Raw genomic sequence first — 115,343 nt, 5'->3', positions numbered from 1 at the left:
TCATTCTCAAAATACCTCCTTTCCTATTTTTAAATCCAGTGAATGTGGATTGTTTACAAATCCAAACATGATTACTTTCTATGTATTAAAGATTTTTAATGTTATTAATAATAGTAATCATTACTGTTATTAATATATTATTTTATATGTGAAATGTCAATAGTAATTTAAAAAAAAAAATTAGTAAAAAATTTAGAAGGTAAAAAATAATAAAAAAACTAATCTTTCAAGGAAAATAGGAGAACAAGGAAAGAATTCTACAGGAATGGGGATTTACCAAGTAAAACAAGTAGCGGATACTCTCAAAGATTTATGTTTCAAAGGAGTATATCGAGAGTTATGAAATATGTTTTGTGTTTCCAAGGATGGGTAAATAATAATAATACTCTCTAGAGCGATAGGAGAAAGAAAATAGAAGCTGCTATTTGCAGACAGCTTCTATTTTTTACTAGTGTATAATATGTAATTAAAACTCTTTTAAAAAAATAATTTATTATATTTCACTTGTAAGAGTTGCCTGAATCAAACCGTTATTGTCAAGTTTGGAAAGCTCCTTAACTTTATCAAGGGACAATCCAACAGCTTTTGTAAAGCGTTCTCCGTATTCTGGATCAGCAAGATAACAATGAACAGCATGACGATACTTGATATTCTCAGTAACAGGAGCGATGTCTTCGGCAGTATTTTCGATAAGGAGTTGTTTCTTATCTTCTGTTAGTACACGCCATAAATCACCGCCGGCACGGAAGCAGTCATCCGTTGGATCATCTTTCGGGTCATAGCGGTACATAGCACCTTCTAATTCAAGAGGTGGCTCCATAACATCAGGCTGAGCAGTCCATGCGCCGTAGCTGTTAGGAGTATATGCTGGAGCGCCGCCATAGTTACCATCTACACGCATTGCACCATCACGGTGATACTCATTTACTTCTACCTTGGCACGGTTAACAGGGATAAGGTTGTGATTTACACCTAAGCGGTAACGTTGCGCATCGCCGTATGCAAATAATCTACCCTGTAAGAAACGGTCAGGACTAAAGCCGATACCAGGAACAACATGAGCAGGAGTAAATGCAGCCTGTTCTACTTCAGCAAAATAGTTTTCAGGATTACGATTTAATTCTAGCTCACCAACTTCAATAAGAGGATATTCGGCGTGACGCCAGATTTTGGTAATGTCAAAAGGATTCTCGTAGTGGTTTTTTGCCTGCTCTTCAGTCATAATTTGCACATACATTGTCCATTTTGGAAAATCACCACGTTCGATGGCATCGAATAAATCTTTACCATGGAACTCACGGTCCATACCATTAATCTTTCTAGCTTCCTCATTACTTAAGTTTTTAATACCTTGCTGTGTTTTGAAATGGAACTTGCACCATACGCGTTCATTCTTTTCATTATAAAAGGAGAAGGTGTGCTCGCCAAAGAAGTGCATGTTTCGGAAGGAGGCAGGGATACCTCGATCACTCATAACTACAGTAATTTGATGAAAGCATTCTGGAAGTAAGGTCCAGAAATCCCAGTTGTTCTGGGCAGAACGTCGACCAGTGCGTGGATCACGCTTAACGGCACGGTTTAAGTCTGAGAAATTATGTACATCGCGTATGAAGAAGGTAGGAGTATTATTACCAACTAAGTCCCAGTTTCCTTCCTCAGTATAGAATTTGACAGCTACACCGCGAATATCACGCTCACAGTCAGCTGCACCACGTTCACCTGCAACAGTGGAGAAGCGAATAAATAATTCAGTTTCTGCACCAGGTTGTAGAACCTTTGCCTTGGTGTACTTAGAGATGTCATGGGTTACGGTAAGTTTACCGTAAGCACCCCAGCCCTTAGCGTGCATACGGCGCTCAGGGATAACCTCACGGTTGAAATGGGCCATTTTTTCCATCATCCATACATCTTGCATTACGACAGGTCCGCGTGGACCAGCAGTGATGGCATTCTCATTATCGGCGACTGGAGCGCCAACTTCATTTGTTAAATTTTTATACTCTTTCATGTAAAGCTCCTTTCATCTTTTGATTTTTATGTAGATATCTTAGAGATATTTACAGCAAAGTTATTTTTTAGAACGTTTCGGGTTTTCTGGAAACCATCCTTTTTTGACTCTTTGAGTCTGTTCTTTAAGTTCTCCAATACTCCAAAGCATGGTGAAACCTATCACAGCAAATGCAGCTGATAAGACTATGTGATTCATAAAAAGCGACAAAGCGCAAAAAATTAGACCTCCAATTAAAAAAACAGGCCATATCTTGTCTGAAAAATAGTATTCGCATTTGATAACAATTGGATGAAATAAACCAATAATAAGAAATGAAATGGCACCAATTATCAATCCAGACCAAATCATGAAGTTACCAATCCTTTCACAGTATAATCGACGATATAGTGTCACTTATAGAGACAAGCACATGGCCAGCATCCATAAGTAGGCGCAGGTTTTTGGTAGCATTAGCATACCAATCTTAGGGTTTTTGTTTGACCAAAGCACCACAGGAAGATAGAATGCAAAGCTAAGGACAATGGCAAGCCACATAAAACCAAGACCCTGCGCGTGATTTCTATTTAAAAAGTACAGCAAAGCGACGACAGCACCCATAAGAAAAAAGGGTATGTTGCGCCAAATTCCCCATTTAATCGGAGGATATCGATCTAGCCATTTATTTTGTGGTAGCAGGCAGAGTAAAATCCGAATAGCAGCTAAAAAATAGATCAAGTAAGTAAAGAAATTACTGAGCTGCGGGGAGAAAATCATTCGTCCAATTTGCCATAAAAATAGGTAAAACACGGTCATTGTAATTGATGTAATTTGTTTTCCGATACCAAGAGCTTTACGTAGCTTTTGCTCTTGATGGGTAATGATTACCATTATACGTGGTACAAGGTGAAATGCGTCGCCACAGGCCAAAACTATTGCCATGAGACCTGCTAGCAAACGGATGTGATTGTTGGATTCCGTCAAAATAAGAATGGAACCAAGGATTAATGCAGTAATAAGATAGAGTGCATCGAAAACGGCTTCAAACATTCCGAATACTCGTTTCATTATCTAAATATCTCCTTCCTCTTTTATCTTTTGTTATTCTGAGGATATGGATTGTCATAGTAATAAAAATATGAAAAGTAAAATGACATCCAGAAGCTATAAATCCATATGCTACAAAATATCCTCATAAGATTTAATTATGTTGTTAATTGTTACTAATCTAATACTAATAATATACAATTTTGGAAATAAAATGTCAATTATATTTTATCGGTAGTGTTGTCTATTAATAAGCTATTCGATCAGATTATCTCTGCCTTTTTTTCTATACTGCAACGCAGTCATTCCATACATTTTTTTAAACATCTTTGTAAAATTCGTAGAATATTGATATCCGATTTTTAATCCGATTTCCTCCACTGATAAATCCGTGGTAAGCAATAAATTCGCCGCAGTAGCCATCCGAAGTGAATTCGTATATTCGCCAATGGACATATGATAATAAAGTCGAAATCCAGCCTTTAACTTCTGCTGATTTAACAAAACCTGTTTACTCAAACTTTCAATTGTTGGTGGATAAAAAGGATTCTCAGTTAGGATCTCATGAGCCTTTTGTATCCCTTGAATATCGGAAGAAGTTAGATTAAGTGTTCTATTCTTACCAATTGTAATCGAACCATAATGAAGTTGCTTCGTAAATGCATTATCCAAAGAATGATTTAATTCATTTGATAAAATAGCTACACACTCAAGGATCTTACTTTCTAAATAAAGTGGTGTTAATGAGTTATTAAATGCAAGATTTTGAAGTTTTTGAATCAATGTTACTATTTCAATGGGTAAAGAACGATACGTGTAATTTAACTTAAATTTATTAAAATCTAAACTATTAGGAAAGGAAGGAAACACAATATCGTCAAAATATTCGCGATGTATGGTTATTTCTGCACCATGAAAGTGTTGACCTTTTTTCCATACTTGCTTCCCACAGATATCTTTTTCTAATACAAAGAAAGAAGATGGTGTAAAAGAAGATATCGGTTGATGAACTAAACGAAATTTCGTGCTGCCTTCATATACCGTACCAAAGCGCAATAGTAAAGAAGGGTTGTGAAAGCTTATGTCAAAATCATTTGGAATTGTATAATCTGCAATTCCAAATTGATAATAACCTGGTCGATGAAATTGAATACAATATCCGTTTTCGGGGGATTCTTTACTTTGATAGAGTGTATAATTGTCCATTTTATATGGGGTAAAAGAGAGTTGGCGAAATATTTCATTTTGAAATTCTTCAATGGTTGTTACAAGCATAAGTCACCTCCATATTGTTTAATGTAATTATATAATAGATTTTGTAGAATAAACAAGAAATAATTTAAAAAGATGATAAAATGATTAAATTGGGTGCGTTTCTTGTAATGAAAATGAATCTCATGTACAATACAGTCGATTGGTTAGCATGAGCTAACACAAAAGGGAAAAATATATGCAAAAGTAAGCATTTCAAATGGCAAAAAAGTAGAGAGGATGCTTTTTGCTCCTACTTGGAGCTGCCGAAAGGAAAGATGGAGGTTAGAATGAAAAATAAGTTATTCGTTACAATGCTTGTACTTACTTGTATCTTAGCAACGGTGTTAACAGGTTGTAAAAGTAAGGACAACAATAATGCAGAAAATGGTTCTATAAATAATGAAACCGTTGATAATGCAAATCAAAGTGGAACAAATGATGATTCAAAAGATACATCACAAAACAATGATGAAACTGTAATTGTAAATGATGTAAGAGGTGAAGTTGAAATACCAGCAAATCCTCAAAGAATTGTTGATTTAAGCGGTAATAGTGATATTTTATCCATCCTTGGATATAAAGTAGTTGGTACTGCAAACAGCGATGCCTATGATTATACAAAGTTCCCTTCTTATTTAGAAGATGTGTTAGAAGGCGCAACAATTCTAGGATATAGCATGCAGGATACCATGGATATCGAAGCAGTAATGAACGTTGAACCAGATTTAATTATCATTTCTACAGTTCAGGAAAAAATGTATGACCAATTAAAAGAGATTGCTCCAACAGTTATGATCGAATTAGAAGCGCTTAACTGGAAAGATGATATTATGACAATCGCTAAAGTTTTTAATAAAGAAGATGTTGCAACTGCATGGATTAAAGAGTATGAAGAAAAAGCAAAAGCTGCAGGAGATGCAATTAAGAGCATGAACGGTGAAGATAAGAGCTATTTATCCTTCTTAGCAAGTAACGGTCAATTCTTTGTGTTTGGTGGTGCAGGATTTGGTAGTGTTTTATATGAAGATATGGGATTAAATATTCCAGCTGGTATGCCAGAGCAAAGTAATATTAGTCTTCCAGTTGTTACCTATGAAGGTTTAGCTGCAATTGATGCAGATTACATCTTCTTAATTGCAACAAAAGAAGATTTAGCTGAACTTGAAAGCAATGCGATTTGGAACAATCTTAATGCAGTAAAAGAAGGAAATGTAGTCGTGTTAGATTCCTCTCCTTACTTTAATCAAGGTTATAGCCCAATCGGAAGAGAATTATTATTAGATGAAATTGTGGGGATGCTTGATGAAATCAAAAAATAAACATATAACTTTTATAATAGGAAGTTTATGTTTACTACTTGTAGGTTTATTTCTAGCCATTACCCTTGGAGCATCTAAAATAAAACTGGTTGACATTTATAACAGTATCTTTCATTATTCACAAACCACTGAAATGATGTTAATCAGAGATGTAAGAATTCCAAGAGCCCTCTGTGTGTTAATCACAGGGGGTATTCTTGGAGTTATAGGGGCAATGATACAAGGAGTAACAAGAAATCCGATTGCAGAACCTTCGCTACTTGGAGTAAGCCAAGGAGCGATTTTAGTAATCGCAATTCTATATGCTATAGAACTTCCAATTACTCAAGTAAATGTAATGATTGCTGCATTTATTGGAGCTTTTTTAAGTGGATTATTAGTCATAGGATTTACATTAAAGAAGGCTAGTAATATGGCTATTTCAAAGCTTCTACTAGCAGGTACATCCATGAGTACATTTTTTATATCATTAACTACAATTATAGGATTATTAACAAACCGCTCACAACTCATAGCATTTTGGGTTTCGGGCGGATTTCGTACTGCGTCCTGGAATGACTTAAAATTACTTTTAATTGTTGGAATCCCAGGTTTATTTATAACGTTTTTATTAACATCTAAAATTAACTTATTAAGCTTAGGTGATGATGTTGCAATTGGACTTGGTGTAAATCCTTACCAGATTCGATTTTTTACTTTAGTCGTAATGATACCATTATGTGCGGTTTCCGTGGCAGTAGGTAAAAATATTGCCTTTGTCGGATTATTCGTACCTCAAATTGTTCGAATGCTTTTAGGCGAGGATTATCGTAAACTTATACCATGTTCATTTTTACTAGGGGCAGTTATTTTAACATATGCAGATGTTGCTGCTAGACTCGTGTATGCACCATATGAAATGCCAATTGGTATCTTTACTGCTTTAATTGGTATCCCATTTTTTATTAAAATGGCCAGAAAGGAGAGAGGATAAATGAGAAAGAAAAGATTTATTATCTCCTTAAGCATTCTAAGCATATTGTTAATTTGCATTGCATCCCTATGTTTAAGCATTGGTACCTACTCCATATCGATTCCAGATATTTTAAAAACACTTGGCGGTAATGGTAGTAAAATGCAAAACACAGCAATTTTTAGTATCCGTATGCCTAGAATTTTAGTTGGTATGTTTGTTGGTATTGCATTATCAACGGCGGGATGTATTTTACAAACGGTAACAAAGAATGATTTGGCAGATTCGGGCATCATTGGAATTAATGCAGGTGCCGCAGTTGCTGCTATTTTATTTATTTCATATCAAACAAAGAGTTATTATAGTGAATTAGGTGAATTTTCAATTTATGTATTGCCTATTTTAGCTATTATTGGGGCATTTGTGGCCGCATTCTTTATTTATATCTTGTCTAGTAAGAATGGAATAAAACCAAAAAGACTCCTTCTAATTGGTATTGGTGTAAATACTGGTTTAAATGCATTTATCACTTTTTTTACTTTTCGTGGTGGTGTCGGTGATTATAACAGAGTTCTCATTTGGACATCTGGTAGTTTATGGGGTTCAGGATGGAGCTATGCAAAAGTTATAATCCCAATTGTTACTATCGTATTCTTGTTAGTTTTATATCATCATAAAACATTAGATGTATTACATTTAACGGATGAAACAGCAACGGGAATCGGAGTGTATGTAGAAGGACAAAGACGTAAACTATTGCTATTTGCTGTTATCCTTGCAGGTACTGCAACAGCATTTGCTGGAAATATAGGTTTTATTGGTTTAATAGCACCACATATTGCTAGAAAGCTAGTGGGACCATTTCATAGATATTTTATTATAATATCTGCGTTTATCAGTGTTAATATTATCTTAATTGCAGACTTAGTCGCTAAAAATTTATTTTCTCCAATTGAAATTCCAGTTGGAATCGTTGTATCCATATTTGGAGTACCATATTTTATTTATTTGATGTTAAAGGAGAACTAATGGAAGCAATACAAGTAAAAGACCTGTCAGTGGCCTATGAAGAAAATTTGATAATAGAGAATATGAATTTGTCGATCCCTAAAGGTGAAATTTCAATTATAATTGGAGCAAATGGCTGTGGAAAATCAACCTTGCTTAAAACAATTGCTCGTATTCTAAAACCGAAAAAGGGAAACATATACATCAATGGAAAAGATGTAAAAACGAGTAAGGCAAAAGCTTTAGCCAAAGAAGTAGCAGTATTGCCACAAAGTCCTGTATGTCCAGGTGGGCTCACAGTAAAAGAGCTCATTGCTTATGGACGCTTTCCACATCAAAAAGCCATCGCAGGATTATCAGATCGTGACAATGAAATAATTAATTGGGCAATCAAAGAAACTGGACTTTCAGAGTTTGCCAATCGCCCAGTGGATAGTTTGTCTGGTGGACAAAGACAAAGGGCTTGGATTGCAATGACTTTAGCTCAAGAAACGGATATCATTTTACTAGATGAACCGACTACGTATTTGGATATGTCATATCAATTAGAAGTCTTACAATTACTTAAAAAATTAAACGAAGAGAAGAAGATTACAATTGTTATTGTTTTACATGAATTAAACAATGCCTGTCGTTTTGCAGATAATATCATTGGACTTAAGAAAGGAAAAATTATCTGTGAAGGAAAGCCAAGTGAAGTAATTACAAATGAATCTTTACAAAAAATCTATGGAATCGATGCTGTTTTACAAATGAGTGAAAGAGGAGATTATCCGATCTGTATGGAATTTGAATTGGCAAGATAGATTATAGACAAAGATTGAATTGAGAATCAAGGAATTCGACGTTACTTAGTTTGATATAGATTAATTCGAAAGCATTAGATTTATTCAATAGAATTAATACAGTATAGAATATACTTTTTCGACATTAGTTTTGAAAAGATATACTGTACTATTTACTGGTATTATTTTGTTGCGCATTGCAGGGCTTTCCTATTATATATGTAGACCTTTTTTAAAAAAATAATTTTATTTTCAATAAAAAAAGACACTCCATTGATATTCTCATATTTTTTATGATATGCTCCTACTTGATAGAATAGGCTAATGTTTAGCTGTTAATAACAAGAGAAGCATATCAATTATGAAGTGTCTTTTTATATCTGTATTATAATATTATATCTGTATTATAATATTATATCTGTATTATAATTATCTGTATTATATTTATTATATCTCTATTAAGTCTCTATTATATCTCTAGCTCTATATATCAATCTGTACCCCATATCAAGGACACTTAAAAGTAGAGTTCCTACTTCTCGCAACTTCCTTGCATGTAATTGTAGGAATCAATGTAATCATCTATTGCTTCTTTGATTTTTAGAAACTCTGTTGCATCTACAATTCTTTGCATCACATCATCTTTCATTTGACCAAAGAAGCTTTCCTGTGGCACATTATCCCAACAATCACCTCGTCTTGACATCGAACTGCTAAGATTACTACCCACAACGATCTTTATTTTACTTTCTTAAACGCTTTATTTTTTTCTCTTATATATAATAGGGTCATCGTATCCAAATGTTCGTTTTCCATTGATCTCCATAACTTCAGATACTTCTAGCTTTTCTTCTGAAAAACGTTCAAATAATGTAAATTTAAGAACTGGAGAAAACATACTAATACTTCCCCCCTCCCATACATTATCTTTTAAAGTATAAATCGCTGGTGTGAATTTTTCAGACACTTTTAAATCCGTGTAATTAACGGTTTTTAACTCTTTATATGTGAAATTTGATTTATCATAACCATCTGGAATTTCATAAGAAGTTAGTTTTATCCCATCATTTTCATCCGTAAATAGAAATAGATGCGATGATGCATGGGTTTTTCCATCTGTGTTATAGTAACTTTCCTCAACAATAAATATGCCTTTAAAATCCGCTGGCAAACCATTGATTTTATCATTAGAAACAGTGTTCACATGTTCAGCAAAAGGATAGTTTGTAATACCCTTCGCCTGTAAATCTTTCACTTGCTCACTGTTATCAAAATTTCCAGTTAAAATAGCTATAAATTCATTTAATCTGCTCATATATAATTCCTCCTTAGTGCATTTTAAATTATATGCTAATAACATAGTTTTTTGTAATGTATAATATACTACTTCATTTAAAATATGTCACCTATTTTGTCTGATTTCACATATATTTCACAAAATGAAATAGACAAGTTATTTAATTAGAATTATTTACTAATTCAATAGTTAAGTTGTTTAATGAGAATTATTTGCCAATACAATAGTTGCTAATTCGCAAGTTTTATAGTATATTAGTATATGTATAAGTTAGCTAAAGCTAACCAACCAAATAAATAAAAAAAGTGAAGGTGATTGTATGAGCGTTGTAATCGTTGGTGGTCATGAGAGGATGGAAGTACAATATAAAGATATATGTAAAAAGTACAAATGCAAGGTAAAAGTATTTACTAAAATGGCAGGCAATTTAAAAAATCAGATTGGGAATCCAGATTTGCTTATTTTGTTTACGTCAACTGCATCTCATAAAATGGTATATTGTGCAGTAGCCGAATCAGAACGCAAGAATATTACGGTTGAACGTTCTCATAGTAGCAGTTCCAATGCGTTAATTAATATTTTAGAACGTTACGCATAGGTTTCTATTTTTTTGTTTACGAGTTAGCCAAAACTAACTAATTTTAAGGAGGATTTTAATATGGACAAAATATATGTAGTTTACTGGAGTGCTAGTGGAAATACACAAGAGATGGCAGAGAGCATTGCAAAAGGAATTAATGAAGGAGGTAAAAGCGGAGAGGCAGTGGAAGTATCTGCAATTACACCAGATGTGTTAGATGATGCTAATGTATTTGCACTTGGCTGTCCAGCAATGGGAGATGAAGAGTTAGACTCTGATATGGACAATTTTGTTTCAAAACTTGAGGGTAAAGTATCCGGTAAGCATATTCTTTTATTTGGTTCCTATGATTGGGGCGATGGTGAATGGATGCGTAATTGGGTTAGCAGAATGCAAGACGCAGGAGCAGTAATTGTAGGTGATGAAGGCCTTATTATCAATAATTCACCAGATCAAGAGGGAATTAAAAATTGTATTGAGGCAGGTAAAACGCTTGCTAGTTTATAATTTTATAAAATAAATTTCTATATTTGATTGCTTTCAATTCGATACATAGCATTGATATGGGACTGCTAAAAAACGATTACGTTTTATAGCAGTCCCATTTTTGTAAAATAGAAGTTATCTTGATGTGTACTCTTATTCTTTGCATAGCGTTTAAATCATCGTAGTCTAGTAGCTTAGCAAAATATTTCTAAAATTATTCCTCTATTTATTATCAAAAGGCTAAATGGATTGACACCGTTATTAAAAAGCTTTATTATTATTTATAATAACTATATAAAAAGTTTATTTAAAAAGATAAGCTTAACTTAAAATATAGTTATTAATTCATAAAAAATGAATGAAAAAAGTGTATAAGAGAAGGGAAGTTTTATGAATTTAGAAGCTTTGAAAGGAATATTGATTCCATTTTTAGGTACATCACTAGGTGCAGCCTGCGTATTTTTTATGAAAAAATCATTGAATCCAATGTTACAAAGGGCATTGACAGGATTTGCTGCAGGGGTAATGGTAGCAGCATCTATTTGGAGCCTTTTAATTCCTGCGATTGAACAATCAGAATCATTAGGTAAATGGTCATTTGTACCTGCGGTGGTTGGATTTTGGGTAGGAGTATTGTTCTTATTATTATTAGATCATATCATACCGCATTTACATATGGCTAGTGATACGACAGAGGGACCAAAGAGTCATCTAACGAAAACAACCATGCTAGTACTTGCAGTAGTATTGCATAATATACCAGAAGGTATGGCAGTTGGTGCAGTTTATGCTGGTGTAGTTACAGGAAACAGTCAGATTACCGCAATGGGAGCTATGACATTAGCAATTGGTATTGCAATTCAAAACTTTCCAGAAGGTGCTATTATATCCATGCCATTGCGTGCAGCAGGTGTTAAAAAGGGTAAAGCATTTTTATATGGTATTTTATCAGGTGTTGTTGAACCAATAGGAGCCTTGCTTACTATTTTAGCAGCAGGATTAATCGTTCCTGTATTGCCATATTTATTGAGCTTTGCAGCTGGTGCCATGATGTATGTAGTAGTTGAAGAGTTGATACCAGAGATGTCAGAAGGCGAACATTCTAATATAGGTACTATTGTCTTTGCATTAGGATTTACAGTTATGATGATGTTAGATGTTGCATTAGGTTAATTAAAATTGAATAACTAGAAGATACCTAAAAAGTAGGAAATAGAATAAGTTAAAATGACACAGATTGGATTAGCTAGTCCAATCTGTGTTTTTTCTTGTATCGGAATTAAAATAAACCGTCGGCTAAGCCAGTGGCCCTGATTTTCATCTAAGATATAGATAAGGAGTAAAAAATATAGAAAAATATATTTTATGACAAGTTATAACATTGAAAATCTAGGAAAGGTGATTTATAATTACAAGTCAAAAAGAATAATCAAATTAAAATGAATAGAACATTATTAGAAGGTAATAACCAATGCTAAAAGTTTTTGTTAAAAGTATTCGTTAAAAACATCTGCTGTAAATATATTGTATAAACAAAAGGAGGTAGGTATATTACATGTCATTTGCTGTTATTTCAGATATCCATATCGATCGTAATAAAAATTACGATGTAATCAATCAAATAGTAGAAAGTGTTGCTAAGTCAAACGCATCTGCGCTTTTACTTGCAGGAGACATTAGTAATGAATATAAAAAGACAATTGATACAATTGAATATTTAAAACAACAATTAAAGATACCAGTTTATTATGTTCCTGGAAATCACGACATGTGGAGTGAGGATTTAGAACATACTTCAACACAGAGTATTTATGAGGCTTATGAACAAGATAGCAATTGTTTATTGCATGGATTTGTTCAGTTAGACGAGGACACCACTTTAATAGGGGATATCGGTTGGTATGATTATTCTTTTGGTTCTTCAAAATTTTCAAAAGAGGATTTTGAACGCATGAATTATTTAGATAGAACCTGGCAAGACAAATTAAAAAATCAGTGGACAGATAATAATGAGGTAGCGAATCAACGGGCTCTTGAAAGATTAGAGGAACAATTAAAACAAGTCAAAACAAAGCGCATTATTGTTATGACTCATATGGTACCAATAGAAGAATTTACTGTTACAAATCCAAACGAAATGTGGCTATATTTTAATGCATTTATTGGTAGTAAAAAACTTCATGAATTATATCAAAAATACAATGTGACATATGGGATATGTGGCCACATTCATTACCGTAAAAGAATTATTAAAGATGGAATTACTTATATATGCCCATGCTTAAATTATGAATCTGAGTGGGTAGAAAAAGACTGTAAGATAGAAATTCTAAATGCAATGCAGTTTATAGAATAATTTTATATGCTTTAAAACGATTAATAGAGTAGTTACAAAAGATGATCCAATAAAATCATAGAACTCCCATAGCTCGGTTAATTGCTATGGGAGTTTATTTTATCGCGATAAACGTAAACCCGCTAAGCTAGCGGTTACGAGCAATCGCTGATTGAATAGTAATTTTTAATTTTATCTTATGTTAAAATCGCCGCCCCATGCTCACAACGATTCCCCCAAGCATCAATTAATTTTTTATCTTTATAAAAGCAAATAATTTCACATTCATTTGCACACTTATTGCATTCTTTACCGATCGTTTCAAAACTTAAATCGGCAATATCAAAATCAAATGCTTCACTTGTCTGTGCATTTTTTGAAAGAATCGCAACACCAATGGCACCCATAAGATGAGCGTTAGGATCAACATGTATTTTTTCTCCTGTAGCATCTTCAAATGCCTTGATTACCCCTACATTTTTACTAACTCCGCCTTGAAATACAATCGGAGCTTTGATATTCTTCCCTTTACCAACATTGTTTAAGTAGTTTGTAACAACAGCCATACATAGGCCAGCAATAATATCTTCTTTTTTATGTCCAATTTGAGCTTTATGAACTAAATCGGATTCGGCAAACACAGTGCATCTTGCAGCTATTTTCGTAGGATTTTGAGATTTTAGTGCCATGTCGCCAAGGTCTTTGATATCAATACCTAAACGTTTGGTTTGTGAAGATAAAAAAGAGCCAGTGCCTGCAGCACATAAGGTATTCATCGCATAATCCACAACAATGCCATCTTCTAATAAAATAATTTTAGAGTCTTGTCCACCAATTTCAAAAATCGTGCGAACGTCAGGAAACACGGATAGTGTACCTATTGCATGGGCAGTAATCTCATTTTTCACTATATTTGCATTTAGCATACTACCGATTAATTTACGAGCAGAGCCTGTAGTTCCAACAGATTTTATTACAATGTCTTGATTTTTTGTTTGCTCCTTTAAGTCTTTTATGAGATTTTTTACAGCATTGATTGGATCACATTCGGTCCAAATATAATTTTGGGCAACTAGATTATTATTTTCATCAATAATAACACCTTTTGTAGAAATAGAACCAATATCAACGCCTAAATAACCAACTTTCATATTTATACCCATTGTATATCGTAAGAATACGATATTGCCACAAAATAAGTTGAAAGAATTATAAGCTTACATTTCAAACTGTTGGTGTGGCAGACCTTTCTATACTCATATTTTCTTTTAATCTAATTTTTTATTTTATATTGTTTCAGTGCCTTATCTAAATAAATTGATAAACAGATATTAATAAAGAAATTACCAAAGTATTATAAAGTTAGTAACCCTTAAATTACCAAAGTTTATAAATATAGAAACCCTTTAATTAACTAAGACTTATATATAGTAATCCCTAAATTACCTAAGACTTAGCAATCCGTAGAATACCTAAGAATTATATGGCAGTAACTTTAAATACTAAGCTCTATTTAACGTCATTTCTAGGAACATTGAAAATTTATAACTCAATCATTATTAAGTGTAGGAGGATTCATCTTTTTCAAAGATTTCCTTTGTCTTTCTCATTAAAATCATATCATAAAATGCTTCCAACCTCGTTTTAACACCTGTTTCAGATGTCTGAGAATCGAAACTAAAATAAAGAATAGGTATCTTATAATCTTTATTGATATTTTGTAACATTGGCATCGAATTCACTTCTGGTGTACAACCAAAGGGTTTTAAGTGAATAATGCCATCATAATGTTTCTTTGCAAGCATGATACCTTTTGCCACACTATCTGTACCATCAGCTCCAATTGCATACTTTAAGTACCCGTTAGCATCTCTTATTGTTTTCTTCCTTTGTCTTGTTTTTTGGAAAAGCAAATACGTTACGTTAATATATCTGCTAACTACAATGTTTTTCTCGGCAAGCTCTTTTTCTATAAAATAATTACTAAAAGGTTCCATTAAAGAATACAACTCACCAATAATGCCAACCTTTAAAGGATGATTTGGCTTATTAATTTTAAGGTTATGAAATCTTTCATTATATTCTTTGTAGGTTCGATGTAATGATTTAAAATTAGTTGTTAGTTTCAACTTATTAAAAAATTCAGCTTGAAGTTTATGAAAACTATTGGCTTGTACCTCAAATCCAATATTTTCACGAATATAAAAATCTATTTTATCCATAATGTTTATCATTCTAATCGTTAGTAAGATGTAATAAGAAAATATGGGAAAGGATAATTTAGAGCCCATTTCCTTACACTTTTTATACATCTCTAATATATTAACTTTAGCGTTATTAACCAAATAGATGAATTCAAAATCATATCCTAAATCCTTTAAAATCTGTTCTTGTGCCTCGCCATAATATCCAAATCTGCAGCCGCCACCTGCTTGAATTAAAACATTAGCTCCGTTTTCTAAGGCTTCAATATAATTTCCTAAATTATATTTAAAAGGTACACATACAAAATCAGGACTGTATTTGCTTCCTAATTCCAAAGTTTTTTTGGTAGTTGGAGGGGGAACTAATATTTTAGAGTCTTTAAAAATCAATTTAAGTAAAAACTCAATGGGAATATGATAATTCGCCATATGGGGAAAGCTAAATATTTTTTCTGTATTTTTATCCATTGCACAGTATATTGCCAGAAACAAAAGGGCTCTAATAATTTGTGGCAATCCTTTCTATAAATTTATTTGTACGAAAATCAAAGATCAATTTTAAATGATTGATGACTCAAGCTTGCCTTGATGTAAATCTTTACTATCCTCATGTGTTGCCTCATTCATTGTGTGTTTCGCTCGAATAATATCAATAAAACTCTCAATTCTTGTCTGTAATCCTGCCTCTCCTTGTAATTCATCTAAAATAATATTAGCCATCGGTAATTCTTTGAATTTTCTAAGTACAAGTTCATTTACCAAAGAATCTGGTCCACATGGAAATGCAGTGATAAAAATAATCCCATCAACATTATCTTTATAAATTTCAATCGCTCCAATTAGTTCCTTATTAAAGGTCCAATATAAGCATTTTGAAAGTTCTTTTGAATGTTTTATACTTTCTTTTGAGTTACATAAATCAGCATAAATAGGGATAACGTCTAATTCTTTTAAGTACTTGATAATTGGATAGCCGATGAGCTTGTCGTAGGTATTGTAGGGGTGTGAAACAATAAGAATTTTCATTTGCTTACTACTTTCTAATACCTTACTTTGTAGACTTATTTTACTTTTATGATAAATTCTATTCTGTTTTTTTGCATTGATATAAGCCTTTAATGTTTCTATATTACCTTTGCCAATCACTTTTCCCATATGAAGAAAACCTTGTAATTCATGGTTTCCATTATTAACATCAATATTGTAATCAATTAGGTGAATCCCTTGAAGCGTATTTTTAACAATGTCATACATTGCATTAAACTTCGTACAGGCCATTTCACCCTTACCAAAACTGGCGATACGAGGAACTAAAATATAATCGCATTTACCAATAAGTGATTGAACATGTCCCATGTATATCTTTGACGGTAAACAGCTTTCGTCGATTGAAAGGTTAATTCCATCGCTTAATATTTTTTTATTGCTTTCCTCGCTTACTACGATTTGACAACCTAGTTCTTCAAAAAATACTTCCCACAATTTTTTATATTTATAATAAAGAAAAGCCCTGGGCAGTCCGATTTTCAAAATTAGTCACTCCTTTTTTATGGTATCATATAGACGGATTATTCCATTTATTCTCCAACTTTATTCCAATTTTGTAAGAAAGATGGAATTATCATAAAACAATTCTGTGATATAGGATTAAAAATGGATAATCGTATCCCTATAACCTATTTAGGTAAACAATTTAATATCAATCATGTAATTCATGAAAAAGGCGTATCTAAACTTTTGTGCAACATCGTTAACTAAATAAAAATAAAATGCACAATAAATGTAAAATGAATGATAGCTCACATTGACATTAATTGTGCATATTTGGTATAATTATGAAAAAAAGTACTTGCTCAGTGATTCTCAAATAATGTAAAGGGTAAAAATAAAAAATGTATGGGAAGGCTGGTTTAATTATGGGGATACAATATTTTGAAGAAGAAAGAATATTTCGATTATGTACAAAGAATACGATGTATTTAATTGGAATTGTTGACGAGGAAGGCTTTATTGCACACATTTACTATGGGAAGAACTTTAGTGATTATCATTTATCACACCTAACTAGAATTGAGGAAGCACCATTTGTTCCATCAAAAAACAATAGGGACCGCTTATCGTTTCTTGACACATTTCCTATGGAGTATTCCACACAAGGGATTGGAGATTTTAGAGAGAGTAGTTTGATGGTGCGCACGGAAAATGGACATCGAGCTTGTACCTTATCCTATCGATCCCATCAGATTTTAAAGGGAAAACCGCATTTAAACGGGCTCCCTGCTACGTTTGGGAATGAGGATACATGCGAAACATTAGAGATTACTTGCTATGACTGCATTTTAAACTTAGAAGTTGTATTAAGTTATTCGGTATTTCATGATGTAGACGCAATTACAAGAAGTGTTCGTTTAAAAAATGTAGGGGAGGATTCTCTTTATATCGAGAAAGTGTACTCTGTATGTATGGATATGGACAATGATGAATTTGACATGTTAACGCTTCATGGTTCATGGGCAAGAGAAAGACATATACAGCGAAGAGCAATTAGACTAGGAAAACAAAGTGTTGGTTCGATTCGAGGGGAATCCAGCCATCAAGAGCATCCTTTTATGGCGATACTATCTAAAAATGCAACACAGGATATTGGGGAAGTATATGGCTTCCATTTCGTTTATTCGGGGAATTTTTTAGCACAAGTGGAATTAAACCAATTTGATAGCATTCGTGCAACCCTTGGCATTCATCCAGAGGGATTTACGTGGAAGCTAAACAGTGGTGATGAATTTGTGGCACCAGAAGTAGCTATGGTATATTCAGAACATGGACTTGGTGGAATGACTAGAAATTACCATGATTTATATCGAAAACATTTAATTAGAAGTACATATAAAAATAAAAAACGTCCAATTCTTATTAATAATTGGGAAGCAACTTATTTTGATTTTAATACAGAGAAATTAGTTGCTATTGCAGAAGAAGCAGTAAATTTAGGAATAGAAATGTTAGTTATGGACGATGGTTGGTTTGGAAAAAGAAATAGCGATAATTGCTCTTTAGGGGACTGGGTAGTCAATGAAGAAAAAATTAAAGGTGGACTAAATCAGCTAGTGAAACAAGTGAATAAAAAAGGTCTTGAGTTTGGAATTTGGTTTGAGCCAGAAATGGTATCTCCTGATTCTGATCTTTATCGTGCACATCCAGATTGGGCAATCCAGATTCCAAATCGAGTGGCAGGGCTTTGCAGAAATCAGTATGTGCTTGATGTTTCAAGAAAAGAAGTTAGGGACTATGTATTTGAGTCAGTAGCAAACATTTTAAGAAGTGCAAACATCCGTTATGTAAAATGGGATATGAACCGACAACTTAGCGATTTAGGAAGCTTTGCTCTTGGAAAAGATGAGCAAGGAGAGTTATATCATCGTTATGTGCTTGGAGTTTACGAATTACAAGAACGTTTATTAAAGGAATTTCCATATTTATTGCTTGAAAATTGCTCTGGAGGTGGTGCTAGGTTCGATCCTGGTATGCTATATTACAGTCCACAGATTTGGTGTTCCGATGATACCGATGCGATTGAACGTTTAGCGATTCAAGAGGGCACTGCATTACTGTATCCTTTATCAACCATAGGGGCTCATGTAAGTGATTGTCCAAACCATACGGTAGGTAGAGTGACACCATTTGAGACAAGAGGATATGTTGCCCTTGCTGGAACCTTTGGTTATGAACTTGATGTATTAAAGATTCCAAAGGAAGACAAGGAAATGATCCCATCACAAGTAGCTATGTATCATAAATACAATGACTTAGTGAGAGAAGGGGATTACTATCGCATCGCTTCTTATCAAGAGAATCACGAATTTGATTGTTGGCAAGTGGTTTCAAAAAATAAAAAAGAAACTTTGGTTACATATATACAAGTACTTCGTAAGCCAAATTACCATAGTCGTAAAATTAAATTAAAAGGGCTTAATGAAACAAAATGGTATTACTTAGAAGAAACAAATGAGAGGTATTACGGCTCCACCCTAATGCATGCTGGAATACTAGTTCAGAATATGTGGGGGGATTTTAAAGGAAAGCTATTGCATTTTATCGAAGAAACATAAAAATCAGCAGTAAAACTATTCGTATTCATGGAGGACTATTTTATGAATTTAGTTAGCCAGTTTATTGGGAATGAGGAAAGATTTATATCTCCTGATCATAATTCTTTACAGTATACCGGTAGAATTGATTTTGATAACAAGTTAGCACCTATCTTAGTCTATCCTTGCAGTAGCATTGGTCTCAAATTTAAAGGGACTACTTTAAAGCTTATTGTTCAAAATCATCATAGCTGTTGGGATAATTACCTTGGATTTATCTTGGATGGTAAACAAGAAAAAATTTTATTAAAAAATGACGGAATTGAATGTCTAACATTAGCAAAAGGCTTACAAGATAAGGAACATAACTTATTGTTATTTAAAAGAATGGATTCTTGTCATATGATAACATTTCATGGCTTTATTTTAAATGATGATGCCAGAGTACTAAAATTACCAAAATTGCCAGAAAGAAAAATTGAAGTATATGGGGACTCTGTTTCTGCGGGTGAGGTTTCTGAGGCTGTTTCATATACTGGATGCGTGGATCCAGTGCATAATGGTGAATACTCAAATAGCTGGTATTCCTATGCCTGGATGGCTGCAAGAAAGTTAAATGCTAGAATACATAATATAGCCCAAGGAGGCATTGCACTTCGGGAGAAAACGGGTTGGTTTGGAGCACCGAATTATATTGGCATGGAGCAAACCTTTGATAAAATTGAATACCATCCGGATTTAGGTAAGATAAAGAAATGCGATTTTTCAAATTATAGGCCTCATGTAGTAATCATTGCAATCGGTCAAAATGACAGTCATCCAATGGATTACATGAAAGAAGATTATGATTCGACGTTATCAAAAGAGTGGAGAGAACATTATAAACAATTTGTACTTGAAATCAGAAAGCAGTATGAGCAGGCACTTATTATATTAGCAACGACGATTTTATACCACGATTCCGATTGGGATAAATCAATTGCTAGTGTTTGCAAAGATATCAATGATGAAAAAATTGTACATTTTATGTATACGAGAAATGGTAGTGGAACCCCAGGTCATATCCGCATTTCAGAAGCGGATGAGATGTCGGATGAATTAGTTAGGTATATTAATACCTTTGGAGAAGAAATTTGGGAAGATTATTAAAATATTTTAAAGCTTATTTTTTGTTAAAAATGCTGTAAAATAACTCAAATTTTCTAACACCCTCATATGTGTTGGTTTTAATGATTTGTAATAAAAATTTGATTTAAACCAGCGTATATGGGGGTTTTTTAGGTGAATATATAAATTTGCTTTTCTTAATATTTATTCTTTCAATTTTTTTCTTTTAACATCAATAACTTCGTTCTGATAAATTCAACAATAATATCCAATAATATGATGTAGTTTACACAATTGACAATAAAAACCAAAAATGATAATATGTGAATATATTGAAAATACAAGATTAAACCTTAAGAATTTAGTCAATATGAATAAAAATAGATGAAATTTTAACAATAGATGCTATTCGGCAAGTTATACAAGCAATAACAGCAAGCACAAGCAATGTGGATAAAGAGCAAGTACAAGAAATAAAGAAAAATAGACCGAAGGAAATAAGTATAATGAAAAATTAAAGGAATAAAGGGTATAAGGATTAAAGATAAAAAGAATTCAAGCAATAAAGAATGAAAGGAATTATGAATATTGAATATAAATATCTGGTATAAAAATACAACTAAAAATAAATAAATATAAAGGAATTTAAACTAAGGAAATATAAAAGAACAACGCGAAGAAGTGTTATCAAATATATAACCTATACCTTCAATTAAATTTATATATATCAGATTTAGCAATACATGCATAGGTAGGGAGGAATCTGCATTGGGAATATGCGGGCTATCTGAACGTGTGTAAATATTGAGGGGAGATGTGTGGATAATAGTATCTCACATAACATTTAAGGAGGTTAGCATATGCGAAAACACATTCGTAAGAAAGTTACTGCAGCGGTAGCAGTAGTTGCTATTTTATTTAGTTTACTACCTAAAACTCCGCAGTTAGCGGTTTTAGCTGCATCTGAAGATGCTTATCAGCAAAGGTTTCTAGATTTGTGGGGAGATTTACATGATCCTAATAACGGATATTTTAGCGATCAAGGAATCCCTTATCATTCCATTGAAACTTTGATTGTAGAGGCACCAGATTATGGACATGTTACAACGAGTGAAGCCCTAAGTTATTATATGTGGCTTGAAGCTATGTATGGTAAGTTTACAGGTGACTTCTCCGGATTTGAAAAAGCATGGGATGTTACGGAAACATATATGATACCAACGGAAGAGGATCAGCCAAATACAAGTATGAGTAAGTATACTGCCAGTAAGCCAGCTACCTATGCTCCTGAGTGGCAAGATCCAAGTCAATATCCAGCAGTACTTGATTTTACTGCAGCAGTAGGGGTTGATCCAATTAGTAATGATTTAGTCTCTACGTATGGAACAAGTACAATTTATGGAATGCATTGGCTTTTAGATGTAGACAATTGGTATGGTTTTGGTTCTAGGGGAGACGGAACTTCTAAGCCATCTTATATCAATACGTTCCAACGTGGGGAACAAGAGTCTACCTGGGAAACAATACCACAACCTAGCTGGGATGCAATGAATTTTGGTGGTGTAAACGGATTCCTTGATATTTTTACAGGGGATAAAACATATGCGCAACAATTTAAGTATACAAATGCGCCAGATGCAGATGCTAGAGCAGTTCAAGCTACTTATTGGGCCAATCTATGGGCAGCTGAATATGGAGTGAACATTGATACATATGTTGATAAGGCAACTAAAATGGGTGACTATCTAAGATATTCTATGTTTGATAAATATTTTAGGAAAATAGGAAATTCCACAGCTGCTGGCACTGGTTATGATTCAGCTCACTACTTATTGTCTTGGTATTATGCTTGGGGTGGCGGAATTGAATCTGCTTGGGCATGGAAAATCGGAAGTAGTCATAATCACTTTGGTTACCAAAATCCTATGGCAGCTTGGATTTTAGCAAAAGAGGAAGAATTTAAACCGGCATCTCAAAATGGACAAGCCGATTGGGCGAAGAGTCTAGATAGACAGTTAGAATTTTATCAATGGCTTCAATCCTCAGAAGGTGCGATTGCCGGTGGAGCAAGTAACTCTAACAACGGCCGTTATGAGGCTTGGCCAGCAGGTACGTCAACATTTTATGGAATGGGTTATGTAGAAAATCCTGTTTATGCAGATCCAGGAAGTAATACATGGTTTGGTTTCCAAGCATGGTCGATGCAACGTGTTGCGGAACTTTATTATCAAACAGGTGATGTAAGAGCAAAGAATATAATGGATAAATGGGTTGGATGGATTAAAACAGTTGTAGACCTTAATGCAGATGGTACTTTTGCGATACCTAGCAATATCGATTGGAGTGGTCAACCAGATACTTGGACAGGCACTTACACAGGTAATCCAAATTTACATGTAACCGTAACAAGTAAAGGTACCGATCTTGGTATTACAGCTTCTCTAGCTAATACATTATTATATTATAGTAAGGCATCTGGTGATGATTCTGCTAGAGTTCTTGCAAAAGAATTACTTGATCGTATGTGGAATCTTTATAGAGATGATAAAGGCTTATCTGCTCCTGAAGCAAGAGCTGACTATAAGAGATTTTTTGAACAAGAAGTTTATGTACCAAGTACATTTAATGGTACGATGCCAAACGGTGATGCTTTAGTAGCTGGCGTTAACTTCTTAGATATTCGTTCAAAATATCTTGATGATCCAGATTATCAAAAAGTACTTGACGCATACAATGCTGGTACTGCTCCTGAATTTAATTATCATAGATTCTGGGCTCAATGTGATATCGCTATCGCAAACGGACTTTATTCAATTTTGTTTGAAGAACCTTCACAACCAGTAGAAAACGCAGCAATAAATCCTTCAAAAGCTGATTTTGATAAAGCAACGGACAAGCAAGAAGATATTTCTGTAGAGATGACTTTGAATGGATATTCATTAAATGGAATTCTAAATGGAAATACTGCTCTTGTAGATGGAGCGGATTATACAGTAACTGGAAGTACCGTTGTCATATCCAAAGACTATTTTGCATTACAACCAATAGGTAAGGTGCAACTTACTTTTGATTTTAGTGGTGGAATAGACAAAGTACTTACCGTTACTGTAGTGGATACTTCTGTAGTTGAATTAGGTGATATTAAAGTGCAAATGTTTAATGGAAACACCGCTTCTTCTACAAATGGCATAGCACCACGAATCAAATTATACAATAATGGTGATACCATTGTAAAGCTTTCAGATGTTAAATTAAGGTATTATTATACAATAGATGGAGAAATAGAACAAAATTTCTGGTGTGATTGGTCGACAATTGGAAGTAGCAACGTTACTGGGAAATTCGTGAAGATGGATAACGCTAAAACGGGTGCGGATTATTATCTGGAAGTTGGATTTGCCAATGGTGCAGGAAATCTAGAAGTAGGACAATCCATAGAAGTTCAAGTACGTTTCTCAAAGAGCAACTGGACAAATTACACACAAACAGGAGATTATTCGTTTAACTCAACGAATAACAACTATGTCGATTGGGCGAAAATCACAGGATATTTAGGTGATAAACTTGAATGGGGTATGGAACCTCAATAAATTATTAAAGTAAACAGTCACTGAAAAGAAGTGATAGTTACTATGGGGTTATTTGCTTAATATCGTATGGTCTGTCTCAAAGTAGCTTTTAATAATTTCCTGCTATTTCGTTGGATAATGAGCTTTTGAGTAACATTTTAGTTACAACAAAATAGATGTAAAAAATTAAGTGGAACTAATTTGAGACAGCCATATAAAAAGATAATTGAGTCTTGTGTTTTATATTGGCATTATTGGATGCCAGAAAGGAAAATTTATGAAAAAGATTTTAAGTTTATTGTTAGTACTTAGCGTTATAGTTTCATTATTTCCTGGAAAGATAGCAAAGGCTGAGACAAATTATAATTATGGAGAAGCTTTACAAAAAGCAATTATGTTTTATGAATTTCAACGTTCTGGAGTATTACCAGAGGATCAAAGAGACAATTGGCGAGGTGATTCAGGAATAACAGATGGGTCTGATGTTGGTCTTGATTTAACGGGTGGTTGGTATGATGCGGGAGATCATGTAAAATTTAATCTTCCTATGGCTTATTCATCCGCAATGCTTGCTTGGGCAGTCTATGAAGAAGAGGCTGTTTTTGAAGAGAGTGATCAGATTGATTATATTTTAGATGCTATCAAATGGGTAAGTGATTATCTGATTAAATGCCATCCAGAACCAAATGTATTCTATTACCAAGTTGGTGATGGAAACTTAGATCATTCTTGGTGGGGACCAGCAGAAGTTATGCAAATGAAGAGACCTTCTTATAAAGTAGACTTAGCAAATCCAGGCTCTTCTGTTGTTGGCGAGGCAGCAGCAGCGCTTGCAGTTACTGGTTTGATATTTAAAGATAGGGACCCTGCGTATGCAGCAACTTGCATAAAGCATGCAAAAGAATTATATGCATTTGCAGAAACAACTAAGAGTGACAAAGGATATACAGCTGCAAATGGTTTTTATACTTCATATAGCGGATTTTATGATGAACTATCTTGGGCAGGTGCTTGGTTATATCTTGCAACTGAGGATAATACATTTTTAACAAAAGCAGAAACTTACGTGTCAAATTGGGGAACAGAACCACAATCTTCAACCCTTGCTTATAAATGGGGGCACAGTTGGGATGATGTTCATTATGGTGCAGCAGTACTTCTTGCAAGAATAACCAATAAAGAAATATATAAAACTAATGTTGAAATGCATCTGGATTATTGGACGACTGGTTACAATGGAAATCGTATTTCTTACACACCAAAGGGACTTGCTTGGTTAGATTCTTGGGGCGCACTACGTTATGCCACAACAACAGCATTTTTAGCAGGAGTCTATGCTGATTGGTCAGGCTGTAGTGCAGCTAAGGCAGATACGTATCGTACGTTTGCAAAACAACAAGTAGATTATGCACTTGGAAGTACAGGTAGAAGTTATGTTGTAGGTTACGGTACCAATTCACCAGAACATCCTCATCATAGAACAGCACATAGTTCTTGGACGGATAGTCAGTCTCAACCGGCAAATCATAGACATACAATTTATGGTGCTTTGGTAGGTGGACCTGGCAAAGATGATAGTTATACCGATGATATTGGCAATTATGTAAACAATGAAATCGCTTGTGATTACAACGCTGGATTCATTGGTGCATTAGCTAAACAATATAAAACATATGGTGGAACACCAATTGCTAATTTTACTGCAATGGAAGAAGTAACAAACGATGAATTTTTCGTAGAAGCAGGAATTAATGCATCTGGTCCTAACTTTGTTGAAATTAAAGCATATCTTAACAATCGTTCTGGTTGGCCAGCAAAAGTAGGAGATAAGTTATCCTTTAATTATTTTATCGATATAACAGAAGCCATTAAGTTAGGTTATACAAAGGATAATTTTACTGTTACAACAAATTATAATGCGGGAGCAGTAGTTTCAAAATTATTACCATGGGATGAAGCAAATAACATATATTATGTAAATGTTGATTTTACTGGAACAAAAATTTATCCAGGTGGTCAATCAGCATATCGTAAAGAAATTCAATTTCGAATTGCGGGACCACAAAATACAACGTTTTGGGATAGTTCCAATGATTATTCCTATGCTGATTTAAAAGGTGTTACATCAGGTGCAACAGTTAAGACAAGTTACATCCCTGTTTATGATGCTGGTGCTTTAGTATATGGTTTTGAACCTGGTAATGTAGCTACGAATTCTAAAATTACACCTACTACAGCAAGCTTTGATAAATATACAAGCAATCAGGCAGATATTCCAGTTACAGTTACTTTAAATGGTAACGTGTTTAATGGTATTAAGAATGGAACAACTACTTTGGTAGCTGGTACAGATTATATCATTTCAGGAAATACAGTTACAATTTCAAAGAGTTACTTAGCAAAACAAAGTACTGGTACTACAAAACTAACATTTGATTTTAGTGCTGGAGCTGATCCAGTATTAACAATTACAATAACAGATTCAACACCAAGTGCATCTATTTCTTTAACTGCTGCCGAGTTTGATAAAGGGGCTACGAATCCAGAAGATATAGTTGTAATACTCACTTTAAATGATCACTCATTCGTTGCAATTAAAAATGGTTCTAATACATTAACTCAAGGAGTTGATTATACTGTTTCAGGTAATACGGTTACGATATTAAATTCTTACTTAGCAAATCAAGCGATTGGTAAGGTTAACTTAATCTTTCAATTTAGTGCTGGTAATGATGCTACACTTACAGTTACAGTGAAAGATTCATCAATTGTTGTTTCAGGAGATATAAAGATACAAATGTTTAATGGTAACACGAGTGCAACTACAAATGGAATTGCACCTAGAATTAAACTTTCTAATACTGGTACTTCTGCAATTGCATTATCGGATGTTGTGCTTAGATATTATTACACGATTGATGGTGAGAAAGTACAGAATTTCTGGTGTGATTGGTCTAGCGCAGGGAGTTCTAATGTAACTGGTAAATTTGTGAAATTAGATCTTGCAAAAACAGATGCAGACTATTATTTAGAAATAGGATTTACCTCTGGTGCTGGTACATTAGCAGCAGGTGGAAGTATTGAGGTTCAAGTTAGATTTTCCAAAGCAGATTGGACTAATTATACGCAAACGGAAGATTATTCATTTAGTTCCACAAATTCTTCATACGTAGATTGGGAAAAGATGACTGGATATGTAGGTGGGAATTTAGCATGGGGAGTTGAACCTTAGTTATGAAATGAAATGTTTTGAGGGGGTATTATTAATAGTAGTAATTAAAAAATTCTAGCTAAGTAAAAGGGACTGTTATAAATATTGCCGTATATGTTTTTGTAAATGGAGCATATGCATAATATTTAGTATTACAGTCCCTTTTTACGTAAAAATCAAAGGTAAATTGCATTTTGTGACAAGTAATTTATGTAAGTGCTTTCACAATGAAACAATAAGTAATAAAAAAATTTAAAATCTCTTGTAATTTGTAAAACAAAATATTTGTACAAAAGCACCAAAATAAAATAATTAATAGGTATAATATAGGCATAATATCCCATGGAATGATTTGTAATATGAGAGTATATTAAAAAATGCATAATTAAGTATTAAAATGTAAGCGCTTATATGACATTCCACATAAAAATAATTACTTAATTATGAAAAAATAATTTATAAGGAGATTTTTTTATGAGGGCTACAAAAGAAGGGTTAAAAAAAGTTGTTGCTTTATTATTGGCAACCTCAACGGTATTTTATTCGCAAGTGAATGTAAATGCAGCAAGTAACGTAACAACGAGAAGTACAAATGAGATCATATTAAATGAATCGGGGGGATGGCTTGAATCAGCATATGTGGAATGGACACCAATATCTACGGCTAGTGGGTATAACGTATATTATAAAGCAGCAGATGCTTCAAACGCTGAATTTAAGCAACTTGATAATGATCTAATAAGACAATATTCAACCTATTGTAGAGCAGATGTTTTAGGGTTGGAAAAAGGAAATTACATAATTAAAGTAGTTCCGATTATCAATAACAGCGAAGCTACGTCATTTGCTATTTCGGAAACGATTTCAGTAGCTGAACAGGTACGTGAAGGTTTTGCATTTGCAAAGCAATCTCCAATGGGAACAGGTTCTGGTGGATATAATGATGATGGAACAGTTCCAAGCAATGCACAAATTATTTATGTAACTGCAGATACTGTAAATACAGTACAATTAGATGTTATTACAAATTCTAAGGGTAGCACAACAACTGCTACTGGCCTTGCAAACATTTTAACATTGAGACAAAAAGGATATGATAAGACACCACTTATTATCCGAATCATTGGTAAAATTGATGGAAGCGATATTACTGGACTTAATAGTAACGGATATCTTCAGGTAAAAGGTTGCTATAATGTAACGATTGAAGGTGTTGGTGAAGATGCAACTGCATATGGTTGGGGAATGTTATTAAGAGATGCTCATAATGTTGAGGTGAGAAATCTTGGTTTTATGCTTTTCCCAGATGACGGAATTTCTTTGGATACGAACAATGAAAATATATGGGTACATAATAATGATATTTTATACGGAGCTGCTGGTAGTGATGCTGACCAAGTAAAAGGAGATGGCTCTTGTGATGTAAAGGGATTTTCTAATTATGTTACAGTTTCCTATAACCACTTCTTTGATTCTGGAAAATCATCCTTATGTGGTATGAGTGACAGTAAAGAGTTTTTTGTAACGTATCATCACAATTGGTTTGATCATTCCGATTCACGCCATCCACGTATTCGTGTAGGTACCATCCACATTTATAATAATTATTTTGATGGTAATTCGAAATACGGTGTTGGTGTGACGAAAGGTTCTTCTGCATTTGTAGAAGCAAACTATTTTAGAAATTGTAAATATCCAATGCTTAGCTCACTTCAAGGTACTGATATTTATGGTGGAAGTACTGGTACTTTCTCTGGTGAAGCTGGCGGAATGATCAAAGCTTACAATAATAAGATTGAAGGTGCAACAAGACTTGTCTATGCGCAGGAAGATGCAACTCAATTTGATGCATATCTTGCTACCTCAAGAAATGAAAAAGTAACAGATACTTATAAAACTGTTAGTGGTGGAACTACATACAATAATTTTGATACAAATGCTTCTGTGATCTATGACTATACTCCAGATGCTCCAGAAAATGTAGAAGCAGAAGTAACAGCTTACGCTGGAAGAATGAATGGTGGAGATTTTAGTTGGACCTTTAATAATGCAGTGGATGATACATCTTCTGCTGTTAATGCAGAACTTATGAGTGCAATTAAAAGTTACACCTCTGATTTAAAATCCGTAGGTGGAAATTCAATCGTTGTTAGTCCAGAGGTAACTCCAACGGTAGCACCAACAGTAGCACCTACCGTAACAGTAGCACCTACTGCAACTCCAGAACCAACGACTGCGCCAACAGTAACCGTAGCTCCAACGGTCGCGCCTACCGTAACAGTAGCACCAACGAAGGCACCTGAAGTTACTGAAACTCCAGTAGTTTCCCAATCTGCAGGAGCAAAAACGAATCTATATGATATTGCGGATTCTGAATTTACGAATGTGCTATATGTTTCTCCATCCGGAACTTCTACAGCAACCGGTACTTATGATAGTCCATTGGATTTAGAAACAGCAATTGCAAATGCTTCTACCCTTGATGGTGTAGCTATTATCTTAAAAGAAGGTACTTATGTATTTGATCATCAGATTACAATAAGTGCAGATAATTCAGGTACAGCAAGTGCCTATAAAGTTTTAAAGGCAAGCAAAGGTGCAAAAGTAACGTTAGATTTTTCATCCCAAGCATATTCAAATGATACTTCACTTAATGCAAGAGGTATACAATTAAATGCGAACTATTGGTATGTTGGCGGAATTACAATTTATGGCGCTGCAGATAATGGTATGATGTTATCTGGAAGTCATAATATTATAGAAAATTGTGTATTTGATTCCAATAGAGATACAGGATTACAAATTAGTAGATCAAGTTCTTCTGTAACAGATTTTAATGATTGGCCAAGTTATAATACAATTTTAAACTGTACTTCTAAAAATAATTGCGATCCTGCTACTTATGAAAATGCAGATGGATTTGCTGCAAAATTAACTTGTGGTGAAGGCAATGTTTTTGATGGATGTTTATCTTACAACAACAGTGATGATGGTTGGGATTTATTCGCAAAAACAGAAACAGGACCAATTGGTGTTGTTACAATAAAGAATAGTATTGCTATGAGAAATGGTGTTACTGAAAATGGAACTACAAACGCAAATTGTGATGGAAACGGATTTAAACTTGGTGGTTCTGGTGTTGGAACTCCACATATAGTTATTAATTGTATTGCTATTGAAAACTTACACCATGGTTTTACAGATAATAATAATCCAAGTGCGATTAAGGTTATCAATGCTACTGCTTTTAATAATAATTTAGGCGGTTCTAAAAATAATTTCAGCTTATATCGTTGTAGCAATGCATATGTAGCAAATGCAATTTCTTACACAACAAATAATACGTCAGATAAATATGTTAATTTAAGTGGAGAGTATCTTGTTTTATACAATAGTAGTAAATGGTATCAGGTTACTTCCTTACAGGTTATGAATACCGGTTCTTCTTCCTCAAGAGGCGAAGTAATATCTACTGGTACTACAGCAGGTGATTTTATCGATGTTACGATTCCTACAGTAGGAACAGATTTCCATAAACTATGGAGAAATGCAGATGGAACTATTAATACTAATGGTGTAGCAATTGTTTCTTCTTCCAGTCAATTTGGAACATTTTCAACAGACGGTGGAGTAATCGGAGCAAGATTTTCCTCTGATAATAAAACTGAAAATATTGTTGTAAGTGTGTTATCTGGTGGAAATAGTGATAACAACGGTGGAGAAACCGGTGGTGGAGAAACTGGCGGTGGAGAGACCGGTGGTGGAGAAACCGGTGGCGGAGAAATCGGCGGTGGAGAAACTGGTGGTACTGAAACTTTCGTTTATGAACACAACTTTACTACAGATGCACTTGTTAGCGATTTCTATACATTGAAAGGTAGTTTATCAACATCAAAAGGAACTGTTACTTATAAGGATTTAACATTAACTACTTGTTTGAAAATGGAATCTGCAACAAATATTTCATTTACAACAACTTCCGATGCTACTTTAAAGCTAGTATTTAATACTGGATGTAATCTTAAAATAGCGATTGATGGAACAGATTATGCAATTAGTAATGGTATCTTAGAAGTTGATTTATCAGCAGGTACACATTCGATTACAAAGAAAGATACAAATGTGAATCTATATTATATTTCTTTAAATAATAAATAATAATCGGATTATAAATTTGTCTAGATCTTCGTAAATATAGTAAATAATGGGTCAGGTTGTTTTAGACAATCTGGCTCATTTGTATTTATGGAACTAGATAATGGATGTTCTTTACTATAAGTTTCACCTTTTATAAAGATTTTCATAAGATATTGTATGAATTTGAATATGAAAGGAATCATGACCTTGTATAAAGATGAAATTTATGAAAAATATAATCAAACGAATGACTTGATACTTCAGCAGTTATTCCCACCACCTCCAGGTCAAAGACCAGGCCCTCCAGGCCCGCCACCACCACCTCCAGGTCAAAGACCAGGCCCTCCAGGTCCACCGCCTCCAGGTGCAATGCAGCCATTGACGGCGCCACCAAATTTTACTCCTGAAATGCCATCTCAATTTGGCGGACCACAAGAAAGAGGACAGTTTATTGGTGGTGAACCTACCTTATTTCATCAAGGTGGAATAAGAAGATGTCTTCATCGCTTTGCATATATGTGGCTAATTGGCGGTGATAATTTCTGGTTTTACCCTACTTTCGTAGGTAGAAATCATGTAGAAGGATTCCGCTGGAGAAGAAATCGTTGGGTATTTGAACGAATTAATATAAGAAGAATCCTATTCTTCCGTTGCTTTTAAATAGAGTTAATAAGGGACTTTCTAGAATAATTTTTCTTTGTATGTATTTTATTACTATCATACAAGTAAAATATTCTGTAAAAGTCCCTAATTATTTAATAAATATAATATGGCAGGATTTAAGCCAGTTGTTAACCTTATCTAGCCATGGCAGAATATACTATGACTTCCATTCACCTGCTTTTATCGATTGGAACATAATTAAAAAAGCAACGTACAAAATGCAGATTACAATGCAAGTAAGTAAGATAAGAATCAAGTTGCTTATCTGAGTTTTTTCAAGTAAAAAGCAATAGAGTTGATAGAAAAAAGAAGAGGTGCATCCAATAACAACTGCTGGTTTTAGTAAGGAATTCATAGCATCAAATGGGAAGTAAACGGTTTTGTAAATAAATACTGTGTCAAGTGCTGCTGATAAAAGTTGACTTATTAAAAGGCTAATCAAATAGCCTGTAATACCTTGCTTTGGAATAAGAATTACCATCAGTAAAATTCGAATGGATAACGCTAAAATTGAATTAATAAAGTTTAAATGGGTTTTACCTAGTCCATTTAAGATACTTCCCATAGTAGTACCTACATATAGGAATGGACATAGCCAAGATAAAATTACTAAATAAGTTCCAGCAGCAGGTTGATTAAATACGGCGATACCAAGAGGATTTCCAAAGAATATGAAAATCCCTGTACTAAAAATTCCAAGCATTAAACTGTACTTTATTGAAACACTGATTGTATGTGCAATCATTTTATTATTATTTTTTGCATTTGCCTCAGAAATAGTTGGCAATAATAAAACAGATAGTGAATTTGTTATTGTAGAAGGAAATAGTAAAAAAGGTATTGTCATACCAGTTAAAATACCATATAAACTCAAAGCTTCCACATTGGATAGCCCGTGCTTTTTTAATAAACTAGGTATTAGGATAGATTCAAAGCTATGTAAAAGGCTAATTAGTAAACGATTTATCGTTAAAGGAAAGCTAATTCCTGAGAGTTCTTTTAGATGTTTTTTAGTGTTCTTGTCTGTTAAAGTACTCTTAGAATTCATTAAAAAATCTTTTTTGTTTGGTTTTACGACAATTAGTGATATAATATTATATATATTAGAAGCTATTTCTCCAATGACAAGACCAAAAACAGCTAGCTCACAGGTCGCTTTAATACTACCATTACCCAGTTTGTATGCGAGATAATATACTACACCTACACGTATGATTTGTTCTAACAATTGAGTGGTAGCAGGGATACCAGCTCGCTTTAATCCGTAATAGTAGCCATTAATACAAGCAGTTATACCGCAAAAGGGGAAAACAATAGCAAGAATTCGTAAGGAAGAGGCGCTTTTTGCTTCAAGGAGTATTCTAGTAGCTATAAAATCACTGTTTTTAAATACTAGAATACCAAGTATAGTAGCAATACTAAAAGATAATAAAATACCGACCTTTAGTATTTTTTTCGCTCCTTTTAAATTACAATGACCAACTTCTTCAGCTACTAATTTTGAGATACCTGTTTGTATTCCTGAAGCATAAATGGTAAAACAAATACCGTAGATTGGAAATACAAGTTGATATACCCCTAAGAGCTCTGCACCTAGTGCATTTGAAAGGAAGATTTTATAAAAGAAGCCAATAATACGGGTGATTAGGCCTGCAATGGTCAAAATGATTGTACCCTTAATAATCGTATTTTTGCTCATACGTGGACTCCTTATTGAATTGAATATTATTAATATATATTCCATTGATAATCCATACATGATTACTGATTTTCTGAATGCTTGGACATAAAAGAATTTTATTGCTCAAGGGATTGACAAATAAAATCAATAGGATTACAATGCTTATATCCTAGTAATCCACTAGGAAATGATTTTTTGTAGCATAATTAGTTTTATTACGTAATATATGTAAATAATAAAATATGGATAATTATTGGATTAACTATGTTTCGTAGCATTTAAAAGTAAGAAAAATGATATGAAATACAAAGATTACGTTTGGTTTGATTGACAAATCAATAAAAAAGCCATAATATGTTTCGAGAGCCTTTTGGTCTTGGAACCAGAATATTACAATACAATAAACTTGCATAAAATCATAAAACAATTTATGATAAAAGAATACTCTATTTTTAAAATACAGGAATTAACACTATTTTCTGTATTTTAAAAAATGCTCTGCTAAGGGTGCGCACTCGTGCAAAATAAATGTGACTAAAGCGACTGCGCTCTTTAGTCGTAATTAATGACGGGTATGTGGGTACATATCCTTCGTTTTAGAGAACTTAAAATATATGAAAGGCATAGGTGCTTCAATGAATAAAACAATTTATTTGGATAATGCAGCGACTACTCAAACAAAAGTAGAAGTAGTGGAAGCAATGCTTCCATATTTTAATGAAAAATTTGGAAATCCATCAAGCATATATGATTTTGCAGCTCAAAATAAAACAGCTGTTACAGACGCAAGAGATACAATAGCAAAAGCGATTGGATGCAACACGAATGAAATCTTTTTCACTGCTGGTGGTACAGAAGCAGATAACTGGGCAATCAAGGGTGTAGCTGAAAGCTATAAAAATAAGGGCAATCATATTATTACATCTAAAATAGAACATCATGCAGTTTTGCATACTTGTGAATACTTAGAGAAGAATGGATATGAGGTGACATACCTTAATGTTGATGAGAATGGCCTTGTAAAACTAGATGAATTAAAGGCAGCGATTCGTCCAACTACGATTTTGATTTCTATTATGTTTGCAAATAATGAGATTGGTACGATTCAACCAATCAAAGAAATTGGTCAAATTGCAAAAGAAAATGGTATCTTATTCCACACAGATGCTGTTCAAGCGTTTGGACAACTTCCAATTGATGTGCAAGAATTAAATATTGATATGTTAAGTGCAAGTGGTCACAAAATTAATGGACCAAAGGGCATTGGATTCCTTTATATTAAAAATGGAACTAAGATTCGTTCTTTCATCCATGGTGGAGCACAGGAAAGAAAACGTAGAGCTGGAACAGAAAACGTACCAGGTATTGTAGGCCTTGGTAAAGCAACTGAAATTGCCTGTCGTGATATGGAAGAAAAGACAAGAAAAGAAATTGAATTAAGAGATTACTTAATTGATCGAACATTAAAAGAAATTCCATATACTAGATTAAACGGTCATAGAAGAAACCGTCTACCAAACAATGCAAACTTTAGTTTTCAATTTATTGAAGGTGAATCATTACTAATCATGCTTGATATGAAAGGTATTTGTGGTTCTAGTGGTTCTGCTTGTACATCAGGCTCCCTTGACCCATCTCATGTATTATTAGCAATTGGCTTACCACACGAGATTGCACATGGTTCATTAAGATTAACACTTAGTGAGAATACAACAAAAGAAGAAATCGATTATACCATTGATTGTATGAAGGAAATCGTTGCAAAATTAAGAGATATGTCTCCATTATACGAAGATTTTATGAAGAAAAATAAAAAATAGATTTATTTTATTGAAGCGACTGGAGGAATAAATATGTACAGTGAAAAGGTTATGGATCACTTTCAAAACCCAAGAAACATGGGAGAAATAGAAAATGCAAGTGGTGTAGGTACAGTAGGTAATGCTAAATGTGGAGACATTATGAGAATGTACCTTGATATTGATGATAATGGAATCATTAATGAAGTAAAGTTTAAGACATTCGGATGTGGCGCTGCAGTTGCAACAAGCAGTATGGCAACTGAGTTAGTAAAGGGTCTTACAATTGAAGAAGCTCTTAAGGTTACTAACAAAGCAGTTATGGAGGCACTTGATGGATTGCCAGCAGCTAAGGTACACTGTTCTTTATTAGCTGAAGAAGCAATTCACGCAGCTCTTTGGGATTATGCTGAAAAGAAAGGTATCAAAATTGAAGGCCTTCAAAAACCTAAGAACGATATTCATGAAGATGATCCAGAGGAAGAAGAAGAATTTTAGTTTTGCTCATTTCTTGGAAAGGAAAATTTGAATGAAAAAAGTTGTAGTAGGCATGTCTGGTGGAGTAGATTCCTCAGTTGCTGCTTATCTTTTAAAAAAAGCAGGATATGATGTCATAGGTGTTACTATGCAGATCTGGCAGGATCAAGAAGAGGTAGTACTTGAAGAAAGCGGCGGTTGCTGTGGACTTAGTGCAGTAGACGATGCAAGACGTGTTGCCAATGCATTAGATATTCCTTATTATGTTATGAATTTCAAGCAAGAATTTCAAACGAATGTAATAGATTATTTCGTAGAAGAGTATCTTCAAGGAAAAACTCCAAATCCTTGTATAGCCTGCAATAGATATGTAAAATGGGAATCTCTTTTAACTAGATCTTTAAGTATCGGAGCGGATTATATTGCAACTGGTCATTACGCAAGAGTGGTAAAGCTTGATAATGGTAGATATGCTCTTAAAAAATCAGCAACTGCAGCAAAGGACCAGACTTATGCATTATATAACTTAACACAAGAGCAATTGTCAAAGACCTTAATGCCTGTTGGTGAATATACAAAAGACCAAATACGAGCAATCGCAGAGGAAATTGGTTTAATGGTTGCTAACAAGCCAGATAGTCAAGAAATCTGTTTTATTCCAGATCATGACTATGCTAGCTTTATTAGTGAGCAAACAAATAAACCAATTAAAGAAGGTAATTTTGTTGATACTTCTGGTAAGATTTTAGGAAAACATAAGGGTATTATTCATTATACCGTTGGTCAGAGAAAAGGACTTGGTATCGCTCTTGGAAAACCAGCATTCGTTGTTGAAATACGTCCAGAAACCAATGAAGTTGTTATTGGAACCAATGATGAAGTGTTTACAAATACTTTGTATGCTAATAACTTAAATCATATGGCAGTGGAAACATTTGAAGATGGTTTAGAGGTTATAGCTAAGATTCGCTATAATCATGAAGGAGCAAAATGCCGCCTTACAATGGTTGGAGATGACATTGTAAGATGTGATTTTATAGAGCCACAACGTGCGGTAACACCAGGACAAGCAGTAGTTTTTTATGATGGTGATATTGTAGTTGGTGGTGGAACTATCATTCGCGAAAGCGAAGTGCAATCCTAAGATTTTAGGTGCCTCAGTTTATAATTATACGCATTAAATTTTCAAACTTATGTAGACATTAGATTACATAAGAGAAAATTTAATGCTTTTTTTATTTATAGAATATAAAAGAATATATGTTTTGTATAAAAAAACGCTTAGCTAAGGATGCACATGAAGTGCTAAGGTAATTAGTTAATTTCATGATGGCGTGTCAACAGGGAAATGTAGTACGCACATTCTTTCTCTTTGGAATGAATTATTAAGAATAATGGAATATTTCGACTTATCACTAGACAATACTTCAATCACTAGGTATAATATGAAAGAATAACGTTAATCGGATAAATAAGGAGTATATAAATGCAAGATATTATTATTGAGATAATGAATCAGTTTGGCTACTTTGGAATTTTATTTTTAATTGCAGTTGAGAATGTATTTCCACCGATTCCTTCAGAAGTTATATTAACCTTTGGTGGATTTATGACAACCTATTCTACGATGCAACCAGTTATCGTTGTAATAGTTTCAACGATTGGTTCATTGCTTGGTGCTATTATTTTATACGGTGTTGGTCGTATTTTATCTCCAGAAAGAATGAAAAAAATCTTAGATGGTAAAATTGGACAAGTTCTTCATTTTAAAAGTGAAGATGTTGAGAAATCAGTGAATTGGTTTCAGAAAAAAGGAAAGATAACAGTATTATTTTGTAGATGTATTCCTATTGTTCGTAGTTTGATTTCCATTCCAGCTGGTATGGCTAAGATGAATTTAGGATTATTTTTCTTATTTACAACTATCGGTAGTCTTGTATGGAATACTATATTAGTGTATCTTGGTGTTGTTGCGGGTGCTTCTTGGGAGAGAATTGCTGGCTATGTTGATACATATGCAAGCGTTACTCTAGTTGTTCTTGTAGTTGTATTCCTTATTGCAGCTGCAATATTTTATAAAACTAGATTTAAAAAAAATAAAGATAAATAATTTTTAGGGACTGTCATTTGACAGTTCCTTTTTTTAAGTGCAAGACTAATAATGTCAATATACCCTTGCAAACACGAATTCACCTTTTCATTTTACGAAAACGTTAAACTATGTGCTTGGCTTGAATACAGGTGTTGTGGATGATCTTAGCTTACTGATTGCGCCCGTTGCTGAAGGTGAAAACAACACAGTAACTCTATTTGAAAAATCAAGCAATTTATCAAAAAATATTCCCGTAGAGTTTAAACTTAAAGATATCAGAAAAACAAATGGCGATGGAGTTTGGTTACGATATTTGGTAAAAAAATAAATCTAGAATAAGAAAACACCCTATTAATCAATGATAAATAGGGTGTTTGACTTTTAATATCAATTTTAATACTAAGATAACTTGATAAACGCAGGCTTTTGATCCTTAAATACCGTATAATAGCGGTATCCAATGGACTCTAGTAAGTCTTTTACGACAGGGAAATCGTACGCAATATGCTCAGGCTTATGAGCATCGGAACCAATGGTTAAAATCTCTCCACCAAGTTCTTTATATCGTTTTAGAATTTCCACTTTTGGATGAGGAAATCCTAATTGATATTTAAGTCCAGCAGAATTGCATTCAATTCCTTTACCATGTTCTAATAAAGATTTTAAAGCCATATCAATCAAATCAGAGTATTCATTGTATTGATAGTCTTTATGTTCTACTGGAAGATAGCGAATAATATAATCAAGGTGTCCATATACCTGAAATGTATCGTAAAAAGAGCTATTGTGAATAATGGACGAAAAGTAATCAGTAATCCCTTCTTTTATGGTTTTTCCTTCCCAATATTCCTTATAGTAGGGATCTTTTTTTTCTAAAACATGAGTTGAACCAATAAGAAAGTCATAGGAGATTTCCTGTGTTATATTCTCATAGTAAGTTTTTACTGCTGATTTAATATCGGGTTCATTCCTTAGTCCAAGTTCAGCACCTATTAATATCTCAATATCATCTCGATACAATTCTTTTAATTGTAATAATTCTAATTGTCGCTCTTTTGGGTTAAATATAAAGTCATTCTCGATTTCAGAAGGATATAAATAATCCAGGTGATCTGTAAAACAAAGTGTTTTTAGTCCGCGAGAAATCGCCATTTTAACCATGTCCTCTGGTTTGCTTTTGGAATCAGAAGAGAAGTAACAGTGACAATGATAGTCAGCTAAAATCATAAGTTAGATTCCTTTCTTTTGCATTGAAAATTGAATCGAGTATCAAAATGATATAAACATCAAAACGATGTACGTATTCTGACACTCGAATCAAAAATAATTATATTATCTATTCACTTATTAATGTTAAAGAACTTATATCAGGGCTAGCAATTAGAGAATAGTTGGTATAATAAACAACAAACCCTGGTTTTGCACCACTTGGTTTCTTGATATGTTTACGTTCCACATAATCAATCTCAACTTTTTCCCCATCTCTACCTTTGGAATAATAAGCTGCTAAACTTCCAGCTTCTTCAAAAACGCGATCTGGTAATTCATCTCCACCTGATTTTACAATAACATGAGAGCCAGGAATTCCTTTTGCGTGGAACCACCAATCTCCGCCATTTGCAAAATTAAAGGTAAGTTCATCATTTTGAAAATTATTTTTTCCAACATAGATGTGATAACCATCGGAGGAAAGATAATGGAATGGTTTGCTAGTTATTTTAGGTTTCTTATTTTGTTTCTTATTTCCTGGACCTTTGCCTGCAGTAAAATGGCGTTTTACATAACCAAATTGTATTAATTCTTCTTTTAATTCAACTAGATCTTCTTCTTGCAGCGCAATATCAAAGGAAGTTTTGATAGATTCTAAGTGTTCTAATTCTTCCTTCGTCTCTACGATAAATTTTGTGATAGCTTCATAAGTACGCTTTAATTTATTATATTTTTCAAAATATTGTTTTGCATTTTCAAGGGCTGTAAGTTCTGGGTCAAGAGGAATATCAATTTCTTCATTAGTGTAATAATTTAAAACTCGAATTGATTTCGCACCAGGTTCAGCGGAATAACCATAAGTTGTAAGAAGTTCACCGTACACCTTATACTTGTCCCTTTTTTCAGTATCTTTTAATTGTTTTTGTTGTAAATCATATTTCTTACTACTACGTTCAATAGCATTTGTTACAATTTTACGAAGATCAGCAGATTTTTGGCGAATCCTTGTAATGGTATTTTTCTTAGAAAAATAATGTTCTAGTAATGTTGAAATAGAATCGTAAGCCTCTGCTGATATACCTTCTACACCTTCATAACAAGTAAGTGTAAGGCTTGAAAATTCAATTGGTTCACCATTTTTATACACAATATTAGGTGCATAATCGTGCGAGCTAACTAACTCCATAACTCGTAAAAAATTATTATACAAATGAAGTTTAATATCTTCTGTCAATATTGCAGTTGGCTGCTCCCCGTCAATAGAAGCACGATGACATATTTCGTTCGCGAGAAGAGGACTAATCCCTGTTAAACTTTGATATAGTGCCTTTGTAATACTAATTGGTTTTGATAGTACCGATTCCATAAATTCTTCTTTAGTAATTGTCATTGGATTAAATTTTTCCATGGTTTTTGGAATGAAATATTCTCTACCAGGAAGTACTTCACGTACAGAGCTAACAAAACCAGAAATATGCTTAATGCTATCTACAATTTTAAATTCTTGATCGCAAAAAATAATATTACTATGCTTACCCATGATTTCAACAATTAAATATTTTTTGCACAGATCACCCATCTCATCAAGATGTTCAATTTCAATTTGTACGATTCTCTCAAACTCTGGCTGAGTAATTGAAATAATCCTTGCACTGTTTAAATGCTTACGAAGCAACATACAAAAATTAGGTGCATTCATAGGATTAGGCTTGCTATTTTCTGTTAAATAAATAAGAGGCAAACCAGCAGAGGCTGAAATAAACAGCTTAAATTGGTCGTAATTTTTTATTGTTAAAATTAATTCATCCTTTTCAGGTTGACTAATTTTAACGATTCTTCCACCTACTAATTTCTCGGTTAATTCATGTATCATATTTGAAATGACAAATCCATCAAGTGCCATATATTTTCCTAACCTTTCTATCTTTCTAGCTAATAATTCAGATTATTATAACATAAAACAAAATCAATGAAAAGGTTTCGATTATCACCAAAGAGTGTCGAATGAAATAATTTTCGTTTGATTTTTGCAAATTTCCAGTGAAATTATAGAATATTTATAATCATTTGTTTGACAATATCCTTAAGAATACATATAATTAATGTCAGGATTAAAGGCAGTACCGCGCAAGAAAGTGGAGGGTGATTATGAAATTTTTGGATAAAATGGAGCGGAAGTTTGGTAGATATGCCATATCAAATTTAATGCAGTATATCATAGCTGTGTATATATTGGGTGCAGTAATTTATCTAATAAATCCGTATTTTTATTTGACGTACCTCTCACTTGATATTTCTAAGGTGCTAGAAGGACAGATTTGGAGACTTGTAACGTTCCTTATCGCGCCACAGAGAATTGATATCTTTCTATTGATTAGCTTATATCTATATTATATGATTGGTACTTCATTAGAAAGAGCGTGGGGAGCGTTTCGATTTAATTTGTATTTTTTAAGTGGTATTTTGTTACAAATTGTTGCAGCGATAATTATTTATTTTGGAACAGGCAGAGTTTTGGGGAATTCACTAGACTTAATTAACCAAACATTGTTCTTTGCATTTGCAACAGTTTATCCAAATATGCAAATGCTGCTATTCTTTATTGTTCCAATAAAGATAAAGTATCTTGCTTGGATATATGCGGCTTTATTTGCATATGACGTGATTAGTATGATAATTGCAGGAAATTGGCTTTATGCATTAGCAGTTGTTGTAGCAGTAGCAAACTTTTTAATTTTCTACTTTGCAACAAGAAATTATCGTAAAATATCTCCAAAAGAATTCAAAAGAAAAGCGAATTATAAACGTCAGGTACGCAATGCTTACAATCCGGATAATGTAGTCCAATTTCGTGGCAAAACCACAATAACGAGACATAAATGCTCGGTTTGTGGTAGAACAGAACTTGATGATGAAAATCTAGAATTTAGATTCTGTTCGAAATGCGATGGTAACTATGAGTACTGTATGGATCATTTATACACCCATGAACATGTGCATCATAACCATCAAGAAAAGGAAAGTTAAAGAGAGGATTTTTTAAGATGCAGAAAAAAACGAAAATTGTTTGTACCTTGGGACCATCAACGTCTTCTGAAGAAATGATTAAAGAATTGATGTTAAATGGAATGGATGTTGCTAGACTTAATTTTTCACATGGAACACATGAGGCTCATGGTGAAATGATTCGTAAGATCAAAAAGGTTAGAGAAGAAGTAGGACTTCCTATTGCTATTCTTTTAGATACAAAGGGACCGGAGATAAGAACTGGCTTAGCTGAGAATAACGAAGAATATAGCCTTGAAAAGGGACAAGATGTTATAGTTACAACAAAAGATGTAGAATGTAATAGCAAAGTAATTAGTGTTACTTATAAGGACCTACCAAACGATGTAAGTGTAGGTGGAACAATACTTATTGCAGATGGTCTAATTGAATTAAAAATCAAAGAAGTTGGTGAAACAGACGTTGTCTGTGAAGTTGTAAACGGTGGAGAATTAAGCAGCCGTAAAGGAGTTAATATACCAAACACTAAGTTAAATCTTCCAGCAATTACTGAGCAAGATAGAGCAGATATTATTTTTGGTATTAATCAAGGTGTTGATTTTATTGCGGCTTCCTTTGTGCGTAACGCAGCTGCAATTCGTGAAATAAGAGACATCATTAAAGATTGTAATTCTGATATAGCAATCATCGCAAAAATTGAAAATATGGAAGGTATTGAAAACCTTGATGAAATTATAGAAGAAGCAGACGGTATCATGGTTGCTCGTGGTGATTTAGGTGTAGAGGTAGATGCAGAAACATTACCATACATCCAAAAGACTATGATTCAAAAATGTAATGCAGCATTTAAACCAGTTATTACTGCAACTCAGATGTTGGATTCTATGATTCGTAACCCAAGACCAACACGTGCAGAAGTAACAGACGTAGCAAATGCTATCTATGATGGAACAGATGCAATTATGTTATCCGGTGAAACAGCAGCTGGTAAATACCCAATCGAAGCAGTTCGCTTAATGTCTAAGATTGCGGTAGAAACAGAAGGACATTACGTACAGTTTAGAAAATATGATGAAGCAAGTTTAAGCAGCAAGAGTGATAACTTATCATCCGCAATTAGCTATTCTGCAGTAGCAACTGCAGAGAGACTTGATGCAAAATTAATCATTGCTTCTAGCTTTTCTGGATACACAGCACGTTTGGTTTCTAAATATAAACCAAGCGCTAACATAGTAGGCTTATCTCCACTTGATCGTACATTACGTAAAATGCAGTTATATCGTGGAGTTCAACCATTAAAAACAAAAGAAGTAAATTCAACAGATCATTTACTTTCAGATGCAATCTCAACTGTTACAGAAGCTGGCTTAGTAAACTCAGGAGATGTTGTTATTTTAACAGCTGGCGTGCCTGCAGGAATGTCTAGTGTAACAAATATGATTAAAGCTGTAGAAATCGATTAATCATATGAAATAAAGGAGACAGGCATGTTTTATATCATGAAGAAGGATCTCAAAGAGTTAGGTTCCTATAAAAAAATATGGCTTGTCTTAATTGTAGTGCTTATTATTGGATTAATAAGCACTACTTTTGTTGAAAAGAAACAAAATACGAAAGGAGAGGTTTCGAGTAGTATTACAATTGGAATCCTTGATTTAGATAATTCAAAGTATTCGAAGCTTCTCCTTAATTATTTTGTTGAAAATGAGATGTATGCCTCTTACATACAAATTGTTACTGGTACCAAGGAAGAATTGGAAGAAAAAATTAAAAATAATGGGATTGATATGTGCATTGTTGTGCCAAAAGATTTTGTCCAAAATATTGTACAAATTATTCATGAACCAATTATAGTAAGGTTAAATGCAAATGATGTGACAAAAGCGGTCTTAATGAAAAATGTGTTGGAGGGATACGAAAAGTTTGTAGCAGCAGTAGAGATTAATTGCGTTACCCTGTACGAAGTAATGGAATTAAGTAAAATGCCACAAGAATTGATTGACCAAAAGAATGCCCAAATCTCCTATGACCTTATTTATACAGCCCTGAATAAAGATGTTATTTTTAATGATATCTTAGTTACTGATATTAAAACTCTGCCCTTAATGAAATATTTTCAATATGAGCTGCTGTATTTGGTTATTAATTATATACCAATAGCCCTTGGACTTTCTTTGATCAAAGAAAGACAATTAGGTATACATAGAAGACTTTTAACAACAGGTTCTAATATGACATGGATGTTAGTAGGTAAAACTCTCGTTTATACAGGCATTTTTGAACTGTTCTTTTTAATATTTGCATTTTTATGTAATTACATAAACAAAGGTGTTCTTACCTTACAGATGATTTGCTTTATCAGTTTGTTCTTGTTTTGCATAAGTACTTTTCACGTATTAATGAGCGCGATTATAAAAAACACCTCAACTTATTTATTGGCTACGAATCTATTGGTTATATTTGGAGCAATTATAGGTGGAGGGGTTATTCCACTTGCATATCTACCGGAAAGTTTTGATAAAATAACGAAATTAAGTCCTAACGCATGGTTCTTAAAAACCATGATACGATTAAATTCTAAGGATTCATCACTAAAGGTTATGGAAGTCTTTTGTTTTGTAATTATTTTTAGTGGAATGTTGCTGATTTCAGGACTACTGTATCGCAAAAGGGAGGTAGAAAATTATGAAAACCTCTAAATCCAAGTTTTTTTTACTAGACATTAGAAATCGAAGTATTTTGTCTTTAAAATTAATACTTAAAAATAAAATAACGATATTTATTTTAGCTATATCTATTATTAGTACTTTTTTTATATTGCAGCAATTAAATGAGGGAGTACAATTAAAAAGTAACATACCAATTGGAATAATTAATTTAGATATTCTTAATAAGGACGGACAAGAAAGTGAATTGTCTAAGGAAGTTGTTGAGGGATTATCTAATATAGAAACCATATCAGTGCAAAAAAATACCTTTGAGTCGTTATACGAACAACTAATAGAAGGTGAAATTTATAGTATTTTTGTTATTAATGAAGGATTTGAACAGCGTTTAAAAGAGGGAGAATTCAGCGGGCTTATCACTGTCTATCAAGGAAGTGAGAGTAAAACGGCTCGATTAATAAAGGATATTGTTGCGGGAGAGTTGATGTATCGCATCTGCTTAACCAAGGGAAATAAGCTGTATCAGAGTTTAGAGTTTAGGGATAAAGAAAAGTTAAGTGTAGAGGAATATAACTCCTATGCAGATTCAATAAGAAATTCCAATCAGTTTGATTTTCAATTTGATATGCAATTTGTTAATACAAAAGATGCAAATCATATGGCTTTAGGATTAGATAATCAGTTATTGTATCGACAGCTCATTGGAGCGATATTTGCTATGTTGCTCTCTTTTATTATTCTGTATGCAACTAGTTATCTTACTTTAGAAAATAGTCGAGGATTAAGTAAGCGAGTAAGGTTATCAGATATGAATAAAATTGCTGGTTTTATTGGAAATTTATGTTCTATCTGCCTGCTGGTATTCGTGCCTTGTGTAGTATTTAGTGGAATTTTATGTTATTATATCGGAACACTTGATATGTTTGCGTCGATTGTGAAAGTTTCCTATTGCTATACCGTTATTCTTGGTATATTGTTTATACTATTAGGTGCAGTTTTAAAAAATATAATATCATTTCAATTATTTGGTGCATTTATTATTTTACTTTTTGGATTGGCTGGGTTTTACTCAATGATTGGAGGAGGATGGCAAAATTTTATAAGCCTGACTCATTTATCACCAAATAGTTGGTTTATTAAGAAAATAGCTGATATTATTTTATATCACTAAAATAGAAAGGCAAAGGGTGTTTGATTTACATGAAACATAATAAGAAAATGGAAAATGAAATTAAAAATAGCGAAAATTTAGAAGTTAATTTACCACAATATATGAATGAAATGTCATCTGCTTATTTTGCTTATGCAGGAAGTAATTTTGTAATGCATTATTATGATTTTTATGAAGGAATGGTAGATGATTATATTTCCTTAGATGAAAAGGCACATTTACTACTTGATGGAATGAATGAAGTAGTAAAACAGAGTTTATTACAAGAGTTTGATGGAAAGGTTCGTGAGGAGTCCATAAAAAAACTTCATGCTATACGTAATGAAATAACGAATTACATGAAGGTGTTAACTGCATATACCGATATTTTTACTCTTTACGAATATGTAATGAATCGTATGGAACTTCGATTTGCGGATATGATTGAAGAAGTTGATAATGATTTAGCAGCAAATGAGATTTCAAACTTTATTTTTTCGGAACGTGAGAATGTTACGATTAATGAACGTATTAAACTAATGATTTCTCAATTACCTGTACGTATGACAAAGACTAAATTCTTTGACTTACTTAATAATGCACTATCTATTTATGAAGGTGGAGATAAGAGTAGTTTAGAAAACTTTGTATATATGATTCGTTCCGCGGCTGGCATTGATAAACCAGAGGGAATGGATACTTACTTTACGGTTTTAAAAGAGTGTCGTGATGCATTTGAGTCCGTTGATTTTAGCTCTATGGATGAAAAGATGTATCAGCAATTAAATGAAAAGTTAAAAGCTGCAATAGAATATTTAGTGGGTGCTACAGAAGGCTATTATGCTATGCAACAAGTGTTAAATCATTTATATACGGTTGTGCTAAATCAACCTTATACTAAGGAAGAGAATCTTTTAGGCTTAACACAGTTAATTGAAATCGTAAAGGCAGTAAATCTTGGATTTATGGAGGGTAAAAAGGAGTCTATTCCAGAAGATTTAATTTCACTATTTGCTCATACAGAAGGAAAGCTTGAAAAAGATATGATGAATGTTCAAACCTTGGAAGGAACATTAGATATTATTGCAAATCAGCACACTTCCATAGTATCAGCATTAATGCTAGATAAACTTTATGAATGCTTAATGTTTTCATCTAAATTAATATCAAATAGTGTTTTTGTCGAACTTGATACAGAAAAGGAAACAAAGACGGAGGATGAAACAGCAAGTAAGGAAGACATAAAAAATGCATTTGAGGCGCTTTATAAAGAGTTAAGTGAGACTCTTGAAAAGCAACCAAAACTTCTAAACCGTGCAATGATTGCTTCTGTCTTAAAAGAACTTCCAGTCTTTTTTGCAGATCAAAAAGAAGTAAAGGATTATATTAAAAATTCATTGGTAAGCTGCCGTGATATGGCAGAAAAGCTTGTAAGTGTTCGTTTAATGCGTGAACTGATTGCTGATTCAAGAGCTTAATAAAGTAACTGATATATTTAGAAATTGATTTTTGACAATTTAAAAAGTACTGTATTTTTGAATATATAATGTGCTATAATTAGATATGTATTGTATCTTGACTCAAAAGTTTTATATTAGGGGATGTGCGATGGTTACATGGAGTGATAATTTATATTTTGGGGAAGGTATAAAGAAAAAACATCGGCAAGCGATTTTTGCGATTAAACATGGAAGGATGGCAAAGGATGTTTTTGTGATTGCCTTTGCTTCAAATCCGAATAATTTATTTGATATAATTGCAGCAGATGAGTTGCTCTTTCCACATTATAAAAATAGCAAGGTACATATTCTTGGACTTGCGAAAGGAAGAGAAGAAGCTAAAATTATTGTAAAAAACATGATTGTTGAGGTTTATAAAGAAACTGGTGATTTTAAGGTACGAGATTATTTTGCATAATCTTGTATTAAAGTAAGATAAGGGAATGGTAAAAGAACTAACCCCCTTTATAAGTATGTGCGTATGTGCGCAGATGGGAGCTGAATATGCTTCATATTATTTTTCTTATTTTGAAGATATTAGGAATAGTTCTAGCTGTATTAGTAGGTATTATCCTTTTCATTCTTATAGTTACTTTGTTTGTACCAATTCGTTATCAATTGCTAGGTAAAAAAGAGGATGAAGTATTATTTTTAGATACGAAAGCAACATGGTTGCTGCACCTAGTAATGGTAAGCTTAAGTTATATTGATGAAAAATTATGGATTCGGTTACGAATTGCAGGGATTGTTTTCTATGATAATCGAAAGATGAAAAAAGATAACAATAAAGAAAGTGATTTTAAAGAAGATGAAGTCACAGAAGAAAAGCATAAAGAACACGCATATGATGCAAAAGAGAGTCAAAAAGTTACAATAAAAGATGCAATTGATACAGAGAAAGATTTTAAAATATCCGAGCAAAAAATAACTTCAATCAAAGAAGATATTAAGAAAAATAACACAGATTCGGATGTTACAATAGAATTAGACGATCGAGAAGAAGTGAACCCGGTTAAAAAGTTAGGTACATCACTAGATTCTGAATCTGAAAAACTTACGGATTATAAGAAGCAAGAAATTGATATACTAAAAGAGAATAAGAATAAAAGTGATAAAGCGAGCAAATATGCAGATATTACAGATGAAAAGAAGAAAAGAAAGATTAAGTTTAACATAAAGGAAATCTTTCGTAAAATGAAACAGGTTTACTACCGAGTTCTTTCTTTCTTTAAAAGTTTAAAGGCTAAAATAAAAAAGATAAAGGAACTAATCATTGATTTACTCCATAAAAAAAATCTAATTCTAGATTTTTTAAAGGACGAACAAAACAAATTAGGGCTTAAAAAAGTATGGATTAGTATTCGAGGTGTGCTAAAACATATAGCACCGAAGAAAATTCAGGGAACTGTGCACTTTGGTACAGGTGATCCATGTACTACAGGACAAGCATTGGGAGCTATTGCTGTGTTTTATGGAATATATGGAGATAAAATTAGCATTAGACCAGATTTTGAAGAAGAGGTTTTAAATGGTGAATTATTTCTAAAAGGAAGAATAAGATTAATTAATTTATTAATAATAGCTATTAAACTGATTCGAGATAAATATTTTAGTCAATTGATAAAGAACGCGAAACAATTAAAGGAGGAGTTGTAATGGCAGAGCATAGTTTTAATCAAACTGTTGAGAGTTTATTTAAGGGAATGGATAGCTTTTTAACAACGAAAACCGTAGTTGGAGATGCAGTAAAGTTTGAAGATGGCACTATTATTTTACCATTGGTTGATGTTAGCTTTGGTGTAGGTGCAGGTGCTTTTTCCAATGGAACTAGTGGAAAGAACAATGCAGGCGGTGGTATTGGTGGTAAGATAACACCAAGCTCTGTATTGGTAATAAAAGATGGTCATATACGCTTAGTGAATGTGAAAAATCAAGATATGGTTACTAAGATTATTGATATGGTGCCAGATGTAATTGATCGCTTTACTAAGGATTCAAAAACGAAAAAAGCTGATAAAGAAGTAGATCAAAAAGCATATGATATACTAAATGGCGTAGAGGATAATGAGTAAACATTATGCCCAATATGCAGAGTAAAATGTACTTGAATGAAAAAATACGAAAGTAATATAAATTACTCTTGCAATCTTTTTAGAATTCTGATAGAATAGTTTTGTTTGCAGGTCACAGTGTAAATAAAGATAGGAACTGGTTATGCTGGTCTATTTATGTGCACGAGCTGATGGCTTGTCCTAAGATAAGCCACAAGGCCTAATTTAATTAAGGAGGTGCTTTTTAGTGGCGAAATGTGCAGTTTGTGATAAAGGAGCTCATTTTGGAATGTCTGTAAGCCATTCTAGAAGTCAAGTTTCCGGAAGATCCAAAAAGATGTGGAAGTCTAATGTTAAATCCGTAAGAATTAAGGTTAACGGTGGAACACAAAAAATGTATGTTTGTACTTCTTGCTTAAGATCTGGTAAAGTTGAACGTGCTTAATTAAAGATGGAAAAGCGGGTGTCAAGTTTTTGACACCCTTTTCTTTTGTCAATTTAAAAAGTTAATATTGCTTCGCTAATTGCATCTATTTTTGAGATGTACATATAATATAATGTTAGCATTTACAAAATAAATTATATCCAAGTATAAGTAGAAGGATTATAATACATATGGCTAAAAAGCCATTTGTAATAAAAAGCATTATAGTCATTCCTATAGCTATCCAAAATAATATAAAGCCGATCATTCTTCGCATATTTTACTCCAATATGAATGCTTTTTTTATAATATATGCGGGCTTTGCCCATTAATGTTAGAAGTTTTTATACCTAGAAGGGTAATTTCTTAAAATTATGTTTCTTTTTTTAGGAAAAGAGGTTATAATATAATATATTTCATTTAGATTGGAGGGTTATGTATGAATGGGACGATGCTTACCTCGTTGGGTGAAATCGCGATTGATACTGATGTAATTGCCAAATATGCGGGATCTTCTGCAGTTGAGTGCTTTGGAGTAGTAGGTATGGCATCAATCAGCATGAAAGATGGCTTAGCAAAACTTTTAAGACGCGAAAGTTTGAATCATGGCGTAAACGTAATCATAGAAAATAATCAGATAACAATTGATCTTCATATTATAGTTTCTTATGGAGTTAGTATATCTGCTGTGTCAGAAAATTTAATTAGTAATGTAAAATATAAGGTCGAAGAATTTGCGGGTATTGAAGTCGCAAAAATAAATATTTTTGTTGAGGGCGTTAGAGTCATCGACTAGAATCAAGGAGGAACTGACCAGTGACTTTAAATACAATAGATGCGTTGCTTTTGCAAAAGATGTTTATGGCAGGAGCGCAGAGCATCGAAGCGAAAAAAGAATACATCAACGAATTGAACGTATTTCCAGTGCCGGATGGTGATACTGGTACGAATATGACGTTAACTATAATGTCTGCAGCAAAAGAAGTTAGTAGTATTACCGAGCCTACCATTGAAAATTTATCAAAAGCAATTTCAAGTGGTTCTTTAAGAGGAGCTAGAGGTAACTCAGGTGTTATCTTATCTCAATTATTCCGTGGCTTTACAAAAGAAGTAAAGGATTATGATAAGATAGATGTTACCATTATGGCGAATGCTTTTTGTAAGGCTGTAGAAACAGCTTATAAAGCAGTAATGAAACCAAAGGAAGGAACTATCTTAACTGTTGCTAAAGGTGGAGCAGAACGTGCTGTTGAATTAGTTTCAGAAACTGATGATTTAGTGTATTTTGGCGCTGAAGTGATTAAACGTATGGAAGAAGTTCTTGCATACACACCTGAATTACTACCTGTGCTTAAGGAAGCCGGGGTTGTGGACTCAGGTGGACAGGGCTTAGTGGAAATTTTAAAAGGTGCTTATGATGCAATGCTTGGTAAGGAAGTATCCTTTGAGATTACCCCAGCAAAGAATGAAGGAAATCAAAAGATTAGCAAAGAAAATATTACTACAGCTGATATTAAATTCGGCTATTGTACTGAATTTATTATAAATATTGAAAAAGAATATGATTTAGATACAGAGCATTCTTTTAAAGCTTATTTAGAATCCATCGGAGATTCAATAGTAGTTGTATCGGATGATGACATTGTCAAGGTTCATGTACATACCAATGATCCTGGACTCGCAATTCAAAAAGCTTTAACTTATGGTTCTTTATCAAGAATGAAAATTGATAATATGAGAGAAGAACATAATGAGCGTCTCATTATGGAAGCAGAAAAGGCTGAAAAGTCTGTTACTGCAACTTCTGAACCTAAGAAACAAGAACCAAGAAAAGCGGTTGGATTTGTTGCTGTTTCCATCGGTGAAGGTATTAATGAAATCTTTACAGGTCTTGGTGTTGACTACTTAATCGAAGGTGGTCAGACAATGAACCCAAGTACGGAAGATATGTTAAATGCAATTGAACATGTGAATGCAGATACAATATTTATATTACCTAATAATAGTAATATCATATTAGCTGCACAGCAGGCAAAGGCTTTAACTGAAGACAAGGAAATCGTTGTTATTCCATCCAAAACGGTTCCTCAAGGAATTACTGCAATCATTAATTATGTATTTGATAAGAGCGCAAGCGAAAATGAACAACATATGATTGAAGAGATGAATCGTGTTAAGACTGGTCAGGTGACATATGCAGTACGTGATACAAGTCTTGATGGAAAAGAAATTAAACAAGGAAATATTATGGGAATTGGCGATAAGACAATTCTTTCCGTTGGTGAAGATATTTCCGAGACGACACTTGATTTAATCGACCAACTCGTAGATGATGACTCAGAGTTAATTAGTTTATACTACGGCGAGGATACGACAGAACAAGATGCCAATGAAATAGCGGAAAAAGTTATGGAGAAGTATCCAATGGTAGATGTGGAAGTTCACATGGGTGGTCAACCAATTTACTACTATGTACTTTCTGTAGAATAGAGAATTTTGAAGAAGCGGTTTTGATTTTCGGATCAAAACCGCTTTTTCTTTCGAAATTATAAAAGTTTTAAAGGAAAAGTAATTTTTCTTACGTTCAAAACCACATTAAAATATGGTACAATGTCTAAAAGTAACAAGAAATTAGTAAGAAGATAAATGAAAGAGGTACAAAGCATGAAATGGACGGATCATATCAGTACGATAAAGGGAATTGGTGAGAAGACAGCACAAAATTTTGCCAAGCTTGGTATTTATTCTGTATGTGATTTAATAGAACATTATCCTAGGGGCTATGATGTTTATGAGCAACCTGTACCGATTGCAAGTATTAGTGAGGGCTCAATTGTTGCCATTGAAGCAAGTGTTGCAACAATTGTTGAGATAAAAAAGATTAAGAATTTACAAATCATTAGTTGCAGAGTCAAAGATCCATCCGGTATGTTATCTTTGACCTGGTTTAATCAAGCTTTTTTAAAAAATACATTACGCCTCGGAAATCGATTTATTTTTCGAGGAAAGGTTGTTAGGAAGAATGGCGCATTAATCATCCAACAACCCAAGATATATAAACAAGAGGAGTACCGAAAATTATTAAATGTAATGCAACCAATTTATTCGTTAACGGATGGGCTAAGCAATCATGCGATATCAAAGGCTGTAGACTTTGCATTGACACATACACTAGAGGATGAGGAATACATACCAAAGAGAGTTAGGAAAGAATATGATTTGATTCAGAGAAAGCTTGCAATTAGGGAAATACATTTTCCTAAGAGCAAAGAAACAATGATGGAAGCCAGAAAACGACTTGTCTTTGAAGAGTTCTTTAATTTTACCTTAATATTAAGACATTTAAAAGAAAATAAAGTTCAAACATTAAATTCGTTTGTAATTGAAAATTCTTCACAGTGTAGGGGAATAATAGAGAAGTTACCATATGAGTTGACTGGTGCACAAAAGAATGTTTTAAATGAGATTTTTAAAGATTTATCGGGAAAATATACAATGAATCGTTTGGTACAAGGAGATGTTGGTTCTGGTAAAACAATATTGGCTGTTTTAGCGCTTTATTTAGTTGCGATTAATGGTTATCAAGGTTGCTTGATGGTTCCGACAGAAGTTTTAGCAAAACAGCATTATGAATCTTTAGTAGAAAACTTGTCTGAACATGGAATTCGGATAAAACTTTTGGTAGGTTCTATGACGGCGGCTGAAAAAAGAAGAGCATACGAAGAAATAAACAATCATGAAACGGATGTCATTGTTGGGACGCATGCGTTAATACAAGAAAAAGTAAATTATGATAAATTAGCCCTTGTAATTACAGATGAACAACATCGTTTTGGTGTAAAACAGAGGGAAAACTTATCCATGAAAGGGTATTCACCCCATGTGTTAGTTATGAGTGCAACGCCAATCCCAAGAACTTTAGCAATGATTCTTTATGGGGACCTTGATATTTCGGTATTAAATGAAATGCCAGCAAACAGGCTTCCAATTAAAAACTGTGTTGTGGATACCGGTTACCGTCCAACAGCTTACCGATTTATTGATAAGCAAGTTGCAGAGGGAAGACAGGCATACGTTATCTGCCCAATGGTGGAAGAGAGTGAAACTATGGAAGCAGAAAATGTTTTGGAATATACTGAAAAATTAAAAGAAGCCTTACGCTTTGGAACAAACGTAGCCTATTTGCATGGTAAAATGAAGCCAAAAGAAAAAGATGCAATTATGGAAGAGTTTGCAGCTGGAAATATACAAGTATTAGTTTCAACTACGGTTGTTGAAGTTGGTGTCAATGTACCAAATGCCACGGTTATGATGATAGAGAATGCAGAACGTTTTGGTCTTGCTCAGTTACACCAGCTACGAGGAAGAGTAGGGCGTGGTGCTCATCAGTCCTATTGTATTTTGGTTAGTGGGTCTAGCAAACAAGAAACTAGAGAAAGATTAGAGATACTAAATAAATCAAACGATGGATTTTTTATTGCTTCAGAAGACTTAAAGCTAAGAGGTCCTGGGGATATGTTTGGAATTCGACAAAGTGGTGATTTGGAATTTAAATTAGGGGATATTTATACAGATGCTAATGTTTTAAAAAATGCCAATGATGCCGCAAAAAGTTTAACCATGGAGGAATACTTAGAAGTAATTGAGGCTTCTCCATCCTTAAGAAATAAAATGAATAGTTTTAATGGAGGGACTCTTTAATATCAATTTGACCTTTAATTATTATGCAATATATAGTATAATATAGAAGTTAAAGGGCAATTGCTTATGCAAAAGTCCTATCTAAAGTCGTCAATGGAACTGACAGTGTTGTAGAATAAAACAGTTTACGAAAATTGTGGGACAGACATTCAATCCTTATTCAATTAAATAAAGGAGGAAAAACTGTTTGATTGCATTATTATATCTAATTATTAGCGTTTTATCAGGTTATGTAATATGTTCCTATGCATTTCCTAGACTAAAGAAAATGGGAATGTATAGTTATGGAAATAAAGAAATAAATCTACATCCTTATTTTATATTACTTCCAGCTTATTTTTTAATTGGTACCATCATACAAACATGGTGTGTATATTTGTTAGCATATATATTTCAAGGGAAAGCGCATCCACTTGCTTACGCCAATGCAATTATAATGCCATTGTTTGCAATACTATCCTTCATTCTTTGTTATAAGATGAATCAAAAGGTGATCAAAGCAGAACACATCATATATAGCAAAGTTACTACATTTGAAAAGATAGTAATCGTAGCTATATGTATCTTAGCTTATACCTTAATGTGGAAAACCTTTTACGTAAAAGGTGAGACACTTTATGTTGGATATACGGTATTTAGTGATTTTTCACCACACCTTGGAATGATACGTTCTTTTTCTTATGGAAATAATTTTCCAACGCAATATCCATTTTTTGCAGGGGAAGATGTGAAATATCACTTTATGTTTCAATTTTTAGTAGGGAATTTAGAATTTCTAGGTATGAGAATTGATAATGCCTTTAATATACCAAGTGCTCTTGGATTTGTTAGTGTAGTTTCCTTGCTTTATGTATTTGCGTATAAGTTAACAGCTAAAAAAGTGGTTGGTTATCTTACTTGTCTCTTTTTTGTGTTTCGAAGTTCCAATAGTCTTTTTAAATTTATGGCAGAACAACCAGAAGGAACTAATATTTTAAAAGCATTAAAGGATAATACCGAATTTATAAGTTACTCGACTCACGAAGATTGGGGACTTTGGAATTTGAATGTGTATTGCAATCAAAGACATTTTGCCTTTTCAATTGCAATCTTATTATTAATAATTATACAATTTATGCCGCATTTATTTGAAATGACGGAAAGAATACGTAGCATAATTGCAGAAAAAAAAGAAATTACGAAGGTTAAATCAACTTCTTTCATAGAAGACACACTTTCTGATGTAGAGATCTTTGTTAAGGAGAGCCTATTTTCCGTAAAAGGTTGGTATGTAAAAGATCTTAGACTAGCAATATGTAGCGGTGTTTTACTAGGTGCACTTACCTTTTGGAATGGAGCTTCTACAATAGCTGCATTGCTTATTTTATTTGCACTTGCTATCGCTGCAGATCGAAGGTTAGAATTTTTAATCATGGCAGTAGTTACGGTGAGTTTATCCATGCTTCAATCGGCATTATTTGTGAATGGATCTGCAGTTTCACCAACAATTTTATTTGGCTTTATTGCTGAAAATAAAACGTTTTTGGGAACGATGGATTATCTATTTCGATTGCTTGGAATTTTACCTTATGTATTAATTGTAGCATTTTTACTTGTAAAAGGAGTAAAAAAATATATCTTAATTGCATTTTCATTCCCGTTATTTTTCGCATTTACGGTTTCATTAACCTCCGATGTAACAGTAAACCATAAGTATATTATGATATCTGTTATGTTAATCAATATATTTGCAGCTATAGTAATTGATAAACTAATTTCTGTTCGTAATATATGGTACCGAATTACTTGTATTGTTATGGTTGTTTTCTTAACGGCTACAGGTGTTTATGATTATACGATGGTTTTAAAGAAAAATAAAAACTGTGTACAGTATGATTTACATGATCCACTTACAGAATGGATTAAGGAGAATGCAACTTCTAAGGATATATTTTTAACCAATAATATTGTGTTAAATAATATTGTACTTGGTGGTGCGATGTTATTTGAAGGGTGGCAATATTTTTCATGGTCAGCAGGATATGACACAGCTTCACGTGATGCCCTTGTAACAAAGATGTATGAAGCCACAAGTAGCACAATGTTAGATAAGCTAATAAAAGAGAATAATATACGCTTTATTGTTGTAGATAATGATGTTAGAAATTCTACCTCTTATATTGTGAATGAGGAAGTTATTTCAGACACATATCAGGCTGTCTATTTTTATAATGATAACGGGTCCAATACTGTAATTTATGATACAAATTTATTGGTAAGGTAATCAAAATTAATAATAAATAAATTAGGCGAAAAGGAAAGGAAGGTATGGTATGAAGTTTAAGTATGTAGTAGTTGGGGCAGGTTTAGCAGGATTAACCATTGCAGAACGCGTTGCAAATGAATTGAATGAGGATGTTCTTGTTATAGAAAAGAGAAATCACATTGGGGGCAATGTTTATGATTCTTACAATGAAGATGGTATTTTAATTCACAATTATGGACCACATATCTTCCACACGAACAGTAAAAAAGTTTATTCTTATTTAAGCAAGTTTACTGAGTGGAATGATTTTTGGCACAGAGTGCTAACTTATGTGGATGGAAATCTAATTCCTATGCCAATTACAGTGGAAACCATTAACAAGCTTTATAATTTGAATTTATCTTGTGATGAGGTTGAGGAATTTTTAAAGAAAAAAGCAATCGATATAAAAGAAATTAAAACAAGTAAGGATGTAGTTCTTAGCAAAGTTGGAGAAGATATTTACCATAAATTCTTTGAAAATTATACAAAGAAACAATGGGGTATAGACCCGGGTGAGATTGATACATCTGTAATTAGTCGTATTCCTGTTCGCGCTAACCGAGATACAAGATATTTTAGTGATCCATACCAAGGTATGCCAAAACATGGATATACAAAAATGTGTGAAAATATGGTTGCCAATAAGCATATAAAAATTATGCTAAATACTGATTATAAAGAAGTTATTAAGGATATCTCTTATGAAATTTTAATCTATACTGGACCTACAGATTATTATTATGATTATAAATATGGTAAACTTGCATATCGTAGTATAGATTTTGTTTTTGAGACCAAGGATGTGGAAAGCTATCAAGAGGCTCCTGTGGTAAATTATCCAAACGACTACGATTATACAAGAATCACAGAATTTAAAAAATTAACATGGCAAGACTGTAAAAAGACTACAATCATGAAGGAATTTCCAACTTCAGAGGGTGAGCCATATTATCCATTTCCAACGAAGGAATGTAAAGAACAGTTTGCTCTTTACAAAAATGATATGGAGAAGGAAGAGAATGTTTATTTCTTAGGACGCCTTGCAGAATATCGCTATTACAATATGGATGCGGTCGTTTATAGTGCTTTAAGCTTGTTTGATAAGATTAAAAATAAAGTTTGATAGAATTCTTGGGGTAAAAGAAAAAAGTTGGAGGAGAATCCATGGATAAATTATATATTGTGATCCCTGCATATAATGAGGAAGAGAACATAGAAAATGTAATCAAAGACTGGTATCCCGTCGTTGAAAAAATTGGTGGCGGAAGTAAACTTGTTATTATAGACGATGGTAGTAAGGATAAAACCTATTCCATTATGAAAGAGTTTGCAAAGAAGTATAAAAATTTCGAGCCGATCACAAAGCCGAATGGTGGACATGGTGCAACTGTATTATATGGTTATAATTACGCAATTAATCAGGGTGCAGATTTTGTTTTTCAAACGGATTCCGATGGACAAACATTGCCAGAGGAATTTGACCAATTTTGGCAGGAAAGAAACAACTATGCTATGGTGATTGGCCATAGAAAAAGTAGACAGGATGGATTTTCAAGAGTATTTGTTACAAAGACATTAAAATATGTTTGTAAAATATGCTTTCATGTAACAATAACAGATGGAAATACTCCATTTCGTTTAATGAAGGCAGATGTATTGAAGGAAAATTTAAAGTTAGTTCCTGAAAATTTTAATTTATCCAATGTTATTATTTCGGTGATTTATGCGAAAAAGAAATTACCTGTTAAATATATTCCAATTACGTTTCGACCTAGACAAGGCGGCGTTAATTCGATTAACATGAAAAAGATTTTTCGTATTGGAAAGCAGGCTATAAAAGACTTTAGAGAAATCAATCGATGCATTAAGTAGATTTAAGTTTATTATTAAGCACCAAGCAAAGCAAGAACAACTGCAGATGCAGCTTTATAGGAACAGAATAGTTAAGGAGATACAGACAATGAAAGAGAAACAAGTATTTACTATAATAAAATATGTGGCATCTATCTTGTTATTTGGAATAATATTTTACATTGCCTATAAACTTCTAGGTGAGGATGTCAAGCCATTTGCACAATGGTGGTTCACCTTATTGGTACTTGGAATTGTATTTTACCCAATGGCAGGGATTGTATTTAAAAAATTTCATGATGGTGGATGGCTATTTTCTAAAACAATTGGCCTAGCAATCTCTGGTTGGTTGTTATGGTTTTTATCTTCTTTAAAGCTATTTCGTTTTACCAGTACGAATGCGTGGATCTGCGTTGGAATTTGCTTGGCTTTTAATTTGATTATTTTAGCATATCAATGGGGCCATACCTCACCAGATTCTGAAGGTAGTTTAAAGATTAAATATAACTTTAGTCATAATAAGTTATTGGCTATTTTACTTTCAGAAGCAATGTTTTTAATCTTGTTTTTATTATGGTGTTATATGAGAGGGTTTAAACCAGAAGCATATGGCACTGAAAAATTCATGGATTATGGGTTTATGACAACTATGATGAGAGCGGAATATATGCCGCCAGAAGATTTATGGTTCTCAGGCAACTCAATTAATTATTATTACGTAGGACAGTATATGGCGACTTATATGACAAAATTGTCAGGTGTACTTGTTTCCTATGGCTATAATTTAATGATGATGACATTAGCTGCCTTTGGTTTCGTTCTCCCATATTCTATTGTTTATAATGTAGCGAAAGTATTTGTTTCGGATTTGCGATTAAGAAAGAGAAATACAGGTAAACAACAAGATGAGTATTATGGGAATGGATCCCGTTCTTTCATTCCAAGTTTAGCAGGACTTACAGCAGGGACTGCAGTATGCTTTGCTGGTAACTTACATTACCCAATTTATAAATGGATTGTTCCTTTTATTAATAAAATGAAAGGAATTGAATCTACTTCATATTGGTTTCCAAATGCAACAAGATACATTGGTTATAACCCAGAGACCACTGATAAAACAATACATGAGTTTCCAGTGTATTCCTTTGTTTTAGGTGATTTACACGCTCATGTAATTAACATTATCTTTGTCTTAACTGTATTAGCACTTTTGTTTGCATTTTTAATGTATCGAAAAGATAAGATGGATTCACTAAGGTTGGGAATTACAATCCCGATGGAGTCTATGGTAAAAGAAGTATTCCATCCGACTATACTTTTACTTGGCTTTTTTATAGGCTTATTCCGCACTACGAATTTCTGGGATTTTCCGATATATTTTGTAGTATCAGGTGCAATTATTTTATTTTCAAATGCAGTTCTTTATCAATTTAAGAAAAAAACGATTATCCTTACAGCATTACATGCGGTTGTTGTTTTTGCAATTGGAGAATTTACAGCCTTACCGTTTACACTTAATTTTAATCAGATTTCAACTAAGATTTGCTTAACAGTGGCAAGAACACCAATTTATCAGCTCCTTATCTTATGGGGATTGCCAATTATTCTAGTTATTATTTATATCATGAACCGATGGAGTGATTTATCAAAAGAAGGATATATCACAGGTGTAAGTTTAGATAGCAATGGAAAGAAAAAGTCAAACTTAAATTCTGTGGCTGATGAAGATGGAAAAGTAACATTTGTTCCTGAAAAAAATAAATTATTTCAATTTATAGAAAACTTACCGATTGCTGATTTATTTATGGTGACCATTGGACTTTGTGCAATAGGCTTGATTCTAATGCCTGAAGTAATCTATGTTCAAGATATTTATTCAGGTGATTACAAAAGAGCAAATACTATGTTTAAGTTAACTTATCAAGCATTTATAATGTTTGGTTTGAGTATTTCCTATATTATGGTTCGCTATATATTGATATCTAAGAATTTAAAGCGCAGAGTAATTGGTGTTATTGCAGGCATTTTATTTATATCTACGGTATGTTATGCTAATAATGCAATAAAATCATGGTATGGTGATATTTCAAAAAGCGAGAATTATAAAACTCTTGATGCATCTGCATTTATGGAAAAGGAATCCATGGATGATTATTTAGCAACAAAGTGGCTAAATGAAAATGTTACTGGTATGCCGGTAGTACTTGAAGCTCAAGGAGATAGTTATACATTTTATCAACGTGTATCAGTTATTACGGGTCTACCAACGGTTATGGGATGGAAAACTCATGAATGGTTATGGAGAAGTGATGAGACTGGTGCATATCCAGCCATTTGCGAAGAGAGAGCAAATGATATTGATGCTATCTATAACGCTCAAAATGTAGAAGACGCTAAAATACTATTAGAAAAGTATAATGTATCTTATATTTATGTTGGGGCACTAGAACGTGAGAAGTATGTGAATATGAATGAAACTGTCTTAGGAGAATTAGGTGAGGTTGTATTTGAAGTAGCAAGTGATGAGAATCAATTAGCTCCTACCTATATTATAAAAATAAAATAAATAAAGAGTTTCCTTAAAAGGGACTAACAATTATTTTACCTTTGTAGAATGATTGTTAGTCCTTTTTTAAATGATAGGACTATCATTTATATTCTTATTCATTTATATTCACGAAAATATATTTTTATCATATGTTAGTAATAAAGCGTTGAAAAGAGATGTTTTATGGCACGTTATAATAGAACCAATTATAGAAACAATTCAAGAAATGAACAAAATCTTCATGTAGCAGAATTGGTTGAAAACAATGAGGGATTAGAACAACAAAGTGCAACAGAAATAAAGGATACTTTGATAAACGATACAACTCATTTGGATGATTTAACTGAGATAGAAACATTTTCAGATCGTAGAACGACTCCGCAAAAAAAGAGAGAAGAAAAACCTGTAGAGAAAAAAGTGGAAAAAAAGGTAGAAAGTAAAGTAGAAGAAGAAGCCCAAAGAAGATTAAACCAAAATTTAATGAATCAAAGAATGGCAGAGAGAAAAAAAGCAAATGAAACAGTTCTCCATGAAAAAATAGCAAGTGAAGAACGAAGAAATCAGGAAATGATTCAGCAGGAGAAAATGCGATTAGAAAGACTAAGAGAAGAGAATGCGCAACGAGAAAGAATGAATCAACAAAGGATGGAAGAAGAGAGGATGCGAAGAGAAAGAGAGAATCAACAAAGGATGGAAGAAGAGAGAATGCGAAGAGAAAGAGAAAATCAACGAAGGATGGAAGAGGAGAGAATGAGTAAGGAAAGAGAAAATCAACGAAGGATGGAAGAAGAGAGAATGCGAAGAGAAAGAGAGAATCAGCAAAGGATGGAAGAGGAGAGAATGCGAAGAGAAAGAGAGAATCAACAAAGGATGGAAGAGGAAAGACGGCGAAGAGAAAGAGAGAATCAACAAAGGATGCAAGAAGAAATGCGTCAACAAATGACGGAACAACAAAGAATGCAAGAAGAAAAAATTCGCAAAGAGATGATGAATCAACAAAGAACAAAAGAAGAGAATATGAGACAAGAGATGATGAATCAACAAAAGACGCAGGAAGAAAAGATGCGTCAGCAAATGATGGAACAAAAAAATATGTGTGAAGAAAAATTAAATGAGGAAAGAATGAACCAAGAAAAACTAAGAGATGAAATGATGCGACAAGAAAGAACGAATAATCAAAGAATGCTTGAAGAAAAGCTTCGCCAAGAAAGAGAAAGTCATGAAAATTTATGTGGAGAAAAGATGCGCAAAGAAATGATGAATCAAAAGATGATGTGGGAAGAGAAAATGCGCATGGAAATGATGAACCAAAATAAAATGTGTGAAGAAAAAATGAATCGTGGTATGGAAAAACAAGAAGAATCCTGTGAAGATATCCTAAGAAGAAGGAGAATGAATCATCCATGCATGCAAAAAGAGATGTATCCTCATAAGCATATGGAAAAAAAGACTTGTGCAAGAAATGAAGTCTTAGATTCAAGAGAAATGGATTCTTATCATTCTTGTAAAAAGGTCACACCAGTTGGATGCGAGAATACCTTATACGAAGATAATTTATGTGATAAGAGACATAGTACAGTAATAAATCATGTAAGGGTTCGAATTCTTCATGCAGCAGTTGGCTTTGAGCCTATATTTGTTGTTATAGGTAATCGCCCATTAGTGGATGGCTTGGGATTTGGTAAAATTAGTGCGTATGATCGGATTGCAGATGGTTTTGGCACGGTAATGGTATATCATCAATCCTCTAAAGAAAGACCGATTTGTACGGCAGTTATTCCGTTTATGGCGGGTACAAGAGTGACATTGGCAGTGGTGAACTCTGTTAGGGGAGTTCAAGTAATACAAATTCCAGATGATACTTGTACGGGAAGAACTAGTGATAGAGCTACTTTTAGAGTTGCGAATTTAACCTTTGATGATGGTCCGTTTGATGTAACTTTAAGTGATGGAACATTAGTATTCTCAGATGTTAATGTAAAAGAAGTAACAGTATTAAAGCAAGCTCTAGCTGGAGATTATGATTTTTATGTATCAGGAACACCAGTCAATCTAATGAACTCATCCAATACGAATCTACAAAATATGCAATATAACCAAGATGAGGTAACACCTCAATTTAATTTCTATCAAAGAATTGTACCAGATAAGATGTATACAGCTTGCATTATTGGTGGCTATAATACTTCTTCACCACTTCAAGTTCTTGTAATTGAAAATTAAGAATAAACAATTATAATTAATTATATACGCTATAAAAGGAATGTATTACAAAATGAATAGAGATTACTTTACGTGTCTTAGTCTTGATATAGTAATAAATAATTCACGTAAAGTAAGCTCTGTTTTTTTGGAAAAAATAATGTAAGATAAGTTTAACTATGTTATAATAGGACATGAACTTTTTTGCGAGTTATACTCACAGATATTTAAAATAGGTTAAAAATACAACTGAGCTGCCAAAAAGTATAGAGTGCACTTTTGGCTTATTAAATGGGCTGCCTTGGCAGTAGGAGGTTATAATGGGGAATGGGAATCGATTGAACTATAAGCGTACTTTTTTTATTGGTTTGGCATTTTTATCAATTTGTGCTTTTTGGCAACTATATGATAATATTGTTCCGCTTATATTAAAAGAAACATTTCATATGGGAGAGACACAGACGGGCTTTATAATGGCAGCAGACAATGTGTTAGCCTTATTTTTGCTGCCTTTATTTGGTGCATTATCGGATAAGACAACTACAAAGGTGGGAAAGCGAACACCATTTATTGTAGCTGGAACAATTGTATCCGTAATTTTTATGTTATTTATACCAATCGCTGATCAACAAAAAAACATTGTTTTATTTGTACTGTCATTAGGTGCTGTATTGCTAGCAATGGGATCGTATCGCTCACCTGCAGTAGCATTAATGCCAGATTTAACGCCGAAACCATTAAGAAGTCAAGCAAATGCTGTTATTAATTTAATGGGAGCAATCGGGGGAATTTTAACTTTAATCTTTATAAAATTTTTAACTCCAAAGAATGAACATCCAAATTATTTCATAATATTTAGCTGTGTAGCAAGTATTATGGTAATAGCGGTTATTGTATTATTAGTTTTCATTCGGGAGAATAAATTAATTCAAGAAATGAAGAACACTAGTGAAGAAGATGAGTTTCTTGATACTAATATTGAACTAAATGAAGTAGAATCGCCAAAAGCACTAAGTAAGTCAGTAAAGCATAGTCTAGTTTTATTATTAGCTTCTATTTTCTTGTGGTTCACAGCATATAACGCAGTAACAACAGCCTTTTCTAGGTATGCAAAAGAGGTTTGGAAGATGGAGGCAGGTGGTTTTGCAAACTGCTTATTAGTCGCAACGGGAGCTGCAATTATTAGTTACATACCGATTGGTTTTATAGCAACTCGTTTTGGTAGAAAGAAAACGATTATTGGCGGAATACTATTAATTACCTTATCCTATCTTATGGGATGTTTTTTCTTTGAATATTCGAATTTTATAAATGTTGTTTTTGCATTAACAGGAATTGGATGGGCAGCAATTAACGTAAATTCCTATCCAATGGTGGTGGAAATGAGCAAAGGATCTAATGTTGGTAAGTATACAGGTTTATACTACATCATATCAATGACAGCTCAAATTATAACACCAATTTTATCTGGATTTTTACTAGAACAAATTTCATACCGCATCTTATTTCCATATGCGGTTACCTTTTCAATCGCATCATTATTGACGATGATATTTGTAAAACATGGGGATTCAAAACCTATAAAGAAAGAAAAAATATTAGATAATTTTAGCGACATCGATTAGATAACTTAATTGTAACTATTCAGTAGGTGGTATCCCGCGAGGTGTTTTGCACGTATTCTGTGCAAAATCCCGAGAATAGCTTGCGCCAAATCACATGCATTTTGTGATTTGTGTGCATCTTGTGACTATGAAGGACGTAGTCCTGAATAGTTACACTTAATTTTAATATACAGAATAGCAGGTGTAATTGTGAGAAATTTTTTTATAGAAACAAAGAATTATATTAAAAAGAATCTTAGAAGTTTATTCTTATTTGAAGTCTTATATAAGTCATTATTTTTAGTAGTTATGGTACCATTCTTTAGTTGGTCACTACAAAAATTACTCAAACTTTTGGGCTATAGTTACTTGACTTTAGCAAATATTAATAGCTTTTTAAGATCACCTTTTACAATAATTTATTGTCTTGTGTTATTAACTTTAGTATCATTTTTTATAACGGTTGAGCTTATTTCTCTAATTATATATTGCTTTTCAAGTATACAAGATCGAAAAATAGGTGTAACGCAAATTGTATTTCCAAGCATTCATAAAACATATAAATTGTTTCGGAATCGGAAGAATATTTTCCTACCTTTGTTTTGTCTTATGGAAGCCATTGTTATTGGTATTCCGCTGATATATAACCTTATTGTGAATACTAGAGTACCCTCCTATATTGCTAAGTCAATTTTTCATAATAAGGGTATTGTACTAGTCATTGCATTAATTATTATAATGGCTGCATTTGTAACGTTTCGAGGTATATTTACGCTACATTTTTGTGTACTTGATAATAAGACATTAAAAGAAGGGTATCGTGAAAGCAAAAACTTAGAACAAGGGCATATAGCGCAAATACTGCAATATCTTTTCTTTTTTAACTTAATTTTACTAATGGCATATTTGTTATTATACCTAATTGTAATACTAATTACAGGAGTAATTGTCTATCTAACGTTAGATAAGTCGGTTGTGGTTGTTGTATTTATAAGATTTGTAGGTCAAATTAATGGCTATGTTATGATATTTGTTTCAGTGCTAACATTAATCGCTAATTATGGAGTAATAACAAAGTTATTTGTGACTTATAAAGAAGAAAAAGAAAATCTAGGTCATGACATTGAAAAGTTACAAAATAAAATTGTAAAATCAATGAAGGACGAGGATAAGGGAATTCGAATCTTAAAGAGAAGACCTTTATTTGCAAGAGGGCGTTATATTCGAATACTAACAATTGTAACATTGATTGTTATTGCCTTTAATTTTTATTATTTAGTAACAGGTTTTTATAAAGGTGCATTCGTTGAGACTGGTTCTTTATTTGGCACATATGTAACTGCGCATCGTGGTGCATCTCATATGGCTCCTGAAAACACATTAGAATCCATACAAGAAGCTATAAATTTGGTGTCCGACTATGCAGAAATTGATGTCCAAGAAACAAAAGATGGTATTGTTGTTTTATTACATGATTCTAACTTAAAACGTACCTGCGGTGTAAATAAGAATATATGGGATGTCACATATGAAGAATTGCAAACATATGATGCTGGTTCGTGGTTTTCAAAAGATTATGTTGGAACGAAGGTACCTACCCTTGCAGAGGTTCTAGAACTTTGTCAGGGAAAAATTAAATTAAATATTGAAATCAAAATAACAAGTCATCAGCAAAACTTAGTTGAAAAAGTGGTTGCATTAATTGATGAATATGATTTTGAAAGACAATGTGTTGTTACTTCTACGAACTATAGTGCTCTTGCAAGAGTAAAAGAATTAAATGATACGATTAAAACAGGATATATACTTTCTGTTGCTTATGGATATTTTTATGATAATGAATATGCCGATTTTTTCAGTGTGAAATCAAGCTTTATCAATGAAACTTTAGTACGTACAGCTCATAGCTTAGGTAAAGAAGTGCATGCTTGGACATTGAAGAGTAGAGCAGAGGTTGAAAGAATGAAATTATTAGGCGTTGATAATATGATTACGGATGATCCTTTAATGGTACGTGATATCATTTACAATGATTCAAGTGTTGCAACTTTTAAAGATCTCTTTGAATCCTTAGTCAAAGCAGATTAATATTCTTTCACATGATACGAGTCTTTCATTTTACGAACGAGACATTATTTTATGCATATGTTATATAGTAAGAAAAGTGATAAGGTAATAAGTGAAATGAAAGTAGTCTTAGATGCGGGGCATGGCGGTTTTGATGAGGGAATTGTACATGAAGGCAGAAAAGAAAAAGATGATAATTTGGACCTAGCGTTAGCTGTAGGTAAACTTTTAAAAGAAAAAGGAATTGATGTTGGCTATACAAGAGTGAGTGATGTATATGAAGCACCCATAAGAAAGGCACAAATTGCAAATGATCAGAAGGCTGATTTATTGGTATCACTTCATCGTAATTTTAGTAGCTCATCCTATCAGTATTCGGGAGTGGAATCTCTTATTTATAAAAGAGGAAGCATTAGCGAGCAAGTTGCAGAAGAAATTAATAAACGCCTTGAGAACGTTGGATTTCAAAATTTGGGTGTAGTTGTTAAGGAGAATCCGGCGATTCTTAGAAGAACTGAAATGCCTGCGATCCTTGTAAGAGTTGGTTCTATATATAATGCTGCTGATAATGAACTTTTTGATGAAAAGTTTGATCAGGTAGCGGATGCAATTGCAGGCGGTATCTATAAAGGTGTCACTGGAAATGAGTGGGTTTCTACACTGCAAAAAGAGAATATAACAGAAGAAGTTCAAACCTCTGCTATTGAAGGAAAATATCTTGTGCAATTCTCTTTATTTCAGGAGCAGAATAATGCAGAACGTTTTGTAAATTCTATGATTGATATTGGTTATCCGCTTCGCATTGCTGAGAAGGGAGCTGCTTATGTGGTAGAGGCGGCAGATATTGAAACACTAGTGCAAGCAAAATCTTTAGAATTAGATCTTAACATGCTTGGGTATGATACAATTGTTATGTTTGAATAAAAATAAAGTATAATTTTAAGTCTCTGTTTCATAATAACATTTTATATGAATGTTTTCCTGGAAAACTTTTATATAAATGGAGTTGTGACAGAGACTTTTGTTCTACAATCGGAAATTGCTCTGCATTTCCTGTTGTAGAACACCCTGCGGGAAAAGGATGCGCAGCTATGCGCGGAACAAAAGGGTTGCTATATCAGTTTTGTTCGCGAGAGTGTTGAAGCACACTTTTGTTCTAGGTAGGTTTATTTTCTTGCAAAACGGTTATAAGAGAAGTATAATAATTTGCAGTCATATTGTTGTTTTAAAATTGAAAGGGTGTAATAGACATGACAAAAATAGATGTAATTTCAGGATTTTTAGGCGCAGGAAAAACTACTTTAATAAAAAAATTATTAAAGGAAGCCTTTGCTGGTGAAAAAATAGTTTTAATTGAAAATGAATTTGGTGAAATTGGCATTGATGGCGGATTCTTAAAAGAAGCCGGAGTGCAAATAACAGAGATGAACTCAGGTTGTATCTGCTGTTCATTAGTAGGAGATTTTGGTACTGCACTTCAAGAAGTACTAGAAACCTATACACCAGATAGAGTAATTATAGAGCCTTCAGGAGTTGGAAAGTTATCAGACGTTGTAAAAGCAGTACTTTCCGTTGGAGAAAAAGTTGAAATTGAATTAAATAGTACAACTGCAGTTGTTGATGTTAAAAAATCTAAAATGTATATGAAGAATTTTGGTGAATTTTTCAACAACCAAATAGAACATGCAGGAACAATTATTTTAAGCCGTACTCAAGATGTTTCTGATGAGAAATTATTAGATTGTGTACATCAGTTACAAGAACATAATGATAATGCAGCAATTATCACAACTCCATGGGATAATCTTACTGGAAAACAGATATTAGATGCAATGGAGAAAAAGAGTTCCTTAAAAGAACTAATGGATGAAGCAGATGTTTGCCCAACTTGTGGACAACACCATAGTCATGATCATCATGAGCATGCACATGGTGAAGAATGTGGTTGTGGACATGATCATCATGACCATGAACATGGAGAAGGCTGTGGTTGTGGACACGATCATCATGAGCATGAGCACGAAGAAGGTTGTGGCTGTGGACACGATCACCATGAGCATGAACACGGAGAAGGTTGTGGCTGTGGACATGATCACCATGAGCATGAACACGGAGAAGGTTGTGGATGTGGGCATAATCACCATGAGCATGAACACGGAGAAGGCTGTGGCTGCGGACATGATCATCACGATCATGAACACGGAGAAGGCTGTGGCTGTGGACATGACCACCATGATCATGGACATCACCATGCAGATGAAGTATTTACAAGCTGGGGTGTAGAAACACCACGTAAATATGAGGAAGAAGAATTAAAAACGATTTTAGAGACGTTATCAAGTTCAGAAGAATATGGAATTATCCTTCGAGCAAAAGGTATTATTCCTTGCACAAGTGGAGAATGGATGTATTTTGATTTAGTTCCAGGTGAATATGAAGTTCGTAAGGGTGCAGCAGAATATACAGGACGTCTTTGTGTAATAGGAAGCAAGATAGATAATCAGGCGCTTGAAACATTGTTTAAAATAAAATAAGAAATGTTTTAGACGTTTTAGTAAGTATGGAAAGGAACCGATGCTATGGAAATACCGGTTTATTTAGTTAATGGATTTTTAGAGAGCGGCAAGACAAGCTTTGTCAATGAAACATTCAGTGATCCTGAATTTACAAATGGAGAAAAGACATTACTTATCCTTTGTGAAGAAGGTATAGAAGAATATGATGAAAAGCAACTTGCTGCAATGAATGTAGATATCGTTACCGTAGAAGAGGAAGAAGAATTTACGGAAGAACTTTTAGCACAATATCAATCCTTTTATCGACCACAACGTGTTATGATAGAATGGAATGGTATGTGGAATGTAGAAAATTTTCTAGAACTTGAGTTACCTGATAATTGGGAAATGGTTCAAATAATTACTACAATTGATGCATCGACATATAATAACTATTTAAATAATATGAAGTCAATTATGATTGGTCAATTTAAGTATTCAGATACCATCATTTTTAATCGATGTGACGATTCAACCGATAAGATTGCTTTACGTAGAAGTGTAAAACCAGTGAATCGTAAAGGTCAAATTATTTATGAATCTGAAAATGGTGTAACAGATGATGCTGGTGAAGAAGTGCTACCATTTGATTTAAATGCTGAAATTATTGACTTGTATGATGAAGATTTCGGATTATTTTACATGGATGCATTAGATAATCCAAAGAAATACGATGGAAAAACCGTTCGCTTTCGTGCAATGGTATATAAGTCAAATCAATTTCCAAAAGGAAGCTTCGTGCCAGGAAGGTTTGCTATGACTTGCTGTGCAGATGACATTGCATTTATTGGTTTCTTGTGTAAAGCTGGAAAAGCTGGTCCATTGCCTTTTGAGTTTCTTAAAATGCGTTCATGGATTACAGTTACAGCTAAAATAAAGTGTGAATATTATAAGGAATATCGCGGAGAAGGTCCAATTCTTTATGCGCAAAGAATTGAAAAGGCAGAAGAGCCTAAGGAAAAATTGGTATATTTTAATTAAACTTGACTTACTATAATAATTTCATTATAATTAATTGGATATAACATTATGATGTTCTTATCATGTAACCATCGGAAAAAAGATGCTTACAACAGTTAAAATCAAAGAATTAACTCCATATTATAGGAAAGAATGTGTTTAAATGTTAAAAAGCATGACTGGTTTTGGCCGATGCGAAATCGATACGACAGAACGAAAATTAATCGTTGAGCTAAAGGCAGTGAATCATAGATATTTAGAAATATCTATTAAGATGCCGAAAAAGATTAGCTTATTTGAGACAGGGATTCGAAATGTATTAAAGCAATACGTCAATCGTGGAAAGGTAGACGTATTTATTACATACGAAGACTATACAGAGGGCAAAGCTTGTGTAAAATACAATAAAGAAATCGCAAAAGAATATTATGATAATTTACAGCAGATGAGTGCAGATTTTGGAATAGATAATGATGTAAGAGTTTCATTACTATCTAGGTTTCCAGATGTATTAACATTAGAAGAACAAACAGTTGATGAGAACGAATTATGGGAACTTATAGAGCAAACAGTGAAGCAAGCAGCAGAACGTTTTGTTGAGACTAGAATTAATGAAGGCAGTCATTTGAAGAATGATTTAATTCAGAAATTAGATAATATGATTTCACTCGTTGACTTTATTGAGGAAAGAGAACCACAAATCCTCAGTGAGTATAGAAAAAAGCTAACAGATAAAGTAAATGAACTTCTTGGTGATACTAAGATAGATGAAAGTGTGTTAGCAACAGAAATTACTATATTCGCAGATAAAATTTGTGTTGATGAAGAAACCGTTCGTTTAAAAGCACATATCAATAGCATGAAAGAAACATTACTTGAAGGAAGTAATGTTGGGCGAAAACTTGATTTTATCGCTCAAGAGATGAATCGAGAAGCAAATACAATTCTTTCAAAAGCGAATGATTTAATTGTTTCTAATAAAGCAATTGACTTAAAGACTGAAATAGAAAAAATTCGTGAGCAAATACAAAATATAGAATAAATTTTAGTTATTCTGTATATAAAATTAGAAGTGGTGAATAGCATTGAATAAATTGGTCAATATTGGATTTGGTAATGTTATTAATGTTGGTAAAGTGGTAGCAATTATACGTCCTGAAGCAGCACCTATTAAACGTATGGTTCAGAATGCAAAGGACCAGGGAAATTGTATTGACGCTACTTGTGGGAGAAAATGCAAGGCAGTTTTAGTGACTGAACAAGGGCAAATAGTACTCTCAGCATTATTACCTGAGACAATTGCGAACCGTGTCAATCAAAGAGAAGGAACAGATGAGAATCGAATGTCAGGAATTATTTTATCCTAATTTTGATACTATTACCATCTAATCATAGAGTTACAATCAGCACATGATGTTGAGTAATCATATACATTTTAGGTAAAAGGAAGGAGAAATGCCATATGTTACATCCATCTTATACGGATTTAATGCAAGTAGTAAATAGTGAGGTAGAACAAGGTGAACAGCCAGTTGTAAATAGTAGATATTCTATCGTTCTTGCAACAGCTAAGAGAGCAAGACAAATTATTGATGGAGCTACCCCTTTGGTGGAAAGTTCTTGTAACAAGCCTTTATCTATTGCTGTTGAAGAATTATATAGATCTAAGGTTAAGATCGTCGGTGATGAAACAGAATAGATAAACGTTTGTGGATATCAAATAAAGGGTTGTTACGTTGTGACAACCCTTTTTGTTCTACAATAGGAAATTGCTCTGCATTTCCTATTGTAGAATGCTCCTGCGGGTAAAGGATGTGCAGCTACGCGTGCGGAACAAAAGGTGTGCTATATCAGTATTTACGCCCGAGAGTGTGCGACGCACACTACTGTTTTTATTTACGTGCGAAAATGGTATGAAAGGTTATGGCTAATTGAATATGCATGAAGATAATTTAATGAACAACGAAAGTAATCTAGAAGAAAAAGAAACTGAGAAAAGCTCGATACGTCAAGTACTTGAAACTGTGTTATATTTTGTGGTAGTTTTAACCGTAGTTTTATTGGTAGAGCGATTTGTTATGCAACCTGTAGAGGTAGATGGAAGTTCAATGGAAACAACATTATCAAATAAAAACCATTTATTACTTGAAAAACTTACATATATCTTTTCAGAGCCAGAACGCTTTGATATTATTGTATTTCAACCATTTGAGGACATTGATGATTTGTATTATATTAAACGTATTATTGGTTTACCAGGAGAAACTGTCTATATCAATAATAATATTATTTATATCAATGGTGAACCACTCATGGAGAATTATGGTAATGAAAATGTTATCAATGATCCTGGGATTGCAAGTGAAGAGATAGTGCTGGGTGATGATGAATATTTTGTTATGGGAGATAATCGTAATCATAGCAAAGATAGCAGAGATGAAACGGTTGGATTGGTTACTAAAAAGAGTATTGTTGGCCGTGCTTGGTGTAGAGTTTGGCCACTAAAGGAAATTGGTGTAATAAGACATCAATAAAAGGAGTGTTTTATGATGGAAGAAAAGAACTCCAATAAAAAAGAAGAATCTATGGATGTAAGTACTACGCAAGTAGGAAAAAAAGAAGAAAAGAAAAGAAGAATGTGGATAGAAATTAGTATTTATATTATATTGCTTTTCATTTGTGGTTATATTATACCTAGATTTGTATTGCAAAGGACGATTATAGATGGTTCTTCCATGGAAACAAATTTATATGATAACGAAAATGTTCTTGTAGAAAAAGTGTCAAAACATTTTAAAAATTACGATCGCTTTGATATTATTGTATTTTATCCATATGGCAAAGGGACAAAAGATTATTATGTGAAACGAGTAATCGGATTACCTGGAGAAACAATACAAATAAAAGATGGAATTATTTATATCAATGGTGAAGAGCTGAACGAAAATTATGGGAAAGACCCAATAGAAGATGGTGGAATTGCAGAGAAGCCAATTGTATTAGCAGATGATGAGTATTTTGTACTAGGAGATAACCGAAGGGTTAGCAAAGATAGTAGAATAGAAGACGTTGGACCTGTTAGTAAAGATAAAATTGGTGGTAAAGTAATTTTAAGAATCTGGCCGTTTTCTAAGTTTGGATTCGTTAAATAATTTAAAAGAGTTTAATACGATATATTTTTTGAGAGTATATAAAGTTTTTAGCTAAAAATTCTTTATGCTGTTTAGCATAAGTTTTGTTTTAGCATAAAAACTAGGATATACTCTCTTTTTTGGGCTCTGTGTCAAGTGTTGGGGCGGGTTCTTGTGGAACCCGCTTCTTTACTAGAATCAGAGCTGTTTTTATGTTATTTTCTATAATGTCTGTTTTTGGACATGACAAATAAACCTCGTGCCAGTCTAGCTTTATTTAATTCATACTATGCAATATTCTGGTTCTGAAACGTGGGAAGTTTTTCATACCAAATGATACACGTTTTAGAATTTTAATTTTGTTATTATACCCTTCTGTAGGGCCATTGGTTAATCCGTATTTAAATGCATTTAAAATTCCTTCCGACCAATTACGATAAGTAGCTGCGCATTTCTCAAACTCCTCTAAGCCGGATGTTTCAGCCTATTTAATCCATTCAAAGAATTGTTTTCTTTGTTCTGAGTATTTCTTATTTTGGCATATCGCATAAAACCATTCTTTTAATTTATGAGCTAAGCGAAGATCATCATTGTATTGTAACATTAAATCACATGCATGCTTTTTTTCTTCTTTGAGCTTATAATATCGTGTAAGAATCAACTTTCGACTACGTTTATAGTATTTCCGTAATGCTACAGGCATTGTCTTTTGAAGACGTTTGCGTACCTTTTCAGTAGCCCAAGTTACTTGGCGAATGAAATGATATTTATCAATAATAATGGCAGCATTGGGAAAATAAATTTTAGCTAATTCAACATAAGGCTGCCACATATCACAAACAAAGAATTTCACTCGATATCTTTCTGCGCGATTTAGTCCAGAGAAGTAAGATGATAAGTGAGCCTGTGATCGATTAGGGAGAATATCCATAACAGAAGGTAAGTTTGGATTTACTATAATACATTGATACTTTCCTGCATCTGTATCGCCTTTGAATTCGTCAATAGAAATAGAATTTTTAAGCTTCGGACAGGAATAACTGAGCGTATCAAGAATTCTAGCAACCGTTGAGGGGGATACATTAGTACGCTTAGCGATAGATTTCATGCTTACAAGCTCACGAAGCATATGAGCAATAATATGTGTAAGACGAGTTGTGCGCTGTTGGTATCTTGCTAGAAAAGAGTATTTTTCATAAAACCGTTTGCCACAGGTGCAGATATAACGCCGTTTTCTAAGAACAAGGAAACAGTTTTTAAATTGAAAAGGTAAATCCTTTATTTTTTGATCTCGATAGTCATGAACACGTTTTGTTTGTTTACCACAATTAGGGCAAATATGTTCAGAAGGATTAGTTTCGAGATATATTTTAACAAAAGTATCAGCATGAGTGATATTTTTTATTTTTACCCCTTTTAAATCTAATAATTTATTGATACAATAATTATGCATTATTGCAACCTCCTTGTGATTTGTTTGTCAGACTGGCACGAGGAGGTCTTTTTTTATTGTAATATAAAATGTTGGAGTTTGCACCCCAACATTTATTATAGAACCCTTTTTTGTTCGTTTATGATAATTTATAAATTATTAAAACATATTGTATCTACATGCATATTATTCAATGTTTTGAGAGAGAATAGATTATGTCATTTAGGCTAATAAAAATGCATGTTAATGCGGATAGGAGTTTTATATGCAAAGTCAAAGTATAACAGAAATGGAACTACAAAATCTTAGACATCTTATTCAATTTAGTGAAACAGATGAAGAAAAGTATAATTCATATGCGGAACAAGCGACAGATCCAAGCGTAAAACAATTTTTTCAAAAAGCAGCTCAATGCGCTTGCCAAAACAAATCAACATTAACACAGTTTTTAAAATAGGAATAGGAGGTTATATCCATGCAAGAAAAAGCTATGGTTACAGATGCTCTTAATGCAATTAATAATGGGTTAAAAGGTTTAGAGGATATGATTACACAAACAGAGCATCAAGATTTAAGACAAACGCTCATTAAAATGAGAAATGATACAGAAACTTCACAATATGAATTATTTTCAATTGCTAAAAATAAAAATTATTATACGCCAGCTAAACCTGCGACTCCACAAGATATAGAGAGCGTAAAATCAAGCATATGTAAAACTCAAACACAATTTTAAATAGCGTTATTAGTATAAGGGGATGTTTTTTAACATCCCCTTATTAATAGTGTGCCCAGCATGGGCGCAATCTAATGGGTTAAAGTCCCTAACACAGCCTAGTAGTGGCAAGTGTATAGCCTAAGACAAGGGTGTCGTTCGCGAGGGCGAATCTGAAGGAAGTCCGTGGGCAAATCTCTGGTCTGACGAACAGAAATCACATACAAGGCATTAATTAAGGATAAGATTGCTATACAAATCGAAGTCCAATAACTACTCGAAATTAATTAATGTAAATGTGGCAGATAGATGGAGAGGAAGATTGCGTTCTTACCTGGGGAGGTCTTAGTGATACGTCATGGAAGTGAACTCTGAAATGACAACCCATGCAGTGATGTATGGCTGAACACTAAGAAGTCAGCAGAGGTCATAGTACCGGAGGTAGTCGACGACCTTTGGGAAGGACTGAACAATAGGAGGTTTTGAAAGTTTGAAAGAAACAAAGAAATGTGATGACAGCAGACAACTGAATACAGAATCAGGTCATTTGCAAAAGGATAGAGTGGAACTCGAAAGCTATGCAAAGGCGCCGAGCATTTCTATGACGTCGGATAACAGACAGAACGCCCGAAGAGAATATCACTATGGATTGCTAGAGAAAATCATTAGTAATGAAAATCTAAATGAAGCCTTTAAACGTGTAAAGAAGAATAAAGGAAGTCATGGAATCGACAAGATGGGAGTAGATGAACTTCTACCATATCTAAGAAGTCATGGCGAAGAGCTTAAGCAATCCATAGCAGATGGAAGTTATAAACCGAATCCCGTAAGAAGGGTAGAGATACCAAAGGATAACGGGAAAACAAGACCATTAGGGATACCAACTGTAGTAGACCGAGTGATACAACAGGCAGTATCACAAGTACTAACGCCAATCTTTGAGAAGAAATTTTCAGAGAATAGTTATGGATTTAGACCAAATCGAAACGCGCATCAAGCAATTCTAAAATGTAAAGAATACATGGATGAAGGCTATAAATGGGCGGTAGATATAGATTTAGAAAAGTACTTTGATACTGTCAACCACGATAGGTTAATTGGGCTGATTTATAAAGAAGTCAAGGATATACGAGTAATCGGACTGATAAGGAAGTATCTAAATGCAGGAGTGATGGAAAAGGGATTAGTAAGTGCTACTGTAGAAGGAGTGCCTCAAGGTGGGAACTTATCTCCACTATTAAGTAATATCATGTTGCATGAACTAGATATGGAATTAGAACGAAGAGGACTTAAGTTCTGCCGTTATGCAGATGATTGCAATGTATACGTGAAATCAAAGAAATCAGCAGAGCGAGTTATGAAAAGTATCACGGAGTTTATAGAAAAGGACTTGAAGCTTAAAGTTAACAAAGAGAAAAGTAAGGTAGACCGACCATGGAAACTAAAATATTTAGGATATACCTTTTACAATAAGAAAGGTGAAATGGGAATAAGAGTACATCAAGTTTCTGTTAAGAAGTTAAAAGGAAAACTTAAGAGTATCACTGGAAGAAGTAATGCAATGAGTATGGAACTCAGAGCTATTAAACTAAAACAATTAATTGTTGGCTGGATAAGTTACTTCAAACTAGCAGATATGAAAGGTACTTTACGAGAACTTGATGAGTGGCTAAGAAGACGTTTACGTCTTTGTTACTGGAAACAGTGGAAAAAGATTAAAACGAAACATGATAACTTAGTTAAACTAGGGGTAGAGAATTGGAAAGCATGGGAACATGCGAATACAAGGAAAGGCTACTGGAGAATCTCCAATAGCCCAATCTTAAATTCAACTCTTACCAATAAATATCTTAGAGAACAAGGTTTTATAACACTTAGTGAAAGATATTCGCAAATAAGGTAATCTTATTGAACCGCCGTATACCGAACGGTACGTACGGTGGTGTGAGAGGACGGAAATTCAATTAATGAATTTCCTCCTACTCGATTTTGACAATTTCATAAATCCAAATAAAAATGCACAAAAATTTGTTTATTCATATAACAAATGTGCCTAAACTGTTAATCTTTATTTAATTGCTAAAATACTCTTGAAATTCTAGGCTAAATTGGTTAAAATAGAGAAGGATTTGAAGTCGACGTCAAGAAGTGGCTTGATAAAAACTTAACAATCCATAGAATAAATTAATATCTGTCACCGTACTGTTGAAATCCATAGTGATAGTATATTATAAAAATTCGTTTAGGAGGAATTTAATCATGGCAGTAAAAGTAGCAATTAATGGTTTTGGACGTATTGGACGTCTTGCATTCAGACAGATGTTTGGTGCTGAAGGATATGAAGTAGTAGCAATTAACGATTTAACTAACCCTGAAATGTTAGCTCATTTATTAAAGTATGACTCAGCTCAAGGTAGATACGATGGACATACTGTAGAAGCAAAAGAATCTTCTATCGTAGTTGATGGAAAAGAAATCAAAATTTATGCAGAAGCAGACGCTTCTAAACTTCCTTGGGGAGATCTTGGTGTAGATGTAGTACTTGAATGTACTGGTTTCTATGTATCCAAGGCTAAATCTCAGGCTCATATCGATGCTGGTGCAAAGAAAGTTGTTATCTCAGCTCCTGCTGGAAATGATCTTCCTACAATCGTATATAGCGTAAATGAAGGTACATTAACTAAAGATGATACAATCATCTCTGCAGCTTCCTGTACAACTAACTGTTTAGCACCTATGGCTGATACATTAAATAAATTAGCTCCAATTGAAAAAGGTTTCATGACTACTATCCACGCTTATACAGGTGATCAGATGGTACTTGATGGACCACATAGAAAAGGCGATTTAAGAAGAGCTCGTGCAGCAGCTGTTAATATCGTTCCTAACTCAACTGGTGCAGCAAAAGCTATCGGTTTAGTTATTCCAGAATTAGCTGGAAAATTAGATGGTTCCGCACAGAGAGTTCCAGTTCCAACAGGTTCTACAACTGAATTAGTTGCAGTTTGTAACAAAGTTGTAACTAAAGAAGAAGTTAATGCAGCTATGAAAGCAGCAGCTAATGAATCTTTCGGATACACAGAAGAAGAATTAGTATCTTCTGATATCATCGGTATTCGTTTTGGTTCTTTATTTGATGCAACTCAGACAAAAGTTACATCTTTACCAGATGGAAAAACTTTAGTTAAAGTTGTTTCTTGGTATGATAATGAAAATTCATACACAAGCCAGATGGTTAGAACAATTAAGTATTTCGCTGAATTAGCTTAATTTAGAAATAACTCTGGTAAGTTGATTTAGTATAATTCTTGATAGAATAATAGTAGATCCATCAATGGGTCCGGTCTTATGGGGCCGGGCCCGTTTTTTATTTTATAGGGTATAAAAGCATAGAATGCTTTGGCCTAAGAAATAAAACGCAATAATAAAAGTAAATAAAAATGACAAGGAGTTTTTATATGTTAAATAAGAAAACAGTTGATGATATAAATGTAAAAGGTAAAAGAGTTTTAGTACGTTGTGATTTCAATGTGCCATTACAAGATGGAAAAATTACAGATGATACACGTTTAGTAGCAGCAATTCCTACAATTAATAAATTAATCAGTGATGGTGGAAAAGTTATTCTTTGCTCTCACCTTGGTAAACCAAAGGGAGAACCAAAGCCAGAATTATCTTTAGCACCAGTTGCAGAAGCTTTATCTAAATTATTAGGACAGACAGTAAAATTTGCAGCAGATGCAACAGTTGTTGGCGAAAATGCAAAAGCAGCAGTAGCTGAAATGAAAGAAGGCGAAGTAGTTCTTTTAGAAAATACTCGTTATAGAGCAGAAGAAACTAAGAATGGTGAAGAATTCAGCAAAGAATTAGCATCTTTATGCGATGTATTTGTAAATGATGCATTCGGTACAGCTCACAGAGCTCACTGCTCCAATGTTGGTGTAACTAAATATGTTGATACAGCAGTTGTTGGTTATTTAATGCAAAAAGAAATTGATTTCTTGGGAAATGCAGTTAACAATCCAGTGAGACCATTCGTAGCAATTCTTGGTGGATCTAAAGTTTCTTCTAAGATTTCTGTTATTAACAACCTTCTTGATAAAGTAGATACACTTATCATTGGTGGTGGTATGGCATATACATTCATGAAAGCTATGGGTGAAGAAGTTGGTAATTCTTTATTAGAAGCTGATTACCTTGATTATGCAAAAGAAATGATGGAAAAAGCTGAAAAGAACGGAGTTAAATTATTAATTCCTGTTGATACAGTTGTAGCAAAAGAATTCTCTAACGATGTTCCATTTAGAACAGTAGGCCGTGGAGAAATCGCTGCAGATGAAGAAGGTCTTGATATCGGTGAAAAGACTAGAGAACTTTATGCAGATGCTATTAAGAGTGCTAAGACAGTAGTATGGAACGGACCAATGGGTGTATTCGAATTATCTAACTTTGCAAAAGGTACAATTGCTGTAGCAGAAGCATTAGCAAGCATTGATGCAACAACAATCATCGGTGGTGGTGATTCCGCAGCAGCTGTTAACCAATTAGGTTTCGGTGATAAGATGACTCACATTTCTACTGGTGGTGGAGCTTCCTTAGAATTCTTAGAAGGAAAAGAATTACCAGGCGTTGCAGCAGCTAACGATAAATAGGGAAAGTCTAACAGGCAACGCCTCGTTGCCGCAGCTAACGATAAGTAGGAAAAACCTAACAGGCAACGCCTCGTTGCCGCAGCCAACGATAAATAGGGAAAGTCTAACAGGCAACACCAGCGTTGGTACAACGCTTGTTGCCGCAGCCAACGACAAATAGGAAAAGCCTAGAGTGCAACCCAAGCGTTGTTAACAACGCTTGGTGCACATAGCAAATGATAAAAAGAAATTAGCAAGCAAGACCAAAATCATTCTAAAGCATTCATTTTTGCTTTCGTAACAACGTGAGGAGAATAAGTTATGCGTAAGAAAATAATTGCAGGAAACTGGAAGATGAATAAAACTCCTAGTGAAACTGTAAAATTAATTGAAGAATTGAAACCTCTTGTAAACAATGAAGAGGTAGATGTTGTTTTTTGTGTACCAGCTATTTCATTAACAACTGCGATAGAAGCGGCTAAGGGCAGTAATATTTCTATCGGAGCAGAAAATATGTATTATGAAGAAAGTGGAGCATATACGGGGGAAATTGCTCCAAACATGCTAACAGACATCGGTGTAAAATATGTAATTATCGGCCATTCAGAGAGACGTGAATATTTTGCTGAATCAGATGAAACTGTAAATAAGAAGGTGTTAAAAGCTTTTGAACATGGTATCACCCCTATAATTTGCTGTGGTGAAACTTTAACACAACGAGAGCAAGGAATCACAATCGATTTTATACGTACGCAAATTAAAATTGCGTTTGTTAATGTTACAGCTGAGCAGGCAAAAAGAGCTGTAATTGCGTATGAACCAATCTGGGCTATTGGTACAGGCAAAGTTGCAACCACAGAGCAAGCACAAGAAGTTTGTGCTGCTATTAGAGCTTGTATTGCTGAAATCTATGATGAGGCTACTGCTAATGAAATTCGCATTCAATATGGTGGAAGTGTATCCGCTGACAGTGCACCTGAGCTATTTACACAACCAGATATTGATGGTGGTTTAGTTGGTGGAGCAAGCTTAAAACTAGATTTTGGAAAGATTGTTAATTATAACAAATAAATAAAATAATTAATATAAATAGGTATTAGTTATTATCTTGGATGAGGTGAATAACTTCATCCAAGATTTTTGCGTGAGAAATAAAAATGGAAAAAACTCGTAGCATCTTGAAAAATAAAATTTCTTGACGAATAAATTTTTCACGTATATGATATTAACAGAAATGGATTTTAAATTTGAGATTTCCTTATAATTTAACAATTGTTATATAAATTATAAGTTTATAAATTAAAGCTGACATAAAGGAGAAAGATCATATGAGTAAAAAACCAACGGTATTAATGATTCTTGATGGATATGGATTAAATGATAAATCTGAAGGAAATGCAATATCACATGCAAAAACACCAGTGATTGATAAATTAATGAAGGACTATCCATTTGTGAAAGGTTATGCTTCAGGAATGGCAGTTGGTCTTCCAGAAGGACAGATGGGAAATTCAGAAGTTGGCCATTTAAACATGGGAGCTGGTAGAATTGTATATCAGGAATTAACAAGAATAACAAAAGAAATTCAGGATGGCGATTTCTTTGAGAATAAAGGATTGCTAGAAGCAGTAGAAAATTGCAAAAAGAATAATTCTGCACTTCACTTATTTGGTTTATTATCTGATGGTGGTGTACATAGCCATATCACACATCTTTACGGATTATTAGAACTTGCAAAAAGACATGACTTAAAGAACGTATTCGTTCATGCTTTCTTAGACGGAAGAGATACTTCACCAACTTCTGGTAAAGGATTCTTAGAAGCTTTAGAAGCTAAAATGAAGGAACTTGGAGTAGGTAAAATTGCATCTGTTGCAGGACGTTATTATGCAATGGACCGTGATAATCGTTGGGACCGTGTAGAAAAAGCCTACAATGCACTTACTTTAGGAGAAGGTGTGAAAGCGGAATCTGCAGTAGAAGCAGTGGCTAAGTCTTATGAAGAAAACGTAAATGATGAGTTTGTTCTTCCAACAGTAGTGGTAGAAAACGGAACAGCAATTGCACCGATTCGCGAAAATGATTCTGTTATTTTCTTTAACTTCCGTCCAGACCGTGCAAGAGAAATGACCAGAGCATTTTGTGCGGATGAGTTTGACGGATTTGAAAGAAAGAATGGCAGATTACCACTTAAATTTGTATGCTTCTCAGAATATGATGTTACAATTCCAAATAAAATAGTAGCATTTGAAAAAGTAGCTATAACAAATACATTTGGTGAATTCTTAGCAGCAAATGGAAAGACTCAAGCTAGAATTGCAGAGACTGAAAAATACGCACATGTTACATTTTTCTTTAATGGTGGTGTAGAAGAGCCAAATAAAGGAGAAGATCGTATTCTAGTAAATTCTCCAAAAGTTGCAACTTATGACTTACAACCAGAGATGAGCGCATTTAGCGTAGCGGATAAATTAGTTGAAGCAATAACTTCAGACAAATATGATGTTATTATTGTAAACTTTGCAAATCCAGATATGGTTGGTCATACTGGTATTGAAGATGCTGCTGTTAAAGCAATTGAAACAGTAGATGCTTGTGTAGGTAAAGCATATGAAGCATTATTAAAGGTTGACGGACAAATGTTTATTTGTGCTGACCATGGTAATGCAGAACAACTTGTAGATTATGAAAATGGTTCACCATTTACAGCTCATACAACAAATCCAGTTCCATTTATTTTAGTAAATTATGATGATTCTTATACCTTAAGAGAAGGTGGATGCTTAGCTGATATTATTCCAACCATGATTGAAATGATGGGAATGGAACAGCCAAAAGAAATGACAGGTAAGTCATTGTTAATAAAGAAGTAACTTTTATTTCACTTGTGTTTTAGGACATGATGTGGTAAAATATACAATGTGACTTTTAGGAGGTGTAAGTAATGGAAATATTAAGAGTTCTTGTAACAGTTGTTTACGTTCTTATTTGTATAGGATTAGTTGTTGTTGTATTAATGCAAGAAGGTAAATCTGCTGGACTATCTGGAGCGATCAACGGCGTTGCAGATACTTATTGGGGAAAAAATAAGGGACGTTCAATGGAAGGTGCATTGGTGAAGGTTACCAAAATTCTTGCTGCTTTATTTATCGTTCTTTCAGTAGTATTAAATTTACACTGGGGACTATAAAATTAAGCATTTTAATGCATTATAGCTTATGAATCTAAGACTGTCGCAGACTCGTTGCGACAGTCTTTTTAAATACCTAGGAAACAAAAGCAACAATATTTGTCCTAAAAAGTTAAAAATAAAAAGTCGGAATGCGACATTTACAAGAATTGTTATTACATAGAATAAGTATTTTAATTGAAGAATACAATCACATACTTGCACTTTTTTCGTGTAAATGTATAATAAAATGGAATACTACATATAAGTGTGTTTAAAATATAAATTACAATATATGAGTGCTGGAACGTAGAAAGATGGGGTAAAATGATGGATAAAGAATCATTGCAAAGTAAAAAAGAACTTCTTTATGAAGTGATTACGAATAAATCATACCATCCAATGAAATTTAAAGAATTAGCAGGATTGCTTCAAGTACCAAAAGAAGAAAGAAATGACTTAAAAATAGTACTAGATGCATTACTTGCTGATGGAAGAATTTCGATTGATGTAAATGGTAAATATAAAGAACAAAATTCAAATATTAAAACGGGTATCTTTTCTGGAACAAGTAGAGGATTTGGTTTTGTTACCTTAGATGGAGATGAAGGTGGAGAAGATATTTTCATTCCAGAAAGAGAGACAAAAGGAGCTTTAAATAAGGATCGTGTGCAGGTTTGTATTTCTGAAGATCAAACGGGGAAACGTAGAGAAGGTACTATTGTTGCAATTTTAGAACGGAACGTGAATGAATTAGTTGGTACTTTTCAAAAAGGTAAAAGTTTTGGATTTGTTGTGCCAGACAATCAGAAATTTGGAAGTGATATATTTATACCAAAGGAATATACTAAAGGTGCAGTAAATGGTCATAAAGTTTTAGTTAAAATTACAGACTATGGGAATGAATCTAAAAATCCAGAAGGAAGAGTTACTCAGATTCTAGGACATATCAATGACCCTGGGGTAGATGTGGCTTCTGTAATACTAGGAAATGGAATACCAACTGAATTTCCAGAAGAAGTGATGCATCAAGTTGAGAATATTAAGGATGAAGTTGATAGCATAGATATGGCTGGAAGACTTGATCTACGTGGTTTACAAACTGTGACCATTGATGGTGAGGATGCAAAAGATTTGGATGATGCAATTACACTTTCAAAGGAAGGAAACATTTATAAACTTGGTGTTCATATTGCTGATGTAAGTAATTACGTTACAGAAGGTTCACCCCTTGATAAAGAGGCAATTAAAAGAGGAACAAGTGTATACTTAGTGGATCGTGTAATACCGATGCTTCCACATAAATTAAGCAACGGAATTTGTTCCTTAAATCAAGGTTGCGATCGTTTAGCACTTAGTTGTATTATGGATATTGATGAAAAAGGAAATGTCATTGGCCATCGTATTGCAGAAACTGTAATTAACGTTGACCGTAGAATGACTTACACAAGCGTTAAGAAGATTGTTGAAGATCACGATGAAGCTGAAATGAAAGAGTATGAAGAGCTTGTACCTATGTTTGAAGAAATGTTGGTACTCGCAAATATTCTTCGTGAAAAAAGAAGAAAACGAGGCTCCATTGACTTTGATTTTCCAGAAAGTAAAATTATTATTGGAAAAGATGGTCGTCCTACTGATATTTTGCCATACGAGAGAAATAAGGCAACCAAAATTATTGAAGACTTTATGTTAATAGCGAATGAAACAGTTGCAGAAGACTTCTTCTGGCAAGAGCTTCCGTTTGTATATCGAACTCATGAAAATCCTGATTTGGAAAAAATAGAAAAATTAAGTATTTTCATTAATAATTTTGGTTACACAATGCGTGTTGGACAGGATGAAATCCATCCTAAAGAATTACAAAAGCTTTTAGTTCGTATTGATGGTACACCAGAGGAAGCCTTAATTAGTAGACTGACATTGCGCTCCATGAAACAGGCTAAATATACAACTTCATGTGATGGACACTTTGGATTAGCAACTAAATATTATTGTCATTTTACATCACCAATACGTAGATATCCTGATTTACAAATTCACCGAATTATTAAAGAAAATCTAAGAGGTGGGCTAAGAGAAAAGCGAATCGAGCATTATGATAGAATCTTGTCAGAGATAGCAAGACAATCTAGTCTTACAGAACGTCGTGCTGATGAAGCAGAACGTGAAGTTGAAAAACTTAAAAAGGTACAATATATGAGTAAATTCATAGGTGAAACCTTTGAAGGCGTTATTTCTGGTGTCACTTCTTGGGGAATGTACGTAGAATTACCTAATACAGTCGAGGGAATGGTGCGTATGTCAGATTTACAGGACGACTATTACATTTATGATGAAAGTCATTATATGTTAATCGGTGAACACACGAAACATACCTACAAACTTGGTCAGAAAATAAAAGTTCGAGTAGTGGATACAAGTAAGTTATTAAGAACGATTGATTTTGTACCTGTGATGGAAGATGAAGAAGAAGAGGATGGACTTAAAGTCTACCAAAGATAATGATTTATAAAATCATGTATTGTTAGATTATGAATTTATAAGTTCATGTAGTTATAAAATAAAGATGCTATAAAATAAATACGTTATAAAAGTAGTTATTAATAAAAAAGTATAGTATTTCTTTAAATAGTTTCATTTTAAGCAAGTGACAATTCTTGTTTGAAATAGCTATAAAAAATATAAGTGAGGGGGATAGGACAATGGCTGAAAATATTAAATTAATTGCGAATAATAAGAAAGCCAGATTCGACTATTTCATAGAAGATACGTATGAAGCAGGATTAGTGCTTCATGGTACAGAAGTAAAGTCTCTTCGTATGGGAAAATGTAGTGTAAAAGAAGCTTTTGTGCGTGTGGAAAATGGAGAGGTATATATTTATAACATGCATATTAGCCCATATGAAAAGGGAAATATATTTAATAAAGATCCTCTTAGAGTAAAAAAACTTTTACTTCATCGTTATCAGATTAATAAGATCGTAGGCCAATTACAACAAAAGGGCTATACGCTAGTTCCATTAACAGTTTACTTAAAAGGTAGTCTAGTTAAAATGGAAATTGGATTAGCTCGTGGTAAGAAACTATATGATAAACGCCAAGATATAGCAAAGAAAGATCAGAGGAGGGAAGCAGAAAAAGAGTTCAAAATCAAAAATCTATAGTTGTTTGACTTTTTCTGCCCGAAAAAGAATCCAAAATTATTATAGTTAGTTGACTTTTTCTGCTTTTTATAAAATTAATAATTTATAAGGTGATTTCATTGATGTTACTTATACTACTTTATTAAGTAATTAAGATAAAACCTGTTAAAAAATAAAACACATTATCCATGGTTCATATGAGAAAGGGGTAGGGATGACAAATCATTCTAAAAAAATCTATGTAATTGGACATAAAAATCCGGATACCGATTCCATATGCTCAGCAATAGCATACGCGAACCTTAAATCAAAAATTACAGGAAAAGAGTATGTTGCTAGAAGAGCAGGTCAAATTAATGCGGAGACTCAATTTGTACTCGGACGATTTAATGTTGCGATGCCAGAATATATTGCAGATGTTGGTACACAGGTAAAGGATATTGAAATCCGAGAAACTGCAGGTGTTAGCAGGCATATATCTTTGAAAAAAGCATGGACATTAATGCGTGAGCAAAAGGTTGTTACATTACCGATTACAGAAGACAACAAATTGGAAGGTATTATAACCATTGGTGATATAACAACTTCTTATATGGAAGTGTATGATAGTAAAATCTTATCTGAGGCTAAAACATCTTATGCTAATATTTTAGAGACCTTAGATGGTGAGATGCTAGTTGGAGATGAAAATTCTATTTTTGATAAAGGTAAAGTGTTAATTGCAGCAGCAAATCCTGATTTAATGGAAAACTATATTAATGAACATGACTTGGTTATTTTGGGAAATCGCTATGAATCACAGCTTTGCGCAATTGAAATGAAAGCGGGTTGCATCATCGTATGCGAAGGGGCAAAAGTTTCAATGACAATAAAAAAATTGGCAGAGGATAAAGGGTGTACAATCATTAGTACTCCGCATGATACGTATACCGTTGCAAGACTTATTAATCAAAGTATGCCAATTGAACATTTTATGATTCGTGATAATTTGCTTACTTTCCGTACGGATGCGTTTATAGACGAAATTAAAGTGGTAATGGCAAAACAAAGAAACCGTGACTTCCCAATCCTTGATAATAAAGGAAACTATCGAGGAATGATCTCTAGACGTAACTTACTTAATATGCAACGCAAGCAAGTAATCCTTGTAGATCACAACGAAAAAGCACAAGCAGTTGATGGAATTGATGACGCTGAAATATTAGAGATTATTGACCATCACCGTTTAGGAACAATAGAAACGATGAAACCAGTATTCTTTAGAAATATGCCACTAGGATGTACTTCTACAATTATTTATATGATGTACAAAGAAAATGGTGTTGAAATAGATAAGAAAATTGCTGGTTTACTATGTTCTGCAATATTATCAGATACCTTAATGTATCGTTCACCTACTTGTACTGAAATTGATAGAGCAGCAGCTGAAGAATTAGCTAAAATAGCTGGAATCGAAGTTGAAAAATATGCATCTGAGATGTTTGAAGCTGGTAGCAATTTAAAAACAATGACAGCTGAGGAAATCTTTTATCAAGACTTTAAACGTTTTTCAGTAGGAGATATTACCTTTGGTGTTGGTCAGATTAATTCCCTAAATGAAGTGGAATTACTTGATATTAAGACAAGGCTTATACCACACTTAGATAAAGCTTTGCATGAGCATGGCGTTGATATGATTTTCTTTATGTTGACCAATATAATTAATGAATCTACTGAGTTGATTTATATCGGTAATAATGCAAAAGAACTAATTGAAAATGCATTTCATGTAAAAGAAGTGGAGCATTCAATTTCATTGCAAGGCGTGGTTTCGAGAAAGAAACAATTAATACCTGCAATTGTGGCTTCAATTCAAGAATAATTTGATAACTAAAATATCGTAATAGTAATGAACAAAGAGTTAGACGGTTTTCATAGCCAGATAACTCTTTTTTTATGATTAAAATAACGACGATAAAATTACGACGATAAAATTACGACGATAAAATCAACTCGATAAAAATGACATCCAGTCATTTAAAAAATGTATTCCACATACCAAAAGTACGTAATTGATCATAAGAATTTGTGAGAATGTATGAACTAAAATTCATATTTTCATATGAAAAAATGTGTGCAAAAATAAGTGTTATAAAGTATAAAATCGCATTGACAAATAATGGAAAATGATATATAACATACTTAATGACAATTATATTTTGTTGATGACGTGGATTTCATCCCCCATTGAATAACTATAATAATAAGCATCTATTTTTAAATATTAGATGGATTAAGACTACAATGATTTAATATGTAGAGGAATTTTCTCTAATTTGACGAAAGAGAAAATATAGTACATATATTTATATAATGGTTTGGGGAGGTGAAAAATATGGCACAGAACAAGAAAGATAAGGTAAGTGCAGCTGGAAAATCAGGAGCTGGTAAAACAACTAGCAAAGCAGGTTCATCTGCAAGCAATAAATCAGGAAATTCAAAGAGCGGAAATAAATCAGGAAAACGCTAATTATTATCAATTGAAGTAACAGATGTCGAATTGTTACTTAAAACTATGAAAAAGGAATGGAGAATGAGTCGCAAAATAGTGTTCATGGACATTACATGAAACAAACTATTTTGCGACAATTCTTTGTTCCTTTTTTATTGAATTTTTAATATTGCTTCTTTTTAGCAAGTATTTAGTAGTTTTTAACTAATTTATATGTTAAATTTATGTATAATATAGTTTGTATATACAAAACAAACAAATTTAAAGTACATAGTTAGTGTTGTAAATATAGATGGAAGGAGTCTATTGTGGGGGTAGATATTAAAAGCTTTTTAAAAGAAATGTTAGGTCCTTTAAACGAGTATACGCCAATCCCATTTTGGTTTATTAATGATACACTATCGAAGGATAAGTTAAAAGAGCAACTAGTGGATTTTAAAGAAAAAGGGGTAGATGGTGTTGTAATACATCCTCGTATAGGAATTCCTAAAGATATGGTATATTTATCGGATGAATATTTTTCAATCATCAAATATATTGTTAAAACAGCAAGTGAACTAGATATGAAAATAGTTTTATATGATGAAGCAATGTATCCTTCAGGCTCAGCCCACGGAGAAGTGGTAAAAGCGAATAAAAATTATGCATCCATCGGAATTACTATTTCATCCGATAAAGAGAATGGTATAATTATTGATGGACCCAAAGATGGAAAGTATATCATTCAGAAACCATGCAATGGCACAATTCGTGGAATTCATTATGGGGAAGATGATGGAGAAGAGAGAGCACCTCTATCAGCGGATATCTTAAATCCTATGGCAGTAGAGAAGTTTATTGAATTAACACATGAGAAATACTATTTTCATCTGAAAGAGCATTTTGGTAATACAATTATTGGATTCTTCACTGATGAACCTTGTGTATTGGGGAGAAATGTAGAGAACTTTTTTGAATGGACAGAGGGTTTGTTAGAAGAGCTTGTGGACAAAGGTGGACAAGCACATGAGCTATGGGATCTATTTGAGGGGAAAGATAATCGGACTACGATTTTATATAAAGAATTACTCAAAAATCGTTTAAATGAAGTTTACTATAATAAACTTTCTAAGTGGTGTGAAATGCACGGCATAGCACTTATGGGTCATCCAGCGGGAAGCGCGGACATTGAAGAAGAAACTTATTTTCATATACCTGGTCAAGATTTAGTATTTCGTTGGGTATCACCAGAACTTGGTGGTACCAAAGGAGTACATAGTGTTATGGCAAAATGTTCTTCGGATGCAGCAAGACATTTAGGTAGAAGAAGAAATTCCAATGAATGTTTTGGGGTATGTGTAAAAGAACAAATTCCATGGTATTTTACAAGCGATGATATGAAATGGTTTATTGATTGGTTGGGTGTTCGTGGAGTTAATTTATTTATTCCACATGCATTTTATTATAGTTTAAGGGATCAAAGAAAAGAGGAAAGGCCACCAGATGTTGGACCGGGAAATATTTGGTGGAAACATTATAAGTATTTTTCTGATTATATGAAACGAGTGTCATTTCTTATGACGGATTCGACGAACAACGCTAAGGTCGCAGTGTTATGCAACAGTGGTCAAATGGCAGTAAACGAAGTGGAGGAATTATATCAAAATCAGATTGAATTTAATTATTTACCGATTTCTATGTTAGAACGATGCAAAGAGGTAGATGGTAAGCTATTAATTTCAGGCTATGAGTATGACTATGTCTATGGTACGAATGAGTTGCTACCAAATACAAAACATATAAATGGTATAAATGATGTGGTGCATAGAGATTTAATAACCAGATCATTTTGTAAAGATTTGCGTGTTACTCATTTAATCAAGCAAGGAATCGATATGTATTTTTTAGTAAATGAAGGAACAGATACGATTAAGGAGTACATGACAATACCAATGGAATGCAATCTGTTATCCATGGATTTATGGACCGGAGAATATTATCAAATACCTGTAAAAAGAAAGGGTGATAGAACAGAATTTCATTTAACATTAGCTAGAAGAGAAAGTATTCTGCTACTGTGCATGGAAGAATCATTGGAAGAATTTAAGACACTACCAAAGAGAAATCGAATTGATCTCACAAAAAATGCTAGATTGGTAAAGGTAGATGAAAATGAATATAAAAAGACCTATGTTGTTTCTTATATAGCTTCTAATTTAAGTGGAAATGAAGTTTTTGCAGTAAATGCAGAAGAAATGGTAGAATGTTATTGTAACGGAATTTACGCAGGTGTTAGCTTTTGGAATAAACATTATTTTGCATGTGGAGATTTACTATGTGAAGGGGAGAATGAAATTAAATTTATAGTAACAGGAAATATAGCAAATAAGTATACGAATGTTGAAATCCCGTATGGAATTTTTTTAGAGAATGAACCTAGGAATTTAATGAGTCCACCAGCTTCTCAAACCGATACCAGTATTGCGTTACTTTGGGATAAGCCGACGGAACATATTAATGTCGTAGAGTATCAAATTTACATAAATAATAAGTACCATGGAAGCTGTGAATGTACAGATTATACGCTTAGTGACTTAGCCCCAAGTAAGGAATATGAAATATATGTACAGTCAAAATTAAACGATGGAAGTTTTTCTTTAAAAAGTAATACAATAAAAGTTCGTACGAAACCTACACCAAAAGTTTATGATATTACTGAATTTGGAGCAATTGGAGATGGTAAGACTTTGAACACACAAGCGATTCAAAATGCAATTGACGCTTGTGAAGTGGATGGAGAAGTATTTGTACCCAAAGGGATATTTTTAACTGGTGCTATCTTTTTAAAGAGTAATATGACTCTTCATATTGATGAAGGAGGCGTTTTGCTTGGAAGCACAGATCCAAATGATTATAAAGTAATGCAGTATCGATTTGAAGGTAGGGAAATCCCTTGCTATGCCAGTTTGATTAATACTATTGGTTATGAAAATAAAAGATTCGAACATATCACAATCTGCGGACGAGGTAAAATTGATGCTTCTGGGGTGGAACTTAGAAAAAATGAAATGATTCATAAAGCTGGTGAACGAGGAAGAGCAATATGTTTACAGAATGTTGATTATGTTTATCTTAAAGATATTACTGTAAGACAATCTCCAGCTTGGTGTGTTCATATGATTTATTGCAATCATATTAGTTTAAATCAAGTAAAAATTTATACTAAATTTGATGAAATAGGAAATGCTTATGGCATTTGTAATGGTGATGGATTTGATCCAGATTCCTGTAGTGAGGTTTATGTATTTCATTCCTTTATTGAAAGCCAAGATGACTGTATTGCGATTAAATCTGGTAGAGATGAAGAGGGGAGAAAAGTAGGGATCCCCTCGGAGAATATTCGAATTACGAACTGCCGTTTTAATCATGGTTTTGGTGTTGCAATTGGTAGTGAAATGTCTGGTGGGGTTAGAAATGTATTTGTACAAGACTGTGTTTTTACAGATTCATTTAGTGTATCAAGTATAAAAGCGCCAAGAGGCAGAGGTAGTATTGTGGAAAATATTAGGTATGAGGATATTACTTTTGTAAACAATAGCCTTGAACATATCGATTGTAAGTGGTTCCGTGGTGCAATCTATATTGATCAATTTTATAGTCATGATATATTTGCGTTAAATGAAGAAAGAGAGAAAAATGAGGGAACTGCTATTATTCGAGATATCGTATTTAAAAATATTACGCTAAAAACCGTCGGCGGAAATGCCATATATCTCACTGGATTACCAGAAAGTCCACTTAAAAATATTTATTTAGAGAATATAAAAGCAGAAGGAAAATACGGATTAAAAGCAAATAATATTGAAGGTCTTATGTTGAAAAATGTTTCGGTAATTTCAAAAGAGGGTAATGAATATCAGTATACGAATGTTGGGTTTATAGTTGATGAAAGGTCAGTAAATACAAAAGAAGATACTGATAAAGTCATGAAATTATAAAGTTATGAAATAATAAAAGGAATAGTGATTAGTTATGAGAACAATGGAATTTAAAATGGAGAGACAAGGATTAATTGAAATTGGAGAAGAAGTAGATATTAGAGAGACTCAATTACAGACCTCAACATTCTATTATGTGATTGAGCCAGCAGTTGCTATGTCTGGAAATATTCCATTTCGAGAAAGGTTAAAACAATTAAAGGGTATTGTTCGCGATATAAAACAAACAGATCGGGGGTATTACGTTACGGTAGAATTTGATGAATAACGAGAGAAAAGCTAGTAGTTAAAAGATTATAAACTAAAAACTAAGAAACTAAATAACTAAATAACAAAAGAACTAAAAAATATAGACTAAAAAATATAGACTAAAACTGTCTTAAAGAGAAAGAATTGAAAACTATAGATATACTTTCGAAATTATAAAAAATAAAATTACATAAATTGCTACTTAGACGAGGCTTACATGAAAAAAGGATTGTTGTACATTTTTATGTTGCAACAATCCTTTTTTATACTATAGGAAATACCTTATTATACCCAACCACGAAACTCTAAGATGGATTGCTTACCAGCCTTTGCTTCTGAATGCAAACTCTGATTTCTCCATGCCCTAGGAGTAAGTTCCATTATTTTTAAAAAGCAGCGATTAAAACTGGAGATGGAATGAAAACCAACCTGCTCAGAAATTGACAATATGGAATCTTCGGTACTTCTTAATAAAACACATGCTCTTGAAATACGAGTATTCATGATGAATTCTAGTGGGCTAACACCCATAATAGAGTGAAAGACCCTGCGAAAGTGGGTTACGCTTAAATGGCATAAATCAGCTAAGTAATCTACAGTAAATTGTTGCATGTAGTTTGTATTAATAAAATCTAGTGCAGGTGAAATAACAAGAGCATTATCTGAGGAGGCATCAATATTGTAATCCTGTTCCTCTGAATTTTGAATGCGAATAAATTCAATATATAAAGATAACAAAAGTCCTTTGACACTTGTTTGATAATTTGGTTTTTGTTGTTCTAGTTCATCAATGATAGAAGTGACTAGATAATGTACCTTAGGGTAATCAGCCTTATTCATAAAATAAGGAAATGTACGATTTGGTTTTATTTCAATTTCTAAACCAAGCATGGAATTATGAAAAAAGTCACGAAATAATTCCACAGGATCCACAAAGATGTAAGACCATAAACTTTGCGAACCTTGGTGACTGTATGTAGTATGAGGTAAGTTTTTTGGAATACAAGAGATGTCGCCTGCTTTAAAGGTAACTGGTTCACCTTCGAATTCCATAATACCACTATCGGAATGACAAATTCCAATTTCAAGACAGTTATGAAAATGTAATCGTCCGCTTTTTATATCGGAAATTCTCCAACGATCTCCATGTAGAAGCAATACCGGGAAATGAATTGGAAGATGATATTGTCTATATTCAACTACGCTTTTTGTTGGTTTTGCCATATTATCCATCCTTTCGTTTCGTGTTTTATGCATGTTATACAATATCATTATAATGAATTTAAACACGAATTTCAACCATTGATATTTCATTATTCTTTTTATAACTTGTGAAAAATGTATTATAAATGGCTCTAATGCTATTAAAAACATACAATTCAGCTATTTTGATGATTGATTTTTAGGAGAATTTTGAAAATAAATGGTCGTTTTTAATTAGTTTATTTTACAATATCGTTAGAAATGAATGGAAAAATTTTGTATTATGATTGTAATAAATTTAAGAAAAAACAAATTTACAGGACAATTTGAACAAAAGAAATAGCAAAGCAAATAGAAAGGAAGAGTTGCATAATGAGAGAAGGAACGACGTTAACAAAAACGAAAAAAACTATGTTGCCAGCTAAGAAAGAGTCAAATTCTTCAAATCAAAAGCTACCAACAAGAAAAAAAGGGTTGTTGCACTATATAAAAAGAGATTGGCAACTGTACTTGTTGCTATTGATTCCAATAATATGTGTTATTGTTTTTAAATATGCAGCGTATCCAGGATTGCGAATGGCTTTCATGAATTACAAACCAGCCAAAGGGTATGATGGAAGTGAATGGGTAGGTTTCGAAACATTTAGGAAAGTTTTTGCTGATGCTGACTTTTTAAAAGCACTAAAAAATTCTTTGATATTTAACTTTTTAGATTTATTAATAGGATTTCCAATGCCGATTATATTGGCATTATTATTAAATGAATTACGTTACCCACGATTTAAAAAGGTAAGTCAGACAATTTTATATTTACCACATTTCTTATCTTGGGTAATCGTTGCGAGTGTTGCATTCACATTATTTAAACCTGAAACTGGTCTTGTAAATATTTTATTACAAAAAGCAGGACTCATTGAACAGGGAATTCCATTCCTTACAGAAAAATGGCATTGGGCAGTAAGTTATTTGTTAATTGGTGTTTGGCAAGGTATGGGATGGGGAACAATTATTTACCTAGCAGCAATTACTAGTATTAGTAGTGAATTATATGAAGCTGCCACAGTTGATGGTGCAAATCGCTGGCAAAAGATGAAGAGTATAACCCTTCCTGGTATCAAAGGTACTACAATCACCTTACTGATTATGAATTTGGGAAGAATTATGGGAAGTAACTTTGAACGTCTAAATGCTTTTGACAATGTAGGCGTTAAAGATTTTCAATATCAGTTAGCGGTTTATGTATATGAAAAGGGTCTTAGTGGTGGTAACTTTAGTCGTGCAACAGCAGTAGGTCTTTTTCAGTCGCTAGTTGGGTTAGCATTGGTTCTATTTGCAGATAAAATTGCAAAAACCCTTGGCGAAGATGGATTAATTTAAAGGAGGGGTTTTATGAGTTTAGCAAAAAGTGCAGTACATAATGAAGAAATTAATCGTGGGCCTTCCTCTGGGGTTGGCAAGATAAAGATTGGCGATATTATTATCATGTTAATTTTAGTTATTCTTTGTTCAACTTGTATTATTCCATTTATACATATTGGAGCAAAGTCAGTAAGTAGTAATACAGAAGTTTTATCAAAAAGTGTTTATTTATTTCCAAAAGGATTTACCTTAGAAGCTTATAAAGCAATTTTTAGAGATGGTCAATTAACCCATGCCATGTTATATACGATTTTTGTAACTGCTATTTTCACTGTACTTGGTATGGTAGTTACCATATTCGCGGCATATCCACTTACCAAAAAGAGATTAAAGGGCCGTAACTTTTTCTCCTTTATCTTACTCTTTACGATGTATTTTAGTGCAGGATTAATTCCAGAATACTTACTTATGAAGGATTTAAAATTGCTAGATACAATGTGGGTGTTGATTTTTCCATTGATATTTTCGCCATATAATATGTTGATTATGAAGAGCTTTTTACAAGCAAATATTCCAGATAGTTTGGAGGAATCAGCATTTATTGATGGGGCATCAAATTTCCAAATTTTAATTAAAATAGTTCTTCCACTTTCAAAAGCTATTATTGCAACCTTGTCTTTATTCTATGCAGTAGGAAGATGGAATGCATATGCCGATTCAAAATATTACATAACTACAAAAAAACTACAGCACATTCAATATTTGTTAAGTAATATGATTTTATCTTCTTCAGAACCTGTTAGTATTGCGGAAGGTGCACAGGTAGTAAGTACACCAGAAGTTTTACAAGCAGCAGCAATTATGTTTGTTACTTTACCGATTATCTGTCTTTATCCTTTTGCTCAAAAGTACTTTGTAAAAGGAACTATGATTGGAGCAGTGAAAGGTTGATTTAGGTAGTTATTTCTTGTTAAACAAGAGTCACTATAAAGCAATTTATAAAAGGAGGATGTATTATGAGGAAAATGAAGAAACTTTTTTCACTAGTTATGATTAGTGCAATGGTAGTTGGATCACTTGCTGCGTGTGGTAAAAAAGATGAGCAAACTGGCAGTGGTGATGTTACAAAAGAGCCTACTGCAGGTGTAACTGCTGGGGCGAACGAAGATACAGGAAAAGAACCTGAAACTGCAGTTGCGGGTATCGAAGGATGGACACCATTTGAAAGTAAAGTACACATAACTGTTCCTGTTTATGACAGATCCAAAGAAGGGTATCCTGCAGTAGATGATAACTACTGGACAAAATGGGTACAAAAAGAATTTGGCGATAAATATAATATTGAAGTTGAATATGTTGCAATTCCAAGAACAGATGTAATGACAAAATATCAGATGTTAATTGCAGCGGATCAAACACCAACAATTTTAATGGAATATGATTATCCTAAAGTTGCACAATGGGCAAATGACGGTGCAATGCAAGAAATTAATTTAGATGAATTTGCACAGGTTGCACCAACTTATTATCAAAAGATGGTTGATAATAATCAATTGGGATATACAGATATTAATGGCAAAACATACTTTGCTTTATCTGAAAGACCTTACTATAACACTACATATACATTTGCAACATTTGTTCGTAAAGATTGGTTAGATGCGGTAGGAATGGAAGTTCCTACAAGCTATGCAGAATATACAAAAGCTATTGATGCAATTGTTGCAGCTGGATTAACAGATCAAGCACCAACTGGACTTTCTCTTCCAACATCAGCTTATGTGGCAAATTTCGGATTTAGAGATTTCCCAGTAAATGAAGAAGAATGGGCAATGCATTCAAGTCTTGGAACCGCTTCTTTATCATGGGAGCCAACATATCAGTTATTAAAGAGACAGAATTCAGAATATAACAAAGGATATTTTTCCACAGAATATGATCTAGATGCAGATGCACTTCAGATGAAATCAGATTTTATTAATGGAAAGATCTTTAGTTACGGTGGATATATGTCAGCAAATGTTGACTGGTTAACTGCATTCTATGAGAAGAATCCAGATGCTGAACTTGCTCTTGCTAGTAACTATGGGGGAGTTGAAGAAGGCGTAATGGATCATCCTCAGATTCGTGCAGATAACCCATTTGGTATGATCGTTGGATTTAGTTCTTTAGCTGATGAAGATCAATTAAAAGCAGCTTGGATGTACATGGAATGGATGTCTCAAGAAGATGTTTTATTTACATTAGAAAATGGTATTGAAGGCGTTACTTATACATTAGATGAAAATGGTCTTCCAGTTGTTAATGGTGATTATAGAGGAGATGAAATGCTTAATCACAATATGAACATCGATATGACTTGTATCGTTCATGCATCTAAGACAATTGGAACAATTGAGGATAGTATTGCAGCAATTTCTCCAAAGGGATTGCCACAAGACTTTACACAAGCTTTAATTGATAACTACTATGAGTTAAAAGAAATTGCAGATAATGGTTGGGCTTATTCTGATCCAGTATTTGCAGTGGCACTTGAAAGTGAAAGTGAATACACAGCAACATTATTAAGTTTATACAAAGAATATAGTGTTCGTTTAACTAAGTGTAAACCAGAAGAGTTTGATGCATTATACAAAGAACTTAGTGATGCATACTTAAAAGCTGGATATCAAGAAATTATTGATGAAAGATTACAAGCTTATAAAGACGGTAATACTACAACACTTGTAAAATAATAAAATTTATTAATTAGGGGGGCTGTAGTATCCCCCCTTTTTAAAAGCCGTGTTCGCACGCAGATAGGAGAGGCTATGTTAAAATTGACATTTGATAAAAAAGAGCTGGAAGACGTTGTTGACAAAATAGTAAGAAGAACAATGAAAATGGACATGGTTTGGGACTGGCCGTGCGGAGTAGCTTATTATGGTATATGCGAAGCGTATGAAGTAACCAAAAACGAAGAATATTTAACTTTATTAAAAGATAGAGTTGATGAACTTATAGAATTAGGCTTACCAAAATGGACGGTAAATACATGTGCTATGGGGCATAGCCTTATCACTTTATATGAAGCTACGAATGATGAAAAGTACTGGGATATCGTAATGAGTAAGGTAGATTATTTAAGAAATAAAGCGTTGCGTTTTGGGGATAATGTGTTGCAACATACAGTTTCTGCAAAGAATGATTTTCCAGAACAAGCATGGGCGGATACCTTATTTATGGCGGCGTTTTTCCTACTTAGAGTTGGTATTAAACTTAATGATAAAGAAATCATTGATGATGCACTGAATCAATATTATTGGCATATCAAATACTTACAAGATAAAGCAACTGGTTTTTGGTATCATGGATACAATAATATAAACAAAGATCATATGTCAGGATTCTATTGGGGAAGAGCCAATGCTTGGGCAACTTATACAATGTCACAAGTAGGTAAAAGATTACCAGAATGCTATCTTTACCCAAAATATATGGATATTGCAGGTTCTTTAAGTGAACAATTAGCTGCATTAAAATTAGTTCAAACGGAAGATGGACTATGGAGAACTTTACTAGATGATGAAGAATCCTATGAAGAAATTTCTGCATCTGCTGGAATTGCTGCAGGAATGCTTACCTGTGGAAACCCATTACATAGTAAGTACATCAATAAAGCTATTTCAGGTGTCTTAAAAAATATTAGCGAAGATGGAAGAGTCTTAAATGTATCAGGTGGAACAGCAGTAATGAAAGATAGAGATGGTTATAGAAATATTTCAAGAGATTGGATTCAAGGTTGGGGACAGGGTCTTGCTTTAGCATTTTTTGCGGCTGCACTTAATTACGAGAGTTTTGTTCGTGATGGAGCCCTATAACTAGCTTATATATAAAATGCAAGGTATCGCCTTATTATAGGGTATTAGGAGGACAAAAATCATGACTAAAAACGTGACAAAAGGGAGCTTTACCTTACCTGGTGAATCTGGGTATGAAGAACTGACCCTCAAATTGGCAGAAAAATGGGGAGCAGACGTGATTCGTGATAGCGATGGAACAGTTTTATCAGACGAGATTTTAAATGCTGGTTATGGTATCTACTCTACTATTTGTATTATACGTGATCATAATACCTGGGCAAAAGATAATATGGATAAGCTTCAGCAGACCTTTCTTATGACTTCACCTAAAATTGCTTCAGAGACGACTTTAACAATCTCTTTAATGGATGATTTTTTTAAAGAACAATTTAAGATAAATGATTCTGTAGATTCTTTAAAATACTGGCAGGTATATGATCGTACAACTGGTATGGAAGTAGCTAGAGAACAGTGGAATTATCAAAAAGAGTCAGAAAGTGTTGTTATAGAAAATATTTGTTTATGGCATAAGTATACTGTAAGTTTTATGGCTTATCGTATTTGGGAAGAAATTTCGATGTACAATCATACGACGAATCATTGGGACAAAGAACATCTTATGCAAATTGACCCAATGCATGTAAAAACGCAGGAATATATGCTAGATTGGATGGAGAATTGGTGTAAGGCTCATCCAGATACAACAGTAGTTCGTTTTACATCAATGTTTTATAATTTTGTTTGGATATGGGGTAGCAGTGAGAGAAATAGACATCTCTTTTCAGATTGGGGGTCTTACGATTTTACAGTAAGCCCATTAGCACTTGATAAGTTTAAAGAAAAGTATGGGTACCAAATGACAGCAGAGGATTTTATCAATCAAGGTAAGTTAAATGTTACTCACATGGTAGCGAATAAGAAAAAGCTTGATTGGATGGAATTCATTAATGATTTTGTCATTACATTTGGTAAAAAGTTAATTGATATAACGCATAAGTACAATAAATTGGCTTATGTATTTTATGATGACAGTTGGGTTGGTATTGAACCATATAATGATAGATTTAAAGAATTTGGATTTGATGGCTTAATTAAATGTGTTTTTTCAGGATATGAGGCTAGGTTATGTGCGGGGGTTGACGTAGCTACACATGAATTAAGATTACATCCATATTTATTCCCGGTTGGGCTTGGTGGGCTTCCTACATTTATGGAAGGCGGAGACCCAACACTAGAAGCGAAAAAGTTTTGGAATAGCATACGCAGAGCATTGCTTCGAGTACCGATTGATCGAATTGGTCTAGGTGGTTATTTACATTTGGTAGAGCCATATCCAGACTTTTGCGATTATATTGAAAAGGTAGCAGATGAATTTCGTTTGATTAAGGAATTTCATAAAGCGGGTCATCCTCTTACAGTCAAATCTAAGGTAGCAGTTTTACATAGTTGGGGTAAATTAAGATCGTGGACCTTGTCCGGGCATTTTCATGAAACCTATATGCATGATTTAATTCATATCAATGAAGCTTTATCTGGCCTTCCGGTAGATGTATCTTTCATTAGTTTTGAAGATTTAAAACAGGGAGCACTTAATGACATTGATATTGTAATTAATGCAGGATATGCGGGCTCTGCATGGAGTGGCGGAGATTATTGGAAAGATGATGAGGTTGTTGAAATCCTTACAAAATGGGTTTACGAAGGTGGAACTTTCCTTGGTGTAAATGAACCATCTGCTGTGGAAGGATATGATACTTATTTTAGAATGGCTCATATTCTTGGAATTGATAAAGATACTGGGGCAAGGGTTTGCCATGGAAAATGGAAGTATGATACCACGAAGATAGAAGGACTTATTCCAAATAATTCATTTGTTAAGGGAAAAGAAAATTTATATTTAACGGATGGTCTAGCAGCAGTACTTGCGGATGAAAATGGAATTCCAACCATGACAATAAATTCCTATGGAAGTGGTAAAGGTATTTATTTATCTTCTTATGAATTGAGTTTGGAGAATACTAGATTGTTATTTAATTTAATCTTATACGTAGGAGGTACTCTCCTATCCAGTAAGTATGTTACAAGTAATCCATATACAGAATGTGCTTATTATCCGAACAGTCAGACATTGGTTGTTATTAATAACAGTGATGAAAAACAAGTAACAGAGATTGAGACAGACTTTGGAAGAAAATCAATTGTTTTGGAGGCATATGATACAAGTATTGTTGAATTGGAATAATTAATTATGTAGAAATGTATGGGGTGAAGTGGAACGGCTAGATTTTTAATTATTTTCAAATTAAAACTTAAGAATCTAAAATAATGTTGTATTTGAAATACCATAAAGGTTACTTTTACCCTTAAGTGTTAGATGTTTTATCTAATGATTTAAGTAAAATAATTTTTATGGTATTTTTTATTTTTTAAATCAAAGTGTAAGTTTTAAATACATTCTTTAAGAGAATGGAAAGGTGTGGTTGCAATATGTTTTATAGAGAATATGTATTTGGTGAATTATATAAAACGGATTCCAATATAGCTATTTCATCGGATTGTTTATATAGTTTAGAGAATGGATTTGGATTTGTCACAGAACAAAATAGGAATGAAATAGAAGAATTAAAAATAGCGGAATTGAATTCTGCATTTGAACCATGGTACTGGTTAGTAGGTGAAAAACTAACGAGCATAGAGCAGAGAACAAATGGCTGTATGATAGTTATGAACGAATCCCTTCCATTAATTTTTAAAAGCAATGTTCCACAGGCAGGTAATTATGAAGTTACGGTAACGATTGATACAGCGGATAAGGAGCTTTACGATGTCATGATTTTTAGTCAAAGAAGACGATTGATGGTACGTATTCCTTATCTTAGTGCTAATACTGTATTTGAACAAACATTTACTGTGAATGTTTGTGACATCATTCCACGTGGCAAAGAAATAGTGTTTAAAGATTCGTCCATTGATATTGCAATTTTAGCATCTACACCTATTGTATCTAAGATTTCAATTCGTGAATTAAAATGTAAAACAATCTATATTGCAGGGGATTCCACCGTAACTGATCAAGGTGCAGCGTATCCATATGATCCTGGTTGCTGTTACTCAGGATGGGCTCAAATGTTCCCAGCCTTTCTTATGAATGGAATAGCAGTATCGAACCATGCACATTCTGGACTTACTACTGAGTCATTTGTAAAAGAGGGGCATTACGATATCGTTAAAAAGTACATACAGCCAGGAGATTATTTTATCATGCAATTTGGGCATAACGATCAAAAGCTTACACATTTAGATGCATTTGGTGGCTATAAAGAACGTTTATGCAATTACGTGATTGAAATGAGAGGATTTGGCGCTATTCCAATAATAGTGACACCACTAGCAAGAAATACATGGAAATCAGATGGAAGTTACAATGATTTATTAAAGGATTTTGCAGAAGTGTGCATAGAAATTGGGAAAGAGATGAATGTAGCGGTTATAGACTTGCATCAAATGAGTATGGATTTTGTTTTAAAAGAAGGTTTGGAAAGAGCAAAACGATATTATTTTCCAAAAGATTATACCCATAGTAATGATTATGGTGCATACCAAATGGCTAGATATGTAGCAAGAGCATGCAAACAGGAAAATATCCCAGATTTGTCTTATTATATAAATGAATTAGAAGATGAATTCTTACCTCCAGATTCCATTACCTTGCCTATTCCACCAAAAGATTTTAAAGGTGAGTTATCAGAGAGTGTATTTACAAGTGAAGTTGAGCGGGCGGATGAATATATAACCAGAGCCGAGGCATTGGATTTTATTATCAAAGTAGTTCGTTTTGTACCAACAAATGTTTATAATGATCATTATCCTGATGTCTTAGGGCATGAATGGTATGCTGGGGTGGTAGAAGTATCGATACAAAATAATCTTTTAGATGATTATTTGGTGAAAGATAATTTGTTTCATCCAAATAACTTTGTAACGTGGGAAGAGCTAATATCCTATTGTATCAAAGGCTACTGCTGTAGAAAAGTTCTTACCAATGTGCCTGACTATGAGATTCCATCCGATGTAAGCCCTTATGCTATACCTTATGTGAAGAAAGCGATACATCTTTCAATCATTCCACATGAGTTCCAAGCTAAAAAATATATAACAAGGGGAGAGGCTGTTACTGTGTTAAAGCAGCTAGAATTAGTTTTATAAAAACAACGTGGGATGACATTAATGATAGTATCATAAATAGCAACAGGAAATGACATTAGAGATAGTCATAAATAGAACAGGGAATGCCATGAAAGAAATTATCATAAATAGCAACAGAGAATGCCATGGAAGATAGTATCATAAATAACAGCAGGGGATGCATTAGAAAAGGTATCTAAAAAGGAACCTGAGAAAGGGTTTTATAAATGAGGGAAGTTATCTTTGAGGAATTTCTGGATAGTTTAAAAATAGAGCGAGTGATTCTTAATAATGAGCAATCTATGCCAAGCAATTATTTTCCCGATGAGTATGAAATTTATTATTTGTTGAATGGAGAAGGCAATTTATTTATTGAGAAAGAAACATATAATATTAAAAAAGGAAGTTTAGTACTAATAAATAAAGGGCAAGTACATAAAATAAGTTTTTCTAAGGGCACTTTGTATGAACGCATATGGATACAATCAAAAGAGCAGGAATTTCAACTACTTTTTGCGATTGGTGAAAAAGAATCTCAAAACTTAGATCATTATTTTACTAAATTTCATGGAGTATTTGAGTTAAATGAAAAAGAGCAAAAGCATGTGGAATCTATTTTGTATGAAATTGCGGAGGAGATTAGAAAAAAGGATAGTGGATATCAATGGATGGCATATGTTAAACTCATCGAGTTCTTTATTTTTATTATACGAAGAAAGAGTAGTATCGACCTGAAAAATGATAAGACCTTATCTCCAAGACATGAAAAAGTAGAAGAAATAGCAGAATTCATAACTCGTAATTTTAACACAGAACAATCCTTAGAACAATTATCAGAGCAATTTGGTGTAAATAAAAATTATTTAAGCAGAGTATTTAAAGAAACCACAGGATTTACTGTGGCAGAATATGTGAATTTACAAAGGATGAAAAAATCACGAGAACTTTTATTAGACAAGTCGATTTCAATCAAGGAAGTTTCCGCATTGCTTGGTTATGAAAGTATTACTTATTTTGGGCGCATTTTTAAACGCTACATGGGAATCACTCCTTTAAAATACCGTAATAAAATGCTATTACAAAAGCAGTAAAAGAAGATTCCATATAAGTTAAGATTTTGGTATTAACTAGGAAAAGACTGTGTTATAATGTAGATACATGGTGCTCTTTTTGCACCATGTATCTAATGATGAAAAGTTCGAAGAACTTTTTAGAATCTAGTACTAAAAGTTAGAAGCTTTACAGTTTTTTCGTTTATGTTAAGGGAGATTAAGACTATGGATGATAAATTAAATCATAAAATATTACAATTAAGAGAAGTAATGAAAGCATATACTTCTTTAGATGAGGATTATATCAGCGATCAAAATGCTGGAATAATGCAACCTCCATTAGAGAAACCTGCATATGGGATAGAAACAATCGATTTAACGACAGAATTTGAACATGTTATAAAAAATAATGATTTTTTAAAGATTCTTACTACAAGAAAAAGTAGAAGAAAGTATGAAGATACAAAATTAACATTAGATGAATTATCTTTTTTATTATGGTCAACACAAGGCGTTAAAAAAGTAATTGGTAGAGAAAGAAAAGCAACCATACGTACAGTACCATCCGCTGGCGCAAGACATCCATTTGAGACATATCTTTTTATAAAAAATGTAGAAGGGCTTAAGCCAGGTTTATATCATTATTTAGCGATTGAACATAAATTAGAATTTTTAAAAGCATTTGAAAATATGGAAGAAAAACTTTCAAAAGCTTTTCTAGGTCAAGACTTTTTTGGAAATGCACCAATTTCTATTCTTTGGACGGTAACGCCGTATCGTTCCGAATGGCGTTATACTACAAAAGCACAAAAGTATTCATTGATCGATGTTGGACATGTTTGCCAGAATTTATATTTAGCTTGCGAAGCAATTGGTTGTGGAACATGTGCAATTGGTGCTTATGAGCAAGAACTTGCAGATGAATTATTAGAGCTTGATACAACTCCATCATTCTCAAAAGAAAATGAATTTGTTGTTTATGCAGCATCCGTAGGAAAGGTGGCACAAGATGATTAATATAGCAATATTAGGCGCAGGTAGAATTGCAAAATCAATGGCAAAAACTGTGAATGGGATGAAGGAAGCAAACCTTTATGGAATCGCTTCTAGAACCATTGAAAAAGCATTAGAATTTGCAGAAGAATTTCATATTGAGCATGCTTACGGTTCATATGAAGAAATGGTTAAGGACCCGAATATTGATTTGGTTTATATTGCAACTCCACATTCTCATCATTACGAATATTCGATGCTTTGCCTAGAGCATGGTAAACATGTTTTATGTGAAAAAGCGTTTACGGCAAATGCAAAGCAGGCAAAAGAAGTACTTTCATTTGCAAAAGAGAAAGGTCTTCTAATCACAGAAGCTATTTGGTCTCGTTATATGCCAATGGCTAAAACAATTAAAGATCTAATCGTAGATGGTGTAATTGGAGAGGTACACACCTTGCACTCTGATTTTGGCGCTAGGAATTTCAATGTACCAAGAATGAGTAAACCAGAGCTTGCAGGAGGGGCACTTCTTGACTTGGGAATATATCCTCTTACCTTTGCAGCGATAACTTTTGGGCTTGATATAGAGGATATTAAAACTACAGCAATTCTAAATGAGTATGGGGTTGATGCACAGCATAGTATTATTTTAAAATATAAGGATAATAAGTTAGCAACTCTAAATAGTTCGATGTTAAGTAAAATGGAATCAAGAGCCGTAGTATATGGTTCGGAAGGATATTTCGTAGTTAAGGGCATGACAAATTACGAAAGCATTGAAATTTATAATAACGCAAATGAACTTATTAAGACAATACATCGTCCAGAGCAAATCACAGGCTATGAATACGAGGTGTTAGCTGCTATTAAAGCAATCAAAGATGGAGAACTAGAGTGTCCTCAGATGCCACATGACGAAACAATTCGTATGATGGAGTTTATGGATCAATTACGAAAAATGTGGGGAGTTCATTACCCATTTGACTAAATTTATGGAGGTAGTATATGAGATTAGTATTAAATGCATAGCATAGGCTATTGCATACTGTAAATTAGATGAATAGCCTTTGCTTTTAACTAACAAAAAAATTGTAAGGGAGAAGCAAAATGAGCTATGTAAAAGCAGCAGATATATTGCCAGATGAGATTATAGAATTAATTCAATCCTACGTGGATGGAGAATGTATATATATTCCAAGAAAAGCAGAACGAAAAAAAGCATGGGGTGAAAATACCAAAAGCAAGGAAATGATTATAATAAGAAATACCGAGATATTTCAAGCCTATATGGAAGGGGTTTCGGTGCAAGAGCTTTCAGAGAAATATTACTTATCTATAAAAAGCATCAAAGGAATAATATCTAGAATTAAAAAAGAAAATAGTTAACAGAATGCGCGATATCGTAGGAAACGGTATGGCGCATTTTTTACGTGTATCTACTATGTTTAATAGTGTTTTCTTGTAATGTTTTATAGCATATCTCCGTACATTTCAACTATAAATGTAAAATAATTACAAATATATATTTACATTATAGGGAAAGAAGGTAGAATATAAATATAAAATGTAAAAAAATTACTTATTTGTCAAAGATAATCATATGGGAGGTGAAGATAGCAATTTAATAAGCTCTTTAAGATAAAGTTTAAAATCAATATACTTAAGAATTTACTATTTGTTGGATTATATTCTATGAACTACTTAACTATCAAAAGATGAACAAGTTGATGATAAGTTACGAATGAGAATTTAAGACACAATTATTAAATAGGAGGTTGATGTTTTTGAAAACATTGTGTAAGTATATTGTTCTTTATCTAATTGGTGGTTTGATTTACATAACACTTGAAATCTTATATAAAGGTGATAGTCATTGGAGTATGGTAGTTGTTGGTGGATTGGCCTTTCTTCTATGTGGCCTTATAAACAAAGGACTTGATTGTACCTTACCGCTTTGGCAACAAGGAATCATCGGCGGAGCACTTATTACGTTATTAGAATTAATAGCTGGGATTATTATAAATATTATCTTAAAATTAGATGTTTGGGATTATACGAATTATAAATTAAATTTTCTTGGCCAAATATGTGTACCATTTTCTATACTTTGGTGTCTATTAGCTATTGTTGCAATTGTAGTAAATAATTATATCAGATATTTTCTTTTTGGGGAGAGTAAACCTCATTATAGATTGGGGGGATTAAATTAAGTAATGCTGTAATAAACCAGTGATAGATACCATTGTCATATTTAAATGAAAATTATAATATAATACCTGGTATCAAGAAAATGGACAGTTAGAACATCAAAAGTACTTTTGTTTAAAAACTCGAGTTGTATTTCGTGTTGTATAATAACGAAATTGTTGTATAATTCGAGGAAAATATTAATACAAGAAAAATAAAAACACGTATAATACCAGTAAATATCAGTACTATACGTGTTTTTGCTACTTCTTAAAGATGGAGCTGAGGGGAATCGAACCCCTGTCCGAAAGCCCATCCATTACAGCATCTCCCATTACAGTCTATCTTTTAACATTCCCTCCATCTATCGCCAACAGACAGGCTATAGACTTTAGTAGCTTCATAAGTTCTTTTATCTCCTCAAAGCTTTGGAAATAAAGTGCCCTGCAAATTTGATGCCGAGGTCTTAAGCCGCAGGAAGCTTAAGTTCGACAGCTGCCACTAGGCAGCGTACGCTAAATTTTCGTCTGCGTTTATATTTAATTCTAAGTTTTTACGTGGTCCTAGTCCACGAATGGCTTCCGTAATTTCAAAACCCCCGTCGAAACCAGTACAACCCCTGGTTTTAACTTAATTGTAACTATTGACAAGTTTTATGAAAAAAATTACAATTAAGATGATTTCATCAGACGTAAACTAAGTATAATATAGAGAAATTGAAATGTCAATAGAACAGTGATAGATTCGAATAGTAGAAAATTGGAAATAAATATTGAAGAATTATATTAAAACTTGAATTTAATTACTATTTTTATATCTCACTATAATAACGAAATTAATGTCTTGATATCTTATAGCTATAAGTAAGAAATTTTGAGAGCACTTTTAGCAATAATTTATTTTCTGTGCATATAATATAATTTTTTTAGTATGTGTATTCTAATAATAAGAAGGATAAAGATAAGAGTATACAATGTTATGTATGTACATAATAAGAAACAATAAGAAAGAGATGTAATATAATAATGTTTATTAATTTAAATAGAGATAACTAAAAACTATAATCTGTTAATTAAAACTAAAAGTTACCATATATCATTTTTCAATTAAAACTTAAAAGTTATCATCTATCAAGTATTAATTAAAAAACCAAGGTTATTTACTAGAGACTATTAGCCATAAACTATTAACTATTAACTATAAACTATAGACTATAAACTATAAACGATTTACTAGATATAAAGTTTGGAACTAGTAGGAAAGCCAATTGATAAAATAAGTTTACAGAAAGGGTGATTTATTATGGAGAAGATTAGCTTCTTTGATACGAAATCTTATGATCGTACGTATTTTGATAAACTAAAAGATAAATATGGATTCGAAATCGAGTATTTCGAAGAAAAATTAAATAGTAAAACAGCGATTATGGCCAATGGTAGTGATGCTGTTGTAGCTTTCGTAAATGATACAATCGATAAAGATACAATTGAAGTACTTGATTCCTTGGGTATAAAAATTATTGGCATGCGATGTGCAGGATATAACAATGTGGATTTTGAAGCTGCTTATAATAAAATACATGTAGTAAGTGTACCGGCATACTCCCCCTATGCAGTAGCAGAATTTGCAATGGGAATGTTACTTACTTTAAATCGAAAATATCATCGTGCATTTAACCGTACAAGAGAATTTAATTTTAATCTTGAAGGATTAGCAGGTTTCGATATTCATGGTAAAACCATTGGTGTCGTAGGTACTGGGCGTATTGGTCAGGCTTTTATAAGTTTGTGTTCAGGTTTTGGAGCGAATATCATAGCGTATGACCCTTACCCAAATAAAAATCTAGATGTGCATTATGTGACCTTTGAAGAATTGTGTAAACAATCGGATATCATTTCACTACATTGCCCATTAACAAAAGATACCTACCATCTAATCAATAAAGAAAGTATTGCGAATATGAAAGATGGCGTATATATAATTAATACATCAAGAGGTGCATTGATTGAGAGTGAAAGTCTATTAGAAGCTGTGAAACAATTAAAAGTAGGTGCAGCAGGTCTTGATGTATATGAGGAAGAAGCCGATTTATTTTTTGAGGATTTTTCAAGTAGTATCATACAAGATGATACGTTAGCAAGATTAATCTCAATGCCTAATATTTTAGTAACATCACATCAAGCATTTTTAACTGCAGAAGCACTAAGTAATATTGCAGAAACGACTCTTCATAACTTAAGAGATTATTTTGATAACAAGCCACTGCCGAATGAAATATGTTATAATTGCATTAAGGCTACAACCTGTAAGAAAGATCATAAAGAACGTTGCTTTTAATCTTACAATATACTTTCATTGCAAACATATGAAGAATGTGATAGGATGTTTATAATTTTAATGGGGGTGTCTTAAAACTAACGTTATTATATATAGTTTAAGGCATCCTCTTTTTTCTACGAATTAGAAAGATTTTACTAAAAAGACTAGAATTTATATACGAAAGGAAATAAAAAATGAGAAAAACGGTTAAATTGGGAATTACATTAGCTATGGTTGCTTTATTATCCATTGGTTGCAAGGGGACTGATAATAAGGATGTAAATCCAAATCCTACCACAACAGTTACTGATGAAACGAATACTGATAATAATGGAGGAGAAACATTAAAAGAAGAACCAACATTATCAGAGGAAGCAAAGAAATTAACTCAATTTGCTGATTTGAAAAAGGGTGATACAGTCGCTGAAATCGTAATTAAAGACTATGGAACTATTACAATAAAATTATTTCCTAAATATGCTCCTAAGGCAGTTGAAAACTTTACGACTTTAGCAAAAGAAGGAAAATATGATGGCGTAAGCTTTCATCGAATTATAGATAACTTCATGATTCAAGGTGGTGACCCAACTGGAACTGGACGAGGCGGCAGCAGTATCTGGGATGAGCCGTTTGAAGATGAATTTACGGATAAATTACAACCTTTCCGTGGAGCTTTGTGTATGGCTAATTCAGGTGCAGACACAAACGGAAGTCAGTTTTTTATAGTAGATGCCGACGCAGCATCCGTGCAAGAGATGAAGACATTAATTGATGAGCGTTATAAGGATGAACTTAGTTTCAAGGATTATTTTAAAGAAGCATATGGTGTTTCTTTAAGTGAAGAGCAAATAAACAATTATTTAACATATGGTGGAACTCCATGGTTATATGAAAAACATACTGTATTTGGACAAGTTATGGATGGCTTTTCAGTGTTAGATAAGGTGGCAAGTATCCCGGTGGATAGTGAAACGAAAGCCCCTTTGACTCAAGTTATTATGGAAACAGTAAAAATATATGAATATACAGGAAAGTAGAAAATATAGATTAATAAATTTTTATTATATAAAGAAATTTGTTGATTCACAAATAGTTCATAATTATCTATGGAAAGAAATCAATTATTTCACAGTTTTTTCATAACTGTTTATTATACTTCTTTTAGATTAAACACTTACGGAGGTGCGGGATGGAATCATTAAAAATATTAGTTGTTGACGATGAAAGTAGAATGCGAAAATTAGTTAAAGACTTCTTATCACGCAATAATTACGATGTGATTGAAGCTGAAAATGGTGAGGCTGCAGTTGATATTTTCTTTGAACAAAAGGATATTGCATTAATTATATTAGATGTTATGATGCCTAAAATGGATGGATGGCAGGTTTGCAGAGAAATTCGCCAGTATTCTAAGGTACCGATTATTATGTTAACTGCAAAAAGCGATGAAAAAGATGAGTTGTTAGGGTTTGAACTTGGCGTTGATGAATACATTTCTAAACCATTTAGTCCGAAAATCTTAGTTGCTAGAGTAGAAGCAATTCTTCGAAGAACCAACCAACAAGAAGAGGGAGTAATAGAAGTCGGAGGAATACTCATTGATAAAGCAGCACATCAAGTAAAAATTGATAATAATAACGTAGATCTAAGCGTTAAGGAATTTGAATTACTTTATTATTTTGTTATGAATAAAGGGGTTGCATTATCTAGAGAAAAGATTTTGAATAATGTTTGGAATTATGACTACTTTGGAGATGCTAGAACAATAGATACGCATGTAAAGAAACTACGTAGCAAAATGGGCGACAAAGGGGATTATATCAAGACGATTTGGGGTATGGGATATAAGTTTGAGGTAGAATAATGAAGCATTCCATACGATTAAAAATTACACTGTTATTAACTGCGTCTATTGTTTTAACGATATTTGCAAGTTGGATGATTAATAAGTCATTTTTAACCCTTTATTATCAATATAGTAAAGTTAAGGCGCTTGATGAGACATATACTGAATTAAATAACATTTTTAATAATATAGATGAAAATGGTTCATTGTCAGAATCAGATGCTATCCGAATAGGGCAATTAGGTTTTAAAAACAATCTAATTATGTGGATTTATACTGGAAGTCCAGATCCAATTACCAATGGCTCTAAAACTGATGTGAAGCGGATAGAAAAGTCAATGTTAGCTTATTTTGGTGGCTTTTCGAATTACGAAGGAATCAATGTTTTAGATCATATTAAGGTTAAAGAAGGAGCATATGATATATATAAACAGTATGATATGCTTATGGATTCCAATTCGATAGATCTCTTAGGCAAATTAGATAGTGGCTACATTGTATTCTTCCGTACTAACTTTCAAAATTTACAAGATAACGTTGCTATTTCAAATAAATTCTTATCATATGTCGGTATTTTTGTAACAATACTGGGAACAGCTGCAATGTTTATTATTAGCCGTAGATTTACAAGGCCTATTCTTGAGTTGTCTGAGATTGCTAAGAAAATGTCAGATTTAGATTTTGATGTAAAATACGAAGTTAAAACACAAGATGAGATAGGGTTACTTGGAACAAGCATTAATACACTATCTGAACGTTTAGAACAGACAATTTCGGAGCTAAAGAGTGCAAATAATGAACTGCAATCTGATATTGATAACAAAATACAAATTGATGAGATGCGAAAAGATTTTCTATCCAATGTTACTCATGAATTAAAAACTCCAATTGCGTTGATTCAAGGATATGCAGAAGGTTTAAAAGAAAATATTTCAGATGATCAAGAGAGTAGAGATTTTTACTGTGAAGTCATTATTGATGAAGCAATGAAAATGAACAACATGGTGAAAAAGTTATTATCACTTAATCAAATTGAGTTTGGTAATAATCAGGTGGAATTTGAGCGATTTGATATTGTGGCGTTAATACAATCTGTCTTAAACTCAACTGATATTTTAATAAAACAAAAGAATATTACAGTCATCTTTGATGAGAAAGAACCAGTTTATGTTTGGGCAGATGAGTACATGATTGAGGAAGTTGTTACTAACTATATAAGCAATGCAATACATCATGTTAGTGGAGCGAACATAATTGAAGTAAAATTAATTCGTATCAATGATTTGGTTCGTATCGCAGTTTATAACACGGGAGCTAATATTCCAGAAGAAGATCTTGATAAAATTTGGATTAAGTTCTATAAAGTTGATAAAGCGAGAACAAGAGAATATGGTGGAAGTGGTATTGGACTTTCTATAGTTAAGGCAATTATGACTTCTCATAATCGTGAGTGTGGTGTAGTCAACCATCAATCAGGCGTAGAGTTCTGGTTTGAATTAGATGCTAAAAGTTAATTAAATGGAATGTAATTATGCTAGTTTTTAAGTTTAATCAACTTAAAACTTGTGTAATTGCATTCTTTTTTTTCATTATAGGAATTAATCTTATTAATAATACTTCGTTTAATTTACTTTTTCTACTCTTATATAGTACGTATCTACTATAAGTGATATTTATTTTACTATTGATATTAATTAAAATAATTAGATTGCCGATAAGTAAAATAAGTGTTATTATTATAAAAGGATAAAAATACTAAATTTGTATATAGTATGGGAGGAAATCCATTGAAATTTAAAATGTTTCTTGCAATTTCGGGGCTTAGTATGTTACTTTTAACTGGGTGTGCCAGTTCTATTTCGCTAACTGACAATGAATCAGATATAGTTGCCGAATACATTGCTGGTTTGATATTTAAGTATGATAAAAATTATGAGGAAGTTCTAATTAATCCTGAAGAGGATGAGGAAAGTAATGTAGACACAGTTACTACCACACCAACGCCATCTCCTACTTTAGCAATTGCTGATGAAAATAAAGATGTTACAAATAAGGATGAAGCAAGCTTCATTAATGATAGTAATTTACAAGCAAATGCTGATTTTACAGAAGTTATTGGTGTAAAAAACTTAACAATAGAATATAGTGGATATGAGATAAAAGACAGTCTATCAGATACTTACTTTAATATTGAAGCAGGAGACGGTAAACAATTATTAATTGTGAAATTTAAGGTGAAAAATAATTCAAAAAAAGACATCGCTTTAAATCTAGCTAAATCAGACATTTTATATCAACTAGATATTAATACAGGAAATTTTCAAAAACCATTATTAACATTTCTAGATAACGATTTGAGATTAATCGATACTACTGTAAAGGGAAATTCTACCTTAGATACTGTATTGGTATTTAGTGTTTATGATAAGGTTAATCTAGATGTTGTTAATGTTATTATTTCACATGCACACAAGACAGCAATTGTTAAATTGAAATAATACAATGCAGGGAGGAACCAATTTGGAACCGATATTTATTGAGAAGAAAAGAACGAAATTTTT

90 protein-coding genes, 1 other RNA gene and 4 pseudogenes (2 of these 95 running past the window's edge) are annotated in these 115,343 nt (G+C 33.2%); 79 read left to right on the top strand and 16 right to left on the bottom strand.

From position 1 onward, the window contains the following. The 5 genes from BN4220_RS04560 to BN4220_RS04540 form a co-directional block, all read right to left on the bottom strand. A protein-coding gene (locus BN4220_RS04560; RefSeq protein ID WP_066714189.1) for a hypothetical protein crosses the window boundary here: on the bottom strand, positions 1-4 show its 5' portion. It extends 647 nt beyond the left edge of the window; the window shows 4 of its 651 coding nt (coding positions 1-4); its start codon is at positions 2-4; its stop codon lies off the left edge, out of view. 489 nt (positions 5-493) lie between these two features. Continuing rightward, on the bottom strand, positions 494-2,008 hold the full coding sequence (locus BN4220_RS04555) for a catalase (protein WP_066714187.1): 1,515 nt from the start codon (positions 2,006-2,008) through the stop codon (positions 494-496). A 60-nt stretch (positions 2,009-2,068) separates the two neighbouring features. Then, on the bottom strand, positions 2,069-2,359 hold the full coding sequence (locus BN4220_RS04550; RefSeq protein WP_066714186.1) for a DUF4491 family protein: 291 nt from the start codon (positions 2,357-2,359) through the stop codon (positions 2,069-2,071). A 45-nt stretch (positions 2,360-2,404) separates the two neighbouring features. Next, positions 2,405-3,055, bottom strand: a complete 651-nt coding sequence (locus tag BN4220_RS04545; RefSeq protein ID WP_066714185.1) for a hypothetical protein — start codon at positions 3,053-3,055, stop codon at positions 2,405-2,407. 234 nt (positions 3,056-3,289) lie between these two features. Next, on the bottom strand, positions 3,290-4,309 hold the full coding sequence (locus BN4220_RS04540) for a helix-turn-helix transcriptional regulator (RefSeq protein WP_066714184.1): 1,020 nt from the start codon (positions 4,307-4,309) through the stop codon (positions 3,290-3,292). Between the two features lie 266 nt (positions 4,310-4,575). Here BN4220_RS04540 and BN4220_RS04535 point away from each other — a divergent pair, with 266 nt between their 5' ends. The 4 genes from BN4220_RS04535 to BN4220_RS04520 are packed head-to-tail and all read left to right on the top strand — an operon-like array spanning position 4,576 to position 8,373. After that, positions 4,576-5,607, top strand: coding sequence for an ABC transporter substrate-binding protein (locus BN4220_RS04535; RefSeq protein ID WP_066714182.1), 1,032 nt, complete (start codon positions 4,576-4,578; stop codon positions 5,605-5,607). Then, on the top strand, positions 5,591-6,580 hold the full coding sequence (locus BN4220_RS04530) for a FecCD family ABC transporter permease (RefSeq protein ID WP_066714180.1): 990 nt from the start codon (positions 5,591-5,593) through the stop codon (positions 6,578-6,580). Before BN4220_RS04535 ends, BN4220_RS04530 begins: the two co-directional genes overlap by 17 nt. After that, entirely contained in the window at positions 6,581-7,588 is a 1,008-nt protein-coding gene (locus BN4220_RS04525; RefSeq protein WP_066714178.1) for a FecCD family ABC transporter permease, read from the top strand. After that, positions 7,588-8,373 carry an ABC transporter ATP-binding protein gene (locus tag BN4220_RS04520; protein ID WP_066714177.1) on the top strand — a complete coding sequence of 262 codons (786 nt, stop codon included), beginning with the start codon at positions 7,588-7,590 and terminating at the stop codon, positions 8,371-8,373. The genes BN4220_RS04525 and BN4220_RS04520 overlap by 1 nt, the downstream gene beginning before the upstream one ends. A 538-nt stretch (positions 8,374-8,911) precedes the next feature. Here the strand turns inward: BN4220_RS04520 and BN4220_RS19990 are convergent. Both BN4220_RS19990 and BN4220_RS04515 read right to left on the bottom strand, forming a co-directional pair. Beyond that, positions 8,912-9,061: pseudogene (locus BN4220_RS19990) on the bottom strand (integrase core domain-containing protein); the annotation flags it as partial. A gap of 51 nt (positions 9,062-9,112) precedes the next feature. Next, complete coding sequence (locus BN4220_RS04515) at positions 9,113-9,667, bottom strand: hypothetical protein (protein WP_066714175.1); 555 nt, start codon at positions 9,665-9,667, stop codon at positions 9,113-9,115. A gap of 301 nt (positions 9,668-9,968) precedes the next feature. Here BN4220_RS04515 and BN4220_RS04510 point away from each other — a divergent pair, with 301 nt between their 5' ends. From BN4220_RS04510 to BN4220_RS04495, 4 genes are all read left to right on the top strand, one after another. After that, complete coding sequence (locus BN4220_RS04510) at positions 9,969-10,247, top strand: DUF2325 domain-containing protein (protein WP_066714172.1); 279 nt, start codon at positions 9,969-9,971, stop codon at positions 10,245-10,247. A gap of 60 nt (positions 10,248-10,307) precedes the next feature. Then, positions 10,308-10,736 (top strand): flavodoxin, encoded by a 429-nt coding sequence (locus BN4220_RS04505; protein ID WP_066714170.1) that lies wholly within the window; start codon positions 10,308-10,310, stop codon positions 10,734-10,736. A gap of 369 nt (positions 10,737-11,105) precedes the next feature. Beyond that, complete coding sequence (locus BN4220_RS04500) at positions 11,106-11,888, top strand: ZIP family metal transporter (RefSeq protein ID WP_066714168.1); 783 nt, start codon at positions 11,106-11,108, stop codon at positions 11,886-11,888. A 382-nt stretch (positions 11,889-12,270) separates the two neighbouring features. Beyond that, positions 12,271-13,071, top strand: coding sequence for a metallophosphoesterase (locus tag BN4220_RS04495; RefSeq protein WP_066714166.1), 801 nt, complete (start codon positions 12,271-12,273; stop codon positions 13,069-13,071). Positions 13,072-13,247: 176 nt separating this feature from the next. Here BN4220_RS04495 and BN4220_RS04490 read toward each other — a convergent pair whose 3' ends face one another. The 3 genes from BN4220_RS04490 to BN4220_RS04480 form a co-directional block, all read right to left on the bottom strand. Further along, the gene (locus BN4220_RS04490) at positions 13,248-14,201 is read right to left on the bottom strand and encodes an acyl-CoA dehydratase activase (protein ID WP_066714165.1); all 954 of its coding nucleotides are present in this window, start codon (positions 14,199-14,201) and stop codon (positions 13,248-13,250) included. A 408-nt stretch (positions 14,202-14,609) separates the two neighbouring features. Continuing rightward, positions 14,610-15,722 carry a 2-hydroxyacyl-CoA dehydratase gene (locus tag BN4220_RS04485; protein WP_066715420.1) on the bottom strand — a complete coding sequence of 371 codons (1,113 nt, stop codon included), beginning with the start codon at positions 15,720-15,722 and terminating at the stop codon, positions 14,610-14,612. Positions 15,723-15,812: 90 nt separating this feature from the next. Beyond that, positions 15,813-16,784 (bottom strand): acyl-CoA dehydratase activase-related protein, encoded by a 972-nt coding sequence (locus BN4220_RS04480; protein WP_082812107.1) that lies wholly within the window; start codon positions 16,782-16,784, stop codon positions 15,813-15,815. A gap of 386 nt (positions 16,785-17,170) precedes the next feature. On the opposite strand from BN4220_RS04480, the gene BN4220_RS04475 reads away from it, so the two are divergent. The 8 genes and pseudogenes from BN4220_RS04475 (at position 17,171) to BN4220_RS04450 (ending at position 32,026) form a co-directional block, all read left to right on the top strand. Continuing rightward, on the top strand, positions 17,171-19,363 hold the full coding sequence (locus BN4220_RS04475; protein ID WP_066715419.1) for an alpha-galactosidase: 2,193 nt from the start codon (positions 17,171-17,173) through the stop codon (positions 19,361-19,363). Between the two features lie 42 nt (positions 19,364-19,405). Continuing rightward, on the top strand, positions 19,406-20,491 hold the full coding sequence (locus BN4220_RS04470; protein ID WP_066714163.1) for a GDSL-type esterase/lipase family protein: 1,086 nt from the start codon (positions 19,406-19,408) through the stop codon (positions 20,489-20,491). Between the two features lie 818 nt (positions 20,492-21,309). After that, positions 21,310-23,541, top strand: a pseudogene (locus tag BN4220_RS04465) (glycoside hydrolase family 48 protein); the annotation flags it as partial. A gap of 60 nt (positions 23,542-23,601) precedes the next feature. Beyond that, complete coding sequence (locus BN4220_RS20670; RefSeq protein ID WP_242867759.1) at positions 23,602-24,039, top strand: cellulose binding domain-containing protein; 438 nt, start codon at positions 23,602-23,604, stop codon at positions 24,037-24,039. Positions 24,040-24,295: 256 nt separating this feature from the next. Further along, positions 24,296-26,215: pseudogene (locus BN4220_RS20420) on the top strand (glycoside hydrolase family 9 protein); the annotation flags it as partial. 24 nt (positions 26,216-26,239) lie between these two features. Next, a complete protein-coding gene (locus BN4220_RS20415) occupies positions 26,240-27,250 on the top strand; it encodes a X2-like carbohydrate binding domain-containing protein (protein WP_242867758.1) in 1,011 nt (336 codons plus the stop codon). A gap of 453 nt (positions 27,251-27,703) precedes the next feature. Then, the gene (locus BN4220_RS19705) at positions 27,704-31,387 is read left to right on the top strand and encodes a pectate lyase family protein (protein WP_082812106.1); all 3,684 of its coding nucleotides are present in this window, start codon (positions 27,704-27,706) and stop codon (positions 31,385-31,387) included. Between the two features lie 156 nt (positions 31,388-31,543). Then, entirely contained in the window at positions 31,544-32,026 is a 483-nt protein-coding gene (locus BN4220_RS04450; protein WP_197467889.1) for a hypothetical protein, read from the top strand. Positions 32,027-32,186: 160 nt separating this feature from the next. Here the strand turns inward: BN4220_RS04450 and BN4220_RS04445 are convergent, their stop codons facing one another. Further along, a complete protein-coding gene (locus BN4220_RS04445) occupies positions 32,187-33,728 on the bottom strand; it encodes a putative polysaccharide biosynthesis protein (RefSeq protein WP_066714156.1) in 1,542 nt (513 codons plus the stop codon). Positions 33,729-34,345: 617 nt separating this feature from the next. Here BN4220_RS04445 and nifS point away from each other — a divergent pair. The 5 genes from nifS to BN4220_RS19985 all read left to right on the top strand — a co-directional run bounded on the left by nifS (position 34,346) and on the right by BN4220_RS19985 (position 38,406). After that, positions 34,346-35,530 carry a cysteine desulfurase NifS gene (gene nifS / locus BN4220_RS04440; RefSeq protein WP_066715418.1) on the top strand — a complete coding sequence of 395 codons (1,185 nt, stop codon included), beginning with the start codon at positions 34,346-34,348 and terminating at the stop codon, positions 35,528-35,530. Positions 35,531-35,563: 33 nt separating this feature from the next. Continuing rightward, positions 35,564-36,007, top strand: a complete 444-nt coding sequence (gene nifU, locus BN4220_RS04435; RefSeq protein WP_066714154.1) for a Fe-S cluster assembly scaffold protein NifU — start codon at positions 35,564-35,566, stop codon at positions 36,005-36,007. Between the two features lie 31 nt (positions 36,008-36,038). After that, positions 36,039-37,130, top strand: coding sequence for a tRNA 2-thiouridine(34) synthase MnmA (gene mnmA, locus BN4220_RS04430; protein ID WP_066714149.1), 1,092 nt, complete (start codon positions 36,039-36,041; stop codon positions 37,128-37,130). Positions 37,131-37,472: 342 nt separating this feature from the next. Next, entirely contained in the window at positions 37,473-38,096 is a 624-nt protein-coding gene (locus BN4220_RS04425; protein WP_066714147.1) for a DedA family protein, read from the top strand. A gap of 121 nt (positions 38,097-38,217) precedes the next feature. Continuing rightward, on the top strand, positions 38,218-38,406 hold the full coding sequence (locus BN4220_RS19985) for a hypothetical protein (RefSeq protein ID WP_148401689.1): 189 nt from the start codon (positions 38,218-38,220) through the stop codon (positions 38,404-38,406). A 71-nt stretch (positions 38,407-38,477) separates the two neighbouring features. Here BN4220_RS19985 and BN4220_RS04420 read toward each other — a convergent pair whose 3' ends face one another. Both BN4220_RS04420 and BN4220_RS04415 read right to left on the bottom strand, forming a co-directional pair. Continuing rightward, on the bottom strand, positions 38,478-39,305 hold the full coding sequence (locus BN4220_RS04420; protein WP_066714145.1) for a histidinol-phosphatase HisJ family protein: 828 nt from the start codon (positions 39,303-39,305) through the stop codon (positions 38,478-38,480). 109 nt (positions 39,306-39,414) lie between these two features. Beyond that, complete coding sequence (locus BN4220_RS04415) at positions 39,415-41,190, bottom strand: Rqc2 family fibronectin-binding protein (RefSeq protein ID WP_066714142.1); 1,776 nt, start codon at positions 41,188-41,190, stop codon at positions 39,415-39,417. Positions 41,191-41,435: 245 nt separating this feature from the next. Here BN4220_RS04415 and BN4220_RS04410 point away from each other — a divergent pair, with 245 nt between their 5' ends. The 27 genes from BN4220_RS04410 (at position 41,436) to lepB (BN4220_RS04280) (ending at position 74,010) form a co-directional block, all read left to right on the top strand. Then, positions 41,436-42,314: a hypothetical protein gene (locus BN4220_RS04410; protein ID WP_066714139.1), complete on the top strand. Its 879-nt coding sequence runs from the start codon at positions 41,436-41,438 to the stop codon at positions 42,312-42,314. Between the two features lie 17 nt (positions 42,315-42,331). Beyond that, on the top strand, positions 42,332-43,756 hold the full coding sequence (gene pyk / locus BN4220_RS04405; protein ID WP_066714136.1) for a pyruvate kinase: 1,425 nt from the start codon (positions 42,332-42,334) through the stop codon (positions 43,754-43,756). Between the two features lie 24 nt (positions 43,757-43,780). Beyond that, positions 43,781-44,992, top strand: a complete 1,212-nt coding sequence (locus tag BN4220_RS04400) for an ABC transporter permease (protein WP_066714133.1) — start codon at positions 43,781-43,783, stop codon at positions 44,990-44,992. Next, complete coding sequence (locus tag BN4220_RS04395) at positions 44,979-46,130, top strand: ABC transporter permease (protein ID WP_066714131.1); 1,152 nt, start codon at positions 44,979-44,981, stop codon at positions 46,128-46,130. Before BN4220_RS04400 ends, BN4220_RS04395 begins: the two co-directional genes overlap by 14 nt. Before the next feature lie 29 nt (positions 46,131-46,159). Continuing rightward, positions 46,160-47,587: a hypothetical protein gene (locus tag BN4220_RS04390; RefSeq protein ID WP_148401688.1), complete on the top strand. Its 1,428-nt coding sequence runs from the start codon at positions 46,160-46,162 to the stop codon at positions 47,585-47,587. 130 nt (positions 47,588-47,717) lie between these two features. Further along, positions 47,718-48,026, top strand: coding sequence for a hypothetical protein (locus BN4220_RS04385; protein ID WP_066714128.1), 309 nt, complete (start codon positions 47,718-47,720; stop codon positions 48,024-48,026). An 86-nt stretch (positions 48,027-48,112) separates the two neighbouring features. After that, positions 48,113-49,264, top strand: a complete 1,152-nt coding sequence (locus BN4220_RS04380; RefSeq protein WP_066714127.1) for a DUF2953 domain-containing protein — start codon at positions 48,113-48,115, stop codon at positions 49,262-49,264. After that, on the top strand, positions 49,264-49,680 hold the full coding sequence (locus BN4220_RS04375) for a GerW family sporulation protein (protein WP_066714126.1): 417 nt from the start codon (positions 49,264-49,266) through the stop codon (positions 49,678-49,680). The genes BN4220_RS04380 and BN4220_RS04375 overlap by 1 nt, the downstream gene beginning before the upstream one ends. 226 nt (positions 49,681-49,906) lie before the next feature. Beyond that, the gene (rpmB, locus tag BN4220_RS04370) at positions 49,907-50,104 is read left to right on the top strand and encodes a 50S ribosomal protein L28 (RefSeq protein ID WP_066714125.1); all 198 of its coding nucleotides are present in this window, start codon (positions 49,907-49,909) and stop codon (positions 50,102-50,104) included. Positions 50,105-50,522: 418 nt separating this feature from the next. Next, positions 50,523-50,879, top strand: a complete 357-nt coding sequence (locus BN4220_RS04365; protein WP_066714123.1) for an Asp23/Gls24 family envelope stress response protein — start codon at positions 50,523-50,525, stop codon at positions 50,877-50,879. A gap of 20 nt (positions 50,880-50,899) precedes the next feature. Further along, complete coding sequence (locus tag BN4220_RS04360) at positions 50,900-52,573, top strand: DAK2 domain-containing protein (RefSeq protein WP_066714122.1); 1,674 nt, start codon at positions 50,900-50,902, stop codon at positions 52,571-52,573. Between the two features lie 174 nt (positions 52,574-52,747). Next, on the top strand, positions 52,748-54,784 hold the full coding sequence (gene recG / locus BN4220_RS04355) for an ATP-dependent DNA helicase RecG (protein WP_066714120.1): 2,037 nt from the start codon (positions 52,748-52,750) through the stop codon (positions 54,782-54,784). Between the two features lie 187 nt (positions 54,785-54,971). Then, on the top strand, positions 54,972-57,047 hold the full coding sequence (locus BN4220_RS04350) for a hypothetical protein (protein ID WP_066714116.1): 2,076 nt from the start codon (positions 54,972-54,974) through the stop codon (positions 57,045-57,047). Between the two features lie 49 nt (positions 57,048-57,096). Then, positions 57,097-58,194 (top strand): UDP-galactopyranose mutase, encoded by a 1,098-nt coding sequence (gene glf, locus BN4220_RS04345; protein ID WP_066714114.1) that lies wholly within the window; start codon positions 57,097-57,099, stop codon positions 58,192-58,194. 41 nt (positions 58,195-58,235) lie between these two features. After that, a complete protein-coding gene (locus BN4220_RS04340; RefSeq protein ID WP_066714111.1) occupies positions 58,236-58,943 on the top strand; it encodes a glycosyltransferase family 2 protein in 708 nt (235 codons plus the stop codon). Between the two features lie 88 nt (positions 58,944-59,031). After that, complete coding sequence (locus BN4220_RS04335) at positions 59,032-61,488, top strand: DUF2298 domain-containing protein (protein ID WP_066714110.1); 2,457 nt, start codon at positions 59,032-59,034, stop codon at positions 61,486-61,488. Positions 61,489-61,653: 165 nt separating this feature from the next. Continuing rightward, positions 61,654-63,693 carry a DUF4397 domain-containing protein gene (locus BN4220_RS04330; protein ID WP_066714109.1) on the top strand — a complete coding sequence of 680 codons (2,040 nt, stop codon included), beginning with the start codon at positions 61,654-61,656 and terminating at the stop codon, positions 63,691-63,693. Between the two features lie 299 nt (positions 63,694-63,992). Continuing rightward, positions 63,993-65,297, top strand: a complete 1,305-nt coding sequence (locus BN4220_RS04325) for an MFS transporter (RefSeq protein ID WP_066714106.1) — start codon at positions 63,993-63,995, stop codon at positions 65,295-65,297. Between the two features lie 189 nt (positions 65,298-65,486). Further along, positions 65,487-67,364 (top strand): glycerophosphodiester phosphodiesterase, encoded by a 1,878-nt coding sequence (locus tag BN4220_RS04320; protein WP_066714104.1) that lies wholly within the window; start codon positions 65,487-65,489, stop codon positions 67,362-67,364. Between the two features lie 51 nt (positions 67,365-67,415). After that, entirely contained in the window at positions 67,416-68,267 is an 852-nt protein-coding gene (locus BN4220_RS04315; RefSeq protein WP_066714103.1) for an N-acetylmuramoyl-L-alanine amidase, read from the top strand. 326 nt (positions 68,268-68,593) lie between these two features. Next, positions 68,594-69,877 carry a CobW family GTP-binding protein gene (locus BN4220_RS04310; RefSeq protein WP_066714102.1) on the top strand — a complete coding sequence of 428 codons (1,284 nt, stop codon included), beginning with the start codon at positions 68,594-68,596 and terminating at the stop codon, positions 69,875-69,877. Positions 69,878-69,922: 45 nt separating this feature from the next. Then, complete coding sequence (locus tag BN4220_RS04305; RefSeq protein WP_066714100.1) at positions 69,923-70,879, top strand: TIGR03943 family putative permease subunit; 957 nt, start codon at positions 69,923-69,925, stop codon at positions 70,877-70,879. A 142-nt stretch (positions 70,880-71,021) separates the two neighbouring features. Next, positions 71,022-71,900 carry a YicC/YloC family endoribonuclease gene (locus tag BN4220_RS04300; RefSeq protein WP_066714098.1) on the top strand — a complete coding sequence of 293 codons (879 nt, stop codon included), beginning with the start codon at positions 71,022-71,024 and terminating at the stop codon, positions 71,898-71,900. Positions 71,901-71,943: 43 nt separating this feature from the next. Further along, complete coding sequence (locus BN4220_RS04295) at positions 71,944-72,225, top strand: DUF370 domain-containing protein (RefSeq protein ID WP_197467888.1); 282 nt, start codon at positions 71,944-71,946, stop codon at positions 72,223-72,225. 95 nt (positions 72,226-72,320) lie between these two features. After that, positions 72,321-72,557 carry a DNA-directed RNA polymerase subunit omega gene (gene rpoZ / locus BN4220_RS04290; RefSeq protein ID WP_066714094.1) on the top strand — a complete coding sequence of 79 codons (237 nt, stop codon included), beginning with the start codon at positions 72,321-72,323 and terminating at the stop codon, positions 72,555-72,557. A 256-nt stretch (positions 72,558-72,813) separates the two neighbouring features. Then, positions 72,814-73,392 carry a signal peptidase I gene (gene lepB, locus BN4220_RS04285; protein ID WP_066715417.1) on the top strand — a complete coding sequence of 193 codons (579 nt, stop codon included), beginning with the start codon at positions 72,814-72,816 and terminating at the stop codon, positions 73,390-73,392. Positions 73,393-73,404: 12 nt separating this feature from the next. Beyond that, complete coding sequence (gene lepB / locus BN4220_RS04280; RefSeq protein WP_347477048.1) at positions 73,405-74,010, top strand: signal peptidase I; 606 nt, start codon at positions 73,405-73,407, stop codon at positions 74,008-74,010. 256 nt (positions 74,011-74,266) lie between these two features. Here the strand turns inward: lepB (BN4220_RS04280) and BN4220_RS04275 are convergent. Then, positions 74,267-75,442 (bottom strand): annotated as a pseudogene (locus BN4220_RS04275) (ISL3 family transposase). A gap of 244 nt (positions 75,443-75,686) precedes the next feature. Here BN4220_RS04275 and BN4220_RS04270 point away from each other — a divergent pair. From BN4220_RS04270 to BN4220_RS04210, 14 genes are all read left to right on the top strand, one after another. Further along, positions 75,687-75,878 (top strand): hypothetical protein, encoded by a 192-nt coding sequence (locus BN4220_RS04270; RefSeq protein WP_066714092.1) that lies wholly within the window; start codon positions 75,687-75,689, stop codon positions 75,876-75,878. 18 nt (positions 75,879-75,896) lie between these two features. Next, positions 75,897-76,157, top strand: a complete 261-nt coding sequence (locus BN4220_RS04265; RefSeq protein ID WP_066714090.1) for a spore coat protein — start codon at positions 75,897-75,899, stop codon at positions 76,155-76,157. Between the two features lie 469 nt (positions 76,158-76,626). Then, positions 76,627-78,039 (top strand): group II intron reverse transcriptase/maturase, encoded by a 1,413-nt coding sequence (ltrA, locus tag BN4220_RS04260; RefSeq protein ID WP_066713335.1) that lies wholly within the window; start codon positions 76,627-76,629, stop codon positions 78,037-78,039. Between the two features lie 356 nt (positions 78,040-78,395). Then, entirely contained in the window at positions 78,396-79,406 is a 1,011-nt protein-coding gene (gap, locus tag BN4220_RS04255; RefSeq protein ID WP_066714088.1) for a type I glyceraldehyde-3-phosphate dehydrogenase, read from the top strand. Positions 79,407-79,594: 188 nt separating this feature from the next. Beyond that, complete coding sequence (locus tag BN4220_RS04250) at positions 79,595-80,788, top strand: phosphoglycerate kinase (RefSeq protein WP_066714086.1); 1,194 nt, start codon at positions 79,595-79,597, stop codon at positions 80,786-80,788. Between the two features lie 300 nt (positions 80,789-81,088). Next, the gene (gene tpiA, locus BN4220_RS04245) at positions 81,089-81,838 is read left to right on the top strand and encodes a triose-phosphate isomerase (RefSeq protein ID WP_066714085.1); all 750 of its coding nucleotides are present in this window, start codon (positions 81,089-81,091) and stop codon (positions 81,836-81,838) included. Positions 81,839-82,095: 257 nt separating this feature from the next. Then, entirely contained in the window at positions 82,096-83,640 is a 1,545-nt protein-coding gene (gene gpmI / locus BN4220_RS04240; RefSeq protein ID WP_066714084.1) for a 2,3-bisphosphoglycerate-independent phosphoglycerate mutase, read from the top strand. Positions 83,641-83,711: 71 nt separating this feature from the next. Next, the gene (secG, locus tag BN4220_RS04235; protein WP_066714083.1) at positions 83,712-83,957 is read left to right on the top strand and encodes a preprotein translocase subunit SecG; all 246 of its coding nucleotides are present in this window, start codon (positions 83,712-83,714) and stop codon (positions 83,955-83,957) included. Between the two features lie 309 nt (positions 83,958-84,266). Next, on the top strand, positions 84,267-86,438 hold the full coding sequence (gene rnr, locus BN4220_RS04230; RefSeq protein ID WP_066715415.1) for a ribonuclease R: 2,172 nt from the start codon (positions 84,267-84,269) through the stop codon (positions 86,436-86,438). A gap of 200 nt (positions 86,439-86,638) precedes the next feature. Next, positions 86,639-87,100: an SsrA-binding protein SmpB gene (gene smpB / locus BN4220_RS04225; protein ID WP_066714081.1), complete on the top strand. Its 462-nt coding sequence runs from the start codon at positions 86,639-86,641 to the stop codon at positions 87,098-87,100. Between the two features lie 193 nt (positions 87,101-87,293). Next, a complete protein-coding gene (locus BN4220_RS04220) occupies positions 87,294-88,940 on the top strand; it encodes a putative manganese-dependent inorganic diphosphatase (RefSeq protein ID WP_066714078.1) in 1,647 nt (548 codons plus the stop codon). Between the two features lie 513 nt (positions 88,941-89,453). Next, positions 89,454-89,588 (top strand): hypothetical protein, encoded by a 135-nt coding sequence (locus BN4220_RS20615; RefSeq protein WP_278280711.1) that lies wholly within the window; start codon positions 89,454-89,456, stop codon positions 89,586-89,588. Between the two features lie 290 nt (positions 89,589-89,878). Continuing rightward, positions 89,879-93,547: a glycoside hydrolase family 28 protein gene (locus BN4220_RS20215; protein WP_197467887.1), complete on the top strand. Its 3,669-nt coding sequence runs from the start codon at positions 89,879-89,881 to the stop codon at positions 93,545-93,547. A gap of 34 nt (positions 93,548-93,581) precedes the next feature. Beyond that, positions 93,582-93,815, top strand: coding sequence for a hypothetical protein (locus BN4220_RS04210; protein ID WP_066714076.1), 234 nt, complete (start codon positions 93,582-93,584; stop codon positions 93,813-93,815). A gap of 266 nt (positions 93,816-94,081) precedes the next feature. On the opposite strand, the gene BN4220_RS04205 is transcribed toward BN4220_RS04210, so the two are convergent. Continuing rightward, the gene (locus tag BN4220_RS04205; RefSeq protein ID WP_066714074.1) at positions 94,082-95,020 is read right to left on the bottom strand and encodes an AraC family transcriptional regulator; all 939 of its coding nucleotides are present in this window, start codon (positions 95,018-95,020) and stop codon (positions 94,082-94,084) included. Between the two features lie 351 nt (positions 95,021-95,371). Between BN4220_RS04205 and BN4220_RS04200 the strand changes: the two genes are divergently transcribed. From BN4220_RS04200 to BN4220_RS04150, 11 genes are all read left to right on the top strand, one after another. After that, positions 95,372-96,376, top strand: coding sequence for an ABC transporter permease (locus tag BN4220_RS04200; protein WP_242867736.1), 1,005 nt, complete (start codon positions 95,372-95,374; stop codon positions 96,374-96,376). Between the two features lie 12 nt (positions 96,377-96,388). After that, positions 96,389-97,309, top strand: a complete 921-nt coding sequence (locus BN4220_RS04195; protein WP_066714072.1) for a carbohydrate ABC transporter permease — start codon at positions 96,389-96,391, stop codon at positions 97,307-97,309. A 65-nt stretch (positions 97,310-97,374) separates the two neighbouring features. Next, positions 97,375-99,093 carry an extracellular solute-binding protein gene (locus BN4220_RS04190; RefSeq protein WP_066714070.1) on the top strand — a complete coding sequence of 573 codons (1,719 nt, stop codon included), beginning with the start codon at positions 97,375-97,377 and terminating at the stop codon, positions 99,091-99,093. 75 nt (positions 99,094-99,168) lie between these two features. Beyond that, on the top strand, positions 99,169-100,218 hold the full coding sequence (locus BN4220_RS04185; RefSeq protein ID WP_066714068.1) for a glycoside hydrolase family 88/105 protein: 1,050 nt from the start codon (positions 99,169-99,171) through the stop codon (positions 100,216-100,218). 61 nt (positions 100,219-100,279) lie between these two features. Next, the gene (gene gnpA, locus BN4220_RS04180; RefSeq protein ID WP_066714066.1) at positions 100,280-102,442 is read left to right on the top strand and encodes a 1,3-beta-galactosyl-N-acetylhexosamine phosphorylase; all 2,163 of its coding nucleotides are present in this window, start codon (positions 100,280-100,282) and stop codon (positions 102,440-102,442) included. Positions 102,443-102,687: 245 nt separating this feature from the next. Further along, complete coding sequence (locus BN4220_RS04175; RefSeq protein ID WP_066714064.1) at positions 102,688-104,406, top strand: rhamnogalacturonan acetylesterase; 1,719 nt, start codon at positions 102,688-102,690, stop codon at positions 104,404-104,406. Between the two features lie 206 nt (positions 104,407-104,612). Continuing rightward, on the top strand, positions 104,613-105,476 hold the full coding sequence (locus tag BN4220_RS04170; protein ID WP_066714062.1) for an AraC family transcriptional regulator: 864 nt from the start codon (positions 104,613-104,615) through the stop codon (positions 105,474-105,476). A 186-nt stretch (positions 105,477-105,662) separates the two neighbouring features. Then, the gene (locus BN4220_RS04165) at positions 105,663-106,454 is read left to right on the top strand and encodes a SagB/ThcOx family dehydrogenase (protein WP_066714061.1); all 792 of its coding nucleotides are present in this window, start codon (positions 105,663-105,665) and stop codon (positions 106,452-106,454) included. Then, positions 106,447-107,418, top strand: coding sequence for a Gfo/Idh/MocA family protein (locus BN4220_RS04160; protein WP_347477047.1), 972 nt, complete (start codon positions 106,447-106,449; stop codon positions 107,416-107,418). Before BN4220_RS04165 ends, BN4220_RS04160 begins: the two co-directional genes overlap by 8 nt. 119 nt (positions 107,419-107,537) lie before the next feature. Beyond that, complete coding sequence (locus tag BN4220_RS04155; protein ID WP_066714060.1) at positions 107,538-107,816, top strand: CD3324 family protein; 279 nt, start codon at positions 107,538-107,540, stop codon at positions 107,814-107,816. Positions 107,817-108,208: 392 nt separating this feature from the next. Continuing rightward, a complete protein-coding gene (locus tag BN4220_RS04150; RefSeq protein WP_066714059.1) occupies positions 108,209-108,640 on the top strand; it encodes a putative ABC transporter permease in 432 nt (143 codons plus the stop codon). 251 nt (positions 108,641-108,891) lie between these two features. On the opposite strand, the gene ssrA is transcribed toward BN4220_RS04150, so the two are convergent. Continuing rightward, positions 108,892-109,237, bottom strand: a transfer-messenger RNA (tmRNA) gene (gene ssrA, locus BN4220_RS04145). A gap of 682 nt (positions 109,238-109,919) precedes the next feature. On the opposite strand from ssrA, the gene BN4220_RS04140 reads away from it, so the two are divergent. The 6 genes from BN4220_RS04140 to BN4220_RS04115 all read left to right on the top strand — a co-directional run. Then, positions 109,920-110,954: a 2-hydroxyacid dehydrogenase gene (locus tag BN4220_RS04140; protein WP_066714055.1), complete on the top strand. Its 1,035-nt coding sequence runs from the start codon at positions 109,920-109,922 to the stop codon at positions 110,952-110,954. Positions 110,955-111,130: 176 nt separating this feature from the next. Continuing rightward, positions 111,131-111,973 carry a peptidylprolyl isomerase gene (locus BN4220_RS04135; RefSeq protein WP_066714053.1) on the top strand — a complete coding sequence of 281 codons (843 nt, stop codon included), beginning with the start codon at positions 111,131-111,133 and terminating at the stop codon, positions 111,971-111,973. Between the two features lie 152 nt (positions 111,974-112,125). Next, positions 112,126-112,800, top strand: coding sequence for a response regulator transcription factor (locus BN4220_RS04130; RefSeq protein ID WP_066714051.1), 675 nt, complete (start codon positions 112,126-112,128; stop codon positions 112,798-112,800). Beyond that, entirely contained in the window at positions 112,800-114,296 is a 1,497-nt protein-coding gene (locus tag BN4220_RS04125) for a sensor histidine kinase (RefSeq protein WP_066714049.1), read from the top strand. Before BN4220_RS04130 ends, BN4220_RS04125 begins: the two co-directional genes overlap by 1 nt. Before the next feature lie 273 nt (positions 114,297-114,569). Further along, positions 114,570-115,280: a hypothetical protein gene (locus tag BN4220_RS04120; RefSeq protein ID WP_066714047.1), complete on the top strand. Its 711-nt coding sequence runs from the start codon at positions 114,570-114,572 to the stop codon at positions 115,278-115,280. A 22-nt stretch (positions 115,281-115,302) separates the two neighbouring features. Further along, positions 115,303-115,343: the beginning of a PH domain-containing protein gene (locus BN4220_RS04115; RefSeq protein WP_148401687.1), read on the top strand. The gene runs 337 nt beyond the window's last position; the window shows 41 of its 378 coding nt (coding positions 1-41); its start codon is at positions 115,303-115,305; its stop codon lies off the right edge, out of view.

Origin of the sequence: Clostridium sp. Marseille-P299 (assembly GCF_900078195.1) — a bacterium.
In the GTDB taxonomy this organism is placed as follows: domain Bacteria; phylum Bacillota; class Clostridia; order Lachnospirales; family Lachnospiraceae; genus Lachnoclostridium.
This window is presented reverse-complemented; position numbering and strand designations above follow the sequence as displayed.

What these genes read in the sequence shown, in the direction of transcription:
- BN4220_RS04555 (WP_066714187.1), bottom strand. Translation starts at nt 2,008, where the DNA reads ATGAAAGAGTATAAAAATTTAACAAATGAAGTTGGCGCTCCAGTCGCC.
- BN4220_RS04550 (WP_066714186.1), bottom strand. Translation starts at nt 2,359, where the DNA reads ATGATTTGGTCTGGATTGATAATTGGTGCCATTTCATTTCTTATTATT.
- BN4220_RS04545 (WP_066714185.1), bottom strand. Translation starts at nt 3,055, where the DNA reads ATGAAACGAGTATTCGGAATGTTTGAAGCCGTTTTCGATGCACTCTAT.
- BN4220_RS04540 (WP_066714184.1), bottom strand. Translation starts at nt 4,309, where the DNA reads ATGCTTGTAACAACCATTGAAGAATTTCAAAATGAAATATTTCGCCAA.
- BN4220_RS04535 (WP_066714182.1), top strand. Translation starts at nt 4,576, where the DNA reads ATGAAAAATAAGTTATTCGTTACAATGCTTGTACTTACTTGTATCTTA.
- BN4220_RS04530 (WP_066714180.1), top strand. Translation starts at nt 5,591, where the DNA reads ATGAAATCAAAAAATAAACATATAACTTTTATAATAGGAAGTTTATGT.
- BN4220_RS04525 (WP_066714178.1), top strand. Translation starts at nt 6,581, where the DNA reads ATGAGAAAGAAAAGATTTATTATCTCCTTAAGCATTCTAAGCATATTG.
- BN4220_RS04520 (WP_066714177.1), top strand. Translation starts at nt 7,588, where the DNA reads ATGGAAGCAATACAAGTAAAAGACCTGTCAGTGGCCTATGAAGAAAAT.
- BN4220_RS04515 (WP_066714175.1), bottom strand. Translation starts at nt 9,667, where the DNA reads ATGAGCAGATTAAATGAATTTATAGCTATTTTAACTGGAAATTTTGAT.
- BN4220_RS04510 (WP_066714172.1), top strand. Translation starts at nt 9,969, where the DNA reads ATGAGCGTTGTAATCGTTGGTGGTCATGAGAGGATGGAAGTACAATAT.
- BN4220_RS04505 (WP_066714170.1), top strand. Translation starts at nt 10,308, where the DNA reads ATGGACAAAATATATGTAGTTTACTGGAGTGCTAGTGGAAATACACAA.
- BN4220_RS04500 (WP_066714168.1), top strand. Translation starts at nt 11,106, where the DNA reads ATGAATTTAGAAGCTTTGAAAGGAATATTGATTCCATTTTTAGGTACA.
- BN4220_RS04495 (WP_066714166.1), top strand. Translation starts at nt 12,271, where the DNA reads ATGTCATTTGCTGTTATTTCAGATATCCATATCGATCGTAATAAAAAT.
- BN4220_RS04490 (WP_066714165.1), bottom strand. Translation starts at nt 14,201, where the DNA reads ATGAAAGTTGGTTATTTAGGCGTTGATATTGGTTCTATTTCTACAAAA.
- BN4220_RS04485 (WP_066715420.1), bottom strand. Translation starts at nt 15,722, where the DNA reads ATGGATAAAAATACAGAAAAAATATTTAGCTTTCCCCATATGGCGAAT.
- BN4220_RS04475 (WP_066715419.1), top strand. Translation starts at nt 17,171, where the DNA reads ATGGGGATACAATATTTTGAAGAAGAAAGAATATTTCGATTATGTACA.
- BN4220_RS04470 (WP_066714163.1), top strand. Translation starts at nt 19,406, where the DNA reads ATGAATTTAGTTAGCCAGTTTATTGGGAATGAGGAAAGATTTATATCT.
- BN4220_RS20670 (WP_242867759.1), top strand. Translation starts at nt 23,602, where the DNA reads ATGTTTAATGGAAACACCGCTTCTTCTACAAATGGCATAGCACCACGA.
- BN4220_RS19705 (WP_082812106.1), top strand. Translation starts at nt 27,704, where the DNA reads ATGAGGGCTACAAAAGAAGGGTTAAAAAAAGTTGTTGCTTTATTATTG.
- BN4220_RS04450 (WP_197467889.1), top strand. Translation starts at nt 31,544, where the DNA reads ATGAATTTGAATATGAAAGGAATCATGACCTTGTATAAAGATGAAATT.
- BN4220_RS04445 (WP_066714156.1), bottom strand. Translation starts at nt 33,728, where the DNA reads ATGAGCAAAAATACGATTATTAAGGGTACAATCATTTTGACCATTGCA.
- nifS (WP_066715418.1), top strand. Translation starts at nt 34,346, where the DNA reads ATGAATAAAACAATTTATTTGGATAATGCAGCGACTACTCAAACAAAA.
- nifU (WP_066714154.1), top strand. Translation starts at nt 35,564, where the DNA reads ATGTACAGTGAAAAGGTTATGGATCACTTTCAAAACCCAAGAAACATG.
- mnmA (WP_066714149.1), top strand. Translation starts at nt 36,039, where the DNA reads ATGAAAAAAGTTGTAGTAGGCATGTCTGGTGGAGTAGATTCCTCAGTT.
- BN4220_RS04425 (WP_066714147.1), top strand. Translation starts at nt 37,473, where the DNA reads ATGCAAGATATTATTATTGAGATAATGAATCAGTTTGGCTACTTTGGA.
- BN4220_RS04420 (WP_066714145.1), bottom strand. Translation starts at nt 39,305, where the DNA reads ATGATTTTAGCTGACTATCATTGTCACTGTTACTTCTCTTCTGATTCC.
- BN4220_RS04415 (WP_066714142.1), bottom strand. Translation starts at nt 41,190, where the DNA reads ATGGCACTTGATGGATTTGTCATTTCAAATATGATACATGAATTAACC.
- BN4220_RS04410 (WP_066714139.1), top strand. Translation starts at nt 41,436, where the DNA reads ATGAAATTTTTGGATAAAATGGAGCGGAAGTTTGGTAGATATGCCATA.
- pyk (WP_066714136.1), top strand. Translation starts at nt 42,332, where the DNA reads ATGCAGAAAAAAACGAAAATTGTTTGTACCTTGGGACCATCAACGTCT.
- BN4220_RS04400 (WP_066714133.1), top strand. Translation starts at nt 43,781, where the DNA reads ATGTTTTATATCATGAAGAAGGATCTCAAAGAGTTAGGTTCCTATAAA.
- BN4220_RS04395 (WP_066714131.1), top strand. Translation starts at nt 44,979, where the DNA reads ATGAAAACCTCTAAATCCAAGTTTTTTTTACTAGACATTAGAAATCGA.
- BN4220_RS04390 (WP_148401688.1), top strand. Translation starts at nt 46,160, where the DNA reads ATGAAACATAATAAGAAAATGGAAAATGAAATTAAAAATAGCGAAAAT.
- BN4220_RS04385 (WP_066714128.1), top strand. Translation starts at nt 47,718, where the DNA reads ATGGTTACATGGAGTGATAATTTATATTTTGGGGAAGGTATAAAGAAA.
- BN4220_RS04380 (WP_066714127.1), top strand. Translation starts at nt 48,113, where the DNA reads ATGCTTCATATTATTTTTCTTATTTTGAAGATATTAGGAATAGTTCTA.
- BN4220_RS04375 (WP_066714126.1), top strand. Translation starts at nt 49,264, where the DNA reads ATGGCAGAGCATAGTTTTAATCAAACTGTTGAGAGTTTATTTAAGGGA.
- BN4220_RS04365 (WP_066714123.1), top strand. Translation starts at nt 50,523, where the DNA reads ATGAATGGGACGATGCTTACCTCGTTGGGTGAAATCGCGATTGATACT.
- recG (WP_066714120.1), top strand. Translation starts at nt 52,748, where the DNA reads ATGAAATGGACGGATCATATCAGTACGATAAAGGGAATTGGTGAGAAG.
- glf (WP_066714114.1), top strand. Translation starts at nt 57,097, where the DNA reads ATGAAGTTTAAGTATGTAGTAGTTGGGGCAGGTTTAGCAGGATTAACC.
- BN4220_RS04340 (WP_066714111.1), top strand. Translation starts at nt 58,236, where the DNA reads ATGGATAAATTATATATTGTGATCCCTGCATATAATGAGGAAGAGAAC.
- BN4220_RS04335 (WP_066714110.1), top strand. Translation starts at nt 59,032, where the DNA reads ATGAAAGAGAAACAAGTATTTACTATAATAAAATATGTGGCATCTATC.
- BN4220_RS04330 (WP_066714109.1), top strand. Translation starts at nt 61,654, where the DNA reads ATGGCACGTTATAATAGAACCAATTATAGAAACAATTCAAGAAATGAA.
- BN4220_RS04325 (WP_066714106.1), top strand. Translation starts at nt 63,993, where the DNA reads ATGGGGAATGGGAATCGATTGAACTATAAGCGTACTTTTTTTATTGGT.
- BN4220_RS04315 (WP_066714103.1), top strand. Translation starts at nt 67,416, where the DNA reads ATGCATATGTTATATAGTAAGAAAAGTGATAAGGTAATAAGTGAAATG.
- BN4220_RS04310 (WP_066714102.1), top strand. Translation starts at nt 68,594, where the DNA reads ATGACAAAAATAGATGTAATTTCAGGATTTTTAGGCGCAGGAAAAACT.
- BN4220_RS04305 (WP_066714100.1), top strand. Translation starts at nt 69,923, where the DNA reads ATGGAAATACCGGTTTATTTAGTTAATGGATTTTTAGAGAGCGGCAAG.
- BN4220_RS04300 (WP_066714098.1), top strand. Translation starts at nt 71,022, where the DNA reads ATGTTAAAAAGCATGACTGGTTTTGGCCGATGCGAAATCGATACGACA.
- rpoZ (WP_066714094.1), top strand. Translation starts at nt 72,321, where the DNA reads ATGTTACATCCATCTTATACGGATTTAATGCAAGTAGTAAATAGTGAG.
- lepB (WP_066715417.1), top strand. Translation starts at nt 72,814, where the DNA reads ATGAACAACGAAAGTAATCTAGAAGAAAAAGAAACTGAGAAAAGCTCG.
- lepB (WP_347477048.1), top strand. Translation starts at nt 73,405, where the DNA reads ATGATGGAAGAAAAGAACTCCAATAAAAAAGAAGAATCTATGGATGTA.
- BN4220_RS04270 (WP_066714092.1), top strand. Translation starts at nt 75,687, where the DNA reads ATGCAAAGTCAAAGTATAACAGAAATGGAACTACAAAATCTTAGACAT.
- BN4220_RS04265 (WP_066714090.1), top strand. Translation starts at nt 75,897, where the DNA reads ATGCAAGAAAAAGCTATGGTTACAGATGCTCTTAATGCAATTAATAAT.
- gap (WP_066714088.1), top strand. Translation starts at nt 78,396, where the DNA reads ATGGCAGTAAAAGTAGCAATTAATGGTTTTGGACGTATTGGACGTCTT.
- BN4220_RS04250 (WP_066714086.1), top strand. Translation starts at nt 79,595, where the DNA reads ATGTTAAATAAGAAAACAGTTGATGATATAAATGTAAAAGGTAAAAGA.
- tpiA (WP_066714085.1), top strand. Translation starts at nt 81,089, where the DNA reads ATGCGTAAGAAAATAATTGCAGGAAACTGGAAGATGAATAAAACTCCT.
- gpmI (WP_066714084.1), top strand. Translation starts at nt 82,096, where the DNA reads ATGAGTAAAAAACCAACGGTATTAATGATTCTTGATGGATATGGATTA.
- secG (WP_066714083.1), top strand. Translation starts at nt 83,712, where the DNA reads ATGGAAATATTAAGAGTTCTTGTAACAGTTGTTTACGTTCTTATTTGT.
- rnr (WP_066715415.1), top strand. Translation starts at nt 84,267, where the DNA reads ATGGATAAAGAATCATTGCAAAGTAAAAAAGAACTTCTTTATGAAGTG.
- smpB (WP_066714081.1), top strand. Translation starts at nt 86,639, where the DNA reads ATGGCTGAAAATATTAAATTAATTGCGAATAATAAGAAAGCCAGATTC.
- BN4220_RS04220 (WP_066714078.1), top strand. Translation starts at nt 87,294, where the DNA reads ATGACAAATCATTCTAAAAAAATCTATGTAATTGGACATAAAAATCCG.
- BN4220_RS20615 (WP_278280711.1), top strand. Translation starts at nt 89,454, where the DNA reads ATGGCACAGAACAAGAAAGATAAGGTAAGTGCAGCTGGAAAATCAGGA.
- BN4220_RS04210 (WP_066714076.1), top strand. Translation starts at nt 93,582, where the DNA reads ATGAGAACAATGGAATTTAAAATGGAGAGACAAGGATTAATTGAAATT.
- BN4220_RS04205 (WP_066714074.1), bottom strand. Translation starts at nt 95,020, where the DNA reads ATGGCAAAACCAACAAAAAGCGTAGTTGAATATAGACAATATCATCTT.
- BN4220_RS04200 (WP_242867736.1), top strand. Translation starts at nt 95,372, where the DNA reads ATGAGAGAAGGAACGACGTTAACAAAAACGAAAAAAACTATGTTGCCA.
- BN4220_RS04195 (WP_066714072.1), top strand. Translation starts at nt 96,389, where the DNA reads ATGAGTTTAGCAAAAAGTGCAGTACATAATGAAGAAATTAATCGTGGG.
- BN4220_RS04190 (WP_066714070.1), top strand. Translation starts at nt 97,375, where the DNA reads ATGAGGAAAATGAAGAAACTTTTTTCACTAGTTATGATTAGTGCAATG.
- BN4220_RS04185 (WP_066714068.1), top strand. Translation starts at nt 99,169, where the DNA reads ATGTTAAAATTGACATTTGATAAAAAAGAGCTGGAAGACGTTGTTGAC.
- gnpA (WP_066714066.1), top strand. Translation starts at nt 100,280, where the DNA reads ATGACTAAAAACGTGACAAAAGGGAGCTTTACCTTACCTGGTGAATCT.
- BN4220_RS04175 (WP_066714064.1), top strand. Translation starts at nt 102,688, where the DNA reads ATGTTTTATAGAGAATATGTATTTGGTGAATTATATAAAACGGATTCC.
- BN4220_RS04170 (WP_066714062.1), top strand. Translation starts at nt 104,613, where the DNA reads ATGAGGGAAGTTATCTTTGAGGAATTTCTGGATAGTTTAAAAATAGAG.
- BN4220_RS04165 (WP_066714061.1), top strand. Translation starts at nt 105,663, where the DNA reads ATGGATGATAAATTAAATCATAAAATATTACAATTAAGAGAAGTAATG.
- BN4220_RS04160 (WP_347477047.1), top strand. Translation starts at nt 106,447, where the DNA reads ATGATTAATATAGCAATATTAGGCGCAGGTAGAATTGCAAAATCAATG.
- BN4220_RS04155 (WP_066714060.1), top strand. Translation starts at nt 107,538, where the DNA reads ATGAGCTATGTAAAAGCAGCAGATATATTGCCAGATGAGATTATAGAA.
- BN4220_RS04150 (WP_066714059.1), top strand. Translation starts at nt 108,209, where the DNA reads ATGTTTTTGAAAACATTGTGTAAGTATATTGTTCTTTATCTAATTGGT.
- BN4220_RS04140 (WP_066714055.1), top strand. Translation starts at nt 109,920, where the DNA reads ATGGAGAAGATTAGCTTCTTTGATACGAAATCTTATGATCGTACGTAT.
- BN4220_RS04135 (WP_066714053.1), top strand. Translation starts at nt 111,131, where the DNA reads ATGAGAAAAACGGTTAAATTGGGAATTACATTAGCTATGGTTGCTTTA.
- BN4220_RS04130 (WP_066714051.1), top strand. Translation starts at nt 112,126, where the DNA reads ATGGAATCATTAAAAATATTAGTTGTTGACGATGAAAGTAGAATGCGA.
- BN4220_RS04125 (WP_066714049.1), top strand. Translation starts at nt 112,800, where the DNA reads ATGAAGCATTCCATACGATTAAAAATTACACTGTTATTAACTGCGTCT.